We start from the raw sequence: 115,343 nt of genomic DNA on the forward strand, positions 1-115,343 counted from the left end.
GGCGTTGAGCAAGTGGCTGATTTAGAACCAAAGCCTGGATTACCACCAACAAGTGGACATTTGGCTAAGTTGCTAAAGCGGGCAAAACAAGGTGACATTTCAGCAATTGTTGTGGCTTCTTATCAAGATTTACGAGGCGCTAAGTGGTTAGCTGAAAAATCTAATCTACCTATTATTATTTTGCCATTATCGGTTGGGGGAAATGAAGATAGTAATAATTTATTCAGCCTCTACGATAATGTTCTTGAATTATTAATACAAGAGCACAATGCGCAAAAGCTACTAAAGCGTTAATAGGTACTTAAGATGGATTATGAATTACTGACAATATTGTTACCGGCATTTGCAGCAGGTATATTGGTACTTTCAACCCATGTTGTTTTGGGCAGGCAAGTACTAAAACGCGGCATTATTTTTATTGATTTGGCCATCGCACAAATTGCTGCATTAGGTGCAATAGTGGTACGTATGGATCACGATGTCGCCGAACTTGCTTTTGTAAATATTTGGATGCCAGCACTTTTTGCTTTAGCGGGGGCAGGTGTTATTGCTTGGCTTGCAAAGCGTATGGCAGAAGAATTAGAAGCCATGATAGGTTGTTTTTATGTGCTTTCGGCGGTTGCAGCTATGTTGTTATTATCGAATGATCCACATGGTGGCGAGCTACTTAAACAATTAATGTCAGGGCAAATTCTTTGGGTAAATTGGCAGCAATTATTGCTGCCTACAATCGTTTATAGTGCTATTTTGGCCGCTATATTTGCCAAACCTAAAATATTAGACGGAGCTTTATTTTACTTGTTATTTGCCTTAGTGATCACCTTATCAGTGGAGCTGGTTGGTGTTTATTTGGTATTTAGTACTTTAATCTTACCAGCGTTGGCGATTAATAAGTTGCTAGGCAATTACGCACTAATGTGGGCTTATGGTGTTGGTTTGGTTGGGTATTTATTCGGCTTGTTTTTATCAGCAAGTTTCGATTTACCTAGCGGTGCGACTATTGTTGCCACCTTGGCACTAAGTGCTGCAACATTTAGGTTGATAAGCAAAGTGATTGCTAAACGTTAAGTGTAATATAATTATCTAACTTTTAGTTAAAAAGGAGCTTTTATAGCTCCTTTTTTATTGCGCGTAATTTACGTTGTCACTATCGGTCTCGGTAAATCAATTCTTTATCTCTGGGCTTTATAAAAAGTCAATGTGGCATAAATAATGCCGCAGAAAGGTTAATTTTGAACTAAATTTTTAATAGGTAAGTGGAGGGTATTTATCTTTATTTGACGTTCGTCATGGAGAATATCACAAGGAATAAAAATGAAGGACTCAACAGATTATTTTATTGTTATTGATGCTATTAATCAGCTAATTGTCGTTAATTGCGTAAAGGCTGAACAGGTAATCGAGTTGAAAAGTTGCAGAATAAGTCAATTCAAAGATATCGTCTTATTGATTGAAAAGTATCACTGCCGGCTAATTTACTTTATACACCAAGAGGACCGAATTACGTTATTTAATGGAGTAACTCCACTTTCATTAGCCAGCTTTACGACTTATTTAGAGCAGCAAAATAGCAGCTTTTTAATCTCTGAATCGAAACATTACTTAGATTTGTTCAATAGTGTGAAAAACTGCTGGCTAGTGCCTCGTGAGCCTTTTTCTTCAGGAATTTATAAACTAGTACCGATAGTAAAAGAATATCTTCCGCAGGTCATCGGCGCCCACAAAACAATCAGACAGATGTCTCGCCTGACAAGGCGAATTGCAAAAGTGGATAAAACGGTATTAATTCAAGGGCCTTCTGGAAGTGGAAAAGAGCTTATTGCTCAAGCGATACATAGTCTTAGCGCTTTTAATCAAGGTGAATTTGTTGATATAAACTGCAGCACTATCCCAGAGCACTTGATCGAATCCATTTTATTTGGTCATGAAAAAGGCGCTTTTACCGGCGCATCAGAAAACAAGCACGGTTTATTTCATTACGCCGCAAACGGTAGCTTGTTTTTGGATGAAATTGCCGAGCTACCTTTGCACTTGCAAGCGAAAATATTAAGAGTTCTTGAGGTGAAAAGGTTCCGCCGTTTAGGCTCTACTAAAGATATTGTTTTCTCTGGCAGAGTGATTGCCGCCACACACGAAAACCTAATGAAACGTGTGCAAGAGCGAAAGTTTAGAGAAGATCTTTATTATCGCTTAACGGTATTTACCATTGACGTACCTTCGTTAAATCAGCGTGTCACTGATATTCCTCACTTAATTAATGCTTTTCAAAACAATTCTGAAACATTTATTTCTTTTGATGAAAAGGCAATAGATTTATTAAAGCAGCATAACTGGAAAGGTAATGTGCGCGAATTAAAGAATCTGGTTGATAGAGTCAAGGTATTGTGTGATGAAAAAGTGATCAGTGCTGAGGTGTTGGCTGAATTCATTAACATAGACCTAACCAGCAGTGAATTTACTCAGGTAAATAGCATAAACACTTTGGCTGATAGTATTCTAAAAGTCGATGTTAGCAATAAATTTTCAGCCATTGAAAAAGCTTTATTAGCGCGTGCGCTTGAATTATCGGCAGGCAATAAAAGTGCTGCTGCTAGGTTATTAGGTGTTCATCGAAAAGTGATAGAGCGTAAGTGTGCCGCTAACATAGAACATTACCCGCCCAACTGCGCCAATCCGTCCATTTTTAAATAATAACTGGACGTTTTCGGCCAAAAGGAAAGCTTTAGTTAGGCTACAGGCCTTATTTTTATATCTAATTTTACTGGCATAGCAATTGCTATTTTGTTGATGTACTAGCTTCATCATAATGATGTCGCTGGACATTCAATTTAAAAAGGAATTATTAAAATGGCAGATTCAACAACTACAGCAGCAACTACAGTAAACCCACAAGTTACCGATGCAATTACGCAAACTAATGTAAAGGTACTTGCTGAGTCACCCGCTATGGCAATGGGGAGTCTATATCAAACCATAGGCAATTCAGTTGCAATGGCGGCAGCAAACGCTGTCTATGCTCAACAACAAGCTAATGTCACGTATCAGGCCGCCAGTACTATGGGTGTAAAAACGTTAGTTAATCCATAATATTCTGTTTAGCTAGGAGTCTAACATGGCTAGTGCCGAAACACAGTTGACTAGATCTAGTAGCCAAGTCGCCGATGCAGTAACTCAAACCAATGTTGAAGTGGTTGCAAGTACACCCGCTATGGCAATGGGGAGTTTGTATCAAACGATAGGGAATTCAGTCTCAATGGCTGCGGCTAATGCTGTATTTGCACAGCAACAAGCCAATATAACTTATCAAGCGTCAAATACCGTAGGTGTAACAGATCTTATTCAAGGATAAATAGAAGGAGAAAAAAATGTCTGGAGTTCTACAAACAGTGAATTCGCAAGTTACAGATGCTATCACTCAAACCAATGTCAAAGTATTAGCTGAAGCGCCCGCAATGGCGATGGGCAGTTTATATCAGACGATTGGTAACTCGGTGGCTATGGCGGCGGCAAATGCCGTTTATGCACAACAGCAAGCAAATGTTACTTACCAGGCATCGACAACAATGGGAGTTAAACATCTCGTTAGCTAGTGATGCATAGGAGTGATTAGCAGCGCTAGTTTTACACTCCTACTTTTTAGTAAAAAATTATGTGAGATTAATGGGAAATGCTGTGAAAGCTGAAACAAGTGTAAATGGCAAAGTGACTGATGCAATAACGACCACTAATACTCAAGTCGTGGCCAATAGCCCCGCAATGGCAATGGGCTCGTTATATAACACTATGGCAAATAATATTGCCATGGCAAATATAAATGCCGTATATGCCCAACAGCAAGCAAATATTATGCATCAGACGGTAACGACTAAATTAGTTGCCGAACTTCTTGGTAAATAACATGGATGAAATATATGAGTGACAATACAAAAGTCAACCAACAAATAATTGATGCCGTTGCCTCAACAAACTACGGTGTACTTAGTCAAGCGGGTAATGAGTCTATGGGCATAGCCTATGAATCGATGGCTCAAGCACTCACTATGGTTATGCAAAATGCCAGTGCGACGCAATATGGCGCAAAAAACATAAGCACAACCTCTGTGGCCATAACCTGCAAAAAAATATTAGAAATTTCATAAATATGCATAGTTTAAGGGAGCTAAGATGAACGCACCAGAAGAACACAAAGCACCAGCCAGTTTAGGAGCATTCGCCCGATCGACGAAAGAAACTTCTAGTGAAATGTTATTGGAAAAATTGATGCCCAGTGAAGAACAACAGTTTAAGCCGTTGACACATGGGGCGGGTACTGCGGTTCAATCTATTTCACAGTCGGTTGCTATTTCGGTGCAAGATGCTTCCGACTTTATGCGTGATTTAGCCACAATTGAAACGACAGCCATCGGTATCGCCACCAAAAAAATGATAGAAGAAAAAAATCCACTCTATATTCCAATCATTGAAGCCTGTCAAAAAACTATGATGCAAGCTGAGCAGTATTGGGTAAAGGTTGGTGAAGATGGCGCGACTATTCTTTCGGCTTATGGCAATGTCGTTCGGCCGAAAGGTTGATAGGGATAAATAATGAAAAATGAAAGCTTAAAGGCGATAACGGAAGTGCAAAAACCTAAGATGGTGATTAATAGTATACCGCCTTCTGCAGTTCAAGATACTGACATTAAAACTTATCTAGAATCTATTGAACGCTACGAGCAAGAGATATTAGCAACGTCAATGAAATATATTGATGACAGTATTGCCTTACTTGACCAAATATCAAGTCAAGATGGTGTTGCACCTTTGACTCAGCAGGAGGACAGTTCCACGCCTCTTGAGCTTAGTTCTCCAATAACTATGAGGCAATTGTAATGACAACTAAGATGATTAATGAATCATCGATTAAGTTTTTCTATAACGATGATCCAAAAAATTTTTGGGGCTTTAAACGTGAAAATATCAATCATCACGTGAAGCATGAGCATACGGAAAAAGAATTACATTTAATGATGAGTATCCCTTTGACCTTAGAAGAAGTGTTAATTGTTAACCAAACATATGAAATTGACAAAGAAATGCTTAAAGACATATTTCATTGGTTTAGAAATAACGGCTACTTAAGTGAATAATATGTGAATCTATATTCTACCAGTAAGGAGATAACACAATGACAGATTCCAAAGCAGACGATGTTATTGATGAAAATTTATGGATACAAACTGGCGGTAAGCTTTATGTTAAAGCAGAAAAGTCAGACAAGCTAACTTGTGAAGGAGTATGGAATTTTCAGTTTAGTGAAGAAGAAACTGAATTTATTGAAATTGTAGTTAATTATCTTGATAAAGGCGGAATAGCAGCAGCAGCGGGTATTCCAACTTGTTGTTTTGGAAGGCTTAATAAGAATTCTGTTCAGGAGCTCGACCATTATCTAGGTAAAGTTTTACAAAAAATGAACCAATCGAAAGGTTAAAAGTGTAGAGGTATCGAATAAATCTAGCGGTATTGCATCATTCGACACTGACTTTAAAGGAATAAAATGATGTCAAATCTTAATGATAAAAATATCGAACATGTGGTTGTATTAATGCTAGAAAATAGAGGCTTTGACCATTTAATGGGCTCTCTCTATACCGAAGCAGATAAAATAAACTTGATTAGTAAACACAGCGATAACCGACCTTTTATTGGGTTATTAACCTTGTCGGAAGACGATTTTAATGCGCTGGGCAATAAGATACCGAAGAATCCATATAAACGAGTAGAGCCTATTTTTGGCGCTCGTTCGCCTAAAGTTCCTAGTGTTAATCCCGGAGAGCATTTTGTGCATATCATGGGACAAATGTGGGGGATTGTAGATAAACATGCAAACTGGGGTGATAGGCAGCATAGAGAATCTACCATAGCTGAAATTCAGCACAGTACTGGTAATGACTTTGCGCCAATGGATGGTTATATACTTGACTATTATCAAACCTTAAAGTCGATTAATACTGAGGTTGATGAAAGTGCTTTTATCGAAATAATGGAAACCTACATTCCTGAACAATTGCCAGTGTTAAGCGGGTTAGCACAAAATTACGCGGTTTCTGATGAATGGTATTGTTCAGTGCCAAGCCAAACCAATACCAACCGGGCATTTTCAATGGCAGGTACCGCACGAGGTATGGTCAGTAATAATTTTTATGATGCTTTTATTGGTTTTCAATCAAGTATTCAAAATCCTGGCATTGCTGCTATGTCTAATATTGGCGCATTGCAAGGCCACGGAGGATCTCATGCTGATAAGTTACCCAAAGATACGCGCAATATTTTTGGTTTATTATCAGAGCATGGCTCATCATGGCATGTTTATTGGCAAGATCTTTGGCCACCAGAAGATGTTTCCTTAGGCAAGCAATATCAATATGTCCAAACCATGTTCCCCGATTTAGATAGTGAAGCCATGGCGGATAATTTTATAAAATTTGACGCAAGTGACCCGAACAATGAGCTGTTTTTTGATATTCGTACAGGAAATTTACCGGCCGTTAGTTGGATAGAGCCTAAGTGGGGGGGTGGTCCAAGCTGGAAGTCAGGTATTCGCCAAGTAGGCAATGATATGCACCCATCATGTGATACCACTGTCAGTGAAGATTTTGTTTGTGCACTGTACAATGCTTTAAGTGATTCACCTAAGTGGGAAAATACCTTATTCGTTATTACCTTTGATGAAAATGGTGGCACCTACGACCATGTTTATCCGCCGTATGCTTCGCCGAGTTATTTAGATCGTGCCCCTATGCCTAAAGATTATCAGCATATGGACCCAGACACGCGGACTGAATTTGGTTTCAAGTTTGATCAGCTGGGCATACGAGTGCCAACGATATTAATTTCTCCTCTCATTAAAGCAAATACTGTCTTTCGAAGTTCCTCATATACCCCGTATGATCATACCTCGATTATTGCCACTATTTTGGAATGGCAAAACATTGATAGAAAAGACTGGCAACTCGGCAAACGGGTAGAGCAAGCACCAACTTTTGATGAGGTATTGCAGTTGACAAAAGTAAGAAGTAAAACTGTTGCTAGTCAAGCACTAAGTGCCGGAAGTTTAGCGACTGAGGAGCGAGCGAACCAGCAAAATATGACTTACGAACAAGAGTTTTACTTACAATACGTCGATACTAAATGGCCAGAAGTGGATTTACCAGCTAAGTACCTTTCTATTGCAGAGTGGAGTTATACAGGATTAGGTTGGTATCCAACCATAACATCAGATCCTAAAGAAGCTATCAAAATTAAATTTAGCCAAATAGGTCCACATATCATAGATATAGATGAAATTAAGAATCTTTCAGTCATAAGGCTAGAGTCGCAAGAGGCCAATTTAAAAGATAAGAAATATATTACCGCCTCGCACAATTATCATAACTTGTATTATCAAAGTAAAAGTGATGCCAGCAGTGCTGGTCAGCTATGGCAAGTAAGAATTTTCGCTAGTATGGACGCTAATGAAGTTATTAAAAATAATGATGATATTTACTTAGTGAGCAAATTAAAACCTAATTTAATTCAAGAAGTATCTGAACGAGTCTCCCCCGACCCATTACAACGCATGATTGCGTCTAAGAAAGATGATAAGTACTTGACCACTGAAGCGGGTGAGTGGGCTATTTGGAGGATCATTACGCAACTGCCAGAGTAGATTGTGACCCTGTAACAGAATTTGTGTAACTGCCAAGTTTAAATAACATCTTTCAAACGGTCTTCAAATTCGACCCTGTAACAGATTTTGTGTAACTGCCAGTTTTAAATAACATCTTTCAAACGGTCTTCGAATTCAATCATAAATCGATTCAAAGCCGTTTTCCAATTTCTTATCGGCATCGTCCATTTTTTGGATGCTTGCTCAATGGCTAAGTAAATAACTTTTTTAGCTGAGTCATCGTGTGGAAAGAGCTTACGTTTCTTAATCGCCTTAACGAATAACACTGTTGAGTGATTCAATCGCATTGGTGGTGTAAATGGCTTTGCGTATATCATTAGGATAGTTAAATATAGTGCTGATGTTGCGCCATGAACGCGATATACTGGGTATTTACTGTCCCATCGTTGTTCAAACTGGTCGAGCACCATTAAGGCCTCCTCTTCGGTTACTGATTAATATATTCGCTTTAAGTCGCCAGTGACAGCTTTGTATTCTTTCCATGGCACAAGCTTCAATGAATTACGCACCATGTGCACAATACAGAGCTGTATCTGCGTTTCAGGATAAACAGTATTAATTGCATCAGGAAAACCTTTAAGGCCATCGACACAGGCGATTAGATTAGGATACCTTTTAGCCCTCTGTTTTGAAGTTCAGTTAACACGTTGAGCCAGAATTTAGCCCCTACGTTTTCGGATATCCACATGCCGAGTAATTCTTTATGACCTTCAATATTGACGCCTAAGGCGAGATAAACCGCTTTATTAATAACGTGTTTGTCTTGCCTGATTTTAACCACTAAAGTTGAGGAGTTCTATCAAGCACACAATGAACATGTTCAACTATCTAATTACTGGAGAGATTTAGAGATCGCAAAATTGAAATGATCTCTATGAATCACACATCTAATGAATGTGCCCACTACTAACTTTTTGGGCAACTAAATGATTTCCCAAATAGATTTTTTCACGCCAATCTCCATTTCCCTCATCAATCATCAAAAGCAAATTATTATCACTATATATTTCCGTCTGATTTTGACCGTTTTCACTGATATGAACTCTCTGTCCTAATGCGTCATAACCATAGGTTTTCGCATTATTCCCAGTTACAGCTACCATTTTACCTGCATTGTTATATGTGAAACCATTCCAACCATTGGATTTAACATTGCCATCCCCATCATAAGTAAATGTATAAGGGTAGCTTCCACCAATGCTTGTTAGATAATTGTTGTCATTGTAGTTATAAGTAGCAATTGTACCTGAGCGATTTACTCGGCTAATATTACCTGTCTGCCCATATTGATATGATATAAAACCGGCGCTGCCGAAGCTTCGGCTCTCCGCTCTAACAACTTGTCCAATGCCGTCATAATTGATATTTGTTACGCTATCATTCGTAGTTATATTGTCAATTATAGAAGTGATGTTATCTCGCTGATCATAAGTATAATTTTTATCAATTAGTAACTCGCTATTAAGTGTACCGTAAATGTTGCCTATTCTAGTTTTTGATGTATCCAATTCAACAGCGTAGCTAACCCCATTTCCATATTCAAATGACTTTACTATCCCATTTGCATGGTGTTCCACGTTGCTTATAAAGCTACCGACTTTAGTAGACTCACCAAATACATTGGGCTCATAAGTTAACTTTAAACCACTTGGGTATGTCATACTGGTAATATGATCTAAATTGTCGTAATTAAATTTAAATACGTATTTTTTTCCACTTGTAGTAAGAGTCCGCTCAATTAAATTCCGGTTTTTATCGTAGTTATAAATCCAATCACCTATACCATTGCTTGCTGAACGCAACTCTCCCGTATCAAAGTATGTTCTCGTTATATCACCACTATTATCAGCATAATCAGATTTTACTAAGCGATTCAGATCGTCATACGTATATCTTATAATATGACCATTTCCTATTTTACGAGTTAGCATATTACCGTTAGGATCACGAGTATATTTTATATTAAACTCCGGATATGTTTCACTAACAACATAATTGTGAATATCGTATCCATAGGTGATTTCTTGACCTCCTTGGGTAACACTATTTATGCGCCCAATTGCATTACGATTCATTTTAGTAAGCTTTTGTTTTGAGGGGTCCGTTAGTGACAAACTCTGTGAAATACTCGTGACAAATTTATCTGCAGGGTTTCCATATGCTTGATGAGAATACGTAAATTTATAGCCCAACGGATCAACTTGTTCAGTAATTAAATTATTTAAATAACTATATCGGGTTACTCCTGATGGTGAAGCAATAGTTAAAGGCCTTTCTAGTGCATCAAATGTTACTCTAAGTCCTACGTTTTCATTGCTATTAGAATAAAATTGAGATTTATAAGTCTCTAGCCCTTGATGGTTATATGAAGTTTGTTTATATCGAGTTAGATTCTTATCTAGGTCCTCAATTGATACTAATACACTTCGATTGAATGCATCTAAAGTATGCACTTCCTTAAAAGCTCCGCGAGTACGCGTCATAGAATTAACACCATACGTAAATATACTGTCTGTCCCAATAGGGAAGTCTATCTTTTTAATTCTATCAAGTTTGTCATAACTATAATTAAAAATGTTACCAAGCTGATCTACTCGCTTAGTAATATTACCGAATTCATCAACTACATGGCTAACCTTGCCTATAGAATAACTTACATTTTTAGGGATACCCCTGTAGTAATTTTTATAAGTGGTAATTTTTTTCCTTGCATCAGTATATTTACTTAATGTCGCACCGACATATTCATATTTACTAATAACACCATTTTCTTCAAAAGTTAGCACCTGTCCTTTATCATTGTATTCATATTTATTAATATTAACTACAGAATCTACTCCATTTTTATTTTCGATAATTGACTTGTTTGTTTGCAGACCTAATAACCACTTTGTTGTATTGTGGTTATAGCTGAGACTAATTGTTCTCTTATTTTCACCATTAGTTTCAATAATTCTTTGTGGGTAATTATAATAGTCAAACAATTCATTTTTTGTTATGTAATCAACATTACCTTGATTAATTCTGGTTGATGTATTTTGTACATAACGATTGATATTGTCGCTGTTATTATTTTCAATAGTAGTATTGCCTATCTGCCTGCCTTCGTTAAATGTGTCAAAGATAGATCTTAGCAGTAATGAGTTTTGATAAACTTGCACCTTTATCAATGTTCCCTCTCGCCAATTAAATTGGCGATTATAATAATAAACCGTTCGTTCGTTATTAGGCCCATTCACTGTTAATGTTTTAGCACTTGGTTGTGCTGTTTCAGTATCATAATTACCTCTATTTTGAGAATAATTGTATGTCCAATTCATGTTGCTCATATTCGGCCCTGAGAAAGACTTTTGAACTAAAGCCATTTTATCAAAACATTTAGGGACCTTTTTATTAGTAACATTTACTAAGCCATGGGCTGTTTCTTGAAACTTATAGTGAGCAACTAATCCATTGGGATGAGTAATACTACCACTTGATTTGCTTACCCTCCCATCATCTAACGAACATTCTTTTGCCTTAGTATCCGTCGGAGTTCTAGGTGATGTATATGCGACATAACCCATATTCAAGTGCCATTTACTTCCATTTGGTAAATGTACCTCTCTTAGGGTTGGTAGAGTACCAATCTTAATATATGAGTAACTCCATTCTCGATTACCACTTGTTATATTTGTAATAATATTGGGAAACTCAGTATTATTATAAGAAAGTGACACTATACGATTATCACTATTAGTAGATATTTGAGTAAGTTTCCCTTCAGTATCATATTTATAATTAATAGAATTTCCATGAAGGTCCTCAATCTTAGTTATCATCATTCGCGCTTTATTGATATAGAATTTTGTAGGGTCACCAGCTCGACCTGCTATATTAGCTATAAGAGTCTTTTTTCTTGAGTAATTTAATTGAGAAAATGTATATTTTAACCCTTTTGGTGAAGTACTAACAAAACCTTCGCCACCGTCAGTTGCGTTATCCACACAACTAACTAACCAATTATCCTGCGTCGTAAGAGGACTACGTGCTGGACTTTGCATTGGGATTTGTAAAAGCCTGTCAGATTGCCCAGGGATTATCATAGAAGCCCCAGCCCAATAGTCAGCTCCTTTTACGGTATGCATTCCGATTAAAAAACCAGAGCTATCTCTATTCCCCAAAACTTGGCCACCAGAATCTCCAAATTTAGTACAACGTTGAGAATGCCAACGATGACGAGGTGTAACAGCCTCTATTCTTGGAATGTCAAGCTCCCAATCTCCAAATTCTCCAATTTCAGATAAATTTGCTCTAGTTCTCACTTTTAATGCCCTACCTATGGAGAAAGGGAGTCTGTTATTACCTGCGATAGATAAATCAGTATGATGAAAGGTCATCACTCCGCTATAAGGCCTAAAGCTCTCCCCCATAATTTCACTTGTATCTGCTGTTAACCCTTCTTTAATTTTCATTTTATTTGCAATATCTTGCTGCATATTAATTACATCATCTGACGCGGCTAGCCCCCCAGATAATGTAAGCATTAACAAACATAAAAAGCATTTATAATATTTTTTAGTAATCATTTTTTATCTCAATAAGTAGAATTTTAATTCAACTTCCTATTAATATTCATTCACACGATATAAGGCTTATTTGCTTTGTTCTATAAATGAAAATAGACATTGTGATCTGTAGCCAAAGCTAGCTTTAAAAGTTCGACCAAACGACTCAAAATAAAACTAGCACGTTCATTACTAGTCACTTCATGAGTGCTACCTTCATATGATTCGAGTTGATTTAATATCTTTTGTTTAACATGATTTTCAATTATCCAATCATCCTCATCTTCATCAATTATGCTTTTATTCGCATCATTAACAATCTCTAGTATGTCCACCACAGTAGAAAGAAAAAAGTCTTCTTTAGTAAGACACAACACATTAGGGTGATTGAGGTTGGCGTAGCACCAATTGGTAGCTTCACTGTACTCTATTTCATCTTCATTGATTTCAAGGCTAAGAACAAATATAGGATGAACTCTCATTATCCGCCTCCGCCTCCGCCACCGCTGCCACCGTTGCCACCGCTGCCAGTAGAGCCTCCTCCAGTAGCAGAACTAGTGCTGTCTGAATTTTTAAAGTGTGTAAGTTCATTGTTCAGATCTCTAGCTTTTTTCTTTTTTAGCCCACCAGTTTTTGCTGGTTTTCCATTAAGGTCTACAAATTGATTCCTGCTGTGGTCACGAATTCTAAAATAGCCAGTGGTATCATCAACTATAACTTCAACGTTAGTTTTTTTGTTAAAATAAGATGTTTTAACGCCGTTGCTTTCGCCTTTCACTCCCGGTGAAAATTTACTTAAAGTCGCATTTAAACTACCTGAGCGATACTTAGAAGCATATTTAGCAAATCTATACTGACTTGCTAATTGTTTTGTTGTTTTCGCTGTTCCAGTTGTTGCTTTATATCCTTTTGCAGAAACAGCAACAACTTTCATCGCTTGCCCTGTTCCTGGTATTGGACTAAATAACCCAACCGTGCTCATCGCAAAGTCTGCAGCGGCAGCAGGAACTCCAACGCCACTCATAACCGCTGACGTTAATACAGCAGCATCAACAAGCCAAAACCCAACATCTAATGGACTTTTTCCATCAGGATCAACATACCTATAAGGGTTATTATTTCCATAGGCATAACGATTAAAAGTGAATGGCTCACTTGCTGTAAACCCTAATGGATCATTGGCATAAAAACGACCAATGAAAGGGTCATAATACCGAGCTCCGTAATAAGACAGCTTTGTATCTTCATCATATGGTTTAGCATTAAACCATTGATTATTCGATACCGTTTGGCTGTTTGGCTGTTTAATTTTTTCTCCGAACGGTTCATAGTGCTCAGTTGCTTTTAACTCCCCTCTATTATCAGTAATACCAATAACAGAACCAAGATGATCAAAATGATAATAGGTAATATCGCCACTATTTGGTTTTGGTGGGGGCAGTGAAACAGTATGAGAAAAAGAAACTACATTACTATATGCACTACAAAAATTTTCTATACAGTTTTTTAAACGATAATGTATAGGGGATGAGTATGAGAAGTTGTATTTACGGCCGTAGTTATCACAGCTCCAAAGACATTCATCATTACTTTTCAGCTGTTTAACGTTAGTGCCTTTTGAAGAAGATAAAAGGGACTCTCCTCCGCCTCCACCTCCATAGGAATAACCCAATCCAGAATATACTTGCGTCCAAGTTTTCTTATTTACGGAGGACTCTATACGAGTAACTGTTACTGCACCATTAACTCGCCATCTGAGTGTTACTGAGTCGTTAAGGCTTGTACCAGATAACGTTGGTGTTTCCAATAGGTTTACCACACCAAAATTAGCGCTTGATACAGAGTTAGAAAAGGCTAAAGCCATTAATATTAAAAAATAAAATTTATAAAACTTCACCAAAAAAACGTCCTAGTTGTTTTAAAGTCTTGACTATACTCTCTAGAAGTAAAGGTTTCTATCTTAATTACTTAGAATTCACTATTTTTTTACGAATCTTTAACATTGCAGATTGAGATTAGTCCTCGATATTTATTAGGAAAGTAAAAACCAGCAAAGAATTTGCCAACCTATGCTTAAGTGTTTGCTGCTTTACTGATACAAAATCAAATCCAACCTATCCCATTAGCTGTAATAGCAAATGACCGTTTTTTGGCATTAATAGACATGAAACAGTTCGCTGACTGTGACTTAAAATAATTCTCTTGGCAATTAAAAGTCAAACGTAGAAAAACCGTTCTTTATCGAATAAATTTACCTCAGATCGGTTTAAGCGGTAACCATCGCATTTCTTTCGACGTCAGTTATATTAAGGGTGGGCTTGTTCTCTTTTAGACAATAAGCCACCAACCCTGCCAACATATTTAGCATGAAACCGTTCGGACTGCGGTGGCGTGAATGTTCGATTTGAGAAATATTCTTTAATTGGTCATTAATTGTTTCGATTATAAAGCGTCGTGATAACATAGCTCGATCCCATAATGAGAGTGCTTTGGCTTTCATATTTCGCCTTGCTGTTGTGATCAAGTCCACACCTCCATCTTTCAATTCTTTTGACAATTTTTTGCTGATGTAACCCTTATCAGCATAGAGTTTTCCTGATAACTTCTTGGTGATATCAGGTACAGGCTTCGTATCATGCACATTACCTGTTGTTAGTTTTGCATCAACAATTTCACCTCTGAAATTTGTGACTAGATGAAGTTTAAACCCATAAAACCATCCCATCGTTCCTTTACCTCGTTGGGCAATGCCGCCAAATGTTTTGTGTCTAGGAATACGCAAGTTATGGCAAACTTTAATACGGGTAGAATCAATAAATTCAACACCTGTAGCCTCTCCCTTTAGCGTTGAAAAATAACTGGATAAAGGAATGATTGCTTTGGGCATCACCTCTAAAAATCGCGTGTAGCTTAATAAATTAGGGAAGTGGCTCCGATAGAGCTGGCTAATAAATCCAATATAATAATTCTTAAAATCGCGGTGATTAGACATATGAAAAGCAATGATAATGGTCATCACTTCACTCATTGTCATTCTGCTTGAGCGTTTACGCTTTCGACTGCCATCAGTGATAAGTTGCTTTTCTAGTTCGGGAATAAATACTCGACAAAAGTCATCGACATCACAAAAAATTTCAACTAGTTTATTCATGCCTGCTCCTTTTCTTTCATCGGATCGTAGGACAGGCATTTAGTTCAATTTAGTTAATTCTTATCCCGAGTTCAGGTTAAATTACTTATGTGATAATCGAGAAATATCAATTTTTGGTATTTAGTAGCACAGAGGTAGCACAAGAGAGTATGTGTTAGTAGGTTATTACTAGAGAAGTCTTTAAAAATGGTGGCCCCTCCCTGACTTGAACAGGGGACCTGCCGATTATGAGTCGGATGCTCTAACCAACTGAGCTAAGGGGCCATCTTTACTTTTATTGATTATCCGAGGAAGGTTAATCAAAAGCGGCGAGAAGTATAAGCATTTTTTATTTTGTTGTCACCACTAAAAAGCTAAAAAACCTGAGAAATGAGTCTGATAGATTAATAGTTGAACGATTAGTGGAATATCCTAATCGTTCAACTAAAAATACTCACTTATTTAACTCTTCTTCTAGTAAGAAGTGGAATTAAAATCAGCAATAAATAACCAAATGTGCCGCCACCAGATGATGAACTTGTGGCATTTGGTGTTGCCGGTGTAGGGGTAACCACAGCTGGCGCAACAATTGTTAGTGTGATTGTACTGCTTGTTGATAAGCCTTTTGAGTCAGTTGCTGTAAATGAAAGTACAATTGTGTCTGCTGTTGCTGGTGCAACAAAGCTTGCAGATAAAGTGTCTGCATTGTTCAATGTTACAGCCGTCCCCCCAGTTTGTTGCCAAAGGTAGGTTAGCGGATCATTTTCGGTATCTGATGCAGTTGCCGTTACTGTTACTGTTGCCCCAGTATTTTCCTCTCTGTTTTCGGTAAGCGTAACTGTAGGAGCTGTATTACTATCATCATCTGAAATTGTGACAGTATATTGGGTGTTTGTGCCTAAATTACTGTTTGAAATAGGAGTTAGTGCGATTGAGAAAGTTTCATTTGACTCCTCAACGTCGTCATCAATGATGGCAACACTGATGCTTTTTTCATCTGAGTCGCCATCTGCCCAATTAACGACTCCAGAGGCTGACTCTACATCTTCACCTATGGTCGCTGTGCCTGAGCTTAATAAATACGACACTGATACTGCACCAGTAGAGCTACCTTGGCGTGCCAATGTTATATTTAGGTTACCTTGATTCTCCGGCACTGTAGTTTCAGTTGCCGTAAATGCTAATGTTCCGCTGTTAATTCGTCCATCAACATTGATAGTTAAATAGCTATTGCTATCTAGAGTAGCTGAATTACTTGGTTGACTAAGGCGAACAAAGAAATTTTCTTGAAATTCTTCACCTGTTGCGTCAGCTGCAATATCTATCGAAATTGTTTTACTTGTTGTGTCATTTGCTGGCCAAGTTAATGTTCCTGAAACAGGCGTATAATCGCTATTTTCTTTCGCACTACCAGGTAACAATTGGTAATTAATACTGACCTCTTGGTTTGGGTTGCTGGCACTATTGCGCTCTACGTTAATTGTTAGAGTTTCACCTTGGTTGGCATTAATAGCGTTAGCAGCAAAACCTAGTTTGCCTTGGGCAGACTCATGGGTACGATCTTTTAAAATATATAAGCCACTACCAATATCACTAACTAGAATATTTCCCGATGGTAAATAAGGGTATGTGCCCCATGCACCATTAAAGCGTGCTTCATCGGTGGGAGTGTAAGTATCAAAAAAGCCAGCAGCAACTGGGTTTGCTGGGTCGGTAATATCTAATACGGTTAAGCCACGCTCGTAGTTTGACATATAATAGCGATTACCTCGAACAAAGCCATTATGGTCAATCGCGCGTGTTGGCCCGGTCCATTGTCCAACCTGCACAGGGTTATTGAGGTCTGCAATAGAAAATATACGTACTGTTGAATTTAACCCGCCATCTTTTTCGTCAAATTCGTCGTGTAAAAATATGTGCTGCTTATCTTCAGTACCCCAGCCAGAGTGAACATATTGATTACTTTTGGCAACGTCATTGTATTCACCAGTACCAAGTAAGGTGGTATTGGAAGTATCTGTGATATTCCATAGCTTCATTTCTTTTTCGTTAAAATCAATAAATACAGTACAGCTATCACCAGCGGCATTACATTGATTGTCTTTTCGACTATCAGTGATATTAATAGACGCGCCGTCATGGGTATATCCTGAGCCGAAATAATTGTCAGATATCGCGGTTAATGTATCAGGTGTCTCTAATGAATAACTATGGAATGCACCGCTAAACCTGTTACTTCCGATAAGTTGCAAACTTGGTGTTAAACCCGGTAGTGCAGTATTTAAAGTGTGATCAACATTGCTGATATAGACATTATGCGCCTTGGTTACCACTCTGTTTTTTTCAGCTAGACTTATAGAGTTTGGTAGCTGATTGAGGTTTATAATTGTTACATAATCTGTTGAACTGTCGATTGTGGCATATGCATATGCTTGCCAGGCACCTATATTTGCATCGAAATATTGATACACTTTAATATCACGCCAACTAGAGCCTAGTCCTCGAATAGTGCCAACTTCTTCAGGGTTTTCTGGGTCAGTAACATTTACAACTGCAACGCCGTTATATAATCCTATTAAGGCATATTCGTTGCCTGTATTTAGGTCAACATGTCCCCAAATATCGTTTGCAGAACTAGGGCGGCTAGAGAATGCACCTAATGGCATATGAGCAAGTAAATCAATGTTATTACAGGCAAAGCTACCGGCTAAGCCATTTACACAGTCTAGGCCTGATTGCTTTTCACTTAGCATATGGTAACTGGCAAGTTTGCTTTTCAACGCTTTACTTTCTGGGCTGTTTTCAGCAAAAAGTGATTTACCATCCGCCATAATAACAAAACCTTGTTGGCGTAGTGGCTCTGCCATATCATGAGGGATATTTTTCAGCTCAGTAAGGTTGGTATCAGGACTTTGGCTTTGAAAATGATCAAAGCGATTATAACCACCATAAATAGGCACTAATGCGCTTTTTAAATAAAACAACTCTTCACTTGAAGTAATTGTATATTCGCCAGATGAAACCAGTATTTTGTCACCTTTATTAGCTTGTTGAACAGCGTAAGCAATGCTTTTACAAGGTCTCAGTACTTGATCACACTTCCCAGTATCTTTCCCATTTTCGGCAACAAATCGTGCTTTATCATGCTCTGAGTGGGCAAACACTGCTTGGCTATTAAAAATTGCCGCAACCGTGACAAATATCCATGTTATTCGCAACATCAGATAGTCCTTATGTTAATAAAATGTTATATATGTCAACTGTACAACATTTGAATTGCTTTTTAAATCATTGCTTTTTAGTGGTTGTCGTTTTATCTTTTTTCAAATTTGTGTCTTTATATTGATCGACTTTATCTTGTTGTAGGAACTATGTTAAAAAAATTTATTGCTGCCATTTTATTTTTACTTTTGGCTTATTTTTCATACTTATACTTTTTTACTAGTAATGCTGTTCAGCAAGTGCAGGTCAACCTGTTGTGGCATGAACACCCGATAAGTTGCCAGTCAACATTTGACCCAAAAAATAAAGGTGAAGCTTGGTTTGTGGAACAATTTCAGTTTTTTGTTAGTGATATTGGTGTTGCTACTGAAGACGCCGAATGGCAGTCATTAAGCCTAGTAGATAATGCCTATCAAACGCCAGAAACCGTACTTTTAGGTGTAAATTGTGCAGAACAAGATAAACAGAAAAATGCTGGAAATTGGCGCATCACGTTCGATAATCGCTTGGATATTGCAAAAGTGCAGACGATTCGCTTCACCTTAGGCGTTCCTTTTGCAACTAATCATCTTAACCCTGTTAGTCAATTAAGTCCTTTAAATTTACCGTCAATGTTTTGGGTTTGGCAAACGGGCCATAAGTTTATTCGAGCAGAGCTTGCGTCGGTAAATGAGCAATGGTTATTTCATTTAGGCTCTACCGGTTGTAAAGCGGCAAGTGTCATGCGGGCCCCGAAACAAGCCTGCATTTATCCTAATACGTTTGAATTTGAACTACCTGTAGCTAAACATGATGGTAAAGCTTTAGCATTGAATTTAAATTTAGCTAGCCTATTAGACAATGTTGAATTAACTCAAAGCACTAGCTGTCAGTCTGAGCATGAAAATGAAAACTGTCTGCAGTTGTTTGACAACTTAGCTAGATATAAAAATGGTAATAAGGAGGTAAACTCTGCTGTGTTTAGCGCAGTAACGACTAACAAAATTGCTGAAGGAAGTGAAATTGAATAAGTTAATCAATATTGTTGTTTTTGCTGTTTTAAGCTTTATAGTAGTAGCGTGTGATATCGGTCAAAAAGCCGAAAAAAATTACCAATGGTCACTTATTCAGGGCTTTCCAAAGCCGCAAGTTCCAGTTAACAACCCAATGACTGATGCTAAAGTACTGCTCGGTAAGGTACTTTTCTTTGATAAAAATTTATCTGCAAATAAACAGCAGTCTTGTGAAAGTTGTCATTTGCAACAATTTGCATTTGCAGAAAATAAACGAGTTTCAATTGGTTCGACCGGAGAGTTACACCGAAGAAATGCACCGGCTTTAGTCAATATTGCCTACAATAAAACATTAACTTGGGCCCATGATGGCATAACAACATTAGAGCGACAAATTCTGCTGCCTATGTTTGGAGAGGAGCCAATTGAGCTAGGCATTACTGGGCATGAAGAGGAAGTGCTTGCTCGGTTTACAACTGAGCAGTACCAAGCACTTTTTAACAATGCTTTCCCTGAGCAAGAAATTAGTTTTGAATTAATCGTTAAGGCATTAGCCAGTTATGTTCGTAGTTTAACGTCTTTAAATTCTCCTTTTGATCGTTACGCGTATCTAGGGGATGATTCTGCAATTTCTGAATCAGCTATTCGTGGTATGGCGCTATTTTTCTCTGAACGATTAGAGTGCCATCATTGCCACGGTGGATTCAATTTCACTCAGTCAACAGGGCACGAGCAACAGCTTATAGATAGAAGGCCGTTTCATAATACAGGTTTATATAATGTTAAAGTTGATGGAGAAAGAACCGGTTACCCTCAAGACGATATTGGTTTAGCGGAAATTTCTACATTAGCGAAAGACAATGGTCGTTTTCGAGCGCCAACATTGCGTAACATCGTAAAAACAGCACCTTATATGCATGATGGCAGTGTCGCTACTTTGGAAGAAGTTATTGATATTTATGCTGATGGTGGTCGGGTGATTTTGCAAGGTAAGCATCAAGGTGATGGTCGAGCTAATCCGCTAAAAAGTCAGTTTATAAAAGGCTTTGAACTTACGGTTGAAGAGAAGAACGACTTACTAGCGTTCCTTCATACGTTAACGGATGAAGAGTTTTTAACGACAGCTATACATATGCCTAGTCAGTAGCCATTAATTATTGCTACTGAGATTACTAATAAAGTAGTTAACACTTTAGATAAAAAAACCAGCTTAATTAAGCTGGTTTTTATTTATACAACAAACGTATTGTAATAGTGTATTACTTACTCACCATCTAAGAAGCTTTTCAGTTGCTCTGAACGAGAAGGGTGACGTAATTTACGTAAGGCTTTCGCTTCAATTTGGCGAATACGTTCACGTGTTACATCAAACTGTTTCCCGACTTCTTCAAGTGTATGGTCAGTGTTCATATCAATACCAAAGCGCATTCTTAAAACTTTTGCTTCGCGGGCGGTTAGGCCGGCTAATACTTCGTGAGTTGCATCTTTTAAGTTTTCAGAAGTTGCTGAATCAACAGGTAATTCACCACTACCATCTTCGATAAAGTCACCTAAGTGTGAATCTTCATCATCACCGATCGGTGTTTCCATTGAAATTGGCTCTTTAGCAATTTTCAGTACCTTTCGAATTTTATCTTCAGGCATGATCATGCGTTCTGCTAATTCTTCAGGTGTTGGCTCACGACCCATTTCTTGTAGCATTTGACGTGAGATACGATTAAGTTTGTTAATCGTTTCAATCATGTGTACTGGAATACGTATAGTACGGGCTTGGTCGGCAATTGAACGTGTGATTGCTTGGCGAATCCACCATGTAGCATAAGTTGAAAATTTATAACCACGACGGTATTCAAATTTATCAACGGCTTTCATCAAACCAATGTTACCTTCTTGAATCAAATCTAAGAACTGTAAACCACGGTTGGTGTATTTTTTCGCAATTGAGATAACTAGACGTAAGTTAGCTTCAACCATTTCTTTCTTCGCACGGCGAGCTTTCGCTTCACCGATTGACATACGACGGTTGATGTCTTTAATACCATGAACATTTAGGTAAGTTTCTTCTTCCAACATGTTCAATTTATAAATACAACGCTCAACGTCTAGCTCAATATCAGCCATTCTCTTCGAGTGTGGTTCGCCGGCAGCTTTTTGCGCTTCAAACCAATCTTTCGATGTTTCGTTGCCAGGGAATATTTTGATAAAGGTTGCTTTTGGCATGCCTGCGCCAACAACACAATGCTTCATGATTAAACGTTCTTGTACACGTAAACGATCCATCACGCTGCGCATGTTTTTCACTAAACGATCGAATACTTTTGGTACGATACGGAACTCTTTAAACACTTCAGCTAAAGCATCAATAGCGACTTGTGCATCAGCATGGCCGCGACCTTTGGCATCAATAATTTTATTGGCATGTTCGTAAGCTTCACGTAAGGCGTTGAACTTTTCACGAGCTTCTTCAGGACAAGGACCTGTATCTTCCTCCTCCTCGTCATCCTCATCGCTGGCATCATCGTCTTCGTCTTCTAAGTCTTCTTTAGAAAGCTCCGAACCAATATGAGTTGCTGCCGCTGGAATTTCTTCATCTTCAGCATCAGGGTCTAAAAAGCCAACAACGATATCGCTTAAGCGCACTTCTTCCGCTTCAAAATTATCCCATTGTTCTAGCAAATAATTAATTGCTGGCGGGTATTCAGAAACACTACGTTGCACTTCTTTGATGCCTTCTTCAATACGTTTGGCGATAACAATTTCGCCTTTACGTGTCAGAAGTTCTACTGTGCCCATTTCACGCATATACATACGTACTGGGTCAGTCGTACGACCGATTTCACTTTCAACAGTAGCAAGTGCTTGCGCTGCAGCTTCTGCAGCATCTTCATCAGTGTTTCCTTCACTCATCATTAACGTATCGTTATCCGGCGCGTTTTCAAACACCTGAATACCCATGTCGTTAATCATTCGAATGATGTCTTCAACTTGATCGGAATCGATAATATCCTGAGGGAGATGATCGTTAACTTCTGCAAAAGTTAAATAACCTTGCTCTTTACCTTTGGTTATTAACTCTTTAAGTCTAGATTGTGGGGCTTGATCCATTGACGAGTGTCCACCTATTTATGGCTATCAAAAATACAACAGTAAGCCGGAAATTATAGCGAAAACTTTACTAAATTACCAGCGAAAATCTGTGTCTCTGTTTGTTTAAATATAGTACAACTATATTATTTTTATGCGCTTAGTAAACCGTGTAGTTCTTGCTTCTCGGTTATACTTAAGCCGCCGTTACGTTCTTTTTCCAGTAACTGCTCTGTTCTTTGTTCAATGAAAACATTTAAAAAATTTTCAATTAAATCTAGAAACATACTTTCAGCATTTTCTGGTTCAACATGATGTTCTAAACACATCAACTTCGTTAACTGTTTGCCGGCGTCCTGGCCTCTAAAGTGTTCAATCAATTGCGCACTATTTGCTTTTGAATTTTGTTTACACAGCGCTAATAGCTGGTTAAGTAGCGGGATACCCGGCATATCTAATTGTTGTAAAATAGCGGGATCAGGCAATACTTCTACTATATGGGGATGCTCTAGTAATAATGCAATAGCAAGCCTTACTGGTGTAATTTTCGTTTTGTTTTTTTGTGGTTTGCTATTGTTTTGTTGGCTGAAGTTTTGCTGCAGTTTTTTTAACTGCATTTCATTATTGGCACCAAATTGATTGGCTAATTTGGTCACGATAGCGTCTTTTAAATTACTTTCGGGCAATTTAGCCAAATAAGGTTGAAACGCACCAACAGCGGCGCCTTTTCCTTCGGCAGATGACATATCAAGTTGTGCTAATAAGTGATCAAATAAAAATTGTGATAACGGTGTCGCCTGATCTAATATTGCCTCAAAAGCTGCTTGGCCTTGTTCTCTAATAAGTGAGTCTGGATCTTCACCGTCAGGTAAGAAGACAAATTTCAAGCTATAACCGTCTTGAATCATAGGTAGAGCATTATCCATGGCTCGCCATGCGGCATCACGCCCAGCTCTGTCGCCATCATAACAGCAAATTACCTCTTTCACGGTACGAAATAAGGTTTGTAATTGCTCTGGAGTTGTTGCTGTACCAAGCGATGCGACTGCATAATCAACACCATGTTGGGCGAGCGCTACAACGTCCATATAGCCTTCCACAACAACTAATCGAGATAATTGCTTACTGGCTTGTTTAGCTTCATATAAACCATAGAGTTCATGGCCTTTATGATAAATTCGTGTTTCTGGCGAGTTAAGGTATTTTGGTGTGCCATCACCCAATACCCGACCACCAAAGCCGATAACGCGTCCACGTTTATCTCGTATTGGAAATTGAATTCTGCCTCTGAATCTATCGTACGGCCGGTTTTTGTCCCCTTGAATCGCCATACCTAAATCAACAAGTTGTTGATTAGTTTGGTTATTGCGACCAAATACTTTCATCATGCCATCCCATGCATCACTAATATAACCGATGCCAAATCGTTTGACGATTTCACCACTTAAACCTCGGCCTTTTAAGTAGTTAATGGCGACATCTTTATCTGCTGCTGTTTTCAATTGTTGCTGAAAAAAACGACTGATTTGCAGCATTAATTCGTAATCGTCTTGCTTTTGCAGGTATGTTTTTTGATCTTGCTTTTGCTGTGCGGGCGTACGATTGGACTGCTCGCGCGGTACGTCCATATTGTAATGAGAAGCAAGTTCCTCTACGGCATCTGGGAATTCTAATCGGTCAAATTCCATTAAAAATGAAATTGCATTGCCGTGCTCGCCACAACCAAAACAATGATAAAACTGTTTGTCTGGGCTAACACTAAAAGAGGGGGATTTTTCTGTATGAAATGGGCAACAAGCTTGGTAGTTTTTACCTGCTTTTTTTAATGGCACACGTGAGTCAATTAATTCAACAATATCGGCTCGAGCCAATAAGTCATCAATAAATTGTCTGGGGATCATGCCTGCCATAAGTACCTATACGCTGAAGTAAAGTTCTATTTTACACAAATAAGTGAGGTAACATAGTGGATTTCTTACACTAGTTAAAATAAAACCGCGAGGCCTAAGCTGTCGCGGTTTAGTATCTCTATGAGCAAGTTGCTCAATAGTGTATTTGACTAACTGTTTAAGGCTGTTCTAACTTGACCGCTTACTGCGCCCAGGTCTGCTTTGCCTTGCATTAACGGTTTCAATACCGCCATTACTTTACCCATATCAGCCATTGAGCTAGCACTAGTATCAGTAATTGCTTTTGCTATCAGTTGTTCAATTTCATCTGCGGTTAATGCTTGTGGCAGAAAACGTTCCAGTGCAACAACCTCGGCGGCTTCATTTGCTGCCAGTTCGTCGCGCCCACCTTCACTAAACATTTTGATAGATTCTTTACGTTGCTTAACCATTTTGGTTAACACCGCAATGATGTTCTCATCTGTTGCTTCGGTATTGTGGTCAATTTCTGCCTGTTTTACTGCAGATAATGCCATACGAATGACACCAAGACTAACTTTGTCTTTGGCACGCATGGCGATTTTCATTTCATCTTTAAGCTGGCTAAGTAGACTCATGATTATATTTTCTCTTAAGTTAACTCAGTTGACTTATAAAATACTAAGGTGTCTTAGTACATGCGAACGCGGCGAGCGTTCTCACGAGAAACTTTTTTAGCTGCGCGTTTTACTGCGGCTGCTTTTTTACGCTTACGTTCCCAAGTCGGCTTTTCGTAAGATTCGCGACGACGAACTTCAGAAAGGATACCTGCTTTTTCACATGAACGTTTGAAACGACGTAATGCAACGTCAAATGGTTCGTTTTCTCTAACTTTAATTACTGGCATGTACTGTATTACCTTAGTATATATCTATATAAATCGATGAATGACTTCGGCTAATTGCCTTATCTTCATCCGCTCTATTCAAAAATTGGTGACGTATTCTAATGCGAACGATATAACAAAGTAAAGCAGTAATAGCTTTTTCGCTTGATTATCTACTTGCTAGCGTATTAATCGCTGAAATTTGAAGATAATGGCTAACGGATTTGTATGAAGGGCGAATAGTGGCAGAACTATTTTAATATCTTTAGCGCTATAAATTGAAAGTTTGCGAGCTGCTAGGTAGAATCTCGGCAAAATGAAGGCAGTGTGCGTAATATGAAACGAACTGTCCATACTCGACTTTGAAGTAAGGCTTTTAGGTAAAAACTATGCGAATTTTAGGTATTGAAACCTCCTGTGATGAAACCGGTATTGCAATTTACGATGACGGGCAAGGTGATCTACCTGAAGGAATTGTTGCCCATAGGCTGTATAGCCAAATTGCAGTTCACGCTGATTATGGTGGCGTTGTACCTGAGTTGGCGTCACGAGACCATGTTCGTAAAACTATTCCGCTGATAAAAGAAGTCTTAGCTGATGCGAATTTAACCCCCGCAGATTTAGACGGAGTTGCATACACTGCGGGACCGGGATTAGTGGGGGCATTGTTGGTGGGGTGTTCAATTGGTCGCAGTTTAGCCTATGGTTGGGATTTGCCAGCCGTACCTGTGCATCATATGGAAGGGCATTTATTAGCGCCAATGTTGGAAGAGAATGTGCCAGACTTTCCTTTTGTGGCATTACTCGTTTCAGGTGGCCACACCATGCTTGTGCGTGTTGACGGTATTGGAAAGTATGAATTATTAGGCGAGTCGGTTGATGATGCTGCCGGTGAAGCCTTTGATAAAACCGCAAAGTTATTAGGTCTAGATTACCCAGGTGGCCCTGTATTAGCAAAAATGGCCGAAGCAGGCAGAAAAGGTCGCTATAAGTTTCCTCGCCCGATGACAGATAAACCTGGTTTAAATTTTAGTTTTAGCGGTTTGAAAACATTTGCCGCTAATACCATTCGCAAAGAAGAAAGTGTTGAATTAACCCCAGAGCAAAAAGCACAAACGCACGCGGATATTGCTTATGCATTTCAAGATGCAGTAGTAGATACCTTAGCGATTAAATGTAAGAGAGCATTAAAACAGTGCGGGTTAAATCGCTTGGTTATTGCTGGCGGCGTTAGTGCTAACAGTGTACTTAGAGAAAAGCTTGCTGAGATTACTAAAAAGCTTGGCGGTGAAGTATTCTATCCTAGACCAGAATTTTGTACGGACAATGGTGCGATGATTGCCTATGCAGGGTTGCAGCGCTTGAAGTCAGGTGTTGATAGCGACTTAACTTTTAAGGCTACGCCGCGCTGGCCTCTTGATACATTGCCGCCCGTTTAAAAAAAAGTTGTCGGCGAATAAGAATTAACATGGTTATTTTTTACTAAAAGATATTTTATTTTCAGTCCCTTTGATTAAGCGGATTATATTGTCTTTATGGCGAAATATAATTAGGCCGGAAAGCATTAATACCGGATAGACGTATATCGGTTTTAGTAACCAAGTATAAAGTGGCGCCAATGATACAGTTACAATCGCAGCTAAGCTCGAATAACGTGTTGTTTTAGCCACTAACAGCCAAGTTAAAACTAATAATCCGCCTAAATCTAAACCTATTGGCAACAGAACTCCAAACGCTGTTGCAACAGCTTTGCCACCAGAAAACTGAAAAAATATAGGGTACATGTGGCCCAAGCATGCTGCGACGGCAATTACACCTAAATAAAGCGGTTCTAATCCTAAAAAGTAGCCACCCCAAACGGGAAGAGTGCCTTTTAAAATATCAAAAAATAACACTAGGGCGGCAATAAACTTATTACTAATGCGTAGCACATTCGTTGCGCCTGGGTTATGGGAACCAGCAGTGCGAGGGTCAGGTAAGCGAAACAGTTTACAAAGTAAAATGGCACTAGAAATTGAACCTACTAAGTAAGCCACAATCACCATGAGCAATGTAATTAGTAAACTGCTGATAATACGTCCTTTTTATAATCAAGTGAGTCACTTTAACAGGGCATTACTTGAAAATATATCTAGGTTACGACAAAACTGCTTATTAAAATAAATAATACATTTTCAGCATTGTAGCGTGTTGTTTACTAGTTTTTCTAGGTCTACACAGGTAAACTCGCCATTTATTTTGTAAAGCAAGTCATACGTGATATTTACTTGGTTAAATTGCGATAGTTTCTTTAGCAATTTTTTATATTTAAAGGGTTTAGCGTGGATAAAGTTTATATAGAAGGGTTAACCTTTCAAACCACCATTGGATTTTATCAATGGGAAAAAGAAATTAAGCAAACCTTGGTGATTGATCTCGCCATGGGCTGGAATACTGCCAGTGCAGCTGAAAATGATGAGCTTGCTAAAACCCTTGATTATGCCGCTATTTCTGAAGAAATTATTAAGTTTGCCAATAACAACCCGGTTGATTTAATTGAAACGCTAGCCGAACGTATAGCAAAATTTTTAATGTCAAAATATCAGATCCCGTGGTTGCGTTTAAAGCTAATGAAACCAACTGCTGTTCATAACGCGACGACTGTTGGTGTTGAAATTGAGCGCGGTCAAGCAAGTTATGGCAAGACTATCTAATGGCTGAAATTTACATTTCTCTGGGCAGTAATATTGATCGTACTCGCCATGTTGAAAAGGGGCTTGACGCTTTAACAGCGTTATTTGGTTCACTAAGCTTGTCGTCATTATTTGAAAGTGACGCCGTAGGATTTGCTGGTAAACCGTTTTATAACATGGTTATAGGCACCAAGACTCACCTATCATTGTTAGAGGTAACGCAAGCTTTACGAGCGATTGAATTTGACAATGGTCGTAGTGAAAATGCTAAAAAATTTAGTCCGAGAACATTAGACTTGGATTTATTGCTTTATGACAATGTTATAGCAGAGCAACCTGCACAAATTCCACGTGATGAAATTACTAAAAATGCTTTTGTACTTTGGCCATTAGCTGAAATTGCTGGCCAGCTAGTTCACCCTATTATGGGGAAAAGTTATAAAGTGCTTTGGCAAGAATATGATAAAAGCCAACAACAGTTAACCAAAGTACCATTAACCTGGTCAGAAAAAATAGGGATATTAAAGTAGTATGAGTACCATAGATGTTTTTATATTGGCACTAATTCAGGGCTTAACTGAGTTTTTACCGATATCCAGTTCTGCACACTTAATTTTACCGTCAGCGGTTTTTGGTTGGCAAGACCAAGGGCAAGCGCTCGATGTTGCCTTACACGTGGGAACTTTATTGGCGGTTGTGCTTTATTTTCGGAAAGAAGTTGGCAGCATGGCGGTGGCATGGTTCGGTACGGTTGGTATTGGACCAGAAAAAAATACTAATAGTTTCGATGGTAAGCTTGCTTGGTGGATATTATTAGCATCAATTCCTTTAGGTTTAGTGGGTTTACTGGGTAAAGACTTTATTGAAGAAAACCTGCGTTCAGCCGCAGTAATTGCTATTACAACCTTAGTTTTTGGTTTATTACTTGGTTTTGCTGATATTAAAGCAAAAGAAAATGTTAGTGTTGAAAAATTAGGCTTTAAAGGGGCAATGATTATTGGCTTGGCACAAGCATTAGCGCTGATCCCCGGTACATCACGCTCGGGCATTACCATGACCCTAGGCTTAATGTTAGGGTTAAGTAAAGAAAATGCCGCGCGTTTTTCGTTCTTATTATCAATTCCCGCTATTGTTATGACCGGCGGATATTTAACCTATAAACTAATAACGTCAGCTGAGCCTGTTGATTGGAACACCTTAGGTTTAGGCAGTGTTTTAGCGTTTGTTAGTGCTTATGCCTGTATTCATTATTTTTTGATTTTAGTCGGTAAGCTCGGCATGATGCCTTTTGTTATTTACCGTATGATACTTGGCGCTGGTCTGCTTTGGTTTGTTCTTGGATAATTGCTACAATATTGCCAATTTTAAAACGCGCTTTGGCGCGTTTTTGTTATAAATAAAAATTTACTTATTAAGCGTTTTTACGTTTGATATTTTCGTATCTACACAAACAGTATTAAGGGACTATTGGGCTTATGTGAAAGTCTAGGTAAACTTAGTTTTATATTGAAAGTGATAGATATTCACCAAATTAAAAGTGAGAGTGTTGATGGATTTGTCTTTAACTGAAGAACAAATGATGATTCAAGATATGGCGAAAAAGTTTGCAGAAAGTGAACTAGCGCCAGTAGCAGCCCAACTTGATGAAACAATGGATCAAACATTGTTTCTAAATAATTTGGCACAATTGACTGAATTGGGTTTTATGGGCTTAAACATTAAAGCCGAATATGGCGGTGTTGAAGCTGGTAGCGTTGCATTTAGTTTAGCAATTACTGAGCTTGCTCGTGCTTGTGCTTCAACAGCGGTAACAACATCAGTAACCAATATGGTTGCTGAAGTTATTCAAGCGGTAGGTAATGAAGAACAAAAACAAAATTATTTGCCAAAAATATGCAGTGGTGAATATCGTGCTGGTGGTTTTTGTTTAACTGAAGCAACCGCAGGATCAGATCCAGCGGGCATGAAAACACAAGCCGTGAAAGATGGTGATGATTACATCATCAACGGTAGTAAGCTTTATATTACCAGTGGCTCTTTTGCTGATGTTTTTGTTGTGTGGGCAGTAACTGACCCTGACGCGAAAAAGGGTAAAGGCATTTCCTGTTTTATTGTTGAAGCTGGTACGCCCGGTATGACTATCGGAAAAGCAGAAGACAAAATGGGCCAAAAAGCGTCTCCTACCAATGAAGTACATTTTGACAATTGCCGTGTTCCTGCGTCAGCGTTAATGGGCATTGAAAATAAAGGTTTTGGTGTTGCTGTTGGTGAATTAGCGGGTGGCAGAATAGGCATTGGCTCATTGGCTTTAGGTGTTGGGCTAGCAGCACTTGATTATGCCAAAGCTTATATTGTTGAACGCAAACAGTTTGGTCAGTCAATTTCGAATTTCCAAGGTTTGCAGTGGAAATTAGCTGAGCGTTACACTGAAATGGAGGCGGCGCGTTTATTATTAATGCAAGCGGCTTACACTAAAGAGCAAGGTCAACCTTTTGGTCCTGCTGCGTCAATGGCTAAGCTTTTCGCCACCGAAAATGCCAATAAAGCTTGTTATGATGCTTTACAATTGATGGGTGGTGCAGGCTATATTAAAGAATATCCACTAGAGCGTATGGCGCGAGATGTTCGGGTAACTTCAATTTATGAAGGTACTAGTGAAATTCAAAAAGTTATAATTGCTCGCGATTTGCTGCAGAATATGTAACGAGCCAAAAGAGTTAAGTGATAATTTAATAGACGGACAAAAGAGTTAACTTTTGTCCGTTTTTTATAGCTGATGACTAAAGGTATTATTGCACGATGATGGTAGCCATTTTTTGGCTTCTGCTTGATATTTCTTTAACCAGAGTTTAGCTGCGTAGTCTTCACTATGGTTGTCTGCAACTCGCAGTGCTGAGGCATCGGCAATCATAGCTGTTGATAAGTCGATATTTTTTACCAATTGAAAAACACATGGCGAGTATTCTTCTAATTTAGGCCAAACGGCTTTTTTTAACCAACCATTGCTTGGATTCGCACAATCTTTAAGCCTGTATTTGTTTAGACCCCAACTCGCTTTGGTTTCACAATCTGGGTGGTAAGCTGGAAACTTAACGAACTTGCCTTTAATTTTACTGTCTGTCCAATTGGGCGTCCAATTCAGTAATATTATCGGTTGTTGATGCTGAATTGCCAGGGCAAGTTGTTGCCAAACTTGCATATCGTTTTCAAAGCGATGAATGGTAAAATTTAAATTCAATGCCCGAATAATATCGCCATCACCGTAGTCCCAAGGGCCAGCGTAATATACGCCTTTGCCATTTGAATTTTGATTGGCAAATATTTTTGCGCAAGCATTCATCGCTTGCCAGTCAGGCAAGCCTGGGCAAAACTTTTCAACATAATCTGGGTACCACCAATCTTCTTTTCCTATCGCTTGATGCGTACCTGCATCGATAATGTAATTTTGTTGCACCATACGATCAAAGTCATTAGCCATTGATACTTGCCAAACTTCGAGTTGAATATGCACAAGCCCTTGACGAAGTGCTCCCCATTGATCTGTGGAACTGATATTTTTATATTCAATCTGTTCGCCAAGTGATTGCACCATAGTGCCCAACGCTTTTGTAATTACCCGCTGGCTAGCCCAATTATTGAGCGGTAAAATAATTGTTTTTGCTTTATATTGTGGCATCGAAGATGGCCGGTTATTACTAAGAATTGTTGTACTGCACATTAGTAAAATAAGTAGCAATAGGCATCTAAGCATAAAGTTTTGTCGTATTGTTGATGATAAATGTAGTGAATAGCTGCAATATTTTACCTCATGATTTGTTAAATTATTATTTAAAGCTCAGGTTATTTTTTAATGTATTTAAAATCATATTATTAGGCTTCTTATATTAATGAAATAATTGGATGTAAATACTTACTAACTCTTAATTTTAATCATAGTAGTGCTTTTAGCCATTCATACTTTGGTCTTAGTTGAAGCTTTTTCCACTATCTGATTTAACAGTTTTCATATTTCCAATGCCGAGATTTACCTTCAGCTATCCATGCTATGGCTGTGCTTAGTCGAGTCGCTCGAGTTGTTGCTCGCTTCGCTGAAATTAACCATTCAATATAATCTTTTTGTTTTGAATAGCTAAAGTTAGCAAACACCTCTTTTGCTTTAGGGTTTTCTGCCAGTGCCGATGCTAAATCGGCAGGTATTTCTAAGTCGGCTTTATCTTTACGCGTCGCTTGCTGCTTTTTTACGTTACCGGAGTTATTTAACGCGATAGCTTGTTGCAGGTAGTTAATAAGAATGTCATCCGCTGGCATGTCATTAAGTACTGTAAATTTGAGTGCTGCTAATTCATTGTTATCGTTTTTTGAGAAAATATTTGCACTATCGTTTAGTCGTTTCCCTTTAAAAAAAGAGAAATTCACATGCTGTTTAAAGGCAGCGATGGCACATACTAAGCCATTGCTTTCAAAACATGGGTGACGCCATTTAATGGCTTCGGTAATATCAGTGGAACTTTGATGAATAATATTGCGTAAATGTATAATAATTTCTTGAGCAAAAGGTGCTTGGCTGCTGATGTACTGATCAATGGCAACATTTTTCGACATGGTTTTCTCAACAGTTTATTTTTTATTATTGGAACTTAGTTATTGTTAAAGAGTATTGCTGATAAAGCGTAAAACCACAAAATAAATATTTCCCTAGTGAGCTTGTTTAAACTAGGTTATGCCCCCAAATAAAATGTCATATATTAAATTTACTTGGAATTTTATTGATGACAAATTCGCTTGCTATCACCCTTGAAAACTTTCAACAAGTTGTATTAGAAGAATCGAAAGCTAGGTTAGTACTAGTAGATTTTTGGGCTCAACAACTACCTGAGAGTGTTGAACTACGCGATAAGCTAGCTAGTTTATTGGCGAATCACAGTGACACTATTCTTTTTGCAACAGTTGATTGCGAAACACAAGGACAGATAGCGCAGCAGTTTGGTATTCAAGGTTTGCCAACCGCTATTTTAGTGAGGGAAGGGCAACCGCTTGATGGTTTATCAGGCCCACAAACAGATGAAGCTATTGAGCAGTTTTTAGCGAAGTACTTACCTAAAGAGCAAGATTTATTGCTAAATCATGCAACTGCATTACTTGCTGAAAATAAAGCGAATGACGCTTTTAAGTATATTGAGCAAGCCTATCAACTTGACAGTGAACGAGCAGATATTAAGTTAGTCTTGGCCGATGTTTATTTGCAAACGGGTAAGGTATCTGAAGCTGATGCAATATTGCAAACCATTAAAATGGTTGATCAAGATAGCTATTATCAGTCTTTACTGTCTAAGCTTGAATTGGCTAGCCAAGCTGCCGATTCTCCAGAAATTCAAGCTCTTGAGCAACAATTACAAGACACCCCTGAGAGTATAGATGTACGACATCAATTGGCGGCTCAGTATACCCAAGTAAATCGCCAGCAAGATGCGTTAGAAATTCTCTTTTATTTAGTGCAAAAAGATGGCTCAGATACAACCAGTAAAGATTTATTGCTAGATGTTATGAAGTCATTACCTGATGGTGATGCCTTAGCCAATAAATACCGCCGAAAGCTCTATACGTTAATGTATTAAGCTTTAATTGATTGTGCTAGTTTTAGAGCACTGAATTTTTGAAAGTCATAACGCCCAGTCTTAGGGCGTTTTTTGTGCTGAAATTAAGCCGCGTCTTTAAGTAAGTATGAGAATTCTTGTAAAAATTTCTGAATCTTTTTCGCCACTACTAATTGACAATACTGGTTATCAGGGTTGTTAGTTACGTAGTCTTGATGATAACTCTCAGCGCTATAGAAATTATTTACCGCCTTAATAGTTGTAACAATAGGGCTACTAAAATATTGCTCTTTTGTGAGTTGCGCAATTTTTTGCTCAGCCAATAATTGCTGCTGTTCGTTATGCACCAATATGGTTGAACGATATTGGCTGCCAATATCATCACCTTGACGGTTTAAGGTTGTTGGGTCGTGAATGGCAAAAAATACCGTTAGTATTTGCGCAAGTGACAATTGCTCATTGTCAAAGTCCACCTGAACAACTTCAGCATAATTAGTGGTGCCAGAACACACTTGCTGATACGTTGGTTGGGCAATATCACCATCTGCATAGCCACTAATAACAGATTTTACGCCCTTAATACGTGAGAAAATGTTCTCAACACACCAAAAACAGCCTGCACCTAATGTGATGGTTTCAATGCTCATTGGTAATCTTCCTCTTGCGTAAATGTTGAAAGCTTTCGATATTATTGTTCAAAGACTTGTAGACGTCTATAAGTCTTTGAACAATGAATTTATCATTTGGATGTTTAGATGTCTATATGTTTTTTGTGATGATGTAAGTAACGGTGAAGTTTTGCTATGCACTAATAATAAAAAGCCAAAATTAGGCATGAAAATTTAAGCGATGCTTATACTTGCACCGCTTTAGTCGTGATTATAAGTTGTGTTCTAAGTAACTATTATTGCTCGTTATTACTTTGCTAATTAGCAGTATCGCTAGCTAATAAATTATATGCAATGTGTTGATGAAACCTTAAGGTTAGCTCATCTTTATCTGTTGGAATTTCTAATTCCGTGGCGAATAGGCGCATTGCTTGTTCTATTTGGTTTATAAATTTGGCGTAATTTTGCTCCTCACCGTTTGGGTTATTGGCGACGAAAATTAGCTGTACGTTATCAACCAGTTCATCTGCTTTCCATTTGCTAACAATGCCACACGGACTCTGTTTGGGGTTATAACCTAGCATTTGTAATTCGCCAACTTTGGAAACAATTTCATGCAAGCTGTGTCTTACAATTGGTACTAAGCCATTGGCAATTAAGGCACCGTTATTCAAGTTAAATTGCTTGGCGACTAATGAAAAAGTGTCGGTCAAATAAGTATAAAGTGGATTGTATGGGTCTGAAGAATTAGCATCGATATCGACGAGTTGGCAAATACGGTGATTTAAGGTTAGGTTAATCACCGCGTAAGTAATAGCAGACAAGTTCTCAGTTAGTGGCACATCTTGGCTGGCATAGCGCTGCTTAATTGGTCTAAGTTTATGTGCTTGACTGTTTTTACAGCCTTTATTTTTGGCAAAAATATCATAGGTAAGGTGCTGGTGATCACGCATTCTTATCGCTGTTAGCGGAATCTTAAGTTGTTGGGCAAAATTTGCTAGTAAGGATTTTACGCGCTGATGAAAGTTTGCTGAGCCTGTACGAATATCGCTACCTGATGCTAGAAATACTAAGGTAATTTTTTTTGCTCTGATATTGGCATCGAAAAATGAGTTTTGTAGTAAGTGCTTTACAGGATCATAGTAAAAAATAATTTGCTGACTTGTTTGCCATTGGTGCATTTCTTGGCTGTATCTAACACGGACCAGTTTATCATTGGCAACTAATAAACTGTTGCTAATGGCAAAGTCATTACTGAGTGTAAATAATAGATCAGCCAGACTTTGATATATAGTGTAATAATTATTATGTGTTAATTTGCTAGATAGTTGTGAAAGCAGTTGATCTGACAAGGCAAATTCAGCCAAAATATATTGATTGTCGCGAGCATTTCCTGGGATATAAGCCTTTTGGCCGGCGTTACGTTTTCTAATAATTGACATAAAAGTTCCCTGAAGAGATTTAGGTATCACCCTTGATACCGTCTAAGTTTGGCGAAATTATAGGGAATACTTATGACACTTTTATGTCAATTAAGGCACTGGTTGATGACTGTGCAAAATTTAAAACTCGCTTAAGAGCCTAAGTCCAACCATATTAAATAAAGAGTTAATCATGTCGATAGCAAATAATGCCGATTTACTAGCTGCAGTGAATCAAGTTATGCCTTTTGGTAAATATAGTGGTCGAAAGTTACTGCAACTACCTGAGCCGTATTTAGTTTGGTTTCACGGTAAGGGTTTTCCAGAAGGAAAGCTAGGTGAGCAATTAGCATTAATATATGAAGTGAAACTAAATGGTTTGGAAGAGATGTTGCAGCCACTTTTAAAAGACTAAAATGGCTATTATTTAAACTGAATTGTTATTTTATTGAGTCTTTTAAGTATTGCTGGTTATATCAATTTTCGGTAACGAATTGTTTTGTAAAACTAAGTTATAAATAAGACCTTTTAACAGATTTTATCGTCAAAATATTGGCTGGTTTTTATGTTAGATATGACTTGCATAGAAATAAATATTGGCCTTAAATTAATTGTCGGTTGTCGTTAATTTCCGGCCGTAAGATAAAATTTTATTAATAATTATCAAGTGGTTAAGAGGTTTAATTCATGAGAAGACAAAAAAGAGATAAATTAGGAAGAGCGTTTTCAAATGGCTACCAAGCAGGTCTTTTAGGTAGAAATAAGGAAAATTGTCCATATCAAAATAATAATACTAAATCAGAATGGCTCGGCGGCTGGCGCGAAGCAGTTACTGATAAAAATATGGGACTTTTTAAATAGTCTAAGTAATAGCTAATATATTAATTACGATGCAATAACGAAAAGCCCTCATTAATTGAGGGCTTTTCGTTATTGTTAGCTGACAAATTCATTAATTTACTTAAGGTTTGTCTGAGCATGCAGAGCATTTTTCCTGCTTTTTAACTTTTAGCTGTTGCCAGCAATTACTAAAACCATCAAATATACTCAATTGATTTTTTGTAAGGTCAATTCCTGATAAATATTTTATTGCTTGCAAAGCTTGCATGCCACCAACAATTGCTAAGATCGGTCCTAAAATACCTAAAGTTTGGCAGTTGTTCTCAGGTGCTTTTTTACTGGCTGGAAATAAGCATTGGTAACAGGCGCTATCGCTTATATTGGGATCGACAAACATATATTGGCCGTCAAACCCGGTGGCGGCACCAATAATTAATGGCCTTTTATGCTCTAAACATTTTTCATTTATTAAGTAGCGTGTAGCTAGGTTATCTGTACAATCTAGCACTAAATCAACCAGCGGGAAGTAATAGTCTGCAAGTTCTTCGTCGAGCATTTCATCGAGAACTTCAATATTGGTGTCGCTATTTTGCTGATGCAGCACATCTGCGGCAGTGTCGGCTTTACTTTGTGAAACTTGCGCTTCATTAAACATCACTTGTCGAGGCAAGTTACTGATATCAATGTTGTCACCATCAACTAAGTAAAGGGTGCCTATACCAGCGGCGTTCAAATAAAGACTTACAGGGTTGCCAAGACCGCCGATGCCGATGATCATCACTTTGGCATTTTTTAAATTAAGCTGACCTTGTTCGCCAATACTCTTTAGCATGGTTTGACGGCTAAAACGTAGTTGCTCTTGTGGGCTAAGCATAAGTTGTTGGTTCCGATAAATAAAAGCTATGCACCGCATTAGCTTTAAATTGAATATATATGGGGAGATCGACGGCTAGGGCCATACGAGTTGCTGACCATAAGCTAATTTGAACATAAAACTTTTCTTGACAGCATTGCACAATAATAACTGCACTGGTTGCTTTTGCTATTATTTTAATAATGTGTCCAGCGAGCTGATTGACGATAGAACTATGCTCGGGTTTAGTCGTACTAATGCTGATGTCGCGTGCATAAATAATACAGGGTAATAGCTGGCCAATATCTGCGTGTTGTTGATTTGGTGCTAACAATGGCAGATATAAATCATTGGGAGTATCAATAAAAGATAAGCGAGTTAAACCAAAACCAGGTAAATGTTCGACAATTTTTAACGATAAACTGGTTTTAATCGCAACATCATCTAGATTATTTAGCTTATGTATGGCTTGGTGGGTTGGTGCAATATAGTCAATTTTTCCAGACGACATAACCATAAGTTGGTTAGCAATAAATTGTAGCTCACTAATGCTATGGCTGACATATAACATAGGGATGTTCAATTGTTGTTGAATTGTTTTCACTATGTGGAGCATTTGCGCTTTTGTTTTTTTATCTAACGCACTAAAGGGCTCATCTAATAGTAATAGCTTTGGCTCAGCTAATAGAGCACGAGCAAGTGATACTCGCTGCTTTTCACCGCCTGATAAATGCCTAACATTGTGATGCTGAAGTTTGGTAAGTTGAGTTAACTGCAAAACTTGTTCAATAGTTAAAGTTGGCTGATGATTGCGCTTTAAAGCATAGTGTAGATTTTGCAACACGCTTAAATGTGGAAAAAGTCGACTATCTTGAAAAATTAAGCCAATATTTCTATGTTCTGGTTTTATAAAACGCTGCGTGTCGCTATTTTGAAGTTCGTTGGCGTTAAATGTGACTTGCCCTGAGGCGTGCTGTTCAAGCCCAGCGATAATACGTAATAGTGTTGACTTGCCAGAGCCTGAGTCACCAAAAATACCGGTAATGCCATCAAGATTGATGCACTGTTCAATAGCTAAACTAAATTGCTGAAAATCGATATTTATCGAAATCGCCAAGTTTGGGTGGCTAGTTGAGTTTTTTGAGTTTAATTTCTCACTCATTAGTTTACCTGTTCGGAGTTTATTTTTAATGTTTTTTTGGCCGACTTATTGCCAACTTTACCGCCGAGTAAATAGACGAAAGAAAGTAATAACAATGAAGAAATTAACAGTCCCGCCGACAAAATATGGGCGCTAGCATAATCAAACGCTTCGACATGGTCGAATAGTGCGATAGATAATACTCGTGTTTCTCCAGGGATGTTGCCACCTATCATTAGTACCACACCAAATTCGCCCACTGTATGGGCAAAACCAAGGGCGGTCGCGGTAATAAAACTGGCTTTAGTTAATGGAAATACGATAGTGAAAAAGCGATCTAAAGGCCCTGCACCAAGCATTGCCGCGGCTTCTAAATAATGATTGCCAAGTTGTTCAAATGCTTTTTGTAAAGGTTGGACAACAAAAGGCAATGAATAGAGCACTGAGCCAAACACTATGGCACTAAAACTAAAGGCTAATTGGCTACCAGTCGCGCTCTGCCACAATTGCCCAGGTAGTGACTGCGGTGAAAAAGCTAATAACAAATAAAAGCCTAATACTGTCGGTGGCAATACTAAAGGCAGTGCGACAATGGCCTCAAAAAGTACTTTAAAGCGGCTTTTCATATTTGCTAACATCCAGGCAAGTGGAGTACCAATAACTAATAAAATTATTGTTGTTATTGCCGCCATTTTTAAAGTGGTCTTTAGTGCGAGTATATCTGCTGTATGGATTGCTATATCACTTGTCATATTAATTAACTGCCTGATGACTTAGCGCTACAGCCGGTAAATACCCCTGTTTACTCAGTTTCATTTGACTTGATTTGCTCCGTAAAAACGCACTTATTTTTTTCGCATTTTCAACTTGCTTGCTCGATTTTAAAATCACTAACTGTTGTTCAATGGCTTGATAATACTTAGCCGGGATGATGACGCCTTGCAAATTATTTATTTTTAATTGGCTTAAAGCAACTATGCCAGCGGGTACGGCTTGGCTTCTTACCTGCTGAAAGGTTTGATTAATGTTGATGCCTGTGACTAAGTTGTTTTTTTGTGATGACCAAAGAGATAAGTGCTGCAATACTTGCTTGGCGGCTTTACCGTATGGCGCTGTGGTTGGGTTTGCAATGGCTAATTTACCGCTAAACGTTCGCAGCTGTGATAAGTCAGTAAACGGAGTTACTGCCGACCACAAAGCCAATTGTCCATACGCATAGGCTTTGCGGCTATTTGGCGTAATTAGCTTTTCTTGTTCTAGCTTTTCTGGGCGAATGCTGTCGGCGGCGAGAAATATATCAAATGGTGCACCATGTTTAATTTGTTGGTAAAGCGTGCCGGTTGCGGCACTGATAATTTGATAATTAATCTTATTTTTATCTGGAAAGTCGCTTAATAACTGCTTCAGTGTTGGTGCGAAATTGGCAGCCACAGCGATGCGTAACGGCGTGGTTTGCTTTGATACTTCGTTAGTAAACGCTTGGCTAGTTGTAGTAACTAGCCAAGTTTGAATAATGATAAATAAATGCAGTGTATAGCGCTTTTTCAATAATTTTATCATTTTATAAAATGGCGATTTACCAGATTAATTGAAGTTTAAGTGCGGTACAAAGTTACAAGGTCGGTGGCTGGCATCGAGCTGCTCCACAATTAATTTGTCCCATGCGGTTTTACAGGCATTGGTTGAACCGGGTACAGATAAAATCACGGTACGGTTGGCCATTCCACCAAAAGCGCGCGACTGAATTGTAGAGGTGCCTATTTCCTCTAAAGAGATGGTTCTAAACACTTCACCAAAGCCTTCAATGTTTTTATCGAACAAAGGTAATAAGGCTTCTGGTGTATTATCTCTTGCGGTAAAGCCTGTGCCGCCAGTTGTTAAAATGACTTGCACATTTTCATCGGCAATCCATTTCGAGACGATAGCACGTAGTTGATAAACATCATCTTTAGAGATTTCTTTCGCTGCTAGTTTATGTCCAGCGGCTTGCAAGCGTTCAACTAAAGCTTGGCCAGAAGTGTCGTTATGTTCTTCGCGCGTATCTGAGACAGTTAATACGGCAATATTTAATGGTACGAATGCGTCGCCACAATGAATACTAGACATGAGTTTTCCTTTGCAAAGAGAGTAAATGTTGCGCCTGTTGCCATTGCTCAGGCGTATTGGTATTAAATAAGCTATTAGGATTTTTTGCTTGAATAGCTTTATGAGGTATTTGCTTTAACAGGCTGCGCACTGATGGCCCTGTTAAGCCGCGCTTACCTTTTGATTTTTGATTACTCATTATTGCTTTTTCAGCAATAGAAGGTGATGATTTTGTTGGTAACAATTGTTGAAAAAATTGTTCAACAAAGGCGTTAACAGGTAAATATAGCGGCAAATAATTGTCAGCAAAAAAGACAGCACTTTGACTTAACTCGCCAATTTGCTTTAATTCTGCAAGCTCTTCAGCAGTCATTAACGGTAAATCAACTGGTAAAATCAATAATGCTTGTGGTTTAAATTGTTTGATGACAGTTTGAATGCCACCAAGTGGGCCGATATTACTTATCGTGTCGCTAATACCGTGTTCGTCACCACTAACAATGACTTGCGAGCTACCAGCGCTTTTTAACAGAGCTTTACTGAAGCTCAGCATATCTTGTTGATTGCGTTGTAGGTTAGCTTTGTCTTGGCCCATGCGAGAGGATTTTCCACCCGCTAAAACGACACCCAAACAAGGCTGAAAAAGGAGTTTTTGGTTATTCATTAGCCGCCTAGCATTGCCAAGTTTTTCGTTGCGCCTGTTAACTTTTCATGCAAAAAATGTGTTTGCTTTTTGTCAGTCATCATATTGGCAATAGCATGTTTTAAAGGCTCGGTATTATCGTCTTGTAGATAATCTTTTAGTGATAAACCTTGCTCGGTAAATAAACATAAATGCAATTTCCCTAACGAGCTGACACGTAAACGGTTACAACTGCTACAAAAGTCTTTTGAGTACGGCATGATCAAACCAATTTTTCCGGCATAATCTGGATGATAAAATTCTTGTGCTGGCCCTGAGGCTTTGTCGTTAATTACCGGCAACCAGCCGTCGAGGATCAAATTTTGTTTAATGCGTGATCCTTGAACATGCTGAGCGTCAAAAAATGCTTGGTTATCACCGGTTTGCATTAGCTCAATAAAGCGTAACGTGACTGGGGTATCTTTTAGCCATGCTAAATAGCTGGCAATGTCATAGCAATTATATTCTCGCATTAATACCGTATTTACTTTGATACTTGTGCTGCCTTCTGCCAGCGCCATATCTATGCCTTTTAAAATATGCTTAAGTTTATCGTGGCCGGTAATGGCATGAAATTGTCTTGGGTCTAAACTATCTACGCTGATATTTATCGCGTCTATACCTGCATCTAGCCAGCTTGGTAAGTGTTCAGGAAGTTTAAATCCATTGCTGGTTATGGCGACTTTTTTGATACCAGGAGTTTGTTTACATTGCGCAATAATATCGGGTAAATCTTTTCGCAAAGAAGGTTCGCCGCCAGTAATCCGGATTTTTTCTGTGCCTAAATCGGAAAATGCTGAGGCTAAACGTGTGATCTCAGGTAAAGTAAGAAATTTTCTATCGTGATCACATTGATACCCATTGGGCAAGCAATAATTACAACGAAAATTGCATACGTCGGTAATAGATAAGCGCAAGTAATAAAACTTGCGTCCGAAGTTGTCTGTTAACATGTCACCTTTCCAATGTCGGGAGGCAAACAAGTTTCCTTGTTAGCCCTGGCAAACACAATATTATTGGCTTGCGGCTATATCAGCATGCTTGAACAAAATGTCAGGTTTAGCGGAAATAGCTCGGCGAATTTCAATGATTTATTAATTTATATCATATAATCACAAGCATAGTATGATTATGATCAATATAACAGATAAAGCCTGAATTATGTTTACTTTACTTCAAAGTAAATACATTCATTATATGAAATATAAAATCTAAGTAGGAAGAGTTTATTATGGTTGATTGTTGTTCTGCTCCAGGATTAATGCCATTTGCCCAAGCATTAGAAAAAATGCTTTCAGCAATTTCTCCAATTAATGACACTGAGAGTGTTTTATTAAAACAAGCTTTGGGCAGGGTATTAGCAGCGGATATTACCAGCCCAATTAATGTGCCACCACACAATAACTCAGCGATGGATGGTTATGCTTTTGCTTATGAAAGTTTAGCGTCACAAGAATATTTAACTTTAGCTGGACGCTCTATGGCAGGGCAGCCATTTACGGGTACTTGTCAAAAAGGTGAATGTGTCCGAATTATGACAGGAGCTAAGCTACCATCAGGTTGTGATACAGTGGAAATGCAAGAAAACTGTGCGGCTGAAAGTGAAAGTATACGCTTTTTAGAAAAACGTAAACAAGGTGACCACGTTCGCTATGCCGGCGAAGATATAACTAAAGGAGAGATTGTTTTTGCAAAAGGTCGTCGCTTATCTGCGATTGATATTGGCGTATTGGCTTCGTTGGGCATAAATGAATTATCGGTGTTTCGTCAATTAACTGTGGCACTTATTGCTACCGGCGATGAATTGAAAACACTGGGAGAGCCATTAGGAAATGGCGATATTTATGAGAGCAATAGTTATGCGCTAACTGGCATGTTGCAAAACTTGAACGTCAAGGTTATTGATTTTGGGGTGATTCAAGATGACGAAGAAGCTATTAGGCAAGCATTTATTCAAGCCGATGCACAAGCTGATGCTGTCATTTCATCGGGTGGTGTTTCAGTTGGTGATGCCGACTATACGAAAACCGTACTTGAGCAGCTCGGAGAAATTGCTTTTTGGAAAATTGCCATGAAACCCGGTAAACCTTTTGCTTTTGGTACCCTAGCTAACAGCTACTTTTTTGGCTTACCAGGGAATCCAGTTTCTGCCATGGTTACTGCAGACTTGCTAGCTATGCCGGCATTAATGAAAATGCAAAATTGTCATACCAAGCCCTTGCAAAGATTAAAAGCGAAAGCTCTATCTGACTTAAGGAAGTCACCAGGACGTATGGACTTTCAGCGTGGCATCCTATCACAAAATGAGGAGGGTGAATTAACGGTAAGCAGCACAGGTAGTCAAGGCTCAGGCATTTTAACGAGTATTGCCTTTGCTAATTGTTATATTGTTTTGCCGTCTGAGCAAGGACGAGTATCGGCTGGTGAAATGGTAGATGTGCAGTTGTTTGACCGTTTTTTTGCCTAAAATTAATTATTTCTGCGGATGATATAACTCTTGAAAACAGTGTATTTTATCCCTGGTACTATGTGTAATGAACGCCTATGGCAGCCTGTTTGGCAGCTTATAGGCGAACAATATCCAAAAACTTGTCGGCTGATTCATTTGCCTATACCAACATCAGGGGATATGAATGATGTTGTACGCGCTATGGCTGCACAAATAACGTTGCCTGATGCGATACTTGTTGGCTTCTCTCTTGGTGGCTATATTGCCAGCGCAATTGCACTGGCGAATCCTCACTTGCTTAAGCATTTAGTTGTTGTTGCTAATGCACCGGAGAATTTACCTACTTGTGAAATAAAACAACGTAAACGTACGATATCCTGGATTGAAAAACGTGGCTACTCAGGAATTCCAAATAAACGAATTGAAGATTTACTTCATCCGAATATTAAAGAGTTTTCAAGTAATGGCTTTGAAGCCATTCGAGCTGAAATTATTGCAATGGATCTTGAATTAGGTGGAGACGTTTTACTTCATCAGTTGCAAGTGTCTATGACTCGACCTTCGCTATTAAAAGCGTTATCTCAGTTATCTTTAGCGATCACTTTTTTAATTGGTGATGCTGACTCTTTGGTTGATCTTGCTTTGTTAAAAAAACAAGTTGCTGATGCAAAGCATATTAGAATTGAAAGAGTAATAGATACTGGCCATATGTTGCCTTTGGAATCGCCGAATACCTTAGCGTTAATGTTAGTTAAATTGCTGAATTCATAGTTTCTATGTTGGCAAAACTCTATACTCTTGTATGAATTTGCTAGGATTTTTATTGGCCTTTAAGTTCATTAAACATAGTTAACTTACTTACGAAATTATACCACGCATATAGCAATTTAAGCTTTTCTCACTTAAAGCTGTCTTTGCATTTGCTAAAAGGTGTAAAATACGTGCAATTAACTTTTTTAGATCTAGGATCTTCCCCTTGAGTGACAGCAACTTTTCTTCATTACCATTACAAAAAGCAATTTTAGATAACTTAGGTACACTTGGATATCATGATATGACTGAGATCCAAGCGCAAAGTTTACCATCGATATTAAATGGCCGTGATATTATTGCGCAAGGTAAAACTGGCTCCGGGAAAACAGCTGCTTTTGGCTTAGGCTTGCTAAATAAACTACAAGTAAAAAAGTTTAGAATACAAACCTTAGTGCTGTGTCCGACACGTGAATTAGCAGATCAAGTTGCTAAGGAAATTAGAAAGTTGGCGCGTGCAATTCACAACATTAAGGTGCTTACTTTGTGCGGCGGGATGCCGTTTGGTCCGCAAGTGGGATCTCTTGAGCACGGTGCCCATATTGTTGTTGGCACGCCAGGGCGAATTGAAGATCATCTAGGGCGTGGTACTTTGTCATTGGAAAATGTTGATACTTTAGTACTTGATGAAGCTGATCGTATGCTGGAAATGGGCTTTCAATCTGCATTAGATAATATTATTAGCCAAATACCAGAACAAAGACAAACCTTATTGTTTAGTGCGACTTTCCCACAACAAATTCAAAAAATTGCCAATAAGTATTTGCAAGCGCCGGAAGTGGTTAAGGTTGAATCCACCCATCAAAGTAATAGTATTTCTCAGCATTTTTACCATGTAGAAAATGATGAACAACGTTTAACCGCAATTCGATTATTACTGTTGAAGCACAAACCTGAGTCAAGTGTGATTTTTTGCAATACCAAAAAAGAAACACAAAGTGTTGCCAATAAATTAGCTGATGATGGCTTTGGTGTGGTGGCCTTACATGGTGATTTAGAACAACGAGATCGAGACCAAACGTTAGTCCGCTTTGCAAATAAAAGTGCCTCTATTTTAGTTGCAACTGACGTTGCTGCGCGGGGTTTAGATATTGAAGCACTTGATGCAGTATTTAATTACCATATTGCGCATGATAGCGAAGTGCATATTCACCGTGTCGGGCGAACGGGGCGTGCTGGTAGCACAGGTTATGCGTTCTCATTATTTAATGACAAAGAACGCTATAAGGTTGGTTTGCTTGAAGATTACTTAGAGAGAACGATTGAAGGTGAGGAGTTACCTGATAGTAAGGTATTACAAAGCTCAGTTTTTTTACCTAAAATGACCACAATTCAAATTGATGGTGGAAAAAAGCAAAAAGTTCGACCCGGAGATATTGTAGGTGCGCTAACTGGAGAGAATGGCATTGCCTTTGACCAATTAGGTAAAATTCAAATGGGCCCTAACTGGGCATATATTGCGGTTGAAAAAATGGTGGCTCGAAAAGCACTAAATAAGCTTAAGCACGGGAAAATAAAGGGGCGTAATTTTAGAGTGCGAGAATTAGTTTAGTTCTTTAATTAAACAAGTAGATTACAATCAACCAGGTACTCTATTTACCAGCTAGAGTACCTGTGATGTTGATTATCCATAGCATTGCTATCCTTTATAGCTCAAAGTTGACATTAATTTTTTCAACTTTTGCGACATCAATAATATCAACATTACCACTAATACTGCGCTCTAATCGAGCTGCGGTTTTATTGGCACCATATTTTTGCGCAAAATCAATTATATCATCACCATTACACATCACCTTCAAGGCTACTGTTTTATCTTTTAAATTATAAGATTTTGCTGTTTTATGATACTTCATGACACTGTTAGTTAATGTAGATTTACAAACATCAATCAGTGCCGATTCAACATATTTGTCCATAGCATGGCTGCTAAAGCTTAATGTGGCTAATGTTGTAACAATTGCCGCTGTTGTTAGTGATTTAACTTTATTCATAGTGCTCTCCGTAATTAACATTATTGCTTGTCGTTGTTCATAGTAATAGTGACTTAAATTGGCAAAAAAGTTGTAATAGGGAGGTGAGTGAATGTAAAAAATTAATTGATAAAACTAAATTTAATACTAATTTCAATCTTTTGTTTTTATTGGTTTTTTGTTTTTATTCTGTGGCTTTTATTTTGCTTTTATGACATTAATTTTTACATCTAGTGACATTCCGAGATAGTTTTTTTCGTTGCTAGGCAATATATCGCACGATAATTGACATGAAAATTGTGCAGCATCAAGCAAGGTTTTATTCTTTTCTGGTATTTTTATTAAATAAAGGTATGATACTGTGTATATGAACAGTGTTTTTTGATGAGATTTCATAAACGTTTCATCCAGATTATTTTGCCGTATGATTTTTGTGCGGTATGATGATGTTAGAGTATTAATATAGTGAGATAAGGGATAACAATGGCAGTTGAAAGTCGATTTGTCGTCATAAGACAAGGTGTGGAGGTAGAAACATTTATGGATAAGAAAGCCGCAGATGAATACGATAAAATGCTTGATATGGCAGATAACTTATCTGAAATGTTTGAACAAGCTCCAGTTGAACTGTCTGAAGATATTCGCGAAGAACTGAGTGTGTATTTAGCGCAAAATCGTGAAAATGTGCTAATTGCATTACAAGCGAAAAAAGTTAAAGCGCAAACTAATAAAGCGGCGACTAAAGATAAAGATGCAAAAACATCAGAAGCAAGTTCTGATACCACCGCTGAAGTTGAAGCAAAGGTAGAGTCTAAGCCAAAGGCTACAGCTGCAAAAGCGACAGCAAAAAAAGCACCAGCTCAAAGTAAAACTGCGGCATAGTGAGAAGTTCACTTTCTAGGCCTTGATGCAGTTGCTCAATAAAAAGTATCAGTTATATCTTGGTAATATTGTTTGAAATATCAATTAATTCGTAGTGCCAGACGTAAAACGATAGCGCTGCAAGTGAAAAATGCTGAAGTCATTATTCGAGCACCTGAATTTGTAAAAACCTCTTATATTGATGATTTGGTTCGTGGCAAATCCTTATGGATCAGAGAAAAAGTTAGCCAGCAAAGGCAGGATATAAATAACTCATTGCAAGCACACGCTAGTTATTTTGATGGCAGCAAATCAATTAATATTGACGGTTTACCACATAAAGTATTAATTTGTTTTGGTAAACAACAGGTCATTCATAACACTGTAGATAAGCTGATTTATGTGTATATTCCGGAAAAATATCAGCATTACCCCTTAACTTCGGATCTTATTACTGCAAAGGCCAAGTGCCTAATTGAAAAGTGGTTTAACGCTGAAGTCACTGAATATTTACGAAGTAGGCTCGCTACCTTATCGATTAAAACCTCGCTGTATCCTAGCTCAAACAAAGTGCGAAAGTATAAGTCACGCTGGGGAAGTTGTAATAGCCGTGGAGAATTAAGCTTTAATTCTTTGCTAAAAATGCTGCCGCTTTGGGTTGTTGACTATGTTATTGTGCATGAGTTATGTCATCTTAAGTATATGAATCATTCGACAAAATTTTGGCAGTTGGTTGAAAAATATGAACCAAACTTTCGACAGGCTAAAAAATGGCTGAGAGAAAATCAACACGCATTGATTTGGGATTAATCACAAACGCCCAGACAATATAAGCTTTAATGGCTATATAGTGGCCTATATCATCCCTCTAAAACGAGCTTGAAAATTTCTTGGTATGAAATCTGCTTGTTCAATAAACAACGAGCTGTCGATCAATAATTTAAAATAAAGATCGAATATAAAACTCGATTGGAATTTTAAATTGATGTTAATGAGGGGAGTTTTAGAATGAAATTAGGCAAATACAGTTGGAAAGCAATGGCAATATATTTATTATCTGCAATCATGTCTATCGCATTTTTTAATTTTTTAGTTAGCATATAGATGACTTGTGTTTTTATTGGTCTAATGTGCAATAAATAACTATTGACTTCATCCTTGATAAATTTGACGTTTTCACTGTAAATAACCGCAAACATGTCGTAAAAAGTAGCGCAAGCGATAAAAATTAAGATATAAAATGTGACACTCATACTAGCTATTGAGTGAAAAAGTCGAAAAAAACGTCAAATTTTTTGATATTAGTAATTAACAGTAGCGTTAAATTGAGGTAAATTAGGCGTTAATAAAAAAAATAATAAAGGATTAGCATCAAATGAGTACTAATGTTCTTATTTGTGATGACTCTAACTTAGCTAGAAAGCAAGTTTTAAGAAGCCTCCCAGAAAATTTATCAGTTAACGCACAACTTGCTAAAAATGGAGAAGAAGCATTGTCCATTTTACGCAATCAAGATATTGACGTGCTATTTCTTGATTTAACTATGCCTGTCATTGATGGCCTTGGTGTTTTACAAGCCATGCAAGATGAAAACATTGAGCTACCTGTGTTCGTTATTTCGGCTGATATACAACCTGAAATGCAGTCGCGAGTGCTTGATTTAGGCGCGAAAGCATTTTTACGTAAACCAGTTCAGCTTGATACTTTAAATGAAAACTTGCAGTTGCACGGGTTCTTATGAGTGCGTTTGACCTATCAGAAGATCAGCAAGATTGTTTGCAAGAGCTTATTAATGTTGCAATGGGACAAGCGAGTGATCAGCTTGCTCGTTATTTAGATACTTTTGTTTATTTAAAAGTACCCAGTATTGAACAAGTAAAGTCTGAGCATTTATTTGAAACTCTCAATCAAGACTTAAAAGCGACGGCTGTTGTTAGCCAAGGTTTTTTTGGATATGAAGGCATACGTGGTGAAGCATTATTAATGTATCAACCGCAAGATTCTCACCGATTGGCTGATTTACTTGGCTATGAAGCTGATGAATTGAGTTTTGATGAACAAATTATTGATTTAAGTTCTATCCTAACAACGACATTTCTAAATGTTTTTGCTAGCCAAATTGAAAATCAAATGTCTTACAGCGCGCCGCGATTACTGTCTGTAAATCATGGCACAGTGTCTGAGCACTTAAACCAGCAGTCTTTTAACTGGGATCTTGCTTTAAAAGTACGTATTAGTTATCAAGTAACTGACTACTCTTTTAATTGCGATATGGTATTGCTAATTCCTGAAGAAGCCATAAACAATATCAAAGCGGTCATCGACCGAATATTGGAAGATTTCTAGCCATGTTAGATGAACTGTGTATTAACATCTCGAATCGACTAAATACAGGTATTTTAATTCTAGATGTCGATTACAACATTGTAATGTGGAATCGTTTTCTACAAGTGCATGCTAATAAAGATGATGATGATGTTGTCGGAAAAAGTATTTTTACTGTTTTTCCAGAATTACCACGGAAATGGTTTGAACGTAAGGTTGCTAGCGTAGTGCAACTAAAAACTCAGTCATTTTGTGGTTGGGAACAACGACATCATTTATTTGAATTGTCGCATTCTCGTCCTATAACAACTGATAGCCATTATATGGCGCAAAATTGTACTTTTCTGCCAGTAGAAATTGAAGGTGATGTAGAACGTGTTTGTATTTTAATTGAAGACGTTACTGACGTTTGTCATTATCAAACGCAGTTAAACAAAGCTTTAGAAGAGCTTGCGTTGTCTAACCGAATTGATGGCTTAACCCAAACTTTCAATCGTAAGCACTGGGAAGAATGTCTTGCCAAAGAGTTTTCTCGTGCTCGTCGATATCAACACGATCTCGCTTTAGTCATGTTAGACCTTGATCATTTTAAATTGCTTAATGATACTTTTGGCCACCAAGGTGGTGATATGGTTTTAATTGAAACAGCGAAAGCCGTTGATAAGTTATTGCGAATGGGCGATCTTTTTGGCCGATATGGCGGCGAAGAATTTGCGGTTATATTGCCTAATACAGATTTACAAGGTGCAGAAGAGGTTGCAGAGCGTATTCGCCAAGCTATAGCAACAAATGCCATCAATTACCAAGACCGAAGAATTAGTGTTACCGCTAGTATCGGTGTCGCGGTAATTGATGAACAAGATAGCCGATATGAAGATCTTATTAGTAATGCTGACTTGGCGCTTTATGAGGCAAAGGCTTCTGGACGCAATCGAGTTTGTTTGGCCAAAGAAACTGTTGAAATTTGAATAAAATTAAATAATATTCATTACTCCTAACTTTTATACATATATTAGTTTATTTTATTCACAAAAAGATATTGACTCTAATTTCTAGTTCAGGCACTTTATAAGTATGAATATATCACTTCGCCAAATTATTATTACCACCACTATCACCCTCATTGGGGTGGTGGTCATCGGCTGACGTGTAAAATTTACTATTTTCTCAAGCCCGTGACCTAATAAGGTTACGGGCTTTTTTCGTTTTATAAGGAGTAAAAATGCGTGTATTAAAGTTTGGTGGTAGTTCACTAGCATCAGCGCAGCGTTTTATTGACGTCGCCGATATCATCAAAAATAAAAGTCAAACGTCAAAATTAGCTGTTGTTGTTTCGGCACCACAAGGGGTAACTAATCACTTAGTTGCTATGGCGGAAAATATTTCTGATGAAGATAAACTAAAAAGTGATTTACAGCATTTTAAACACGCAATTGAAAATATAATTAACGATTTATCAGCTCGGTTGCCAAAGTTTTGCCATCAGCATAGTGAACAAACGCTAGCGAATTGGGAGCATCAATTAAGTCGTTATTTGCACGGTGCAAATTTATTATCTTTTTGTCCTGAGCATGTTCGTGCTCGTATTATTAGTATTGGTGAGCGCTTAAGCGTTGCTTTATTGCAATCAGTTCTGACTGTTGATGATATTGAAGTCACGGTGCTTGAGCCGGAAAAATTCTTGCACACTAATGATGTTGCCCTTAATGCTGTTGCTGACTTGGTATTGTGCAAAGAAAAATATCAGCAAAGTTATGCAGAGCTTAAAGATATTGCGCTAATGCCTGGCTTTATTGGTGTTGATAGCAAAGGAGACGTGACAACATTGGGGCGAAATGGCTCTGATTATTCTGCTGCTGTGCTGGCTGTTTGTAGTGCCGCAGAATATTGTGAAATATGGACCGATGTTGATGGTGTATATAATGCCGACCCAAGGTTAATTAAAGAGGCAAAATTATTAGATTATCTTTCTTATCAAGAGGCTATGGAGCTTTCTTATTTTGGTGCTAGCGTTTTACATCCAAAAACTATTGGCCCAATTGCACAGCACCATATTCCTTGTTTAATTAAAAATACGGGTAACCCTGACGCGCCAGGTACGTTAATTGCGAATGAAGATGATCAGAAAAAACAAGTGAAAGCGATTTCAAATCTTGATGATTTAACTATGGTTAATGTTTCAGGCCCAGGAATGAAAGGCATGGTAGGTATGGCGAGTCGAGTATTCGCAACCATGAGCCGTGAAAATATTTCTTTAGTATTAATCAGCCAATCGTCGAGCGAATACTGTATTAGTTTTTGTATTTACTCAGTTGACGCCCATCGAGCTCAGCAAAGTTTACAAAGTGAATTTGAGCTTGAATTACTGAATGGTTTGTTAGAGCCACTAAGCTTAACTAATGATTTATCTATTGTTTCATTAGTAGGGGATGGCATGCATCACCAACAAGGTGTTGCCGCTAAGTTCTTTGCCTCACTTGCTCAAGCACGTGTTAATGTGGTGGCTATCGCACAAGACTCATCCGAGCGCAGTATATCAGTGGTTATAGAAAGCCGTAAATGTACTGATGCGATGAAGATCAGCCATCAGAACTTTTTTTCTCATAAGCAAAGCATTGACGTATTTCTGGTGGGTTGTGGTGTTGTGGGCAGTGAGTTATTGGCACAAATAGCAAGACAACAAGCAAAATTGAAAGCTGAGAATATTGCTTTAAAAGTTTATGGACTCGCTAATAGTAAAGGTATGATTTTTAATGCCAACGGCATAGATGCCAGTGATTGGCAACCTAGTTTTGAGCAGCAAGCAGTAGAAGTTACTGTTGATAATATTAAAGACTTTGTTCGTGAAAACCACTTGATCAACCCAGTATTAGTTGACTGTACTTCAAATGAAAAGCTGGCGTTAAATTATGTTGAATATTTAGAAGCCGGTTTTAATGTGGTAACACCAAATAAAAAGGCCAATACTGACTCTTGGCAATATTACCAAGCATTACGCGTAGCTGCGCAAAAAACTAATCGCCGCTTTTTATATGAAACTACCGTTGGCGCTGGCTTACCGGTTATTGATACCTTACAAAATTTACTAAAAGCGGGTGATGAATTACAACGATTTGAAGGAGTTTTATCAGGTTCTTTATCTTATATTTTTGGCAAGTTAGATGAAGGCATGACATTATCGCAAGCGACGGCCTTAGCAAAAGAGCAAGGTTTTACAGAGCCAGATCCGCGTGATGATTTAAGTGGTATGGACGTTGCGCGTAAGCTTTTAATTATGGCTCGAGAAGCGGGTATGGAGTTAGAGTTAAGTGACATTAAGGTCGATTCAGTACTGTCAGATGATTTTGACGCTAGTGGTGATATTGCCGACTTTATGACAAATTTAACACAATTAGACCAAGGTTTTAGTGAACGTATTAGTGCAGCTAACGCCGAAGGAAAAGTATTGCGCTATATCGGCAAGATTATTAATGGTCAATGCCAGGTCACGATAGAAGCTGTCGGGCAAGACCATCCTCTATTTAGTATTAAAGATGGTGAAAATGCCCTAGCGATACATAGCCGATATTACCAACCATTACCTTTTGTGTTGCGTGGTTACGGTGCTGGTGCTGCGGTAACTGCCGCTGGTGTATTTGGCGACTTATTAAGAACTTTAGCATGGGAGCAACAACACTGATGAGTGTTTCGGTATTTGCACCAGCATCAATTGGCAATGTCAATGTTGGCTTTGATGTTTTAGGGCTAGCAGTAAAGCCAGTTGATGGTACATTGTTAGGCGATATTGTGACTGTTACTCATAGTAATGGTGATGATGAATTAGAAGTGGTTGGGAATTTTGCTAAGAAATTACCAGGTGACGTTAAAGACAATATTGTGTGGCAGTGTTTGTTATTATTTAACCAGCAACTGTTAGAACATAAGCAAGATATTGCAAAAGTAAAATTAACGTTAGAAAAACGCATGCCAGTTGGTAGTGGATTAGGTTCAAGTGCCTGCTCTGTCGTCGCTGCCTTAGCTGGGCTCAATGCTTTTTATGAAAAGTACCATGAGTTTAGCTTTGCGGACAAACCCTTGCTAAAAATGATGGGGCAAATGGAAGCACAAATTAGTGGTAGTTTGCATTACGACAACGTCGCGCCGTGCTTTTTGGGGGGCATGCAGTTAATGGTGCAAGATCGAGAAGTTATTGCCCACAAGCTTCCGTCATTTGATGATTGTTATTACGTAATGGCCTATCCTGGTATTGAAGTCTCTACGAAAGCGGCTCGTGATATTTTACCAACTGACTATTCTCGTGCTGATCTTATTAGTTTTGGACAAAACCTAGCAACCTTTGTTGATGCCTGTCATCGCCAAGATAAAAAACAAGCCTATTCAGTTTTAACCGATGTGGTTGCTGAGCCTTATCGACAATCAATTTTACCAGGTTACGTTGATGCGATCGCTTACCTAAAAGAGCAAGGTTGCTTAGCCGCTGGAATTTCTGGCTCAGGGCCAACACTTTTTTGTGTTACTGATGATAAAAGTAAAGCGGAGCAGTTTGCTCAATGGTTAAGCGAAAATTATTTACAAACCTTAGCCAGTGGTGAAAGTGAAGGTTTTGTTCATGTTTGCCAACCAGACAATCAAGGTGCTGTTAGCCTGAACTAACAGCATGGTTATTTCTGACTAAAAATCAGAAAGTAGCATTTTATAGGAATTTAAGTGTGAAATTTTATAATTTAAAAGAAAACGATGAACAAGCCAGTTTTGCTGGCGCCGTAAAGCAGGGTTTAGGCCGTAATCAAGGATTATTTTTCCCAGAAAGTATCCCAAGTTTTGACAATATTGAAGAACTGCTTGCACTGCCACTGGTTGAACGCAGTGTAAAAGTACTTTACCCGTTTGTTAGCGACGATCTTTCAGAGCAACAATTAACAGAAATTGTTACTGACGCTTTTAACTTTCCAGCGCAAATTCAACCGATCAGTGAAGATCGCGCGATACTGGAATTGTTTCATGGGCCAACATTAGCCTTTAAGGATTTTGGTGCTCGCTTTATGGCTAAATGTTTACGAGCCTTTAGCCAAGGTAAAAAAATTACCATTTTAACGGCAACTTCTGGAGATACTGGCGCTGCTGTTGCCCATGCTTTTCATAAAATTGAAAATATTGATGTGGTAATTTTATATCCGAAAGGAAAAATTAGTTTATTACAAGAGAAAATGTTTACTACGCTTGGCGGCAATATTAAAACTGTTGCGGTAGAAGGCACGTTTGATGATTGTCAGGCGCTAGTTAAACAGTCATTTGATGATCAAGAGCTGAAAGAAACTATCGGTTTAAACTCTGCTAACTCCATTAATATTAGCCGATTACTTGCGCAAATTTGCTACTACTTTGAAGCAGTTGCTCAGCTCTATCGTCAAAAAGGTCGTAATGCACTGAACGATATTGTGTTTTCAATACCAAGCGGCAACTTTGGTAACTTAACGGCCGGACTTTTCGCTAAAGCGCTTGGTTTACCTATTAAACGTTTTATTGCCGCGACTAATGCCAATGATACTGTGCCACGTTACCTGCAAACGGGTGAATGGTCACCAAATGACACTGTGGCGACTATTTCAAATGCCATGGATGTTAGTAACCCAAATAATTGGCCGCGGGTTGAGCACATGCTAAAAGCGGGGATTGTAGATAAAGATTGTGTTAGTTCAGTATCTATTGATGAAGAGCAAACACAAATGACGATGATCCATTTAGCGAAATTAGGCTATATAAGTGAGCCACATGCTGCTGTAGCCTACAGAGCATTACAATATAATGCACTTGACTCAGAATTCGGGGTATTTTTAGGGACAGCACATCCTGCTAAATTTAAAGATATTGTTGAAAATACCCTTGGTCAGCCAATAGGTTTGCCAAAAGAGTTGGCTGACTGCGCCAGTGAAACCATTCTTTCAACCACGGCATCAACAGAGTTTTCAGAGTTAAGAGCATATTTGCTGAGTTAGTTACTTAGCTTATGTAAAACCGTATAATTATAAAAAGGCAGTTTTTACTGCCTTTTTATATTCAGGACGAATGGTATGCTACGATCATATGGATGTGAAATAGTGGCAATTTTCAGGACGAATGGTATGCCACGATCATATGGATGTGAAATAGTGGCAATTTTCAGGATGAACGCTATGTCATAGTGTCAGGGCAGTTGCTAGGCATCCTGCTTTCACGGCATTAATACATACTAGTATGTCGATGGCAAAGAATGATGAAGTTCAAATACCTATTGAGCGATGTAAAGAGCTATAAAATGAGAAAATTAAAACCACAATGGCAGGCAATGGTTGCTCAAGAGCAACAACAACCGTATTTCAAAAGTTTGTCGGCCAGTATTGCCGAGCAAAGAGCAGCTGGCGAGGTAATCTTTCCAATTGAAGAGGATGTGCTCAATGCGTTTTCTTGTGTTGATTTAACCGACGTTAAAGTGGTGATTTTGGGGCAAGACCCTTACCATGGAGTTGGCTCTGATGGACAGTCTCAGGCGCATGGTTTAGCTTTTTCTGTTCGCAAAGGCATTAAAGTGCCGCCTTCTTTGGTTAATATTTATAAAGAACTCACTCAAGATATCAGTGGTTTTATTACACCACAGCATGGCTATTTAATGGAATGGGCAGAGCAAGGTGTATTGCTACTTAATACAGTGTTAACTGTTAAACAAGGGCAAGCACATTCTCATGCCAAATTGGGCTGGGAAATCTTTACTGACAAAGTTATTACAGCGCTTAATGAACAAAATCCTGGTTGCGTATTTATACTATGGGGGAGTCATGCCCAGAAAAAAGGCAAAAATATTGATACTAAAAAACACTTAGTGTTAAACGGTCCGCATCCTTCGCCGTTATCTGCTTATCGTGGTTTTTTTGGTTGTAAACATTTTTCCAAAACAAACCAATGGCTTGTAGATAACAAACTTACAGCTATTCGTTGGCAGTTGCGTGATTAAAGTCACATTTTAGGAATGTTATTTCTTATTCTAGATATTTAGAAAAATTATTTTCACTTAATGCCTAAATTAACCTTTCATTAAGGAATATTTTTCATAAAACCTTCTAATGAGGATTAGTATTGCTTATTGCGTGACTTTTGTGGTTTTAAATTGCTATGAATGTGGTAAATGCTAGTATGTTTTTAATTTCGGTTACATACGAGAACATTTGTAATGTCTTTGGAAAATTATTTTTTACCGTTTCGAAAAAACGTTGTTGGACAAAATCTCACGCATAAAATTAATGGCAACACTTTAGATATTATTTACGCCGACTGGACTGCTAGTGGTCGCTTATATCAACCGATTGAGGATTACCTTACTAATGAATTAGGGCCTTATGTTGCTAATACCCATACTGAAACTAATTTAACTGGCAGTGCTATGACCAATGCTTATCATGATGCTCAGCATATTATTAAGCGCCATGTTAATGCTTGTGAAAATGACGTTTTGATCACCGCAGGTGCTGGTATGACAGCAGTTGTGAATAAATTTCAACGTATATTAGGCTTACGTATTCCTGAGCGTATGCAAGAGCAAGTTCAGTTCTCTGAAAACGACCGCCCAGTTGTTTTTATAACCCATATGGAGCATCACTCAAACCAAACATCTTGGTATGAATGCGACGTGACACTTGAAATTGTTGACCCTGATAGTGACGGTTTACCCTCGTTAGCACACCTTGAATTATTACTTGAAAAATACCAAAACCGCAAAGTTAAAATTGGTTCTTTTTCCGCTTGCTCAAATGTTACTGGAATAAAAACACCTTATTATCAACTTGCGGAAATAATGCATAACCAGGGTGGTTTGTGTTTTGTTGACTTTGCCGCGTCTGCCCCTTATGTCGATATCGATATGCATCCAAGCAACCCTAAGCAAACTTTGGATGCGATTTATTTTTCCCCACATAAATTTTTAGGTGGTCCGGGCAGCTCAGGCGTATTAGTTTTTAATAAAGCACTTTATAAAAATAAAGTGCCGGATCACCCTGGTGGCGGCACAGTTACCTGGACTAACCCGTGGGGGGAGCATAGCTTTTTCAATAATATTGAAATGCGTGAAGATGGCGGTACGCCGGGCTTTTTACAATGTATTAAAACGGCATTGGCGATTAAACTAAAAGATGCCATGGGTGTTGAAAATATTCAAAAACGTGAAGCAGAAATAACCCATTATGTTATGGAAAAGCTAGAAAAAAATGAACAGGTAGTGATGCTGGAATCAAATATTCGTGACCGCCTAGCCATCGTTTCATTTTATGTTCGCGGTGCTCATCATAACCTAATAGTGCGTTTACTTAATGATAAATTTGGTGTACAAACCCGAGGTGGTTGTTCATGTGCGGGTACCTATGGCCATATTTTGTTGAATGTTGATCAAGATACGTCGTCAAAAATTACTGAACAGATAGACTCAGGTGACTTTGCTGAGAAGCCCGGTTGGATTCGAGCGTCATTCCACCCAACCACATCTGATAAAGAAGTTGCTTTTGTTGTTGATGCGATTAATCAAGTAACAGAAAACTTAGCAGCTTGGAGCAAAGAGTACCGTTTTAACCCTGCAACGGGGGACTACGAGCATTATGGGCTTGAGGTTGAATTTCCGAGCTTAACGGGTTTTAATCCTTTACCTAGTACTGAAAGTTCGTCAAATATAGAGCAAGTTCAATCACCGTCATTTCTACGCAAAATTTTTGGTTAGATAAACTGCTTTTTTAAATTCTATTGGCTATACACGTGATAGCCAATAGAGTTGGCTAATAATTTTTTAATCAAAAACCACCATCATTTCAGCGGCTTCACAGTGGCAATCATTATGACAAATAGGGCATTCATAACCCGCTAAGCTAAGTTCACGCCAGCGATCAGGGTGCTCTTTTATTAATATACCGCCACATTTAGTAAAGTATTTCACAGCACTATTACCTGGGCTTTGCTTCCAAAGATGACTGACACCAGCGCGTGCCCCTTGCTTGCGGGCGGCTTCAATTGAACGTATTAACAACTCTCCACCAATACCATGACCACGATAGTCCGCATCAACAGTATTGCATTTAAAGTAACAAACCTGCTCAGCTGGCACTGGCCACAATGCTGGCGAACACCACTTATCAATTTGCCATTGTTCAACGGCGTAGGTAATACGAAAACCCACCAAATGTGTTTCGTGATAGACCACGAAACCACTATTAATATTATTTCTAATACCTTTTTCATACCAGCTCTGCATACTTTCTAGATCAAGGTATCCGTCGCCGTGTACTTGTGTCGCAAGTCGAATAACATTTTCAAAATCGCTTGGGGTTAATTGTTGGTAGTTTAGCCTGATGCTCATAAATTTAGATTTTCTATTGATGATTACAGCATTATACGGTTTTTTTTGAGATACTTTAAGCTGAGCTCTTTGCAAATTTAAGCAATCTATTTGACTAAAAACGGAAGTAACCATGTACGATCCTTTGCACGATTTATCTCCTGGTTGTAATGAACAATATCCAGACAGCTATTGGGCTAATGTTTCAGGGCCAGCACCAGAGCATGATGGCGCTATAACTCAGGACTTAGATGTTGATGTTGCAATTATTGGCGCTGGCTATACCGGCTTATCTTGTGCACTGCACTTGGCCCGTGAACACGGCATTAAAGCGCATGTATTAGAAGCGAATAAAACCGCATGGGGTTGTAGTGGTCGCAATGCTGGCTTTATTTTAAAGTCATCTGGGCGTAAGTCATACAGCCAAATGGCAAGTCAATGGGGCGAAGAGGTAATGCGCGGCATTTATCAAGAAATGGCTGCTGGCGTTGAAACGGTGAATAGTCTTATTGGGGAAGGAATTGATTGTGATAGGCAAAGCGCTGGATATATTAAAGTTGCCCATAAAGCCAATAAGTTAAAAGAGTTAATTGCACTGGCTAAATTACAACAAGAAATGTTTGGCTATGATGTTGAAGTACTGTCACAAAGTGAAGTACGTCAGCAATATATGGATGATCGCAATGCATATGGCGCAATACGTTATCAAGATGGTTTTGGTTTAAACCCATTAAAACTTGCTTGGGGTTATCACAAGCTGGCCCAACAAGCGGGCGCTAAAATTCACTGCGCCTCACCTGTTGAGAATTGGCAGCAACAAGGTAATAAACAAATTTTACAAACACCCAATGGTACAGTAACGGCGCAAAAAGTGGTTATTGCTACTAATGGTTATACGCCGAAAGGTTTTCATACATTAACCACAGATAGAACCTTGCCAGTACTGTCACAAATTATTGTCACAGAGCCATTAAGTGCAGAGCAATTAGCTGCCTGTAACTTTTTAACATCTAACGTGGTTATGGATACCAGAGCGTTAAAGTACTATTACCGCAAATTATCTGATAATAGAATACTATTTGGCGGCCGTGGCGCGATCACAGGTAGAAGTGCCGATGACCCTTATTATGCACAGCGTTTGCTTTCAGTGTTGAAAACCAGTTTTCCGGCGTTGAGAAATATTAATTATAGCTATGCGTGGTCGGGCTGGATATGTATGGCGTTAGATGATTTACCTCATATTTACCAGAATGATGAGCAATCGGTATTTTATAGTATGGGGTATTGTGGCAGTGGTGTGTCATTTTCGGTGCAGGCAGGGAAGCGCCTAGCAGAAAAAGTCGCCGAAAAACAAGTGCCAAATTTACCGTTATATAATAAAGCTTTGCCGAAATTTCCTTTTGCGCCATTGCGTCGAGTCGGGCAATGGGGGTATTTTCATTACGGCAAAATTAAAGATCAATGGTTCTAAATTTATTGCAGTTCCGGTAGACCGGCCAAGCGACTAATCAACGCGATTTAGTCGCTCACCTAAACTAAATGCTGAAATATTTTTAGCGACGAGATCTAACAATGCTTGTTGCGCTTGGGTACTTGCCCAAGCAATGTGCGCGGTTATTTTTAACTGAGGCGATTGTGCGGCGATAAGTATATGGTCTTTTGGCGGTGGCTCTTGCTCCAATACATCTAGAATCGCACAAGCCAATTGCTTATTTTTCAGCGCAGTAAGTAAGTCTTGATTGTTAATTAATGCACCACGAGCGGTATTGAGCAAAATCGCATTAGTTTTCATTTGTCTAAATACATCGGCGTTAAACATATTTTCTGTTTCTGGGGTTTGTGGGCAATGTAAACTAACGACATCTGCCTGCTTAATTGCGTCGGTAAACGCCACTCGACCTGAGCGAATCGACGTTGCCGCTGGCCTTTCAGCAATTAATATGTCCATCTCAAACACTTTAGCTATTTCGGCAACTTTTCTGCCCAAAGCACCATAACCAATGATAGCAATAGACTTTCCAGCCAGTTCAACACTGCCATTGCCATGTAGACAAAATGTTTCACTTTGCTGCCATTGTCCTTGCTGGCAATTATTATTGTGATGCTCTATTTGGCTGTAGTGAGCTAATAATTGCGCAAAAACATATTGAGCCACTGAATTTTTTGCATAACCACTGACATTGGTTACCGCGATGTTAAGCTCCTGAGCTGCTTGAATATCAACATTGTTAATACCCGTAGCGGTTATACATATAAGCTTTACATTGGGTAGTTGCTCTAATGTCTCACGATTAAGTAGCACTTTATTCGTCAGAATGATTTCGGCATTTTTACAGCGAGCAACAATTTGCTCTGGTGATGTTGTTGGGTATGAAGTTAAAGCTGCTACGGCTTGTTCTACTGCAGTAAAGGTCACTTGATGGCTAAAAGTTTGAGCGTCTAATAATACAGCTTGCATGGTGCGACTCAGAAAATAAATAAAGTGCAAGCTTAACGTAAACAAGTGAATGGGTCGACGGTCACTATGGCTATTTTAACAGAAATAAAAACGCCTTAATGTTATTCATTAAGGCGTTTAAACTACGGCTAGTTTGTTATTACATGATTGCTTACCACGAGCGTTAGCCCGGACGACCGTCTTCACGTGGTTTGAGTAGCATAGGACCATAAAAAATAACAAATAGCGTAAAGGCTAAAATCCAGAAAAAGCCGCTAATATCGATAAACATCATGGTTTTCTCTGGTAATCCCCAAGGGCCAAAACTGCGTACTAAACTTGCTATTACCATTGCTGCAAAGGCAAGTGACATGAGTTTAGGTGGCTGTAATATTCTTCCGGTGTGACCTAAAGATACTCGAGATATCATTGCCAGAATAACGCCGCCAATGCCGCCGACAGTGACTAAATGCCATACATGATTACTTGGAATCTCAGGTATTAAATAACTCAAGCCAAGTAACGTTAAACCAAAGGCCATCGCTTTAATTGAGAAATGCAATGACCATAATAATGGTACACCTAAGGTGATCCATGGGCGCCATCTTAACCAACGAATGGCTTGAAAAATACCTGCTAAAACCAGTATTACACCAATATAGAAGTTGTTAACGCCAATTGCTGGATGAAGCAGTAATAATATTGTCACTAAGGCAAGCGAGCCATTAGTCAGTTTATCAAGTAATGGTAAAGGCGTTGCTTTAGTTGTTTTAGTGCCATTGGCTGTAAACATTGGTGCAACACGGCCAGCCATCACAGAAATAAGTAAAGTTACTAGCATGACACCTGCGTAGCCAGCAATTTGTGTTGAAACCACTTCAGGATAGTAAATACTGGCGTGCATTTCTGCATTGGCAATAGTAAAAATAGTCAGTAAAGGTACAAAAAATAAATTGCGATACTGTTTAATTGCTATAATTGGTTTACCTAAAATATAAGCAACACAAGGTAGGAAGGCTAAGTCGACAAAAGTGGTTAGGCTTGAGCCAAGCAAGTCTGGAAATAGTAAGCCGATACGTCCAGCAAGCCACAAGAAAAATAAACCCGCTAATACTTTACCACGTACGCCCGGCAAGCCAGTCCAATTTTGCACCGCAGTTAATAAAAATCCCGCAATAATGGCACAGCCAAAGCCAAAAACCATTTCATGAATATGCCACCAGTAGCCACCACCTAATGGCATAAAGCTGACAGTGCCTCGATACATCAATAACCATAAAACTATGGCGATAACACTAAACAGGGCTCCTGCGAGAAAGAATGGGCGAAAACCCAATCTAAACAAAGGGGTAATTTGTTGTTCTTTACTTAAATCGGTAATTTGCATCATCTGCACGACCTTTAATTTTATGTTGAGGCGATCATAAATGAATCATAAATAATTACTTTGCCGTATATCAAATAACAGCTTGTTCACTTGTGAATTTATGTTGTTGGCAATTCTAGTTCAACAATTTGTTCTGCAATTAAGTCTATTTTAGCCGACATCAGTGATTGAGCATCATATAAGCCGCGATTGTAATAGATAGCGCCAAGCTCTTTGCTGAAAAAATCGAGCAAAAAATCTGCATCAAACTGGCCTAGTTCTTGGTCTAATTCGCGCGTGAAGTATTTTTGTAGTTTATCTATTAGTAGTGACTTTTCGGCTTTAGTAAATGATATTGGCGACATGCTTGGAATTTCCTTGCTGACTGATGAATTCTTTTAACGATTTGCATTATACTAGAGATAGATAGCAATATTTAAGTGAATGGATGTGAATAAAGCAAAACTCAAACAGTGGTGGCATACAGAGTGCCAATTCTGCCGGAAATCTCGCATGATAATATTATGGTTAATTATAATGCTGATTGCAGATGGCTTATGGTTTGGTTTAATTATTCAATAAGTTAATTAAAAAATTCGCAGGAGATAATTATGGGATATCGTTGGACTGATTCGCTAGATATAGCGTTAGATTTAATAGAAGCCCACCCGAATGTTGACCCTTTAAAATTGCACTTTCCTGAATTAATGCAATGGGTCTTAGCACTGGAAAATTTTGATGATGACCCTAAACATTGTGGTGAAAGAGTCTTAGAAGCGATTCAACTCGCTTGGATTTCTGAAGCCGATTAAAGACTCAGTATCGAGGTTTAGATTGTAACAGCTAGTAACTAATGCTTAGTGATTGACGTATATCACTTTTCAAACGTATTTATTAGACTATAATGTGAACATCATTATTCTTATGATGAATTTCCACCATTCACTTAAAATATAAAGAACAAGTTCAACTATGACCCTAGATAAAAATAAACGTCCACTATATATCCCTTACGCAGGCCCAAGCCTACTTGAAACACCCTTACTGAATAAAGGCAGTGCATTTAGTGAAGAAGAGCGTTCGCATTTTAATCTAACAGGGTTATTACCACCACGGTTTGAGACTATTGATGAGCAAGTTGAACGTGCTTATATGCAGTATAGTAGTTTTCATACTAACTTAAATAAGCATATCTATTTACGTGCTATTCATGACAATAATGAAACTTTGTTTTTTAAATTGGTACAAGCACATTTAGCGGAAATGATGCCAATTATATACACGCCAACCGTTGGTGATGCTTGTGAACAATTTTCTGATATTTATCGTAGTTCTCGTGGCCTTTTTGTTTCTTATGATCAGCGTCATCAACTAGATGATATTTTACGTAATGCCACTAAAAATAAAGTAAAAGTTATTGTTGTAACTGACGGCGAGCGTATTTTAGGTTTAGGTGACCAAGGCATTGGCGGCATGGGGATCCCCATTGGTAAGTTATCACTTTATACCGCCTGTGGTGGAATAAGCCCCGCATATACGTTGCCGGTAATGCTTGATGTTGGTACCAATAATGAAAAATTATTGAATGACCCTATGTACATGGGCTGGCGCCACCCTCGCATTGCGCAAACAGAATATGACGAATTTCTTGAGATGTTTATTTCTGCGATTAAACGTCGTTGGCCACATGTGTTATTACAATTTGAAGATTTCGCGCAACCCAATGCTACGCCACTTTTAAAGCGCTATCGTGATGAAATTTGCTGTTTCAATGATGATATTCAAGGTACAGCGTCAGTAACGGTAGGTACTTTATTAGCGGCATGTCGCACCAAAGGTGATAAATTATCACAACAAAGAGTAGCCTTTGTTGGTGCCGGCTCTGCTGGATGTGGTATTGCTGAGCAAATAATTTCACAAATGGTGAGTGAAGGCATTTCTGAGCAGCAAGCACGTAGCCAAGTATTTATGGTTGATCGTTTTGGTTTGTTAACAGAAGGCATGAATGGCCTACGTGACTTCCAAGAAAAACTTGTACAAGAGAAAAGTGCAATGAGCACTTGGCAAGTTGACGGTGAATATGCCTCATTACTGGAAGTAATGAATGGTGCTAAACCTACCGTACTTATCGGTGTTTCTGGTGTACCTGGTTTGTTCACTGAAGAAATCGTTAAAGCAATGAAGTCTCATTGTGCTAAACCAATTATTTTTCCATTGAGTAATCCTATTCGCCAAGTCGAAGCGACACCAGAGCAAGTGATTAACTGGACCGAAGGTGAAGTGGTTATTGCAACAGGTAGTCCGTTTGCGCCGGTTGAGTACAAAGGTGAACTATTTCCAATTGCGCAATGTAACAACAGCTATGTTTTCCCTGGCATTGGCTTAGGTGTGGTTTCTGCCAATATTAATCGGATTACTGATGAAATGTTGATGGCAGCAAGTGAAATGCTCGCACAAGCCTCGCCACTGGCAAATACTGGAACGGGAGAGCTATTACCGCCATTAGTTGAAATTGCTGACTTAAGTAAGAAAATTGCCTTTGCTGTCGCAAAAGTTGCCTATGAACAAGAGTTAGCATTACCTATTAGTGATGAGCAACTTTTAGCTAAAATTGAACGTAACTTCTGGACACCAGAATATCGCCAATATCGCCGTATTAGCATTTAGTTATTGCAGTTAATTAAAAACAAAAAGCGCTCATAAAAATGAGCGTTTTTTGTTTTTGGTGGTATATGCCACACCAATAAATTTATTGATTATGTTGTAATGTGAATCACAGGTAGTAGGGCTAAAAATGATAACCCTAGGCATTTGGATTTAATTCGTCTATAATCGCGCCAAAATTTATACCGTATTTTAATTCTAATTTTATTGAGAGGGCTATCATGGCTATCGAACGTACTTTTTCTATCGTAAAACCTGACGCAGTTGCTAAAAACGTAATTGGTCAAATCTACAACCGTTTTGAAACTGCTGGTTTAAAAATTGTTGCGTCTAAAATGGTTCATTTATCTAAAGAAAAAGCTGAAGGTTTTTACGCTGAGCATAGCGAACGTCCTTTCTTTGGCGCTTTAGTTGAGTTCATGACTTCAGGTCCTGTTATGGTTCAAGTATTGGAAGGCGAAAACGCTGTTCTTAAAAACCGTGAAATCATGGGTGCTACTAACCCAGCTGAAGCATTAGCTGGTACTTTACGTGCTGACTACGCTGACTCTATTGACGAAAACGCATGTCACGGCTCTGATGCTTTAGAATCAGCAGCACGTGAAATTGCTTACTTCTTCGCTGACGAAGAAATTTGTCCACGTACTCGTTAATTTTAAGGTCTACATTCTAAGCCACACATTTATTGAGTGGCTAACTGTAGTATAAAATTAATTTGAAGGATTTTACCGTTTATTCGGTAAAATCCTTTTGTCTATTTAACGGCAATGTAAAATTGAGTGTTTTTAAGGTAAAGCATTACCTTGAGAGTATTGAATTTTGTATAAAGTAAATCCGCAAAATTGTTTGTTTTGTATAAAAAGCGTACAATTTGCTCCGTAATTTTTGTTGTTTTGAGAAGCTTTTTATCATGAGTGATGTAACTGAAGTCGTAAGCCCAGTGAAGAAGAAAATTAATTTACTAAACCTTGATCATCAAGGGATGCGCGAATATTTTGCTTCAATCGGCGAGAAACCATTTCGTGCTGATCAAATTATGAAGTGGATGTATCACTTTGGTTATGATGACTTTGAGCTAATGACCAACTTAAACAAAAAGCTACGAGAAAAACTGCAACGTAATGCTGAAATTAAAGCGCCAGAAATTTCGGAAAAACAAGTGTCAACTGACGGTACAATAAAGTATGCCTTACGTTTGGAAGGTGGCCAGGAAGTTGAAACGGTTTGGATCCCCGAAAATGGCCGTGCCACCTTATGTGTTTCATCACAGGTTGGTTGTGCATTGGAATGTACATTTTGTTCGACAGCACAACAAGGTTTTAATCGTAACTTATCTATGGCGGAAATTATTGGCCAAGTATGGCGAGTTGCTAATGACATTGGTGCTACACGTATTGCTGGTACGCGACCAATCACTAACATAGTTATGATGGGCATGGGTGAACCATTGCTGAATATGAAAAACCTAATCCCAGCGCTTGATACTATGCTCAATGACTTAGGTTATGGTTTGTCAAAACGTCGCGTAACCGTTAGTACTTCAGGGGTAGTACCTGCTTTAGATATGCTGAAAGAGAAAATTGATTGTGCTTTAGCCATTTCGGTTCATGCACCGAATAATGCTCTGCGTGATGAGATTGTACCAATCAATAAAAAATATCCATTAGAAGAGTTTCTTGCCGCAGCTGGTCGCTACGTTGAAGGCTCAAAAGCGAATAAACAAGCAACCATTGAATATGTGATGTTAGATCATGTAAATGACAGTACCGAACAAGCTCATGAACTTGCGCATGCTTTAAAAGACTTACCAAGTAAAATTAATCTGATTCCATTTAATCCGTACCCTGGTTCTCCGTATAAGCGTTCCAGTAATTCACGTATCGATCGTTTTGATAAAGTGCTGCAAAGTTATGGTTTAACAGTGATCACTCGTCGTACTCGAGGTGATGATATTGACGCGGCATGTGGACAATTAGCCGGTGATGTTTTAGACCGAACTAAGCGTTCTGGAAAAAAAGAGGTGAAAGCTGAGTCAATTTCAGTAAAAATGGTTTAAATACTCTTTTGCTCATTATTAACTAAGTGACTTCTCTTTTATTATGAATAAATTATCACCCATTTGTACTCTGTTAGTATCAGCTAGTTTACTTGCTGGTTGTGTAACACAAAATTATGGTAATGATAAAAGCACGCCAATCATTGAAAGTGAATCAAATAATAATGAAATAGCCATGACCCGAATATCTTTGGGGTTGGGTTATTTGAAAATGGGTAATACACAACAAGCCAAGTTAAATTTGGAAAAAGCGAAACGTTTTTCGCCGAATTTAGTACAAGTTTATACGGCTTTTGCTCACTACTATGAAACGGTAGATGAACCAAATCTAGCAATAAAAGCCTATGAGAAAGCGTTGAGCTTGAACAGCCAAGATGCAGACACGCTAAATAACTATGGTGTCTTTCTCTGTCGACAACAGCAATATGAGTCAGCTGAGAAAAAAATACTTCAGGCAATCGCTATTCCAAGTTATATCCTTGTTGCGCAAAGTTATGAAAATTTGGCTTTGTGCCAAATAAAAGCAAAGCAATTTGATAAAGCACAAACATATTTAGATAAGGCAATCGCGCATAGCCCGAATCGCGCCAGTGCGCTTTTGCAGATGATACAGCTGCAATATGCCAAAAGTGACTACAAGTTAGCGCAAAGCTACTTGACTCGTTATGAAAAGTCGACTCGACGTTTTAGCGCCAATGCGCTAGCGCTTGCGTTTAAAGTTTATGAAAAACAAGGTAACAGACGAACAGCAAAAAACTATGCCAATATGCTAGTGAAAATGTTCCCAAATTCGTTTGAAGCAAAACAATACATTTTAAATGAACTTTATCAGATTGAGGCAGACAAATTAGCAAGAGAGTATCAATTATCTCTACGAAGCTCGAACGTTGAAAGTAACAAAAAGCGTGTCGTGGTTTTGTCGCCGAAGAAAACAGCTACAAAACATGCTGACTCGTTAAGTCAAAATGGCTTAAAGCCGCTTATGGCTAATTCAGTGATGGCAACCGAAAAGCAAGAAAGTGAATTAGCAAAATCAACACAGCAGAAAAAGCAATTGCCTTTAGCTGGCACGAAACAAAATACCGCGATTGTTAGTATGAAAAATACGCCAAAAGCTGAAGCTAATAAACAGGTAGCTGAAAATGTTAGTGAAAACTTAGCGGAGAATTCTGCTTCGAAAGCTAGCACAGAAAATGAACAAGCAGCAATGCTGTCATTGCCTATTCATATTGTTAAAAAGGGGGATAGCCTATTTTCTATCTCTAAAAAGTACAATATTGTGATGAAAAGCATTGCTCGTTGGAATAAATTACGACGCCCTTACACCCTAAAAATAGGTGATGTGGTATACCTTGCCAATCCAAAGTCAGCAGCGAAAAAGTAAGAGAAAGTCATCGTGAAGCAAGAGAGTAATATCTTGAAAAATGAAAAATCGACATCGACAGAAATTACTGACGATATTGATGTTATTGGTCCCGGTCGTATACTTGCAGAAGCGCGAGAGTGTATGGGGCTTAGCCAACAGCAAGTAGCAGATAAACTTAATTTTCGTAAAACTTTAGTACAAGAAATTGAAGCAGAGCAATTTGATTTAAGCTTACCATCTGCATTTAATCGTGGTTATCTTAAAAACTATGCCAAGCTGGTAAATATATCGCAAGATGATGTACTTAATAGTTATGATCAACTTGGCGTGGCACAAAGGCAATGTGCTGAAATGCAAAGCTTTTCAAAAGGCACAGAAAAGCAGGCAGAGCACAACATGCTGATGTGGATCACTTATTTAATCATAGTATCGCTAATTATCGCGACAATTGTTTGGTGGTATCAGGCACCGTCGGTACAGCCGACGGTAATTACGGTAGATGCAACCGAGCCTGTCGAGTCTGAAATATTGAGTACTAGTGCGCAAAATACAAATGCTATAACCGTGCAACAGGCCAACAATCACGCTGATAACGCAGCATTGAAACCAGCAGATTCGGCGCATGAGGTTGAGCAAGATTCTGAGTTAAATACCACGATAAATAATGATATAACTGCAAGTGATAACATTACCGATACGCCTAGTGAAAGCTCACAAGTTACATTAAGCCAAAGTGCCACACAAAACCTTGCTGCATTAAATAATATTGAGCCAGCTGAGCCGCCGATAACGACTCAACCTGTGGCTAATGTCGTGTTTAGTTTTTCTGGTGATTGCTGGGTAAACATTTACGATGCATCTGGTGAACGCATTGCTTGGGGCGTTAAAAAATCGGGTTATGTTATGCGTATTTCAGGGCAGGCCCCCTTTAAAGTAACGTTAGGTAAGCCTGAGTTAGTTAATATTGAATACAATGATGTTGCCGTTGATATGAGCGACTTTAATGCCGGAAATATAGCAAAATTTTCACTACCGTTAACACCTTAAAGCGTTTTTAATAGCACTTTACCACAGTAAGATTAATAAAATATTATGTTTAAAGAATCTCCTATTATTCGTCGAAAATCCCGTCAAATTATGGTTGGCAATGTACCCGTAGGTGGTGATGCACCTATATCTGTGCAGTCTATGACTAATACGCTAACGACTGATGTTGCGGCAACTGTTGCGCAGATCAAAGCGCTTGAAGGTGTTGGGGCGGATATTGTTCGGGTGAGTGTACCGACAATGGATGCTGCAGAAGCATTTCGTGAAATTAAACGCCAAACCAAAGTGCCGTTAGTCGCCGATATTCATTTTGATTACCGCATTGCCCTTAAAGTTGCAGAATACGGTGTTGACTGTTTACGTATTAACCCGGGTAATATTGGTCGTGAAGACCGTGTTCGTTCAGTCGTTGAATGTGCTCGTGATAAAAATATCCCAATCAGAATTGGTGTCAATGGCGGTTCATTAGAAAAAGATATTCAAGAAAAGTACACGGAGCCGACGCCGGAAGCCCTTTTAGAGTCGGCAATGCGCCACGTTGACATTCTCGACCGTCTGAACTTCCACGAATTTAAAGTGAGTGTAAAGGCCTCTGATGTATTTTTAGCTGTTGGAGCATACCGTTTATTAGCAAAACAAATTGATAATCCGCTGCATTTAGGTATTACTGAAGCAGGTGGTTTACGCTCTGGGTCAGTTAAGTCGTCTGTTGGCTTAGGTTTATTATTGTCAGAAGGTATTGGTGATACGCTGCGTGTTTCACTTGCGGCCGACCCTGTGGAAGAAATTAAAGTTGGTTTTGATATATTAAAATCGTTGAAGCTTCGTAGTCGCGGTATTAACTTTATTGCTTGCCCAAGTTGTTCACGTCAAGAATTTGATGTGATTTCAACTGTGAATGCGCTTGAGCAACGTGTTGAAGACATTATGACTCCGATGGATGTTTCCATAATCGGTTGTATTGTCAATGGCCCAGGTGAAGCCACTGTGTCTGATTTAGGCTTAACCGGTAGCAGTAAAAAGAGTGGCTATTATCTCGACGGCATTCGTCAAAAAGAGCGTTTTGACAATAATAATTTGGTTGATCAGCTAGAAGAGCGTATTCGTGCTAAAGCTAAGTTGTTAGACGCGAGTAACAAAATTGATGTCAAAGAAGTTGATTAAGTCGTCTTAATTTATTTGCGCGTAGTACTGTTATTTACGTTTGCCGGCAAACTGCCTATAATGCGCGCGATGATTTTTTAATTTAGATTAACTGTTCTTTGCGCAGGCAAATAAAACAGTAAACGAATATATACAAGCAGGAAGGAATACGTGAGTAAAGCAATTCAAGCAATTAGAGGCATGAACGATTGTTTACCCTCTGATACGGGTATTTGGCAAATGGTTGAAGCCGTGTTGCGCCGAGTAGCAAGTAATTATGGTTTTGCTGAAATACGTATGCCCATTGTCGAATCTACTGCTTTGTTTAAACGCTCTATTGGTGAAGTTACTGATATTGTCGAAAAAGAAATGTACACCTTTGACGACCGTAATGGTGATAGCTTAACCTTACGCCCCGAAGGCACTGCAAGCTGTGTTCGTGCAGGTAACCAACATGGTTTGTTATACAATCAAGAGCAGCGTTTATGGTATATGGGGCCGATGTTTCGTCATGAACGCCCGCAAAAAGGTCGCTATCGTCAATTTCACCAATTTGGCTTAGAAGCTTTTGGTATAGCGACTCCTGATATAGATGCCGAAGTGATTTTGCTAACTTCTCGATTATGGCGGGAACTTGGCATCAATGAATTTGTCACACTAGAGTTGAACTCGTTAGGTTCAAATGAAGAACGTGCACAATATCGTGATGCATTAGTGGCATTTTTGACTGAGAAAGAAGAATTCTTAGATGAAGATAGCAAGCGTCGAATGTTGACTAATCCATTGCGAGTGTTGGATAGTAAAAACCCTGATGTACAGGCTGCATTAGTTGACGCACCCAAATTAGCCGATTATTTTGGTGAAGAATCGAGTGCGCACTTTGCTTCTGTTTGTAAGCGTTTAGATGCCGCAGGTGTTAAGTATGTAATTAATGACCGCTTGGTACGCGGCTTAGATTACTATAATCGCACTGTATTTGAATGGGTGACAGAGAGTCTAGGTGCACAAGGTACGGTTTGCGCTGGTGGACGTTATGATGGTTTAGTGGAGCAACTAGGTGGTAAGTCTACTCCTGGCTTTGGTTTTGCGCTAGGTATTGAACGTTTAGTGCTAATGTTAACTAGCCTAGAAAAAGCAAACAATGTTAGAGCACAGGTTGACGCTTACGTTATTATGCTTGGCGAAGATGTTGAACTAAAAGCGAATCGCTTAGCGGAGCAATGGCGAGATCAGGTTACTGATATTCGCATTCAATGCCACTGCGGTGGCGGCAATATGAAAAAACAAATGAAGCGCGCGGATAAATCAGGTGCCCAAATAGCATTGATTCTTGGGGAAGATGAAATTGCTAATAACACGGTAACCGTAAAATATTTACGCGGACAACAAGAACAACAAAGTTTGCCACTTGAGCAAGTGCCAAGCTTATTAACAAATTTACTTTAAGGGTTAGTTTTGGATATACATCAAACAGAAGAACAACAAGTAGAAGCCATCAAAAATTTTTGGAAAGATAACGGTAATGCAATCATTGCCGGTTTAGCTATTGGTTTTGCAGGCTTTATTGGTCTTAATTATTATCAAGAGCACAAGCTACAACAAGAATTGAATACCTCTGAAGCGTATCAAGTAATGCTGGAAGCTGCGGAAAAAGACAGTGCGTCATTTGAAGCGGCAGGTAAAGCCTTTATCGCTGAGCATGAAAGTTCTAGTTACACCATGCTAACAGCAATTGCATTAGCGAAAGAGGCAGCTGAGAAACAAGACTGGGCAGCGGCTGAAAATTATTTGTCTACAGCAATTGCTAAGTCGGTTGATGATAGCATCAAGGCTGTAGCTACTTTACGTTTGGCGCGTGTACAGCTTCAGTTAGAAAAATATGAACAGGCTTTGACAACATTATCAGCTAAATTACCAACATCGTTTAATGCCGGTGTAGATGAAATTAAAGGTGATATTTATTTCAAACAAGGCAAAACTGAGTTAGCAAGAAATGCCTACCAAGCAGCAATTGATGGTGCTGATGACGGTAGTAACCCTTCACTACAAATGAAGTTAGATGATTTAGCGCAAGTTATTAATCTTAGCAAATAGAGAGTATAAGCATGTTTAATCGTAAGCGCTTTATCAAACATCTCCTTGCTATTGTAGTGTTATCTGTAGGGATTTCTGCCTGTTCATCAACCGATGATGAAAATGAAGAATTAAAAGTAGCAGAGCTAACGGAAATTACTGAACGATTCCAACCCGTGGTAAAGTGGGATGTTAGTGTTGGTGATGGTGTCGGTGATTACTTTTCACGCATTAAGCCTATTGTTGCGTATAATAAAGTCTTCAGTGCTAGTCGCGAAGGCGATGCGTATGCTTTTGATGAAAACACGGGCGAACGTGTTTGGCATGCTGATTTAAGTGATATTGAAAATCAACGTGGCTTTTTTGATGACAAACAATCTGCATTATTAAGTGGTGGCCCAGTTGCTGGTATCAATAAAGTCTTTTTTGGTAGTGAAAATGGCGAAGTTATTGCACTAGAAGCTGAAACTGGCCAATTATCTTGGCGGGGGAAAGTCAAAGGTGAAGTGATAGCTGCACCAGCACTAGATTCTGGTAAGTTGGTTGTAAATTCCGCTTCTGGGGTGATGAAAGCATTCAACGCCTCAAATGGTCAAGATGAATGGCAAATTGAGCAAGATGTTCCGCCTTTAACTTTGCGTGGTATTAGTGCTCCAGTCATCGCTGCAGGCGGAGTTATAGTTGGTGCGGCTGATGGCTCTTTATCCGTGTATCTACTTGAGCAGGGGCGTCAAGGTTGGACGGTAGATATTGGTGAAGCTACAGGCTCTACAGAATTAGAGCGGGTAATTGATGTCGATTCTACGCCATTAGTTTACGGTGAAAATATTTACACCGTATCTTCTCGCGGCAATTTAAGTGCAATTGAACTTCGTTCAGGACGAGTGTTATGGCAACGTCAGTATTCATCATTTCGTCAAATAGCCATCAGTGGAAATAGTATTTTTGTTACTGATGTGAAAGGCCATGTGTACGCGGTTGATCGTAACGATGGTTTAGAATTGTGGAGCCAACTTGCGTTGACTAATCGTGGCGTTACTGGACCTGCTGTTATTGGTGATTATGTTGTAGTTGGTGATTTTGAAGGCTATTTACATTGGTTAGACCAAGAAACAGGTGAAATTGTTGCTCGTCATAATGTTGATAGTAGCGGCATTTTTGCGACACCAACCGTTGTAAATGGTGTTCTATATAGTCAGTCGCGAGACGGTGACTTAGAAGCGATCACCATTCCAGAATAAAATAGCCTATCGCTTAGTTCATTGTATAACTAAAGGGATAGACTAGAATTATAAACGGCTCCAGTGCAAAGCGCACTGGAGCCGTTGTTTATTAATAAATCCAAGAGAATATATTCTTGGTGAGATGAAATTTGAGGTGAACATGCTTCCTGTAGTAGCACTTGTTGGTCGTCCGAATGTCGGAAAATCAACATTATTTAATCGATTAACCCGCAGTAGAGATGCATTAGTAGCTGATTACCCAGGCTTAACCCGTGATCGCCAATATGGTAAAGCAGAAGTCGAAGAGCATCCGTTTATTGTTATTGATACTGGCGGTATTGAAGGCGATGAGAAAGGTATTGACGCCCTAATGGCTGAGCAGTCATTAATTGCGATTGATGAAGCTGATGCTGTGTTATTTATGGTGGATGCGCGAGCTGGTTTAACCGCAGCAGATCAAGGTATTGCCGCTCATTTACGTAAGCAAGACAAAAAAGTATTTTTAGTTGCTAACAAAGTCGATGGGATTGATGCCGATTCAGCGGCTGCCGATTTCTACTCTCTGGGCTTAGGGGATGCTGTACACCAAATCGCAGCTGCTCATGGCCGCGGCGTTACGCAATTATTAACCTTGGCATTAACACCGCATATTGAGGCACTTGGTCAACCTAAAGCTGCTGAAAATGATGAGTTTGACGGTGACTATGAAAAAGAGCTTGATAATGAAGCGTTAGATGAAGCTAATATTGCACAAGCGCCAGAAGAAACTGACACTATTAAGTTAGCGATTATCGGTAAGCCTAATGTTGGTAAGTCAACTTTAACTAATCGAATTCTTGGTGAAGATAGAGTGGTTGTTTACGATATGCCAGGTACAACACGTGATAGTGTTTATATTCCAATGGAGCATAACGGCCGACCTTATACGTTAATTGATACGGCCGGTATTCGTCGTCGTAAAAATGTTACAGATGTTGTTGAAAAGTTTTCAGTAATTAAAACATTACGGGCAATAGAAGATGCTAACGTTTGTCTATTGGTTATTGACGCACAAGAGGGGATTAGCGATCAAGATTTAAGTTTACTTGGCTTTATTTTAGAAGCTGGTCGTTCGTTAGTGTTGGCGGTAAACAAGTGGGACGGACTAGATGAACATGTTAAAGAACGTATTAAATCAGAGCTTGATCGTCGTTTAGGTTTTATCGATTTTGCTCGTATACATTTTATTTCGGCGCTGCATGGTACAGGTGTTGGTCACTTATATGAATCAGTAGAAGAAGCTTTTATGTCTGCTACTAAGCGAATATCAACGTCTATGGTAACTAAAATCTTAGATATGGCGGTATTTGATCATCAGCCGCCTATGCACCAAGGTCGTCGCATTAAGTTAAAATATGCTCATGCAGGGGGGTATAATCCGCCTATTATCGTTATCCATGGTAATTTGGCGAAAAACTTACCGCTTTCATATAAGCGCTATTTAATGAATTACTACCGTAAGTCATTAAAAATAATGGGCACGCCGATAAGAATTGAGTTTAGAGAAACCTCTAATCCATTTGCGGGTAAGAAAAAACTTACCTATACCGAACAGAAAAAATTAGCGCGAGCAACACAGGGCTATAAAAAAGATTAAAACTAAATTTTTTTAATAGTAAAGGTCGATGCCAGTATCGGCCTTTTTTATGGCCAAAATTTAAGGTAGGTCAAGGTACCATGGTATCGTGATATTAGTGCTTTGAATTATGAAATGTGTTTTTTAATGTATGATAGCTCTCTGTTTATGGAAAAATGGGCGTAGAATATTGATTTAAATTCATGTTTTCGTTAATGTGAAAATGCTATTATAAATATCTACCTAGATAGTTTTCTGTAATTTTTCAAGGATGTTTTGTCAGACAATGCAATTTGATACCGTGAGTCGACTTAATCGAAATTTGGCATTACTAAATCCTGGCGCGGTTGTAACGCTAGATATGGCAACACCCGCGGGTCAGCGCGGCAAGTTTCGCTCTACTTTTATTGGTTATTCACCGAAAAACTATGTTTTAGTACAGTTTCCTGATAGCTCAAAGTTAGGTAATTTTTCGCAATATATTACTCAAGGCTTAGGAGTTACCGTACGTGGTTTAATTGAAGGACATGAAGGTGCCGTTGTGGCGTTTGTGTCGAATGTAAAACAAACCATTCAAATTCCTTCACGTCTGATTGTTTTAGAGTTTCCTCGGGAAGTTAGTTTGCAAAATTTGCGTTCATCAATGCGAATTGAGACATATATTAAAGCCAAGGTGAAAGTTAAAGATGAGTATTGGAGTGCTGTTATTTCTGACATTTCAGTAACTGGATGCCAGCTGTTAGTAAATAATGGTGAGCAATTAACATTAACTGCCGACCAACCTTTAGAAGTGACTATTGAAGATTTTCAAGAATTGAAAAACCTAAAACTTGATGCGGAAATATGTAACAGTAAAATGCAGACTGATGGCATTTCTCTTGGTGTAAAGTTTAGTGAGTCAAGTAAAGTTGAAGTGACAAAACTATTACAGCAAGCGGTTATATCTCCTCATTAGCTATAGTTGCCGTAACTTTAGCGCTGATAATACCGTCGCTAACTTCGATATTTAATAACTCATTAGTTTTTACGCTAGCTATTTGTTTAATTATGCTTCCTTGGTTACTACGAACAACACTATAACCACGAGCAATAGTGGCAAGTGGGCTAACTAAGTTTAGCTGTTCACATACTGACGCAAAGCGCTCGGTTTTGCCTTTGATTAACCTTTGTTGAGCGGCTGTCAGCCGTTGTTCAAGTTGTGCTGAATAAGTATGTTTTTGTGCTATCTGTATTGCTTGCGAAGTTTGCAGTAAGCGTTGCTGTAAATATTGCGGTTGTTGTTTAAAGCGAAGCATTTCTCTATTAATGGTTTGCTGTAAACGCAGCTCTAATTGATCACATTTTTGTTGCTTGCTCTGTAATTGCTGCTCAGGGTTTACTTGTTTTAATCTATGTTGAGTAACCGACAATTGCTGCTTTGCAAGTTTTAACTTTTGTTTAATCGCATGGTTTAAGCGCTGATTTAGTGTTTTAAGCGTATTTGTAATCTCTTCAAAATCTGTTGACACTAATTCTGCAGCCGCCGAAGGGGTTGCTGCTCTAATATCAGCAACATAATCTGATAAAGCCGTATCTATTTCGTGACCAACAGCACTAATGGTTGGAATATGTGATTTAAAAATACTGCGCGCCACAAGCTCTTCATTAAACGCCCATAAATCTTCTAAAGAGCCGCCGCCACGGCCTATTATTAGCACATCAACTTCATTACGCTCATTGGCTAGCTGAATTGCTTGTGAGATATCGAACTTGGCTTGCTCACCTTGTACTATGGCGGGGTAAATAACCACCTGTAATAACGGATTTCTTCGTTTTAATACCGACAGAATATCTTTAACAGCGGCCCCGGTTGGTGAAGTAATAATACCAATACGTTTTATGATGCTAGGTATTTGTTGTTTGTATTGTGGGTCAAATAAACCTTCGCTGTGTAATTTATTTTTTAATTGTTGGTATTGCTGGCGTAATAAGCCTTCACCGGCTGGTTCCATTTGCTCAATTATCAGTTGGAAATCACCTCTTGGCTCGTATAAAGATACTTTTGCCCGCACGAGTACTTGCTGACCATTGGCAGGTTTATGTCTAACTCGGCGATTATTGCCTTTAAACATTGCACAGCGAACTTGTGACTTTTGATCTTTCAAGGATAAATACCAATGTCCAGAGCTAGCAGCAACAAAATTAGATATTTCGCCACATAACCAGACCGTATTTATCTCACTTTCTAGAATAAAACGTACTTTTTTTGTTAGTTCACTTACTTGTAGAATATGCTGTTGAGCCATAAATGTTTTACTTTTTACTTGTTTAGGCGTAATAACGGAGTAATTGCTAAGTATTATATATTTGTTTCGGCAATCTTCGACAGTTTATTTTCACTTTATTACAATTTTAAGTTTACCTTGGCGATGAAAACGGTTAAAATTCTGCCGCAATATTTCCTCCCTAACCACTCATTTTAGAGAGATGTTGCGATGCTAAGAATTGCCCAAGAAGCGTTAACGTTTGACGATGTTTTACTGGTACCTGCTCATTCTAAGGTACTTCCTCATACTGCCGATTTAAAAACAAAATTAACTCGAAAGATTAATTTAAACGTACCTATGATTTCTGCGTCTATGGACACAGTAACAGAAGCACGTTTAGCTATTACCTTAGCACAAGAAGGTGGTGTTGGTTTTATTCACAAAAATATGACAATTGCTGAACAAGCAAAAAATGTTTCTCAAGTTAAAAAATATGAAAGCGGTATTGTTTCCGATCCAGTAACTGTTAACCCTGATGCTAGCATTGAAAATACTATGCGTTTAGCTGACGATGTAGGTTTTTCTGGCTTTCCAGTTGTAGATAAAGGCAATAAGCTTGTTGGTATTATTACTGGTCGTGACTTACGCTTTGAGACGGACTTAACGAAGCCAGTATCGGCATTAATGACCAAAAAAGAAAAGTTAGTGACGGTTAAAGAAGGGGCCTCTCGCGAAGAAATTCTTAGTTTAATGCATGAGCATCGCATTGAAAAAATCTTAATGGTTGACGATGCCTTTACCCTAAAAGGGTTGATCACAGTAAAGGATTATCAAAAGGCAGAAAGTAAGCCTAATGCTTGTAAAGATGAGCTAGGCCGCTTACGGGTTGGTGCTGCTGTTGGTGTTGGTGCAGGAACTGATGAACGTATTGATGCGTTAGTAGCCGCGGGTGTGGATGTGTTACTTATTGACACCTCACATGGTCATTCGCAGGGGGTTATTGACCGTGTTGCGGAAACCCGTGCTAAGTATCCAGAATTACAAATTATTGCCGGTAATGTTGCAACCGGTGCAGGCGCTAAAGCACTAGCTGATGTTGGTGTTGACGCGGTTAAAGTGGGTATTGGTCCAGGCTCTATTTGTACTACGCGAATCGTCACAGGTGTTGGGGTACCGCAACTAACGGCTATCTCAAATGCTGTAGAAGCGCTTAAAGATACTGATATTCCAGTTATTGCTGATGGCGGCATTCGTTTTTCAGGAGATATTGCTAAAGCACTTGTGGCAGGTGCGCATTGTGTCATGGTAGGCAGCATGTTTGCAGGGACCGAAGAGTCACCGGGTGAAGTTGAACTTTATCAAGGCCGATACTACAAGTCATACCGTGGTATGGGCTCGTTAGGTGCTATGAGTCAAAAAGAAGGCTCTAGTGATCGCTATTTCCAAAAATCAGATGGTGAAGCTGACAAGTTGGTACCTGAAGGTATTGAAGGTCGTGTTGCTTATAAAGGGCCAGTAGCAGCAATTATTCATCAGCAAATGGGCGGTTTACGCTCTTCGATGGGGTTAACCGGTTCAGCGACTATTGAAGAAATGCGCACTAAACCAGAGTTTATGAAAATAACTTCTGCGGGGATGGGAGAATCTCATGTACATGACGTTACCATCACTAAAGAAGCGCCTAATTATCGAATGGGCTAATCTGAAATAACTTTAAATTATTCCATTTATTTTTTAAAAAATTAGAAATTTTACAACAGGCTGAGCTATAAATATGGTGGCTCAGCCTGTTCATTATTAAATAGACATATTATTAGGAACAAAACACATGAGTAAAGACATTCATGATCACCGCATACTAATTTTAGATTTTGGTTCACAATATACGCAGCTAATCGCTCGTCGCGTGCGTGAAATAGGCGTTTACTGTGAACTTTGGGCATGGGATGTTACAGAAGAGCAAATTAAAGGCTTTAACCCAACCGGTATTATTTTAGCGGGTGGCCCTGAGTCAGTGACTGAAAACGACTCACCAAGAGCACCTGAGTTTGTATTTAATGCGGGCGTGCCAGTATTAGGTATTTGTTACGGCATGCAAACCATGGCCGAGCAGTTAGGTGGCGCCGTTGAGAGCTCAGAACATAAAGAATTTGGTTACGCTGCAGTTGAAGTTATTGCTAAATCGGCACTATTTAATGCCATTGAAGATAGCGTTGGCGAAAATGGTAATGCTTTACTAGATGTTTGGATGAGTCATGGCGATAAAGTGTCGGCTATTCCTGAAGGCTTTACCGCTGTTGCGCAAACACCTAGCTGCAAATATGCGGCAATGGCAAATGAAGAGAAGAATTTTTACGGCGTACAATTTCACCCTGAAGTGACTCACACTAAGCAAGGTATGCGTATTCTTGAGCACTTTATTGTTGATATTTGCCAATGTGAAAAACTTTGGACATCAGCATCTATTATCGAAGACGCTATTGCGAAAATGAAAGCACAAGTGGGCGACGACGAAGTTGTGCTTGGTCTTTCAGGTGGTGTTGATTCATCAGTTGTGGCAATGCTTTTACATCGTGCTATTGGTGACAAGCTAACCTGTGTATTTGTTGATAACGGCTTACTTCGACTTAATGAAGGTAAGCAAGTAATGGATATGTTTGGTGATCATTTTGGCTTAAATATTATTCATGTAGATGCTGAGAATCGCTTCTTAGATCGCCTTGCTGATGAAAATGATCCAGAGAAAAAACGTAAAATTATTGGCAATGTTTTTGTTGAAATTTTTGATGAAGAAGCCGGTAAATTAACTAATGCTAAATGGTTAGCACAAGGTACGATCTACCCAGATGTAATTGAGTCAGCTGCATCTGCTACGGGTAAAGCTCATGTTATTAAGTCACACCACAATGTTGGTGGCCTACCGGAGGATATGGAGCTTGGTTTAGTTGAACCTTTACGTGAATTATTTAAAGATGAAGTACGTAAAATTGGTTTAGAGCTTGGCTTACCGTACGACATGCTTTATCGCCACCCGTTTCCAGGTCCTGGCTTAGGTGTGCGTATTCTTGGTGAAGTGAAGAAAGAGTATGCTGACTTATTACGCCGTGCAGATCACATTTTTATTGAAGAACTACATAAGCATGATTTATACAATAAAGTTAGCCAAGCATTTACCGTTTTCTTACCTGTACGCTCGGTTGGTGTTATGGGTGATGGACGTAAATATGACTGGGTAGTGAGTTTGCGGGCTGTTGAAACAATTGATTTTATGACGGCGCATTGGGCACATTTACCGTATGATTTCTTAGGGTTAGTGTCTAACCGTATTATCAATGAAATTGATGGTATTTCTCGTGTAGTTTACGATATTTCTGGTAAACCGCCAGCAACGATTGAATGGGAATAATTCTACACAGATAGATTTAGCCTACAGCTCTTATATTATGAGTTATTGCTAAACTAGCTACCAATTAAAAATACATTTTATAGCTGTCTATATTCAAGTTATGGCAATCTATCAATATTTATTAAAAACCTCATTACTGGAAAGTAATGAGGTTTTTTTGTTCAAAGCTTAGAATAATTTCTTTATAACATTTTGTATTTTAAAGGTAAATTGTCAGTTTGTTTTACATTGTACATATGTAGAATTTTTGCGGTAAGTTAACTTTTTGATTTATATTGATATTTTGTTTTGGCTGGATTTTTGCTTTGCATGGCATCGGCACGTGCCAAACTAATAATTTTTAAAGGAATAATAATGAAAAAAATATTTGCTGTCGCTTTAGCATTTGCACTTTCTACAACTGCCAATGCAGGCTTAATTACATCATCCTTTACCGGTGATTTTGATGATAATGACGCACGTTATTATATCTCATTTGATGTAACAGCTGATAACACCAATGTAAATTTAGTTACCTGGAGTTACGCCGGTGGTGTTAATTTAGCGGGAACGGTTATTGCCGATGGTGGCTTTGACACTCAGTTATTCTTATTTGACTCACTAGGTGCCCTAATTACCAGTGATGATGATGGCTCAAGTACTGTTTCAGCAACAAGTGGGAATTCATACGACTCATTAATTTCTCAGGCGTTGAATATTGGCTCATATACTGCGGTTTTAACTCAGTATAATAGCGACTTTGTTTCTGGAGACTTATTTACCGGAAATTGGAGTAATTCTGGGCAGTCTAATTATAATGGCAGAAGCTCTCAATACGCTTTTGATATTTCAGGTAATGATTTAGTTAACGTAACTGGCTTAGGATTAAATGTTACTCCTGATGTTAGTGTTCCTGAGCCAGCGTCAATAGCATTGTTTGGTGCGGTAATATTTGGGTTAGCAGTTCGCCGTAAAACAAAAAAGTAGTAATATTGTGAATACATAGAAGCCTTGCCATTGAGCAAGGCTTCTATTTTCGTCATTGGTAATGCGTTCGAGCCAGGGCTTGTTGCCGAAGTTAGTGTTGTATCTATGCTAATAAAGTAAACTAGGCTCAGATATTGAATATTTGAGTACAGCATGTCGATGTTACAACACTCCTTAAAATCTCATTTTGGTTTTGACACCTTTAGAGCCGGGCAAGAGCAAACTGTTACTCAGTTGCTTAATGGTGATTCTTCCCTTGCAATATTTCCAACCGGAGCCGGTAAGTCTCTTTGCTATCAATTAGCGGCAATTAATTTACCGCATTTAACGCTTGTGGTATCACCATTGTTGGCTTTAATGAAGGATCAGTTAGCGTTTTTGCACGCCAAAGGCATACCAGCTGCTAGTATCGACTCTACCTTATCGTTTGAGCAAAGCCAGCAAATTATTCGAGATGTTCGTTCTGGAAAAATAAAAATATTAATGGTGTCGGTGGAGCGTTTTAAGAATGAACGCTTCCGGCAATTTATAGAGTCGATAGCCATCTCAATGTTGGTCGTAGACGAAGCGCATTGTATTTCTGAATGGGGTCATAATTTCCGGCCTGACTATTTAAAATTGCCTCGATATCGACAAGAGTTAAATATTCCTTTGGTGCTGCTTTTAACGGCAACGGCTACCAAGCAAGTTAAGCAAGATATGGCGAATAAATTTGCCATTGCGCCTAAACATATAGTGCAAACGGGGTTTTATCGCAGTAACTTGGACCTGTCTGTATTACCTGTTACCGATGAACAAAAAAATAGTGTCCTGCTAAATATTATTAAGCAAAATAATGGTAGCGGTATTGTTTACGTTACTTTGCAACAAAGTGCAGAAAAAGTTGCAGAGTTTTTGCAGCTACAAGGGCTACAAGCTCAGGCTTATCATGCGGGTTTTAAAGATGAGGTCAGAAAAAAAATCCAACAAGACTTTATGCAAGGAAATACCCGTATTGTTGTTGCGACTATTGCGTTTGGTATGGGCATAGATAAATCAGATATTCGTTTTGTTATTCATTATGACTTACCCAAATCAATCGAGAACTATAGTCAAGAAATAGGTCGTGCGGGCAGAGATAAGCAACACTCTGCTTGTTTTACGTTAGCAAACCTTGATGGAATTCACACCGTAGAGAACTTTGTTTATGCCGACACGCCAGAGTGCACTAGCATTGATTATGTATTGCAAAATATTCGCAATGAAGTGCAAGATGGCCAATGGGAGCTGCAAGTACTGGCTTTGTCTAACGCCAGTAATATTAAGCAATTACCTTTAAAAACTTTACTGGTTCAACTAGAGTTGATGGGAATTATTACCGCTAAATTTAGTTATTTTGCTGACTTTAAATTTAAATTTTTGACATCCAAAGAGCAAATTATTAATAGCTTTGATGGTGAGCGTGCTGAATTTTTACAACATATATTTCAAAGCGCTAAAATGAAAAAAGTGTGGGGCGAGCCTGACTTTGATGTGATGCACACGCGTTTCCAAGCGCCAAGAAAACGCATTGTTTCGGCATTAGAGTATTTAGCCGAGCAACAGCATATTGTTTTGGAAACGAAAAAGGCCACTGAGGTATTTAGTGTCAATATGCTGATGTTAGACAATGCCAATTTAGTAGAGCAACTATTTCAATATTTTGCGGAAAAAGAGCAAGCTGAAATAGGACGTATAAATAGGCTAGTACAGTTTTTTCAAAGCGAACAATGTTTGACTAGGCAATTGTCATACTATTTTGACGATCAACATGCGCCGCTGCAATGTGGGCATTGCTCTGTATGCCGAGGGCAAGTGGCAATATTACCGTATTCAAATGAGCAACAGGCGGTTAGTGCAGAAACCATTGCACTGGCGATTGGACAAATACAGCAGCACTTTTCGAGCTTAAAAGCTACCGCAACCACATTGCCCAAAGGTTTATCTATCGACACTATTTGTCGGTTTTTATCCGGCATGAGTGTGCCGCTATTTACTCGCACTAAAGTACGTCAATTAAGTTACTTTGCCGTGTGTCAGCACATGCGTTACGCTGATATTAAAGCGCAGGTGGTAAGTATTTTAAGATAAGATCAAAAAAGGCACTTTATCAGTGCCTTTATGTTCAGGATGAACGGTATAGCGCGGGGGCATGGCCGCTCTTAGGCAACCTGCCTTTCGTAATTAGTTAACGTGTCTTAGTGGCTATGCCCACAACCTCCTTCACCATGTACATGACCATGTGCTAATTCTTCATCTGTAGCATCACGTACTTCTAATATTTCAACGTCAAATTTTAAATCAATTCCAGCAAGTGGGTGATTACCATCAACAGTAATTTCATCTTCTTGTACATCAATTACAATAACCGTCTGCTCGCCTTCGTCAGTGGTTGCGCGAAGCTGGCTCCCAACATCTAAATCTTCAATGCCGGCGAACATTTCTTTTGGCACCGTTTGTACAAAGCCGTCTTCGCGTTGTCCATAAGCATTTTCTGCATTGACTTCAACTTCAAATTTATCGCCAGCTTCATGGCCAACCAATGCTTCTTCTAATCCAGGAATAAGGTAGTGTGAGCCCTGAATAACCGCTAGTGGGCTATGATCATATGAACTATCAATAAGTGTGTCTTCGCTGTCTGATACGGCGTAATGTAATACAACAACTTTGTTGTCAGAAATTTTCATAATTGGTCCTAATCGGCGTTTGTGCTAATAGTGTATGGAAGTGGAGTAATTGTTAACTTGGAAACTTGTTCCTTAATGCGAAGTTCAGTCGATGGCTCTACATCGTTGGCTAAAATCGCTTGAATATAGGTTTGTTCATTACTTGCTTGATATGCAGATAATACGTCACCAGCCTTACGCCAGTTGTCGCCTATTTTTTTCTCAATAATGTCACCTGCTGTAACATTACTAGTCTTTCCGATAAGTGAATATAAAGCACGCTTATTTTTGCCTAGATACTGCATTCTGGCGACGGTTTCTTGCCCTAAATAACAACCCTTAGTAAAACTAATACCGTTTATAGCTTGTAGGTTAAGCATTTGCGGAACATATTCAGCAATATTTTGCTCTGAAAGCATAGGGAAGCCTTCAGTGATCTCTAATAATTGCCAAACTTTGTCATGAAATACTGGAAAGTCGAATGTTGCGGAAATGTTCGCTAGGCGTTCGTCGTCAGCAATAATTAAATACCGATTAATTTTACCAGCGATATAAATTAAGGTTGTGCTGTCACTTTCAACAACAGGAGTTAAGGTGTCTGGTACTTGCTCAAACAATTCTGCCATTTTAGCGCTGGCATTATTACCTGCAATTGCTAAGAAGTTAAGGTCTGATGCTTGGCTTATTTCGACCTTTGCAAAAACACCAAATTTTTGTAATTCGCTTAACGACTGTGCAATAGAGCTACTAGGTTGGATCAGTAAATATTCTTTGTTACGTTCAATTAAACGAAAGGCTGAAAATACTTTACCTTTGGCGTTACAATGTGCGCCAGTTAATAACTTTTCTTGAGCTAAATTATTAACGTCACAAGTGACTTGCCCTTGTAGATATTTGGCTTGCTCTTCACCTGATAACGAAATTGCCGATACGCTGTTTAGGCTAATTGCAAAGAGATCAGGTAATTGGTTATAACTTGGTAAGTTATCATTCATGATATTCATCATCCGGCATTGGTGCAGAAAAGGCTACTAAAACAGTAAATGAGGACTATTATTCCAATTACAACCACTTGTCAGTATTTTCTGCTAATTTAAAGTGGTAAATCATAGGTAATTTTATGATCATTGCATGGCTATTTTTAGTATGAATTTGTTAGAATAGTATAAGATTTAATTAATTAGGGTGATGTATGTCATTAACGGATAATAAACCTCGATTGCGCTGGGCTTGTCGACGCGGAATGTTAGAGCTAGATGTGCTATTCATGCCATTTGTTGAAGAAGCATATGATGGGCTTACAATTGAAAATAAAGCAATTTTCGAGCGATTATTAGAGTGTCAAGACCCTGAGTTATTTGCTTGGTTTATGGGACATGAAACTTGTGAAGACGAAGAGCTTAACTCCATGGTGCAATTTATATTACAGCGCATTAAAGTTTAATATTAAGGTATCGCCTTCACCACATAAGGCGATATCAATATTGGTTATTATATTAGGTACTTGCTATCTTTTTTTGCTAGTTACTATAGGCTTTAAGCTATGGTTTACGTTAGTTTTGTTGTTACTAGCTTATATTGTTATTGGTTATCAAGCCCATATTCTTCTCTATTTTCAGCATAGTTCATGCCTTTTAATTGCTAAATACCTACGGCAAAAAAATGATGTCTTTATATTAACTGAAGTTGGTCAGTATCAAGCTGACCAACTTCAGTATCAATTATCAACAGCTTCTCATATTAACTTATGGGGCTATTGGTTTGTTTTTCTAGATAAGAAAGTACCAAGTAGATTTATTTTTAAAGACAGTCTGTCAAAGCAAGATAATGCAAGAGTTGCACGTACTATCATGCGACTACGATTCAATCCAAAGGCAATCAAAAATTAATTGCCAGAAGTTACTATTTATCACTAAGGGGTAAGTATGGTGATTTTTGCTTCATCGAGTGTATGTGGAAAATCTAAAGTGTAGTGCAGGCCACGACTTTCCTTTCTATTAAGCGCTGATTTAATAATAAGTTCGGCAACTTGCACTAAATTACGCAGTTCAAGTAAATTGTTGCTGACTCTGAAATGTCGGTAGTACTCTTCAATTTCACTTTGCAATAACTCCACGCGATGTAGAGCGCGCTCTAAACGTTTTGTTGTACGAACAATGCCAACATAATCCCACATAAACAACCTTAGTTCATGCCAATTATGTTGAATAACAACCTCTTCATCTGAGTCTGTAACCCGGCTTTCATCCCACGCAGGAAGCTTAATAAAAGGTTTATTATGGCTAAGGTTTTTTTCTATATCTAAAGCTGCGGCTCTAGCAAACACTAAGCATTCAAGTAAAGAATTACTGGCCATGCGATTTGCGCCGTGCAACCCTGTATAGGAAACCTCACCTATGGCATATAAATTTTCAGTGTCAGTTTTACCTTGTTTATTTATCATAACGCCACCACAAGTGTAATGAGCGGCAGGCACAACAGGCATAGGTTGCTTGGTAATATCTATACCTAAAGAGCGTGTTTTTTCGTATATGGTTGGGAAATGCTGTTTGATAAAGTCAGCTGATTTATGGCTGATATCTAAATACATACAGTCGGCACCAAGACGTTTCATTTCAAAATCGATGGCGCGAGCAACAATATCACGAGGTGCTAGTTCTGCGCGCTCGTCAAAGCTTGGCATAAAACGACTTCCGTCAGGTCGACGTAAAATAGCACCTTCACCACGCAGTGCTTCTGTTAATAGAAATGTTCCTGCTTCAGGGTGAAATAAACAAGTAGGGTGAAATTGATTAAACTCCATATTGGCAACTCGACAGCCTGCACGCCATGCCATAGCGACACCATCGCCGCTGGCAACATCAGGGTTTGACGTATATTGATATACTTTACTTGCACCGCCAGTGGCTAAAATGGTTTTTCGAGCAAAAATACTTTCTACTTTTTCGCTATTACGATTCCAAACATAAGCGCCAATACATTCTTTTTTATTGTTTTGGCTATTTTCATTACACACTAAATCAATGGCATTGTAGCGCTCAAAAATTCGAATTCGACTGTGATTTTTAACTTGTGAAACTAGGGTTGTTTGAATGGCTTGGCCTGTGGCATCAGCAGCATGAAGGATACGACGATGACTATGCCCGCCTTCTCGCGTTAAATGATAACGAATATCACCATTATCAGCCGGAACATCGCGATCAAAGTCAACACCTTTATCAATAAGCCATTCTAAACAGGCTTTAGCGTTTTCTGCGGTGTATTGCACAGCACCTTCGTTACAAAGCCCTGCACCGGCAATTAATGTATCGTTAACATGAGCAGCAATACTATCATTCTCATCAAATACCGCCGCAACACCACCTTGGGCATAAAATGTTGAGCCGTCGTTAACTTGGCCTTTGCTTAAGATAACCACATCGGCATTTTTAGCTAGGTGAAGTGCTAATGATAGTCCCGCTGCGCCACTGCCGATAATTAAAACGTCGCAATTGTGTTGCTGATTCATATATTCTTGGAATTAAGGTACAATAGTTGATAGCTCAATATTAACTTTTATTGCAGTGACAGAACAGCACAAAACAATTTTTATAAATAAAATTTAATTTTTTTCAATATTTATCGAACTTTTTAGCGCAAGGCTAGTCCTACTTGATGCGTTTGCCATGAGCCAGATGTAGAAAAGTTAAATGGTTAGTAGGAGATATGGCTCAGATGAGCGAACAGAACGTTGACCAAAAGTTGGTTGAGCGGGTACAACGTGGCGATAAAAACGCATTTAACCTGCTGGTAACTAAATACCAACATAAAGTAGCAAATTTGGTTTCGCGCTATGTTAAAAACCATAGCGATGTACCAGACATAGTACAAGAAGCATTTATTAAGGCTTATAGGGCTTTACCGAATTTTCGTGGAGATAGTGCTTTTTATACATGGTTATATCGTATAGCGGTTAATTGTGCGAAGAATCATTTAGTTGCAGGAGGGCGGAAGCCACCGGGTTCCGACATCGAAGTAGAAGATGCGGAAATGTATGATTCGGGTGAAGCACTACGTGAAAATGCTTCACCAGAGAAATTATTACTGACAAATGAAATTAAAAGTGTCGTATTTAAAACTATTGAACAATTGCCGGAAGATTTGCGAACTGCAATCAACCTAAGAGAGTTAGAAGGGTTAAGTTACGAAGAAATTGCAACAGTAATGGATTGTCCTGTTGGGACAGTACGGTCAAGAATATTTAGAGCACGTGATGCTGTAGATAAAAAAATTAGGCCGTTATTGCAACAGTAGTGCAACGCAAGTTATAAACATAGTATTATAAAACAAAATTTTATTTTGTTGCGTAATGAATGAAGTGTTAGTTTTTAAGGTGTCATTATGAGTGAAAATAAGTTTGAGACAGTATCATCAATCGTTGATAATTATCAGCCAAATGATGACGTTATTGAGGATCTACTCAATGATAAGCACTCGTCTGCAACTTGGGATCGTTACCATTTAATGGGCGATGTAATGCGTGGAGAAACTTCTGAAGTTATTGATCTCGATTTATCTTCACAAATCGCTGCTGCAATTGCAGAAGAGCCGACCGTACTAGCACCTCGACCATCGAATGGTTTTACGGAGAAATTTAAAGCTAAAGTTGTGCAACTTGCCAAGCCTTTTGGTCAAATGGCAATCGCGGCATCTGCGGCTGGTTTAATGGTTATGGGGGTTCAGCAAAATACGGCTGATACCGATATTATTTTACCTGAAAGCCAAGTTGTTAAAACAATGCCATTAGGTGGTATTGCTGAGCCGGTCAGTTTAAACTTCCAACAAACTAGCCGTACCAGCGAAAAGCAAGCGTTTGTTGAGCAACAACGTCGCTTTCAGGCATTACTATCTGATCATCAACAGCAAATTAAATTAAGCTCCGTTGATGCAACTAAACAACCTGAACAAGATAAGGCTGAAGAATCGGCTAAATGAAATTAATTCGTAGTCTGCTGTTATTGGTAACCATAAGCACATCAGTAACAGCCAATGAAAATGAACAAGCCGAACCGTGGCTTGAGCGCCTTGCGCAATCGCTTCAAACTCTTAACTTTAGTACCTCATTTGTCGTAGTAAAAAACAATCAAGCTGAGCCTTACCATTGGTTTCATGGTGTTAATGAAGCTGGTGACGAGTTGGAAATCCTCTCATTATTAAATGGTCCCAGACGCGATATTTTACGTAAGAAAAATATTGTCAGTTATATTGAACCTGAATTACCGCCATATTCGGTTATTTCCCAACAAATTGCCGGGCCTATTCCCGCCATTTTGCGAAGTGATGCAACTAAATTATCAAAAACATACGATTTTATATCCGTTGGACGTAGTCGGGTTTTAGGGCGACCAGCACAGTTAATTCGTATCGTTTCTAAAGATGTTCATCGTTATGGACATTGGCTATGGCTAGATCAAAAAACTGGCATGCTACTCAAATTAGCGCTGGCATCTCGAAATGGTCAGCTTTTAGAGCAAATTCAATTTACTCATTTAGACATTACCTCTGATTTAGCGGAAACTTTACAACAGTTACAGCAGTCAACACTACCTAAAGTGATTGAAATTCCAGAAGGTTATCAACAGCAAGAATTACAGTGGCAAGTAAAATGGTTACCTGATGGTTTTATACAACGAAATGCTAATCGCCATCGTATTTCAGCTACAAAAAAGCCAGTGGAATTCATGTTGTTTAATGACGGCATTGTTGATGTGTCTGTGTATGTTAATGCTAGCGAAGATAAGCAACGAGCGACTGATTATGTGATGGACGGGGCGACTGTTGTACTTAACCAAGTCGTCAACGGTTTTGAAGTTAGTGTTGTTGGAAAAATTCCAGCAAAAACAGCGAAAGCTATCGCTGATTCAGTTGTTTTATTGCCTAAAGCCGCGCCATGATAGAGGAAACTGCGACTGTTGTTGCGATAGCAGCAGATAATGTAACCGTGACAAGTGAGCTAAAGTCTGCTTGTAGCGGTTGCCAGCAAGTCGATAACTGTGGTAGTGGTCAAGTGGCTAAAGCCTTTCCACAAAAGCAACTTACGTTAACGGTAAAGTCAAACTTACCGGTAAAACTTGGTGATAAAATTGTTCTTGGACTTAATGAATCTGCGTTACTTTCATCTGCATGGCAAGTCTACCTTTGGCCATTGCTCGGTTTAATTTTCGCTTCATGGATAGGGCAATCGCTGTTAAACCAAGCAATCATAATTCATGAAGTCATTGTTATATTATTAGCATTTATTGGTGGTTTTGTCGGCTTTTTATTGGCAAAAATACAGCAAGACAAACGTGAAAACTGTGCTAATTTGGCTCCAAAAATTTTACGTATTCAACCTCAAAACATCACAATTACAGAAATCACTGACTGAATCGCAACAAAAGATAGCCCCAGCGCGCTAAATTAGCTAAAATCTCGCCATTATTGAATTAACTAAAAGCTTATTTGACTTTCCATTTATGAAACATATTCGAAATTTTTCCATCATTGCCCATATTGATCACGGTAAATCAACGCTTTCAGATCGACTGATACAACATTGTGGTGGCTTACAAGAACGTGAAATGGAAGCCCAAGTACTTGACTCAATGGATATTGAACGTGAGCGCGGAATTACCATTAAAGCGCAAAGTGTGACGTTAGATTATAAAGCTAAAGACGGGGAAGTGTATCAGCTTAACTTCATCGACACGCCTGGACACGTTGATTTCTCGTATGAAGTATCACGTTCGCTCGCCTCATGTGAAGGTGCCTTGTTAGTGGTTGATGCCGGACAAGGTGTTGAAGCACAAACGGTTGCTAACTGTTATACCGCCATTGAAATGGACTTAGAAGTTCGTGCCATTTTAAATAAAATTGATTTACCACAAGCAGATCCTGTTCGCGTAAGCGAAGAAATTGAAGATATTATTGGTATTGATGCCACAGATGCAGTGCAATGTTCTGCGAAAACAGGTATCGGCATCGAAGATGTATTAGAAGATATTGTTGAAAATATTCCAGCACCTGTTGGAGAAAAAGATGCGCCTTTACAAGCTCTAATTATTGATTCTTGGTTTGATAACTACCAAGGAGTTGTTTCACTGGTTCGTATTATGAATGGTGAAGTGAAAAAAGGCGATAAAATGGTGGTGATGTCGACAGGGCAAACCCATATTATCGACAAAGTGGGCATTTTTACTCCGAAACAAACCGATACCGGCGTATTAAAAACTGGTGAAGTTGGTTTTATTATTGCGGGTATAAAAGAAATTCACGGTGCCCCCGTTGGTGATACCATCACAATTTCAAAGAAAGAAGCGGAAAGCGCTTTACCTGGGTTTAAAAAAGTACAGCCACAAGTATACGCAGGTATATTCCCAATTAGCTCTGATGACTATGAAAGCTTTCGTGATGCCTTAAATAAATTAAGCTTAAATGATGCATCTTTGTTCTTTGAGCCAGAAAACTCATCAGCATTAGGCTTTGGCTTTCGCATCGGCTTTTTGGGTATGTTGCATATGGAGATTATTCAAGAACGTCTTGCCCGCGAGTATGATCTTGATCTAATCACCACAGCACCGACAGTAAATTATGAAATTGCTTGCACTAATGGTGAAGTGTTGTCTATTGACAACCCAAGCGACTTGCCAGCAATTAATAACATTGATGAAATTCGCGAACCTATAGTGCAAGCTAATATTCTTGTACCACAAGAACATTTAGGTAATGTGATTACCTTATGTATCGAAAAGCGAGGTGTGCAAAAAGACATTATTTATCATGGTAATCAAGTTGCAGTAACCTATGAGCTACCAATGGCTGAAGTGGTTATGGACTTTTTTGATAAATTAAAATCAACCAGTCGGGGTTATGCGTCACTTGACTACCACTTTGTGCGCTTTCAAGCAGCAGACATGGTACGAGCAGATGTGATGATTAATGGCGATCGCGTTGACGCCTTAGCGATGATCACCCACCGTAGTAACTCTGTAGCCCGTGGTCGTATGTTGGTAGAAAAACTGAAAGAGTTAATTCATCGCCAAATGTTTGATATTGCTATTCAAGCGGCTATTGGTAATAACGTAATTGCTCGCACAACCGTTAAGCAATTACGTAAAAATGTAACGGCAAAATGTTACGGTGGTGATGTTTCACGTAAGAAAAAACTGCTTCAAAAACAAAAAGAGGGTAAAAAACGCATGAAACAAGTAGGTAATGTTGAAGTGCCTCAAGAAGCGTTTTTAGCTGTGCTTAAATTAGATAAATAATTGGCAGTAGAACTAAGGTAATAGTAGGAATAATATGGCAGTTTACTTTTCGATATTTTTAGTCATTGTAACCGTAGTTACTGGTATTGTTTGGTTAGCAGATAAATTTTATTTGGCACCGCAACGTCAGTTAAAGCTAGCGGATGCTCAAGCGCAATGTGAATCGCCAATAAGCGATGAAGTTGCTGCTAAAATGATAGAGCCGTCAGCTCTGGTTGATACGTCGGTACAAATTTTCCCCGTTATTGCCTTTGTTTTAATTTTGCGTTCGTTTATTTATGAGCCCTTTCAAATACCGTCAGGCTCTATGATGCCGACTTTGTTGGATGGTGATTTTATTCTGGTAAACAAATTTAATTACGGTTTGCGTGATCCTGTTGCTCGTAATAAATTTTTTGAGAATGGCTTACCAGAACGTGGTGATGTTGTTGTATTTAAATATCCAATAAACCCACAAATTGATTATATTAAACGCGTTGTTGGGCTACCTGGTGATAGGGTTATTTATCGAGATAAGTCTATTTATATTCAGCCTGCATGTGCTGTATCGCAAGAAAATTGCCCTAAACTTGAAAAAGTTATCACTGAATTTGTCAGTAAAGGTGATTACATTTCAAGTGGCAGAGAGCTTTATCGTTATAGTGCTACTATGGGTGATAAAAAGCATGACTTATTAATTGATAATGGTATTTCTGCCAAAAGGCAAACTGCAGCTTTTTGTGGCAGTGCAGAGCATAACTTATGTCGCCAATCTGGAACTGCTCGCGATGAGTTTGTTGTACCACAAGGACAATATTTTGTTATGGGCGACAACCGAGATAACAGTTTAGATGGTCGTTTTTGGGGCTTTGTACCCGAAGAAAACTTAGTTGGCGAAGCTGTCGCAATATGGATGAGCTTTGATTTTGAACGCACTCCTGATAGCTTTTTACCTAGCTGGATACCAACAGGAATACGCTTCTCTCGTATTGGCGGAATAGAATAGTGGTATTAAATACACCAGCCGCAATTGCACGCCTTTCAAAAAAAATTGGCTATACTTTTAAAGAACCAACGCTGTTAATACAAGCGCTAACTCATCGTAGCGCTAAAGGCGCACATAATGAACGCTTAGAATTTTTAGGTGACTCTATACTAGGTTTTGTTATTGCGGAAACGTTATTTAAAAAGTTTCCAAAACATGCTGAAGGTGACTTAACACGAATGCGCTCAAGCCTAGTGAAAGGAGTAACCTTGGCAGAAGTTGGGCGTGGTTTTGATTTAGGGCAGCACCTTATTTTGGGGCCCGGTGAATTAAAAAGTGGTGGCCATCGCCGAGACTCTATTCTTGAAGATGCTATTGAAGCGATTATTGGTGCGGTTTATTTAGATTCAGACCTACCTACATGTAAAGCGCTTATTTTAAATTGGTTTGAAAAACGTTTAGTTGATATTAAGCCAGGCAATGAACAAAAAGATCCAAAAACACGACTGCAAGAATATTTACAAGGCAGAAAAATTCCTTTGCCTCAGTATGAAGTTATTAATACTACTGGGCAGTCTCACAATCAGCAATTTACAGTGCGATGTACAACCAGCGTATTAGAAAAAGAAGTCATCACTAAAGGCAGCAGTCGTCGTAAGGCTGAGCAATCAGCTGCATTGCAAGTTTTAACATTAATTGAGCAAGCTAAGTAAGCTGCTTGACATCGAAAGTTGATAACAAACACATGACATCAGAACAAAATTATTGTGGCCTTATCGCCATTGTTGGTCGTCCAAATGTAGGTAAATCTACCTTATTGAATAGTTTACTTGGTCAAAAGGTCAGCATTACTTCGCGTAAGCCGCAAACGACTCGTCATCGAATTTTGGGAATTCTAACCGAAGAACATCATCAAGCTATTTTAGTGGATACTCCAGGCTTACACTCAGAAGAAAAACGCGCAATTAACCGTTTAATGAATCGTGCAGCCAGTAGTACGCTAGCAGAAGTTGAAACCATTGTATTTTTAGTTGAAGGCACTCATTGGACTGCAGACGACGAAATGGTTTTGACAAAAATTAAAAATAGTGGCGCGCCATGTGTACTTGCGGTCAATAAAATTGATAATGTTCAAGATAAAGAAAGTTTATTACCACATTTACAAAAGCTAGGTGCTTTACACGATTTTGCTGATATTGTGCCAATTTCTGCCAGTAAAGGTGACAACGTAGATGCTATTAAAGATATCTGCTTAAAGGCATTACCTGAAGGCGATTTTTGGTTTCCTGAAGATTATATTACTGATCGCTCAAGTCGCTTTATGGCATCAGAAATTATTCGTGAAAAGCTTATTCGTTTTACCGGCGATGAGCTACCTTACTCTACAACCGTTGAGATTGAACAGTTTAAAGTCGATGAAAAGGGCATTTTGCATATTAATGCCTTAGTTTTAGTTGAGCGCAATAGCCAAAAGCGTATGGTTATTGGCAACAAAGGTGAAAAACTTAAAGTTATTGGTCAAGAAGCAAGACGCGATATGCAAACGCTATTCGAACGCCAAGTATTTTTAGAAACTTGGGTTAAAGTGAAAACTGGCTGGGCTGATGATGAGCGTGCTTTAAGAAGTTTAGGTTATGGTGATGACTATTCTGGCTAGTGTCATTAAAGTTATTGGGTAAAAAGCCAGTGATAAGTTAGGCGCGAAAATACCATGCAAGAATCGACTCAATTAGCATATGTGTTACATAGCCGTCCTTATCGTGAAAATCAAATACTGATAGATTTGCTTACTGAGAACGATGGCAAAATAGCTGCGATAAGCTATATTGGTCATTCAGGAAAATCATCTCGCAAAGCACTCTTACAGCCTTTCTTACCTATAAATATCAGCTTGAAAGGTCAACATGCCCTAAGAAACCTTGCTAGGGTAGAATCAGCGGGTAAATCAGTATTATTGAAACAAAAGGCACTGTTTAGTGCCTTTTACCTGAATGAGTTACTGGTAAAGTTACTGCCTGAAAATATTCCCTGCGATGAACTTTTCTTGCATTACCAAACCAGCCTAAATACGCTATTAATATCAGATGATATTGAAATAATATTGCGTCGTTTTGAATTAATGTTGTTAGCAGAGCTTGGTGTTTCTTTTGACTTTACGCTTATTTTTGAACACACTGCGCCAGGCTTTTATTATTCACCAGAGGACGGTTTTATACCTGCCTATACAAAACTTAAGCAACCTTGTTATGACCGAACACATTTGCAAGCCATAGCAAATGATGACTTAACGAGTTCGTTAGTCTTAACTACCTTGAAAATGTTAATGCGACAAGTCATTAATCACTTACTTGGTGGAGTACCACTAAATAGTCGAAAGCTTTTTAGTAAAGCTAAAACTTAGTCTCAATTTCGATACAAAATAATAACCTTATGGATAAAGTCAGAGAGTTAATATGAAAGATATTTTATTAGGTGTAAACGTAGATCATATTGCAACATTGCGACAAGCGCGCGGTACCAATTACCCTGATCCTGTATATGCAGCCTCTGTTGCGGAACATGCAGGCGCTGATGGTATTACAGTACACTTACGTGAAGATCGCCGTCACATTCAGGACCGAGATATTCATGTATTAAAACAAACATTGCACACGCGCATGAACTTGGAAATGGCAGTAACCGATGAAATGTTAGATATAGCTTGCGATGTTAAACCTGTTTTTTGCTGCTTAGTGCCGGAAAAGCGCGAAGAATTAACAACCGAAGGCGGGTTAGACGTTGCTGGTCAGCAAGAAAAAATAAATGCCGCCGTTGCGCGATTAACCGCAGCTGGCATTGAAACCAGCTTGTTTATCGATGCGGATAAAAAGCAAATTGACGCGGCTTTGGCAAGTAAGGCAGCGTACATTGAAATTCATACTGGTCATTACGCTGATGCAGAAACACAAGCGGCACAAAATAAAGAGCTTGAACGCCTAATTGATGGCATTCAGTATGCTCATAAAATTGGCTTAAAGGTAAATGCTGGTCATGGCCTTAATTACTTTAATGTTAAGCCCATTGCTGCTATTCCTGAAATTATTGAGCTTAATATTGGTCACGCGATTATTGCTCGCGCAGTAATCGATGGTTTAGACAAAGCGATTCGAGATATGAAACGCTTGATGCTTGAAGCCCGTGGTTTGGCATAATCATACCGGTTATTTTTAGGAGTAAGGTTTGTCTGTTATTGGCATAGGTACTGATATTGTTGATATTCGGCGTATTGCTAATATGGCTGAAAATGCTCAGCTTCGTCTTGCAAAGCGTGTACTAACTGAAAATGAGCTGCAACGATATTTGTCGATTAAGCAGCCCGAACGCTTTCTTGCTAAACGCTGGGCTGGAAAGGAAGCGGCAGCAAAAGCGCTAGGTACAGGTATTGCTGCTGGCGTTTCATTCCAGCATTTTGAAATTATTTCTCAAGCTTCTGGTCAACCAACTCTAGTTATTAGTGATAAAGCATTAACTGTAGCTAAAAATTTAGGGGCCACTTCCTGGCATATTTCACTTTCTGATGAAGTGAAATATGCGACTGCATTTGTTGTATTGTCACTATAGCCTAGCCGCGGACATAGAATAACTTATGTTTTTCAACAAATAGTAAGATTAACTTCCTAGTTATTATTTATGTTCTATACTTAAATGAAGCTTAGTGGAACTACAAATAGTTGTAGCTATTTTAGGAGTTATTATGCAGTCGCAAAAGCAGCCTATTGTTGATAGAAGGCAAGAGCCGCCAGAGCAATCGGTGTGGTGGTCAAAATTATCATTAGCGCAAAAATTTTCAGCGAGTAGTTTAGGAAAATTTGGCTATGAACTGCGTTTTGTTCGCAATGAACAAGGGCAAAGCTTGGCTGTTTTAATGTGTAATACTGGTATTGCTGTTATCACTGAAGATGGAGATATTAATACGTCGCCAAATATTAACATTCGGTAATTGTGACAAAACCCACAATGATTAATCCTTCCTTAATTTTTGAAGTTAACTAGCTATAACTTTTTAATAAACTCAATAGCGTCTTCTAACACTAAATCTATTTGTTCAAAAAATTCAAAAAATTCCGGTTCTAAATCATCTAATGCAATACCACGCTTTAACTCTGTTTCAAGCTCATGGGTGACTTTGCCTAAACTTGGTACACCTGAGTAACAGCAAGCGCCATTAAGTTTGTGAATTAGTATTTTAAGTTGCTCAATGTCCTGCGAAATTAATGCTTCTGAAATGTTGGTTTTGCTTTCAGGTAAACTATTGACTAGCCCAATAAACATATCTTTAGCTAATGATTCTTTTTGCCCTGCGCGTTTTAATGCCAACGGCCAATCGATAATTGTTGGTCGTTTATTTTGAACAACTTCTTGTGTTGGCGCACTGGTTTGTTTTTTGTTATTGGTGAATAAGTTTGCGTCACAGTACTCATAAATAGTGTGATGCAACATAGCGTCATCAATAGGCTTAGTCATAAAGGAATTAAAGCCTTTTTCGATAAGCCGTTCTTTTTCTTCGCCCAAAACGTGCGCTGTTACGGCAATTACTGGGGTTTGTTCATTCAAGGTTTGTTGACGAATGATAGATAGCGCCGAAATACCGTCAAGTACCGGCATTTGTATATCCATAAATATTAGAGCGAACTTTTCGTGTCGGCACAACTCAACAGCTTGGGCGCCATCGGTTGCTGTTGTCACTTCATGAACTTGCTCGAGTAGTAATTCGTTTATTAATTTTAAATTAGCGTCGTTGTCATCAACTGCTAATACTTTAATAGGAACTTTTTGTTCAGGTAAATCAAAGGATTGAGCTAATGCTGGCGTTGAAAGTGGCACTAAAGTTTTGCTTAACCTTTGCAGAGTCACTGGTTTACTAATACAGGTTTTGGCACCACTTGAAATAAGCGCTTCATGCAGGCTAGGAGAGTTGCTGTTGATAGCTAGGTGAACCGACGGAATAACGTCTTGTAATTGAAAAACCAGTGCTTTAAGTTCATTAAGCGCTGCTGGCGTAACATCGTGTCCAATTAAAGCATAATCAAATGTTGAAATTTTATCTTTATTAGCGAGCAGTGTTTCAAATTCACTATGTTGAGTTAAACAGGTAATGTTCATTTGCCAACTAGATAGTATTTCTGTTGTCGCTAACTGGCTTGCAGCATGTGGTTCAAAATATAAGATATTTTTATTTATTAAACTTTCGGGGATTGGTTGTTCGATACTGGGTATCGGGTTTAATTCACATTGAATGGTAAACCAGAACGTAGACCCCTCATTTTCGATACTTTCAAAGCCAATACTACCGCGCATTTCAGACACTAGTCGTTGAGAAATAACTAAACCTAATCCGGTACCACCATAAATGCGAGTGACACTTTTATCTGCTTGACCAAATGCTTCAAAAATGGAATTTTTTTGTTGGCCTGAAATGCCGATGCCGGTATCTTTTACCGTCACTTTCATCTTGTATAAATTTTTAGCGATAACATTGCCATCAATATTGATGTCAACAGAGCCTTTGTCGGTAAATTTTATAGCATTGCTAGCAAGGTTGACCAAAACCTGTTTGATGCGCATGGCATCGCCAATTAATGAGTCTGGCAGTTGCGGGCTGATACGAAGTGAAAGTTCAATATTTTTCATATGGGCACTAGGTGCCAACAATGTTAAGGTTTCCTCAACCGACTCTCGAATTGAAAATGGAATATTTTCGATAACCATTTTACCAGCATCAAGTTTAGAAAAGTCTAAGATGTCATTAATTATAGAAAGCAAATTTCCTGCAGAACGCTCGATAGTTTGCAGGTGATCTCGTTGTGTATCGCTTAATGGCGTTTTTAATACTTGCCGGGTAAAACCTATGACACCATTAAGAGGCGTGCGCAGTTCATGACTCATATTGGCTAAAAATTCTGATTTAACCTTGTTAGCATCTTGAGCTTTACGCTTGGCTATATCCAATTCAACATTTTGAATTTCAAATTGTTCTAAACTTTCCCGTAAATCTAAGGTAGCTTGATCTACACTGCGCTGCATTTCATCTTGGTAGTCGCCTAATGATTGTGCCATGGCATTGACGCCATTTTTCAAAAAGTTTAATTCCCCAATAAGCTGACCGCTGATCCGACTTTCTATTTTTCCTTCTCGAATACGGTCAACAGCTAATACCATAGAGGCTATTGGCCGAGTTACACTATTCAATAACTTGATTGAAAAAACAGCGCTGATGATAATACCAATCAGCAAAATAAAAAATGTCGTAATTAATAAACGCTGTTGCTCATACTTAATTGTACTTTTATCAATTTGAATGGCGATATAGCCAATTACATCACTGGTGTTTTGTAATGTGGAATCTTCGTTGCGGGTGAATTCATCGATAATGGGCGAACGGTAAACAAGAAAATCACCATGATCATCATACTGAGTGCGAGTTGGTAAGCTTTGTCCCGCTTTAATCCGCATAATATGCGTGTCGCCATGATAGACACTAGTGACAAATACTTGGTTGTCTTTTGTAAAAATAGCAATGCTTTTGACAATGTCAGATTGGCTGCGATGGCTAAAGCCGATAAGTGTTCTTAAATTATCTCTATTTTTTGTTAACAGGGGAACAGCCGTACTTATTGCTAGCGGGTCTATAATGCTAGTTGCTCGTTGGTAGATAAATTGGTCGAGCTCGTGATAGCGACTATACGATAAGTAACCTGCAACAATTATACTAATAATGGCAGTCGGCACGATCGTAAGTAAAATCCCCCAATCTTTCAGGCTTATTTTATGCATTTTTTGCCAATTTATAGTGTAAAATAAAAGGGTTAATAATCGTATAATGGCACAGTTCAGGCCAATACCAAATAGAAAATAATATACTTTAACAGCAAATATTTAAAATTTGTTGTTTGTTGATGGTAAAGATAAATCACTATGGCAAACTTTTACAAAGTAAGTTCGAAGAAATCAGCTACACAGCAGCATGCTACAGTAACCGTAAACCGCCTTGACCAGCAAGGTTGCGGCGTTGCTATGTTAGGTAAAAAACCGCTATTTATTGATGGCGTTTTGCCAGGTGAAGTGGCCGAAGTGAAAATTTATCAGCAAAATAGTAAATTTGCCAAGGCAAAGCTGATTAAACTTGTGAAAACGAGTGTTGAGCGTGCAGAAGTTAAGTGTCGGCATTACCATCAATGTGGTGGTTGTAATTTACAACACTTACATTACGAACCACAATTAACTTTCAAGCAAGAGAGAGTATCGCAACTGTTTTCACGACAAGGCATACAACAAGGATTACCTTGGCAAGCGGCAATTACGAGTAACGAATGGCATTACCGTCGAAAAGCTAGAATAGGTGTGCAATATAATAAGCGAGGCGAGCCTATTATTGGTTTTCGCCAACGAGAAAGTAACAATTTAACGGCGATAAAAAATTGTCCGGTTTTAACTGATGAGTTTTCAGATGTTTTCATGCAATTACGTGAGATACTAGCTAAGTTATCAGGTAATAACGCAGTTGGTCATATTGAAGTGATTGCTGCAAATCAGAAAGTAATAGTCGTGCGACAATTAACTAAAATGACGGCCTCTGATAAACAAGAATGGCAAACATTCTCAGAAAACAACCAATGGCAAGTTTATATTGACGATGGTAAACAACAGCTATCTTTATTGAGTGCCGCGCCTTTGTTTTACTCATTGAATAATGATGTAAACATTACTTTTTCTACTGCTGATTTTATTCAGGTTAATCACGATGTTAACCAAAAAATGGTACATCAAGCATTAACTTGGCTTAATTTGCAGTCAGAAGATATTGTTTTGGATTTGTTCTGTGGATTAGGCAATTTTAGTTTACCTATAGCACAGCACGTTAAGTCAGTTGTTGGCGTTGAAGGTGTGCAAACTATGGTTGAACGAGCAAGTGATAATGCTAAAAGCAATGGCTTAAGTAACTGTCAATTTTACCAGGCAGATTTAAATAGTGATTGGCAAAATCAGCCATGGGCTAATAAGTCTTTTAGCAAAGTGTTACTTGACCCTGCAAGGGCTGGCGCTTATCAAGCCCTTGAACAATTGGCAAAGCTAAAAGTAAAAAGTTTATTGTATGTTAGTTGCGATCCTTCATCTCTTGCCCGAGATGCAAAACTGTTAATTTCGCAAGGCTATAAAATTGAAAAAATTGCCATTATAGATATGTTTTCACAAACAAAGCATGTTGAAACTATGGTAATGTTTACGCTATAGACTGCTATTAATCGCTAAATAAAAAATTAATACCGTAGTTGTATTAGAACAAAGGTAGGGAAGTCGATGGTTTCAGTGCGTAAATCGCATCATATGTCAGCTGCAAGCTTTGAGCAGTGGCTTGATACATTAGATATCAATACAGCGAAAAAAAATGCTTTGGAAACACTATGGCAACAGGTGCATAGTTTTTTTGGTGATAACAGTGAATGCCAAACAAAGTCGTTGGAAATGGTAGAGATCCTTTCAGGATTGAATCTTGATATTGACTCTTTATGTGCGGCTTTTATTTGTCCTCTTTATGAATACAATTATTTGACCTTAGACTATATTGAAGAGCACTTTTCTCGACAAGTTTTTTTATTGTGTAAGGGCGTGAGCCAAATGGAGGCAATTAAAGCCTTACAGCATTCTCAGTCAAACCAAGTAAGTGCAAATCAGATTGATAATGTTCGCCGTATGCTGCTGGCAATGGTTGAAGATGTGCGCGCTGTGGTGATCAAACTCGCCGAACGTTTGTGCCATTTACGTTTAGTTAAAAATAGCGATGAAGAAACACGAGTTTTGGCGGCAAAAGAAACCACTAATATTTATGCGCCACTGGCCAATAGACTGGGTATTGGACAGCTTAAGTGGGAACTTGAAGATGTTTCTTTTCGTTACCTTCATCCGAAAGTTTATAAAAATATCGCCAAACAATTAGATGAAAAGCGCTTAGATAGAGAGCGTTATATGCTCGACTTTGTTGATAATATCTCTAAACAACTGAGTAGTGCAGGCATCAAAGGACATGTCTATGGACGTCCAAAGCACATTTATAGCATTTGGAAGAAAATGCAGCAAAAGTCACTCGACTTTGAGCAACTCTTTGATGTACGCGCTGTGCGAATTATTGTTGAAGAATTACAAGGTTGTTACGGCGCCTTAGGTTTGGTTCATACCAGTTGGAAGCATTTACCTAAAGAGTTTGATGATTATGTTGCAACGCCGAAGAGTAATGGTTATCAGTCGATTCATACTGTCGTTGTTGGCCCTGAAGGGAAAGCAATAGAAGTACAAATAAGAACTCAGCAAATGCATGATGACGCCGAGCTAGGTGTTGCAGCTCATTGGCGTTATAAAGAAGGAAGTGCTAGCGGAAAAACCAGTGGTTTTGATGAAAAAATTAGCTGGCTGAGAAAAATTTTGCAGTGGCAAGAAGATGTTTCGGAAAGTGGTGAATTAATTGATGAACTGCGCAGCCAGGTATTTGAAGACAGAATTTATGTGTTTACACCAAGCGGGGATGTTATTGACTTGCCTAGCGGTGCGACACCATTAGACTTTGCTTACTATATTCATTCCAATGTCGGTCACAGTTGTATTGGTGCCAAAGTTTTTGGTCGTATAGTCCCGTTTACTCATAAACTACAAACCGGTGATCAGGTAGAAGTACTGCGCAGTAAAACACCAAATCCGAGTAGAGATTGGCTTAATCCGAGTTTAAATTACATCCATACGCCAAGAGCAAGAGCGAAAGTTCAGCACTTTTTCCGTTTACTCGACCGAGATAAAAATATTCTTGCCGGCAAAGAGTTACTTGAAACTGGTCTTAATAAAGTGCAGCTTTCATTGGCCAAAGTAGATTTAAACGTAGCAACAGAAAAGTTTAACTTAACTACAAACGATGATTTATTAGCTGCAGTTGGCTCTGGCAATGTCAGGCTATTGCAAGTGGTTAATTTTTTGCAGCAACTTGATGTTAAGTCAAAGCCAGAAGCAGAGATTGACCCGCAAAGTTTAGTACGTCAGCCTCAGCAAAATGCTACCTTGGCAGCTGATAGCAATGGTATAACGGTTTCAGGAGTTGGTAATTTACTTACTCATATGGCTAAATGCTGCCAACCTGTACCGGGGGATGAAATATCGGGCTTTATCACTCAAGGCAGGGGCATATCTGTACATCGCTTAGATTGTGAGCAACTTGCCAATGCCCTTAGCCAACAGCCCGAACGCGAAGTTGATGTGCAATGGGGGATTGATAATAAACAAAATTATCAGGTTGATATTAAAATTGTTGGTAGCGATCGCCAAGGATTGCTCCGCGATATCTCTACAATTATTTCCAATGAACGCGTTAGCATTGTCGGTATAGAAAGCAATACAGATCATGCAAAACAAAGTATGAGCATGACGATAAAAGTTGAAATTAGTAACAATGAAGCTTTGGCTCGCCTTATGGCTAAGTTGAATCAGCTTGATGATGTAATTGAAGTGAAAAGATTGTAAGTAAATGACTAGTAAAGATGAATTGATGCTAACAGCTAAGCCTTCAATGGCAAAGCTTCGTTGGATCATGCAGCAATTGCGTGACCCTGTAACGGGTTGTCCATGGGATATAAAGCAAACTTTTGCCTCTATTATTCCTCATACCATTGAGGAAGCCTATGAAGTTGCCGATGCCATTGAACGAGAAGACTTTTCTGAGCTTGAAAAAGAGCTAGGAGACTTGCTGTTTCAAGTGGTTTTTTATAGTCAACTTGGCGTTGAAGAAAAGCGATTTGATTTCGATAGTGTTGTTGCCGGCGTTTGTGAAAAGCTAATTCGTCGGCATCCTCATGTTTTTTCCAACAATGAATTTAGTTCAGAGCTAGAAATTAAAGCGAATTGGGAAAATGAGAAAGCGAAAGAACGTCAGCATAAAAATAACGACCGCCCATTGAGTGTATTAGCCGATATACCGAAAAATCTTCCAGCATTATCACAAGCGGCAAAAATTCAGAAACGGTGCGCCCATGTTGGCTTTGATTGGCATAATATTGATGATGTATTTTCAAAAGTAGAAGAAGAAGTACAAGAAGTTAAAGCTGAGTTACATGTTAATGAACAAGCATTAGGTGAAGAACTAGGTGATTTAATGTTTGCAGTAGTTAATTTATGTCGACATGCTAAACAAGACCCGGAAGTGCTTTTGCGCCAAGCGAATAGTAAGTTTACTAAGCGTTTTCAGGCTGTGGAAGCACAAATTAGTAGCTCGAAAAAAAGTATTGAAGAGCATACTCTAGATGAACTAGAGGCCTATTGGCAACAAGTTAAAAGAAGTGAAAAAACACAATAAATTGATTTGATTTTAGCTTCGCGCCTAGTGCGAGAAATTAACAAAAAGAGGTAGAAATGTCTGTATTACAGAGCTTAGTAGACTGCTCCCTATCATTAGAAAATAAAATCGCAACTTTAACTTTTAATCGTCACGATGTGCGCAACGCATTAACAAGTACCGCAATTGCTGATGATATTGTAAAAACGGTTGATTGGGTTAATTGCACACCTGATATTGCTGTTTTGATTATCACAGGTGCTGGCTCTGCATTTTCTTCAGGTGGCAATATAAAAGATATGGCTGAGCGCTCAGGCGATTTTGCTGGCGATGTACAAGAATTAGAGCGACGCTACCGTGAAGGTATACAGCGTATTCCGCTAGCCTTGCACAAATTAGAAGTACCTGTTATTGCCGCTGTCAATGGCCCTGCAATTGGTGCCGGCTTTGATATTGCCAATATGTGTGATATTCGTATAGCGTCAACTAAAGCGAAATTTGGTGAAACTTTTGTTAATTTAGGGATTATTCCAGGTGATGGTGGTGCGTGGTTTATGCAGCGCTTAATTGGCTATCAAAAAGCAGCTGAGTTAACCTTTACTGGTCGTGTAATTGGTGCACAAGAGGCACAGGAAATTGGTGTTGTGCTGGATGTTGTTGCGCCAGAAGATTTAGCTAGTAGAGTGAATGACCTCGCGAGTGAAATAGCAGCCAAACCTGTGGCATCTTTGCGGTTAACAAAACGTTTGATGAAGTTGGCCCAGAGAACTGAACTCCCCGACTTTTTAGATATTTGCGCGGTATTTCAAGGTATGTGCCATAACAATCCTGAGCACTTGACGGCAGTTAATCAAATGTTGGAAAAGTTAGCGAAATAACTTTAAGCAAAGTTAAATTGTTATTGGTATCAAGCTTGATACCAATAACGGATTGTCTATCAATTACCTGCAAGTAAAAGTTAGCAGTTAATTACCTAAAATATTTTTTAACTCTTGTATAAAGTTATCAATATCTGTTTGGCTAATATCAAGATGAGTTACCAAGCGTACTGGCTTTCCAGCCGTCATTAAAATTCCTTTGGCTTTTAGTTGCTCAGCAATACTATTGACATTGCAATGCTTTGAAAATTTTGCAAACACCATATTAGTTTCAACATGCGCTTCATTTACTTCTACTTGCGCAAGTGTGTTTAATTGCTGGGCAAGGTATTTTGCATTGATATGATCTGCTAGTAGCTTCTTTGGGTTTTGTTCAAGTGCTATTCTGGCTGCAGCTGCGATTACGCCAGCTTGTCTCATACCGACACCAACAACTTTACGCCACCTTTTTGCATCTTTAATTAATGATTCTGACCCTAGTAGTATAGAGCCTATAGGGGCACCTAAGCCCTTAGATAAACATATAGACATTGAGTCTACATATTGACAGATTTTACTTATATCAACATTGAGCGCAACAGCTGCGTTATATACTCTGGCACCATCTAAATGTAATTTTAAATTATGCTTTTGAGTAAATTCTCGGGCTTGTGCCATGTAGGTTATTGGTAGTACTTTGCCATTAATAGTATTTTCGATACTTAGTAAGGTTGTGCGTGCAAAGTGGCTGTCGTCGGGCTTAATTGCACTAGCGAGCTTTTTAAAACATAAACTACCATCTTTTTCATTTTCGATAGGTTGAGGTTGAATTGAACCTAGTATGGCGGCACCACCGCCTTCAAATTTGTAGTTATGCGCTTGTTGTCCACATAAGTATTCGTCGCCACGTTGGCAGTGCGCCATTAAAGCAAGTAAATTTGCTTGGGTACCGAACTACAAAACATAGCATGAGAAAAACCGTGTCGTTTTGCTGCCCAAGTTTCTAAGGCATTCACGGTTGGGTCGTCACCATAAACATCATCACCAACCTCGGCTGTGGCCATGGCGTCACGCATCTTTTGGCATGGACGAGTAACGGTATCAGAGCGAAAATCAATCATGTGCATTTACCTACTAACAAAATATGAATTGAAAGGAAAAAAAAGGCATCAATATTGCGGGCTACTGAATGAACTTGGAGTTACTAGATTGTTATTTGGTAACTCCAGTTCTATAACTAATTGAATTTATTAGAGCCTTAGCTAGCACATTTGAAATTATATTTATAGTTAGTGTTTATAATTCAGTTGGTTACTATTAATTTTAACTAACTTTACTATTCAGGCAGCACTTTTTATACTTTTTACCGCTATTACATGGACAAGGTTCATTTCGACCGATCTTGTTTCTTCTTTTGTTTTTTGCGTTAAAATCTACATGCTTTTGTGGTTTAGGCAAATGCCTCACAATTTCTCCCATCTTTGCAGAGTATTTCCACTCAAAATCTAATGTAACTCCAAATCTAAAAGAGCCGTCATCAGGTTGGAGACATAAGCCATGCCATTTACTAGCTTTAGAGGTATATTTTCTTTTCTCACAATGATCACCCAGTGATTTTAGTGCTAGCTCTTTAGGGTGAGCATTTGAATGAATGGTAAACCCACAATCCGGCTTATCAAAAAACAATGTCAAATCATGTGTTTTACCGTCCTTTCTGGAAAGTAATGTAATTCTATCAATAGCTTTATTGATATCATGGATGGTGTCGCCACTAAGTGAAAGGAGTAAAAATGCGAAGTCTATTATATTGGTGTTTTCTTTCTGTTCGATCTGTTTAATAACGCGATCTATAGGTGTGCCTTCGTACTCGGTTAAAATGCCCTCAGGAGTATCATTGCCGGGAATGCCTCTTCTACGCACCATCATAGCTAAATCTAAGTCAGCACAAATATCATCTCCTAGCTGCATATAAGATAGGTCATCTTCAATCCAGAGGTTCCTTCTGAGGTGGTAAGACAATACGGTTAGCTCAAAAGAGGCATGTACTTGTTTGTTATATGTTGCCCTACGATTTATATAGCTCAGAAAGTGAAGGGGTCTATCGAGCATTTCAGTTAGTGTATCTAAGAAAAACACATCCATTACATATGGTGGTAGAATTTTTTCAGAGACTTGTGTTTTGAGAAACTGGTTTGATTGAGTAAATAACGCAGGATAATGGTCTGATACCAGACAAGTAATATAAACCTCTTTTAATTTTATCCTCCTTTCTACCAGTGTTCCATCTTCATGCTTTAGAGTGTATTTATCTGGCTCCAGCATGAATTCAGCACAGGAGTAACCTTGGTCATAAGCCGCTTGTACAGCCTTTTCAAAATCATTTTCTAGGTTACTTTTATTACCTTGTCTTGCTTGTAAAGTGAGCTTCTTAGACTTTGCTTGCAACACAATAGCTCTGTCTGCGTATATAACTAAAACATCAACCTCTCCGGCAATGTTGCCATCAGAACCATAAATATTGATGTTCTTAAAAACATTCTTCTCACCAAAAACCTGAGTTAGTCGCTCATAAGCAAAGTCTTCAGTGAAGTCTCCTCTATTTTTTAATGCTGTAGACTTATACTCCGAGTCTTCTAAAAACCAAAAAAATGGTGTCTCATAAAATGCCTCAACTAAGGAGTAATATTGAAGTAATAAGAACTCCTCTTCATTTAACTTAATAATCGGATAAGCGTTAGTTATATTGAAACTGTCGATAGAGTTATAGGTCTCATTTGAACCCGATGCCGTAAAGCTATTCAATACATTCTTAACGGTGTTGAGGTCATGTTTGCAGGCGTTAGCTACTTCTTTATAGGTAAAAGTGAAGGCAGGCAAAAAAGTCCATTCTGACGGATCTTTAGTTACCATTTCTTCCATATTACAGTTTAAATGTTGATTTTGAAGTTCCTCTAAGCAATAAATAACGTCATAAGCCTGCTGGAGCGTGTAGCCCTTCTTCTTTTGAAAGAAATCGCTATCCTTCTCATATTTCTTTAAACAAAGATCTCTGTACTGAAAGTGGAATGCTGACTCACCGCCATAAAAAATAGCTTCGCGTAACATTTCTCCACTACTAATCATTTCTCCCATTTTTTCTGGCTGAAATTGACCATTTTCAAACAGGTTTTCATGAGATGGCATCATAGAGACATGATACTCATGCAAAAGTTTTTCTGCCTCGTCCGCGTATTTTTGCAAATCTTGCTGTTCTGGAATTTTGAAGTCTATTCCATGCTTAAATGCTAATCCGATAAGGGCTGATATTTCTGTTCGAACAAGCCGCTCCATAGAAAACTGCTGCAAAACGTCTTCACTCTCAACGCCTTTATCTACATTGTATGAAAAGGTGTTATCTCTAAAACACAGATAAGCAATGGCATGAACAAAGCCAGATGAAGAGCACAAGTCACTCAGTTCAGTAAAAATAGCAGCTTCGTCTCTAATATCCGTAGCACTCATAATATTCCCTTATTTTTCTTAAACATCTCATTGTTATAACTAAATGATAATATATCTTCCGCTTTATAAATGCGATTAGATAGGTTTAATCTCATTGCAGGACTAGTAGGTTTTGGCATTAACTTGCGTTTACCCTTGTACTCTTTTTTTAAGCTGCGTTCATTGGTTGAACAATAATTGTGGTATATCCTTTTAACTTCCATTAGCTTTGCCATCCATTTTGGATTGTATCCCGAATATGCATTCCATCGCTTTGAATTGGTCCCACTTGTAACGGGCCGTTCATAGTAATTAATGTGTCTTCTTAAAATCTGAAACCAATTATCAACACCATTTAGCGATACAGAGTTTAGTAGTGAAGCAATTTTTTCCGGCTCATAACATTTAATGTCTGTTAACGGCAGAAACCCAGCGAACCTAGATAACATATTTGGACTCACAATCCATTCAGATTTACTGCCTTTAAGCGTAACTCGGTTACTTAACTGCTGGCTCCAAAGTAGATTAAGGCGTTCTTCTTTAGACAAACTAGGAAAATCTTGTTGTAACTCTAAGTCTCTCTTTTTTATCAGCTCAGCAGTGGACTTATCTAATAACTGATTATTACCTGAACGCTCCGTAAAGACTTGAAAAGCTCTCATAGTTCCATCAGCAAGCCAGTCCTGAAAAACACCGGAAATCGCAGTTTTGAACCCAGAGTCGTTATCAGCATACAAGTTAATATGCCAAGCTGTGCGAAGCATTTCTTTTACAACAGCAAAATGTGTCAACATACTATACGTTTGATTTACCAAGAGTCCTTGCGTTGGCATTTGCATTGCAACATCTGCATTTGTTTGACGAGCCATTTCCTCTACTTCAGCTTCATTTAAAACATACTGTGCATACCTACGATAATAACTTTCTTTGTCATTATCTTTTTTCTCTTTATATTCTTTTTTAATGTAATCAGAGTCGCTGGTAAAATCGAAATTTAATGTTGAAGCAAACACATACCCTGAATGGTTATCAACTGTAGAGGTTACAACTAGGGGCGTTGGACGAGGTATATCATGGTCTCCCCAATTTGTTGTATGGTGCAATCGATCTGTACTTAGATTTAAAGTTTTAGTCGCTACAGCGTGATCAATAAGTTGTGAATGATAAGCATCGAAAGCCAAAGCTTGTTCATAGAAAAAATCAATTTTTCCATATATTACTTTGGCTGACATATCTAACTTTTCTTCCTCACGATTGATTATCCCTTTGTTCATGAGGTTAAGAAAGAGAGGTAAGTTTCTATCCCTCATATAGTGACGCTGCTGGGGGTCAAGCTTAACTGAAAACCTTGTATTACATGACTCACACTTAATTCTTTGAGATCCCAAGCGCTGTTCTTCAAGTTCTCGAACTGTCGGCTTTCGGCCTTTAGCAACTGACTTGCTCACTTGCTTTTTGATAACTTCTGTTGGCCTAGTTTTTCCTGATAACGTATATAGTTCAGGGTTACTGAAAATACCTTTACCAACATTTGTACATCGTGGCTTTAATACTGCCGTTCCTTTTCTTACTTCGTATGACTCTGGTATATAGTAATGCCGCTGACCATAAGGAGTGCCGCTATCACCAGTATTTTGGCAAGATGGCTCCTCATATCTATTAATTGCAGCCAATCGCTCTAATTCTTTACCAAAGCTTTGATTATTGATAATTGCAGAGCTTTGACCACATAGCTTACAAGTCAACAGGTACTCATTTTTATTCGTGGTCAGCTTATATCCATTTCTAAGTCCCTTTTTAGGCTTTCCATTTTGATATTTTTCTGGGTTTAAGGCTACAACACCAAAGTTTGCACACTCACTGTTCTTACAAAAATTTTGTTGGATAAATACTCCATCCGATTTACTTTTATATGCCCTAGGAATAGTTAATAGCTTGGGGTCTCGGTGAGGTTTTGATTGAGGAGTTCGTTCTAAAGGGACGATTGTTTCATCTATCAACTTGAAAAATAGCTCTGCACATAAACTAGCGTCTATGAGGGCACCGTGAATTGTACGATGGCTTATATCAATACCGTATCTTTTACATGCATTATCTTGGCTAATATTTTTTTCTGAATTGAATTTGAGTTTGGTTAACTCCATCGCACAAGTAATTTCTGAACATATGTCATTAATTGAAGACGGGTAGTTAATTCGATTTAGTTCACTATTTATAAACTGGATATCAAAAGAAGCATTATAAATAACAAGATGAGCACCTTTTATGAAATTTATGAAGTCTTCTGACACCTCTTTAAAGGTCGGTTTTCCAACTAATTCTTCACCAGAGATTTTGTGAACTTTAAAAGCGCCTTTTGTAGATTTTTTGCCTTCAGGATTAATTTGCGTATGAAACACATGTCCTGTTTGTTTGCCATCTCTATATTCTATGCAGGCTAGGTCGATAATCCTATGACCACCTTTATGCGGATTTAATCCTGTTGTCTCTGTGTCTAAGAAGACATATCTCGTCATAATTCCCCCCATTATTGAGGAATTATAGGTAATCTGACTGATTTTTATAATATGCTTATGAAATTTAAGCACTAATTGTAGGGAAATTACTTGTAATTAAGATGATTTGGTAGGTTTAGGTACTATAAGTAGTTGTTTTATATAGAGTGAGATTACAAAAAGGCCACTGTTGAATACAGTGACCTCCAAGTTCATTCAGTAGCCCGTCAATATTGATGCCTTTTTTATGTTTAATTTTAACCGCTATTCAGCTAAATCGGCATTGTGATAAACGTTTTGTACGTCGTCACAGTCTTCCAGCATATTGATGAATTTCTCAAAGTTTGCCAAATCTTCTTCACCAGATACTTGCGTATATGTTTGTGGTACCCAAGTGATTTCTTCCACTTCTAGTACGTACTCAGGCATAGAGTTGGCAAATTCAGTTTTAATTTTGAAAAACTCAGTATGAGGTGCATGAACCGTAATAATCCCATCTTCTAAATCAACATCTGTAACGTCGATATCAGCCATCATTAAAGTTTCTAGTACAGTTTCTTCGTCATCACCCTTAAAAGCGAAAACAGCTTGATGATCAAACATATGTGAAACCGTACCCGATGAGCCAATTTTTGAATGTGTTTTCGTAAAACACTGGCGCACATCTTTAATTGTACGGTTACCGTTATCGGTTAAACAATCAATAATGACCATACAGTTGCCTGGGCCAAAGCCTTCATAGCGTGCTTCTACGTAGTCTTCACCACCTGTACCTTTGGCTTTTTCAATCGCTTTTTCAATTACATGGGTAGGTACTTGATCTTTCTTCGCTTTTTCAATCAAGCGACGTAAAGATAAGTTAGTATCAGGATCTGGGCTACCATTTTTTGCCACCACGTAAATTTCTTTACCATATTTCGAATAAACTTTAGTTTTTTGGCCCGCTGTTTTAGCCATTGATAATTTACGGTTTTGATATGCTCTGCCCATCTGAATACGTCTCGTTGTTCATGATTAAAATTTCGATGGCTTGATTCTAACGGGTCGAGTCTGCTATTTCTAGTATTTGCCATGACTAAGGTTTTAAAAATATAGAAAGCATGTGATTATTTGATCTAAATTATGACTAAATTGACGGTTATGAAAGAACTGAATGTTATTATTGCCGCTGATATTTTTGGCAAAAGCCAAGAATTAGAGGTGTTATGTGAAAAAATAAAAGTACTGGATGGTGACTCAAGCCGCGTAAAGTTTCATGTTGTTGGACCTTATCAACCGCAGCCTGTTAGCTTTGAATCTGAGCAGCAGGCCTATACATACTTTATGGAACATATTGGTATTAAGCACTATAGTAATAAATTGTTGACCTTGTTAAACGATATTCACGGTCCTAAACTATTAATGGGGTTTAGCGTGGGAGGGAGTGCAATTTGGCAAGCAATGCCCAATTTAATTCACCATGATATTTGTCACGTTATTTGTTTTTATAGTAGTCAAATTCGACATACGAGCGAGCAAGTAGTCACGGTGGCTACGGATTTAATTTTTCCAAAATCTGAGCCATCTTTTTCTGTTGATGACTTAATTGCTAAATTGCAAAATAAGGGCAATGTTAGCATTGAAAAATGCTTATATCAGCATGGCTTTTTAAACAAGCTATCTCCAAATTATAATGCGTGCGGTAGCGATGAATACGTGCAACGAATGAAAGATATTATCAAGCTTGCAAAGGACGCGGTATTGTCCTAGTTACCGAGGCGATAATTAAGATAATTCATTGTTTGCTTGTTTTGTTTTTATTAAACTATGGTGCAATTTTTGAGGCATCTACCCTAAGTTTGATAAATATTAATGTTTTCATAGTTTTTTGTCGGTAAGCTGCTTATTAAACAGGTAACTTACTCTAATTTTATGTACAATAAACTCGTTGTTACATTGTGGTTTGTTTTTCGGGTTTTGGCAGTTATAACAATTATTTCTTGCCGACTATTGTATTCTTAGGTCGCTTTTTTCAATATACAGGGAGTTATTGTTGCGTCGTTTTAGGCTTTTCATTTTTTTAGTTATTTCTTGTCTACATAGTGGCAGTGCTCTCGCTGCAGGCTCGGACGATATTGCTATTTTTTATCCGAATGTTGCAGAGCCTTATAAGACGATTTACCAAGAAATTTTGTCAGGTGTTGAAAGTGCAAAATTAAATGATGAGCAAGTTCGTCAACTTGTTGTTTTCACTTTGGAAAAAGATTTTGATAGTGAGCGAATTAAGCAGCAGCTAAAAAACAAGAAGATTAAAAAAGTTATTGTTTTAGGCCGCTCAGGGCTTAAATTAGCTAGGTTACTGTCAGATGAATTTATCGTCATTTCTGGCGCTTTGCCTATAACGCCCAAAACCATTCCTGGTGTTAGCCTTATTGCTGATCCTCACTACTTATTTAAATATTTAGCGCAAGTTGCAACTAAAGTGACGACAATTCATGTCGCTTATAGCGAGCCTAATAGCTGGCTTATTGAATTAGCAGAAATTGC

General features: G+C 38.6%; 107 protein-coding genes, 1 tRNA gene, 2 pseudogenes and 1 riboswitch (2 of these 111 cut by a window edge). Of the genes and pseudogenes, 73 read left to right on the plus strand and 37 right to left on the minus strand.

What is annotated here, in order from left to right:
• The 13 genes from AC27HL_RS07325 to AC27HL_RS07385 form a co-directional block, all read left to right on the plus strand.
• Positions 1–294, plus strand: partial view of a metal ABC transporter solute-binding protein, Zn/Mn family gene (locus AC27HL_RS07325; RefSeq protein WP_487080227.1) — the final stretch only. The gene continues 630 nt to the left of window position 1, outside the view; only the last 294 of its 924 coding nucleotides appear in the window; the start codon falls outside the window, past its left edge; it ends in the stop codon at positions 292–294.
• 12 nt (positions 295–306) lie between these two features.
• On the plus strand, positions 307–1,068 hold the full coding sequence (locus AC27HL_RS07330) for a metal ABC transporter permease (protein WP_487080229.1): 762 nt from the start codon (positions 307–309) through the stop codon (positions 1,066–1,068).
• A 246-nt stretch (positions 1,069–1,314) separates the two neighbouring features.
• Positions 1,315–2,691 carry a sigma 54-interacting transcriptional regulator gene (locus AC27HL_RS07335; RefSeq protein WP_487080231.1) on the plus strand — a complete coding sequence of 459 codons (1,377 nt, stop codon included), beginning with the start codon at positions 1,315–1,317 and terminating at the stop codon, positions 2,689–2,691.
• Positions 2,692–2,847: 156 nt separating this feature from the next.
• A complete protein-coding gene (locus AC27HL_RS07340) occupies positions 2,848–3,087 on the plus strand; it encodes a RebB family R body protein (protein WP_487080233.1) in 240 nt (79 codons plus the stop codon).
• A 25-nt stretch (positions 3,088–3,112) separates the two neighbouring features.
• Positions 3,113–3,349 carry a RebB family R body protein gene (locus AC27HL_RS07345; RefSeq protein ID WP_487080235.1) on the plus strand — a complete coding sequence of 79 codons (237 nt, stop codon included), beginning with the start codon at positions 3,113–3,115 and terminating at the stop codon, positions 3,347–3,349.
• 16 nt (positions 3,350–3,365) lie between these two features.
• Positions 3,366–3,590 carry a RebB family R body protein gene (locus AC27HL_RS07350; protein WP_487080237.1) on the plus strand — a complete coding sequence of 75 codons (225 nt, stop codon included), beginning with the start codon at positions 3,366–3,368 and terminating at the stop codon, positions 3,588–3,590.
• Positions 3,591–3,672: 82 nt separating this feature from the next.
• Positions 3,673–3,897 carry a RebB family R body protein gene (locus AC27HL_RS07355; protein WP_487080239.1) on the plus strand — a complete coding sequence of 75 codons (225 nt, stop codon included), beginning with the start codon at positions 3,673–3,675 and terminating at the stop codon, positions 3,895–3,897.
• A gap of 14 nt (positions 3,898–3,911) precedes the next feature.
• A complete protein-coding gene (locus AC27HL_RS07360) occupies positions 3,912–4,139 on the plus strand; it encodes a RebB family R body protein (protein WP_487080241.1) in 228 nt (75 codons plus the stop codon).
• A 25-nt stretch (positions 4,140–4,164) separates the two neighbouring features.
• Positions 4,165–4,572 (plus strand): hypothetical protein, encoded by a 408-nt coding sequence (locus AC27HL_RS07365; RefSeq protein WP_487080243.1) that lies wholly within the window; start codon positions 4,165–4,167, stop codon positions 4,570–4,572.
• 12 nt (positions 4,573–4,584) lie between these two features.
• Entirely contained in the window at positions 4,585–4,869 is a 285-nt protein-coding gene (locus AC27HL_RS07370) for a hypothetical protein (protein ID WP_487080245.1), read from the plus strand.
• Positions 4,869–5,126, plus strand: a complete 258-nt coding sequence (locus AC27HL_RS07375) for a hypothetical protein (protein WP_487080246.1) — start codon at positions 4,869–4,871, stop codon at positions 5,124–5,126. Before AC27HL_RS07370 ends, AC27HL_RS07375 begins: the two co-directional genes overlap by 1 nt.
• Positions 5,127–5,164: 38 nt before the next feature.
• Positions 5,165–5,467, plus strand: a complete 303-nt coding sequence (locus AC27HL_RS07380; protein ID WP_487080248.1) for a hypothetical protein — start codon at positions 5,165–5,167, stop codon at positions 5,465–5,467.
• Positions 5,468–5,533: 66 nt separating this feature from the next.
• On the plus strand, positions 5,534–7,684 hold the full coding sequence (locus tag AC27HL_RS07385) for an alkaline phosphatase family protein (RefSeq protein ID WP_487080249.1): 2,151 nt from the start codon (positions 5,534–5,536) through the stop codon (positions 7,682–7,684).
• Positions 7,685–7,788: 104 nt separating this feature from the next.
• On the opposite strand, the pseudogene AC27HL_RS07390 reads toward AC27HL_RS07385, so the two are convergent.
• From AC27HL_RS07390 to AC27HL_RS07420, 7 genes and pseudogenes are all read right to left on the minus strand, one after another.
• A pseudogene (locus tag AC27HL_RS07390) lies at positions 7,789–8,489 on the minus strand (IS256 family transposase); the annotation flags it as partial.
• 103 nt (positions 8,490–8,592) lie between these two features.
• A complete protein-coding gene (locus tag AC27HL_RS07395) occupies positions 8,593–12,273 on the minus strand; it encodes an RHS repeat domain-containing protein (RefSeq protein ID WP_487080251.1) in 3,681 nt (1,226 codons plus the stop codon).
• An 80-nt stretch (positions 12,274–12,353) separates the two neighbouring features.
• Positions 12,354–12,734 carry a hypothetical protein gene (locus AC27HL_RS07400; RefSeq protein WP_487080253.1) on the minus strand — a complete coding sequence of 127 codons (381 nt, stop codon included), beginning with the start codon at positions 12,732–12,734 and terminating at the stop codon, positions 12,354–12,356.
• The gene (locus AC27HL_RS07405) at positions 12,734–14,149 is read right to left on the minus strand and encodes an RHS repeat domain-containing protein (RefSeq protein ID WP_487080254.1); all 1,416 of its coding nucleotides are present in this window, start codon (positions 14,147–14,149) and stop codon (positions 12,734–12,736) included. Before AC27HL_RS07405 ends, AC27HL_RS07400 begins: the two co-directional genes overlap by 1 nt.
• Before the next feature lie 369 nt (positions 14,150–14,518).
• Positions 14,519–15,403 (minus strand): IS982 family transposase, encoded by an 885-nt coding sequence (locus AC27HL_RS07410; RefSeq protein ID WP_487080256.1) that lies wholly within the window; start codon positions 15,401–15,403, stop codon positions 14,519–14,521.
• A 187-nt stretch (positions 15,404–15,590) separates the two neighbouring features.
• A tRNA-Ile gene (locus AC27HL_RS07415) sits at positions 15,591–15,667 on the minus strand.
• A gap of 173 nt (positions 15,668–15,840) precedes the next feature.
• Entirely contained in the window at positions 15,841–18,603 is a 2,763-nt protein-coding gene (locus AC27HL_RS07420; RefSeq protein WP_487080258.1) for a choice-of-anchor B family protein, read from the minus strand.
• A 150-nt stretch (positions 18,604–18,753) separates the two neighbouring features.
• Between AC27HL_RS07420 and AC27HL_RS07425 the strand changes: the two genes are divergently transcribed.
• Positions 18,754–19,614 carry an MbnP family copper-binding protein gene (locus tag AC27HL_RS07425; RefSeq protein WP_487080260.1) on the plus strand — a complete coding sequence of 287 codons (861 nt, stop codon included), beginning with the start codon at positions 18,754–18,756 and terminating at the stop codon, positions 19,612–19,614.
• The gene (locus tag AC27HL_RS07430; RefSeq protein ID WP_487080262.1) at positions 19,607–20,743 is read left to right on the plus strand and encodes an MbnH family di-heme enzyme; all 1,137 of its coding nucleotides are present in this window, start codon (positions 19,607–19,609) and stop codon (positions 20,741–20,743) included. Before AC27HL_RS07425 ends, AC27HL_RS07430 begins: the two co-directional genes overlap by 8 nt.
• Positions 20,744–20,859: 116 nt before the next feature.
• Here the strand turns inward: AC27HL_RS07430 and rpoD are convergent, their stop codons facing one another.
• The 4 genes from rpoD to rpsU all read right to left on the minus strand — a co-directional run bounded on the left by rpoD (position 20,860) and on the right by rpsU (position 25,455).
• The gene (rpoD, locus tag AC27HL_RS07435) at positions 20,860–22,701 is read right to left on the minus strand and encodes an RNA polymerase sigma factor RpoD (protein ID WP_487080264.1); all 1,842 of its coding nucleotides are present in this window, start codon (positions 22,699–22,701) and stop codon (positions 20,860–20,862) included.
• A gap of 131 nt (positions 22,702–22,832) precedes the next feature.
• A complete protein-coding gene (gene dnaG, locus AC27HL_RS07440; RefSeq protein ID WP_487080266.1) occupies positions 22,833–24,590 on the minus strand; it encodes a DNA primase in 1,758 nt (585 codons plus the stop codon).
• A 149-nt stretch (positions 24,591–24,739) separates the two neighbouring features.
• Positions 24,740–25,186: a GatB/YqeY domain-containing protein gene (locus tag AC27HL_RS07445; RefSeq protein WP_487080268.1), complete on the minus strand. Its 447-nt coding sequence runs from the start codon at positions 25,184–25,186 to the stop codon at positions 24,740–24,742.
• Positions 25,187–25,239: 53 nt separating this feature from the next.
• Positions 25,240–25,455, minus strand: coding sequence for a 30S ribosomal protein S21 (gene rpsU, locus AC27HL_RS07450; protein ID WP_011045067.1), 216 nt, complete (start codon positions 25,453–25,455; stop codon positions 25,240–25,242).
• Positions 25,456–25,823: 368 nt separating this feature from the next.
• On the opposite strand from rpsU, the gene tsaD reads away from it, so the two are divergent.
• Positions 25,824–26,873, plus strand: a complete 1,050-nt coding sequence (gene tsaD, locus AC27HL_RS07455; RefSeq protein ID WP_487080271.1) for a tRNA (adenosine(37)-N6)-threonylcarbamoyltransferase complex transferase subunit TsaD — start codon at positions 25,824–25,826, stop codon at positions 26,871–26,873.
• A gap of 33 nt (positions 26,874–26,906) precedes the next feature.
• Here tsaD and plsY read toward each other — a convergent pair whose 3' ends face one another.
• Positions 26,907–27,491, minus strand: coding sequence for a glycerol-3-phosphate 1-O-acyltransferase PlsY (gene plsY, locus AC27HL_RS07460; protein ID WP_487080750.1), 585 nt, complete (start codon positions 27,489–27,491; stop codon positions 26,907–26,909).
• 264 nt (positions 27,492–27,755) lie between these two features.
• Between plsY and folB the strand changes: the two genes are divergently transcribed.
• The 4 genes from folB (at position 27,756) to AC27HL_RS07480 (ending at position 30,810) form a co-directional block, all read left to right on the plus strand.
• The gene (folB, locus tag AC27HL_RS07465) at positions 27,756–28,127 is read left to right on the plus strand and encodes a dihydroneopterin aldolase (protein WP_487080273.1); all 372 of its coding nucleotides are present in this window, start codon (positions 27,756–27,758) and stop codon (positions 28,125–28,127) included.
• The gene (gene folK / locus AC27HL_RS07470) at positions 28,127–28,636 is read left to right on the plus strand and encodes a 2-amino-4-hydroxy-6-hydroxymethyldihydropteridine diphosphokinase (RefSeq protein ID WP_487080275.1); all 510 of its coding nucleotides are present in this window, start codon (positions 28,127–28,129) and stop codon (positions 28,634–28,636) included. Before folB ends, folK begins: the two co-directional genes overlap by 1 nt.
• A 1-nt stretch (position 28,637) precedes the next feature.
• Positions 28,638–29,450 carry an undecaprenyl-diphosphate phosphatase gene (locus AC27HL_RS07475; protein WP_487080277.1) on the plus strand — a complete coding sequence of 271 codons (813 nt, stop codon included), beginning with the start codon at positions 28,638–28,640 and terminating at the stop codon, positions 29,448–29,450.
• A gap of 205 nt (positions 29,451–29,655) precedes the next feature.
• The gene (locus AC27HL_RS07480; protein WP_487080279.1) at positions 29,656–30,810 is read left to right on the plus strand and encodes an acyl-CoA dehydrogenase family protein; all 1,155 of its coding nucleotides are present in this window, start codon (positions 29,656–29,658) and stop codon (positions 30,808–30,810) included.
• 63 nt (positions 30,811–30,873) lie between these two features.
• Here AC27HL_RS07480 and AC27HL_RS07485 read toward each other — a convergent pair whose 3' ends face one another.
• Together AC27HL_RS07485 and AC27HL_RS07490 are read right to left on the minus strand one after the other, a co-directional pair.
• Positions 30,874–31,782, minus strand: a complete 909-nt coding sequence (locus AC27HL_RS07485) for an ABC transporter substrate-binding protein (protein WP_487080281.1) — start codon at positions 31,780–31,782, stop codon at positions 30,874–30,876.
• 317 nt (positions 31,783–32,099) lie between these two features.
• Entirely contained in the window at positions 32,100–32,708 is a 609-nt protein-coding gene (locus AC27HL_RS07490) for a YdeI/OmpD-associated family protein (RefSeq protein WP_487080283.1), read from the minus strand.
• Positions 32,709–32,875: 167 nt separating this feature from the next.
• Here AC27HL_RS07490 and AC27HL_RS07495 point away from each other — a divergent pair, with 167 nt between their 5' ends.
• Positions 32,876–33,721 (plus strand): tetratricopeptide repeat protein, encoded by an 846-nt coding sequence (locus AC27HL_RS07495; RefSeq protein ID WP_487080285.1) that lies wholly within the window; start codon positions 32,876–32,878, stop codon positions 33,719–33,721.
• An 83-nt stretch (positions 33,722–33,804) separates the two neighbouring features.
• Here AC27HL_RS07495 and msrA read toward each other — a convergent pair whose 3' ends face one another.
• Both msrA and AC27HL_RS07505 read right to left on the minus strand, forming a co-directional pair.
• Positions 33,805–34,347 carry a peptide-methionine (S)-S-oxide reductase MsrA gene (gene msrA / locus AC27HL_RS07500; protein ID WP_487080287.1) on the minus strand — a complete coding sequence of 181 codons (543 nt, stop codon included), beginning with the start codon at positions 34,345–34,347 and terminating at the stop codon, positions 33,805–33,807.
• Positions 34,348–34,625: 278 nt separating this feature from the next.
• Positions 34,626–35,750, minus strand: coding sequence for a DUF3083 family protein (locus tag AC27HL_RS07505; RefSeq protein WP_487080289.1), 1,125 nt, complete (start codon positions 35,748–35,750; stop codon positions 34,626–34,628).
• Positions 35,751–35,922: 172 nt separating this feature from the next.
• Here AC27HL_RS07505 and AC27HL_RS07510 point away from each other — a divergent pair, with 172 nt between their 5' ends.
• Together AC27HL_RS07510 and rmf are read left to right on the plus strand one after the other, a co-directional pair.
• Positions 35,923–36,144, plus strand: a complete 222-nt coding sequence (locus tag AC27HL_RS07510; protein WP_487080291.1) for a DUF3820 family protein — start codon at positions 35,923–35,925, stop codon at positions 36,142–36,144.
• Positions 36,145–36,416: 272 nt separating this feature from the next.
• On the plus strand, positions 36,417–36,590 hold the full coding sequence (rmf, locus tag AC27HL_RS07515) for a ribosome modulation factor (protein WP_487080293.1): 174 nt from the start codon (positions 36,417–36,419) through the stop codon (positions 36,588–36,590).
• 100 nt (positions 36,591–36,690) lie between these two features.
• On the opposite strand, the gene AC27HL_RS07520 is transcribed toward rmf, so the two are convergent.
• The 7 genes from AC27HL_RS07520 to moaA form a co-directional block, all read right to left on the minus strand.
• Complete coding sequence (locus AC27HL_RS07520; protein ID WP_487080295.1) at positions 36,691–37,443, minus strand: HesA/MoeB/ThiF family protein; 753 nt, start codon at positions 37,441–37,443, stop codon at positions 36,691–36,693.
• Entirely contained in the window at positions 37,436–38,584 is a 1,149-nt protein-coding gene (gene modC / locus AC27HL_RS07525) for a molybdenum ABC transporter ATP-binding protein (RefSeq protein ID WP_487080297.1), read from the minus strand. Before modC ends, AC27HL_RS07520 begins: the two co-directional genes overlap by 8 nt.
• Positions 38,584–39,315 (minus strand): molybdate ABC transporter permease subunit, encoded by a 732-nt coding sequence (modB, locus tag AC27HL_RS07530; protein ID WP_487080299.1) that lies wholly within the window; start codon positions 39,313–39,315, stop codon positions 38,584–38,586. Before modB ends, modC begins: the two co-directional genes overlap by 1 nt.
• 1 nt (position 39,316) lies before the next feature.
• Positions 39,317–40,123 carry a molybdate ABC transporter substrate-binding protein gene (gene modA / locus AC27HL_RS07535; RefSeq protein ID WP_487080301.1) on the minus strand — a complete coding sequence of 269 codons (807 nt, stop codon included), beginning with the start codon at positions 40,121–40,123 and terminating at the stop codon, positions 39,317–39,319.
• A 24-nt stretch (positions 40,124–40,147) separates the two neighbouring features.
• Positions 40,148–40,669: a molybdenum cofactor biosynthesis protein B gene (gene moaB, locus AC27HL_RS07540; protein ID WP_487080303.1), complete on the minus strand. Its 522-nt coding sequence runs from the start codon at positions 40,667–40,669 to the stop codon at positions 40,148–40,150.
• On the minus strand, positions 40,662–41,312 hold the full coding sequence (locus AC27HL_RS07545) for a molybdenum cofactor guanylyltransferase (RefSeq protein ID WP_487080305.1): 651 nt from the start codon (positions 41,310–41,312) through the stop codon (positions 40,662–40,664). Before AC27HL_RS07545 ends, moaB begins: the two co-directional genes overlap by 8 nt.
• Complete coding sequence (gene moaA / locus AC27HL_RS07550) at positions 41,312–42,283, minus strand: GTP 3',8-cyclase MoaA (RefSeq protein ID WP_487080307.1); 972 nt, start codon at positions 42,281–42,283, stop codon at positions 41,312–41,314. The genes AC27HL_RS07545 and moaA overlap by 1 nt, the downstream gene beginning before the upstream one ends.
• Positions 42,270–42,421, minus strand: a riboswitch (molybdenum cofactor riboswitch). Its footprint overlaps the gene before it by 14 nt.
• A gap of 140 nt (positions 42,422–42,561) precedes the next feature.
• Between moaA and moeA the strand changes: the two genes are divergently transcribed.
• The 3 genes from moeA (at position 42,562) to dbpA (ending at position 46,141) form a co-directional block, all read left to right on the plus strand.
• Positions 42,562–43,797, plus strand: coding sequence for a molybdopterin molybdotransferase MoeA (gene moeA, locus AC27HL_RS07555; RefSeq protein WP_487080309.1), 1,236 nt, complete (start codon positions 42,562–42,564; stop codon positions 43,795–43,797).
• Positions 43,798–43,836: 39 nt separating this feature from the next.
• Complete coding sequence (locus AC27HL_RS07560; protein ID WP_487080751.1) at positions 43,837–44,550, plus strand: alpha/beta fold hydrolase; 714 nt, start codon at positions 43,837–43,839, stop codon at positions 44,548–44,550.
• Between the two features lie 205 nt (positions 44,551–44,755).
• A complete protein-coding gene (dbpA, locus tag AC27HL_RS07565) occupies positions 44,756–46,141 on the plus strand; it encodes an ATP-dependent RNA helicase DbpA (RefSeq protein ID WP_487080311.1) in 1,386 nt (461 codons plus the stop codon).
• Between the two features lie 94 nt (positions 46,142–46,235).
• Here dbpA and AC27HL_RS07570 read toward each other — a convergent pair whose 3' ends face one another.
• Positions 46,236–46,583 (minus strand): DUF3718 domain-containing protein, encoded by a 348-nt coding sequence (locus tag AC27HL_RS07570; RefSeq protein WP_487080313.1) that lies wholly within the window; start codon positions 46,581–46,583, stop codon positions 46,236–46,238.
• A gap of 462 nt (positions 46,584–47,045) precedes the next feature.
• Between AC27HL_RS07570 and AC27HL_RS07575 the strand changes: the two genes are divergently transcribed.
• From AC27HL_RS07575 to AC27HL_RS07620, 10 genes are all read left to right on the plus strand, one after another.
• Complete coding sequence (locus tag AC27HL_RS07575; RefSeq protein WP_487080315.1) at positions 47,046–47,444, plus strand: YebG family protein; 399 nt, start codon at positions 47,046–47,048, stop codon at positions 47,442–47,444.
• A gap of 72 nt (positions 47,445–47,516) precedes the next feature.
• Positions 47,517–48,233 carry a M48 family metallopeptidase gene (locus AC27HL_RS07580; protein ID WP_487080317.1) on the plus strand — a complete coding sequence of 239 codons (717 nt, stop codon included), beginning with the start codon at positions 47,517–47,519 and terminating at the stop codon, positions 48,231–48,233.
• Between the two features lie 565 nt (positions 48,234–48,798).
• Complete coding sequence (locus AC27HL_RS07585) at positions 48,799–49,164, plus strand: response regulator (protein WP_487080319.1); 366 nt, start codon at positions 48,799–48,801, stop codon at positions 49,162–49,164.
• Positions 49,161–49,769, plus strand: a complete 609-nt coding sequence (locus AC27HL_RS07590) for a chemotaxis protein (RefSeq protein WP_487080321.1) — start codon at positions 49,161–49,163, stop codon at positions 49,767–49,769. Before AC27HL_RS07585 ends, AC27HL_RS07590 begins: the two co-directional genes overlap by 4 nt.
• 2 nt (positions 49,770–49,771) lie before the next feature.
• Positions 49,772–50,716 carry a GGDEF domain-containing protein gene (locus AC27HL_RS07595; RefSeq protein ID WP_487080323.1) on the plus strand — a complete coding sequence of 315 codons (945 nt, stop codon included), beginning with the start codon at positions 49,772–49,774 and terminating at the stop codon, positions 50,714–50,716.
• 254 nt (positions 50,717–50,970) lie between these two features.
• Entirely contained in the window at positions 50,971–53,427 is a 2,457-nt protein-coding gene (thrA, locus tag AC27HL_RS07600; RefSeq protein WP_487080325.1) for a bifunctional aspartate kinase/homoserine dehydrogenase I, read from the plus strand.
• Entirely contained in the window at positions 53,409–54,401 is a 993-nt protein-coding gene (gene thrB, locus AC27HL_RS07605) for a homoserine kinase (RefSeq protein ID WP_487080327.1), read from the plus strand. The genes thrA and thrB overlap by 19 nt, the downstream gene beginning before the upstream one ends.
• 56 nt (positions 54,402–54,457) lie before the next feature.
• Positions 54,458–55,744, plus strand: coding sequence for a threonine synthase (thrC, locus tag AC27HL_RS07610; protein ID WP_487080329.1), 1,287 nt, complete (start codon positions 54,458–54,460; stop codon positions 55,742–55,744).
• Positions 55,745–56,043: 299 nt separating this feature from the next.
• Positions 56,044–56,736 (plus strand): uracil-DNA glycosylase, encoded by a 693-nt coding sequence (gene ung, locus AC27HL_RS07615; protein WP_487080330.1) that lies wholly within the window; start codon positions 56,044–56,046, stop codon positions 56,734–56,736.
• A gap of 216 nt (positions 56,737–56,952) precedes the next feature.
• Complete coding sequence (locus AC27HL_RS07620; protein ID WP_487080332.1) at positions 56,953–58,485, plus strand: aminotransferase class V-fold PLP-dependent enzyme; 1,533 nt, start codon at positions 56,953–56,955, stop codon at positions 58,483–58,485.
• A gap of 66 nt (positions 58,486–58,551) precedes the next feature.
• Here the strand turns inward: AC27HL_RS07620 and AC27HL_RS07625 are convergent, their stop codons facing one another.
• A complete protein-coding gene (locus AC27HL_RS07625) occupies positions 58,552–59,232 on the minus strand; it encodes a GNAT family N-acetyltransferase (protein ID WP_487080334.1) in 681 nt (226 codons plus the stop codon).
• On the opposite strand from AC27HL_RS07625, the gene AC27HL_RS07630 reads away from it, so the two are divergent.
• Positions 59,231–60,568, plus strand: a complete 1,338-nt coding sequence (locus AC27HL_RS07630; protein WP_487080335.1) for an NAD(P)/FAD-dependent oxidoreductase — start codon at positions 59,231–59,233, stop codon at positions 60,566–60,568. The two genes, AC27HL_RS07625 and AC27HL_RS07630, sit on opposite strands and share 2 nt — an antisense overlap.
• Before the next feature lie 33 nt (positions 60,569–60,601).
• Here the strand turns inward: AC27HL_RS07630 and AC27HL_RS07635 are convergent, their stop codons facing one another.
• From AC27HL_RS07635 to AC27HL_RS07645, 3 genes are all read right to left on the minus strand, one after another.
• On the minus strand, positions 60,602–61,555 hold the full coding sequence (locus AC27HL_RS07635) for a D-2-hydroxyacid dehydrogenase (protein ID WP_487080337.1): 954 nt from the start codon (positions 61,553–61,555) through the stop codon (positions 60,602–60,604).
• Between the two features lie 163 nt (positions 61,556–61,718).
• Positions 61,719–62,924, minus strand: coding sequence for an NnrS family protein (locus AC27HL_RS07640; protein ID WP_487080338.1), 1,206 nt, complete (start codon positions 62,922–62,924; stop codon positions 61,719–61,721).
• A 95-nt stretch (positions 62,925–63,019) separates the two neighbouring features.
• Positions 63,020–63,265, minus strand: a complete 246-nt coding sequence (locus AC27HL_RS07645; protein ID WP_487080339.1) for a DUF2164 domain-containing protein — start codon at positions 63,263–63,265, stop codon at positions 63,020–63,022.
• Between the two features lie 246 nt (positions 63,266–63,511).
• Here AC27HL_RS07645 and iscX point away from each other — a divergent pair, with 246 nt between their 5' ends.
• The 12 genes from iscX to AC27HL_RS07705 all read left to right on the plus strand — a co-directional run bounded on the left by iscX (position 63,512) and on the right by AC27HL_RS07705 (position 77,042).
• The gene (iscX, locus tag AC27HL_RS07650; protein ID WP_487080340.1) at positions 63,512–63,712 is read left to right on the plus strand and encodes a Fe-S cluster assembly protein IscX; all 201 of its coding nucleotides are present in this window, start codon (positions 63,512–63,514) and stop codon (positions 63,710–63,712) included.
• Positions 63,713–63,872: 160 nt separating this feature from the next.
• Positions 63,873–65,567 (plus strand): NAD-dependent malic enzyme, encoded by a 1,695-nt coding sequence (locus AC27HL_RS07655; RefSeq protein ID WP_487080342.1) that lies wholly within the window; start codon positions 63,873–63,875, stop codon positions 65,565–65,567.
• Positions 65,568–65,785: 218 nt separating this feature from the next.
• Complete coding sequence (gene ndk / locus AC27HL_RS07660; RefSeq protein ID WP_118958363.1) at positions 65,786–66,217, plus strand: nucleoside-diphosphate kinase; 432 nt, start codon at positions 65,786–65,788, stop codon at positions 66,215–66,217.
• Positions 66,218–66,474: 257 nt separating this feature from the next.
• Positions 66,475–67,620: a dual-specificity RNA methyltransferase RlmN gene (gene rlmN / locus AC27HL_RS07665; protein WP_487080344.1), complete on the plus strand. Its 1,146-nt coding sequence runs from the start codon at positions 66,475–66,477 to the stop codon at positions 67,618–67,620.
• A gap of 43 nt (positions 67,621–67,663) precedes the next feature.
• Positions 67,664–69,004 (plus strand): type IV pilus biogenesis/stability protein PilW, encoded by a 1,341-nt coding sequence (pilW, locus tag AC27HL_RS07670; protein WP_487080345.1) that lies wholly within the window; start codon positions 67,664–67,666, stop codon positions 69,002–69,004.
• Between the two features lie 12 nt (positions 69,005–69,016).
• Entirely contained in the window at positions 69,017–70,033 is a 1,017-nt protein-coding gene (locus AC27HL_RS07675; RefSeq protein WP_487080347.1) for a RodZ domain-containing protein, read from the plus strand.
• Positions 70,034–70,078: 45 nt separating this feature from the next.
• Positions 70,079–71,197 carry a flavodoxin-dependent (E)-4-hydroxy-3-methylbut-2-enyl-diphosphate synthase gene (gene ispG, locus AC27HL_RS07680; RefSeq protein WP_487080349.1) on the plus strand — a complete coding sequence of 373 codons (1,119 nt, stop codon included), beginning with the start codon at positions 70,079–70,081 and terminating at the stop codon, positions 71,195–71,197.
• A gap of 150 nt (positions 71,198–71,347) precedes the next feature.
• Entirely contained in the window at positions 71,348–72,622 is a 1,275-nt protein-coding gene (hisS, locus tag AC27HL_RS07685) for a histidine--tRNA ligase (protein WP_487080351.1), read from the plus strand.
• A gap of 9 nt (positions 72,623–72,631) precedes the next feature.
• Positions 72,632–73,270, plus strand: a complete 639-nt coding sequence (locus tag AC27HL_RS07690; protein WP_487080353.1) for a YfgM family protein — start codon at positions 72,632–72,634, stop codon at positions 73,268–73,270.
• 11 nt (positions 73,271–73,281) lie between these two features.
• Positions 73,282–74,490 (plus strand): outer membrane protein assembly factor BamB, encoded by a 1,209-nt coding sequence (gene bamB / locus AC27HL_RS07695; protein ID WP_487080354.1) that lies wholly within the window; start codon positions 73,282–73,284, stop codon positions 74,488–74,490.
• Positions 74,491–74,632: 142 nt separating this feature from the next.
• Positions 74,633–76,108 (plus strand): ribosome biogenesis GTPase Der, encoded by a 1,476-nt coding sequence (gene der, locus AC27HL_RS07700; protein ID WP_487080356.1) that lies wholly within the window; start codon positions 74,633–74,635, stop codon positions 76,106–76,108.
• A gap of 265 nt (positions 76,109–76,373) precedes the next feature.
• A complete protein-coding gene (locus AC27HL_RS07705) occupies positions 76,374–77,042 on the plus strand; it encodes a flagellar brake protein (RefSeq protein ID WP_487080358.1) in 669 nt (222 codons plus the stop codon).
• On the opposite strand, the gene xseA is transcribed toward AC27HL_RS07705, so the two are convergent.
• The gene (xseA, locus tag AC27HL_RS07710) at positions 77,026–78,372 is read right to left on the minus strand and encodes an exodeoxyribonuclease VII large subunit (RefSeq protein ID WP_487080360.1); all 1,347 of its coding nucleotides are present in this window, start codon (positions 78,370–78,372) and stop codon (positions 77,026–77,028) included. The genes AC27HL_RS07705 and xseA overlap by 17 nt on opposite strands.
• Before the next feature lie 189 nt (positions 78,373–78,561).
• Here xseA and guaB point away from each other — a divergent pair, with 189 nt between their 5' ends.
• From guaB to AC27HL_RS07730, 4 genes are all read left to right on the plus strand, one after another.
• Complete coding sequence (gene guaB / locus AC27HL_RS07715; protein ID WP_487080362.1) at positions 78,562–80,034, plus strand: IMP dehydrogenase; 1,473 nt, start codon at positions 78,562–78,564, stop codon at positions 80,032–80,034.
• A 127-nt stretch (positions 80,035–80,161) separates the two neighbouring features.
• Entirely contained in the window at positions 80,162–81,739 is a 1,578-nt protein-coding gene (guaA, locus tag AC27HL_RS07720) for a glutamine-hydrolyzing GMP synthase (protein ID WP_487080364.1), read from the plus strand.
• A gap of 354 nt (positions 81,740–82,093) precedes the next feature.
• A complete protein-coding gene (locus AC27HL_RS07725; protein ID WP_487080366.1) occupies positions 82,094–82,705 on the plus strand; it encodes a DVUA0089 family protein in 612 nt (203 codons plus the stop codon).
• 153 nt (positions 82,706–82,858) lie between these two features.
• Positions 82,859–84,814, plus strand: coding sequence for a RecQ family ATP-dependent DNA helicase (locus AC27HL_RS07730; RefSeq protein WP_487080368.1), 1,956 nt, complete (start codon positions 82,859–82,861; stop codon positions 84,812–84,814).
• Positions 84,815–84,921: 107 nt separating this feature from the next.
• Here the strand turns inward: AC27HL_RS07730 and AC27HL_RS07735 are convergent, their stop codons facing one another.
• Positions 84,922–85,410 carry an FKBP-type peptidyl-prolyl cis-trans isomerase gene (locus tag AC27HL_RS07735; protein ID WP_487080369.1) on the minus strand — a complete coding sequence of 163 codons (489 nt, stop codon included), beginning with the start codon at positions 85,408–85,410 and terminating at the stop codon, positions 84,922–84,924.
• 8 nt (positions 85,411–85,418) lie between these two features.
• Entirely contained in the window at positions 85,419–86,384 is a 966-nt protein-coding gene (ygfZ, locus tag AC27HL_RS07740) for a tRNA-modifying protein YgfZ (protein WP_487080371.1), read from the minus strand.
• Between the two features lie 197 nt (positions 86,385–86,581).
• On the opposite strand from ygfZ, the gene AC27HL_RS07745 reads away from it, so the two are divergent.
• The gene (locus AC27HL_RS07745; protein WP_487080373.1) at positions 86,582–86,833 is read left to right on the plus strand and encodes an FAD assembly factor SdhE; all 252 of its coding nucleotides are present in this window, start codon (positions 86,582–86,584) and stop codon (positions 86,831–86,833) included.
• A gap of 40 nt (positions 86,834–86,873) precedes the next feature.
• On the plus strand, positions 86,874–87,278 hold the full coding sequence (locus AC27HL_RS07750) for a hypothetical protein (protein ID WP_487080375.1): 405 nt from the start codon (positions 86,874–86,876) through the stop codon (positions 87,276–87,278).
• 23 nt (positions 87,279–87,301) lie between these two features.
• On the opposite strand, the gene nadB is transcribed toward AC27HL_RS07750, so the two are convergent.
• A complete protein-coding gene (nadB, locus tag AC27HL_RS07755) occupies positions 87,302–88,897 on the minus strand; it encodes an L-aspartate oxidase (protein WP_487080377.1) in 1,596 nt (531 codons plus the stop codon).
• A 206-nt stretch (positions 88,898–89,103) separates the two neighbouring features.
• Between nadB and rpoE the strand changes: the two genes are divergently transcribed.
• The 12 genes from rpoE to AC27HL_RS07815 all read left to right on the plus strand — a co-directional run bounded on the left by rpoE (position 89,104) and on the right by AC27HL_RS07815 (position 98,617).
• Positions 89,104–89,682 carry an RNA polymerase sigma factor RpoE gene (gene rpoE / locus AC27HL_RS07760; RefSeq protein ID WP_487080378.1) on the plus strand — a complete coding sequence of 193 codons (579 nt, stop codon included), beginning with the start codon at positions 89,104–89,106 and terminating at the stop codon, positions 89,680–89,682.
• Between the two features lie 87 nt (positions 89,683–89,769).
• Positions 89,770–90,363 (plus strand): sigma-E factor negative regulatory protein, encoded by a 594-nt coding sequence (locus AC27HL_RS07765; protein WP_487080379.1) that lies wholly within the window; start codon positions 89,770–89,772, stop codon positions 90,361–90,363.
• Complete coding sequence (locus AC27HL_RS07770; RefSeq protein WP_487080380.1) at positions 90,360–91,322, plus strand: MucB/RseB C-terminal domain-containing protein; 963 nt, start codon at positions 90,360–90,362, stop codon at positions 91,320–91,322. The genes AC27HL_RS07765 and AC27HL_RS07770 overlap by 4 nt, the downstream gene beginning before the upstream one ends.
• Positions 91,319–91,795: a SoxR reducing system RseC family protein gene (locus AC27HL_RS07775; protein WP_487080382.1), complete on the plus strand. Its 477-nt coding sequence runs from the start codon at positions 91,319–91,321 to the stop codon at positions 91,793–91,795. Before AC27HL_RS07770 ends, AC27HL_RS07775 begins: the two co-directional genes overlap by 4 nt.
• 88 nt (positions 91,796–91,883) lie before the next feature.
• On the plus strand, positions 91,884–93,674 hold the full coding sequence (gene lepA / locus AC27HL_RS07780) for a translation elongation factor 4 (RefSeq protein WP_487080384.1): 1,791 nt from the start codon (positions 91,884–91,886) through the stop codon (positions 93,672–93,674).
• Between the two features lie 34 nt (positions 93,675–93,708).
• Positions 93,709–94,659, plus strand: coding sequence for a signal peptidase I (gene lepB, locus AC27HL_RS07785; RefSeq protein WP_487080386.1), 951 nt, complete (start codon positions 93,709–93,711; stop codon positions 94,657–94,659).
• The gene (gene rnc, locus AC27HL_RS07790; RefSeq protein ID WP_487080388.1) at positions 94,659–95,351 is read left to right on the plus strand and encodes a ribonuclease III; all 693 of its coding nucleotides are present in this window, start codon (positions 94,659–94,661) and stop codon (positions 95,349–95,351) included. Before lepB ends, rnc begins: the two co-directional genes overlap by 1 nt.
• A 32-nt stretch (positions 95,352–95,383) precedes the next feature.
• Complete coding sequence (gene era / locus AC27HL_RS07795) at positions 95,384–96,295, plus strand: GTPase Era (protein ID WP_487080752.1); 912 nt, start codon at positions 95,384–95,386, stop codon at positions 96,293–96,295.
• 54 nt (positions 96,296–96,349) lie between these two features.
• Complete coding sequence (gene recO, locus AC27HL_RS07800; protein WP_487080390.1) at positions 96,350–97,039, plus strand: DNA repair protein RecO; 690 nt, start codon at positions 96,350–96,352, stop codon at positions 97,037–97,039.
• Between the two features lie 52 nt (positions 97,040–97,091).
• Positions 97,092–97,829, plus strand: a complete 738-nt coding sequence (pdxJ, locus tag AC27HL_RS07805) for a pyridoxine 5'-phosphate synthase (RefSeq protein ID WP_487080391.1) — start codon at positions 97,092–97,094, stop codon at positions 97,827–97,829.
• Between the two features lie 28 nt (positions 97,830–97,857).
• Positions 97,858–98,238: a holo-ACP synthase gene (gene acpS / locus AC27HL_RS07810; protein WP_487080392.1), complete on the plus strand. Its 381-nt coding sequence runs from the start codon at positions 97,858–97,860 to the stop codon at positions 98,236–98,238.
• Positions 98,239–98,371: 133 nt separating this feature from the next.
• Entirely contained in the window at positions 98,372–98,617 is a 246-nt protein-coding gene (locus AC27HL_RS07815) for a hypothetical protein (RefSeq protein WP_487080394.1), read from the plus strand.
• Positions 98,618–98,670: 53 nt separating this feature from the next.
• Here the strand turns inward: AC27HL_RS07815 and barA are convergent, their stop codons facing one another.
• Complete coding sequence (gene barA, locus AC27HL_RS07820; RefSeq protein WP_487080396.1) at positions 98,671–101,451, minus strand: two-component sensor histidine kinase BarA; 2,781 nt, start codon at positions 101,449–101,451, stop codon at positions 98,671–98,673.
• Positions 101,452–101,592: 141 nt separating this feature from the next.
• On the opposite strand from barA, the gene rlmD reads away from it, so the two are divergent.
• The 4 genes from rlmD to AC27HL_RS07840 all read left to right on the plus strand — a co-directional run bounded on the left by rlmD (position 101,593) and on the right by AC27HL_RS07840 (position 106,863).
• A complete protein-coding gene (gene rlmD, locus AC27HL_RS07825; RefSeq protein ID WP_487080398.1) occupies positions 101,593–102,909 on the plus strand; it encodes a 23S rRNA (uracil(1939)-C(5))-methyltransferase RlmD in 1,317 nt (438 codons plus the stop codon).
• A gap of 66 nt (positions 102,910–102,975) precedes the next feature.
• Positions 102,976–105,177: a GTP diphosphokinase gene (gene relA, locus AC27HL_RS07830; RefSeq protein ID WP_487080400.1), complete on the plus strand. Its 2,202-nt coding sequence runs from the start codon at positions 102,976–102,978 to the stop codon at positions 105,175–105,177.
• 4 nt (positions 105,178–105,181) lie between these two features.
• Entirely contained in the window at positions 105,182–106,006 is an 825-nt protein-coding gene (gene mazG / locus AC27HL_RS07835; RefSeq protein WP_487080402.1) for a nucleoside triphosphate pyrophosphohydrolase, read from the plus strand.
• Positions 106,007–106,062: 56 nt separating this feature from the next.
• A complete protein-coding gene (locus AC27HL_RS07840) occupies positions 106,063–106,863 on the plus strand; it encodes an enoyl-CoA hydratase-related protein (protein ID WP_487080404.1) in 801 nt (266 codons plus the stop codon).
• Positions 106,864–106,950: 87 nt separating this feature from the next.
• Here AC27HL_RS07840 and ltaE read toward each other — a convergent pair.
• The 4 genes and pseudogenes from ltaE to AC27HL_RS07860 form a co-directional block, all read right to left on the minus strand.
• Positions 106,951–107,963, minus strand: a pseudogene (gene ltaE / locus AC27HL_RS07845) (low-specificity L-threonine aldolase).
• Positions 107,964–108,165: 202 nt separating this feature from the next.
• Complete coding sequence (locus AC27HL_RS07850) at positions 108,166–110,343, minus strand: YecA family protein (protein WP_487080406.1); 2,178 nt, start codon at positions 110,341–110,343, stop codon at positions 108,166–108,168.
• The gene (locus tag AC27HL_RS07855) at positions 110,340–112,838 is read right to left on the minus strand and encodes an exonuclease domain-containing protein (RefSeq protein ID WP_487080407.1); all 2,499 of its coding nucleotides are present in this window, start codon (positions 112,836–112,838) and stop codon (positions 110,340–110,342) included. Before AC27HL_RS07855 ends, AC27HL_RS07850 begins: the two co-directional genes overlap by 4 nt.
• A 243-nt stretch (positions 112,839–113,081) precedes the next feature.
• On the minus strand, positions 113,082–113,807 hold the full coding sequence (locus tag AC27HL_RS07860; RefSeq protein WP_487080409.1) for a YebC/PmpR family DNA-binding transcriptional regulator: 726 nt from the start codon (positions 113,805–113,807) through the stop codon (positions 113,082–113,084).
• A gap of 132 nt (positions 113,808–113,939) precedes the next feature.
• On the opposite strand from AC27HL_RS07860, the gene AC27HL_RS07865 reads away from it, so the two are divergent.
• Positions 113,940–114,566: a hypothetical protein gene (locus AC27HL_RS07865; protein ID WP_487080411.1), complete on the plus strand. Its 627-nt coding sequence runs from the start codon at positions 113,940–113,942 to the stop codon at positions 114,564–114,566.
• 283 nt (positions 114,567–114,849) lie between these two features.
• Positions 114,850–115,343, plus strand: partial view of a hypothetical protein gene (locus AC27HL_RS07870; protein ID WP_487080413.1) — the 5' portion only. 439 nt of this gene lie beyond the right edge of the window; 494 of the gene's 933 nt are visible here — the first part of the coding sequence; its start codon is at positions 114,850–114,852; its stop codon lies beyond the right edge, outside the window.

It is taken from the genome of Colwellia aquaemaris, assembly GCF_057548755.1.

Excerpts from the sequence above, each read along its gene's own strand:
- rpoD (WP_487080264.1), bottom strand. The coding sequence starts at position 22,701 with ATGGATCAAGCCCCACAATCTAGACTTAAAGAGTTAATAACCAAAGGT.
- AC27HL_RS07865 (WP_487080411.1), top strand. The coding sequence starts at position 113,940 with ATGACTAAATTGACGGTTATGAAAGAACTGAATGTTATTATTGCCGCT.
- AC27HL_RS07815 (WP_487080394.1), top strand. The coding sequence starts at position 98,372 with ATGCAGTCGCAAAAGCAGCCTATTGTTGATAGAAGGCAAGAGCCGCCA.
- AC27HL_RS07330 (WP_487080229.1), top strand. The coding sequence starts at position 307 with ATGGATTATGAATTACTGACAATATTGTTACCGGCATTTGCAGCAGGT.
- mazG (WP_487080402.1), top strand. The coding sequence starts at position 105,182 with ATGACTAGTAAAGATGAATTGATGCTAACAGCTAAGCCTTCAATGGCA.
- AC27HL_RS07335 (WP_487080231.1), top strand. The coding sequence starts at position 1,315 with ATGAAGGACTCAACAGATTATTTTATTGTTATTGATGCTATTAATCAG.
- AC27HL_RS07705 (WP_487080358.1), top strand. The coding sequence starts at position 76,374 with ATGCAATTTGATACCGTGAGTCGACTTAATCGAAATTTGGCATTACTA.
- AC27HL_RS07625 (WP_487080334.1), bottom strand. The coding sequence starts at position 59,232 with ATGGTTACTTCCGTTTTTAGTCAAATAGATTGCTTAAATTTGCAAAGA.
- AC27HL_RS07495 (WP_487080285.1), top strand. The coding sequence starts at position 32,876 with ATGACAAATTCGCTTGCTATCACCCTTGAAAACTTTCAACAAGTTGTA.
- AC27HL_RS07585 (WP_487080319.1), top strand. The coding sequence starts at position 48,799 with ATGAGTACTAATGTTCTTATTTGTGATGACTCTAACTTAGCTAGAAAG.
- nadB (WP_487080377.1), bottom strand. The coding sequence starts at position 88,897 with ATGAATCAGCAACACAATTGCGACGTTTTAATTATCGGCAGTGGCGCA.
- AC27HL_RS07340 (WP_487080233.1), top strand. The coding sequence starts at position 2,848 with ATGGCAGATTCAACAACTACAGCAGCAACTACAGTAAACCCACAAGTT.
- AC27HL_RS07745 (WP_487080373.1), top strand. The coding sequence starts at position 86,582 with ATGTCATTAACGGATAATAAACCTCGATTGCGCTGGGCTTGTCGACGC.
- barA (WP_487080396.1), bottom strand. The coding sequence starts at position 101,451 with ATGCATAAAATAAGCCTGAAAGATTGGGGGATTTTACTTACGATCGTG.
- AC27HL_RS07400 (WP_487080253.1), bottom strand. The coding sequence starts at position 12,734 with ATGAGAGTTCATCCTATATTTGTTCTTAGCCTTGAAATCAATGAAGAT.
- lepA (WP_487080384.1), top strand. The coding sequence starts at position 91,884 with ATGAAACATATTCGAAATTTTTCCATCATTGCCCATATTGATCACGGT.
- AC27HL_RS07485 (WP_487080281.1), bottom strand. The coding sequence starts at position 31,782 with ATGCCACAATATAAAGCAAAAACAATTATTTTACCGCTCAATAATTGG.
- AC27HL_RS07655 (WP_487080342.1), top strand. The coding sequence starts at position 63,873 with ATGACCCTAGATAAAAATAAACGTCCACTATATATCCCTTACGCAGGC.
- guaB (WP_487080362.1), top strand. The coding sequence starts at position 78,562 with ATGCTAAGAATTGCCCAAGAAGCGTTAACGTTTGACGATGTTTTACTG.
- AC27HL_RS07365 (WP_487080243.1), top strand. The coding sequence starts at position 4,165 with ATGAACGCACCAGAAGAACACAAAGCACCAGCCAGTTTAGGAGCATTC.
- AC27HL_RS07575 (WP_487080315.1), top strand. The coding sequence starts at position 47,046 with ATGGCAGTTGAAAGTCGATTTGTCGTCATAAGACAAGGTGTGGAGGTA.
- AC27HL_RS07370 (WP_487080245.1), top strand. The coding sequence starts at position 4,585 with ATGAAAAATGAAAGCTTAAAGGCGATAACGGAAGTGCAAAAACCTAAG.
- era (WP_487080752.1), top strand. The coding sequence starts at position 95,384 with ATGACATCAGAACAAAATTATTGTGGCCTTATCGCCATTGTTGGTCGT.
- AC27HL_RS07630 (WP_487080335.1), top strand. The coding sequence starts at position 59,231 with ATGTACGATCCTTTGCACGATTTATCTCCTGGTTGTAATGAACAATAT.
- AC27HL_RS07380 (WP_487080248.1), top strand. The coding sequence starts at position 5,165 with ATGACAGATTCCAAAGCAGACGATGTTATTGATGAAAATTTATGGATA.
- AC27HL_RS07735 (WP_487080369.1), bottom strand. The coding sequence starts at position 85,410 with ATGAAAATTTCTGACAACAAAGTTGTTGTATTACATTACGCCGTATCA.
- ygfZ (WP_487080371.1), bottom strand. The coding sequence starts at position 86,384 with ATGAATGATAACTTACCAAGTTATAACCAATTACCTGATCTCTTTGCA.
- AC27HL_RS07425 (WP_487080260.1), top strand. The coding sequence starts at position 18,754 with ATGTTAAAAAAATTTATTGCTGCCATTTTATTTTTACTTTTGGCTTAT.
- AC27HL_RS07725 (WP_487080366.1), top strand. The coding sequence starts at position 82,094 with ATGAAAAAAATATTTGCTGTCGCTTTAGCATTTGCACTTTCTACAACT.
- AC27HL_RS07590 (WP_487080321.1), top strand. The coding sequence starts at position 49,161 with ATGAGTGCGTTTGACCTATCAGAAGATCAGCAAGATTGTTTGCAAGAG.
- AC27HL_RS07840 (WP_487080404.1), top strand. The coding sequence starts at position 106,063 with ATGTCTGTATTACAGAGCTTAGTAGACTGCTCCCTATCATTAGAAAAT.
- AC27HL_RS07385 (WP_487080249.1), top strand. The coding sequence starts at position 5,534 with ATGATGTCAAATCTTAATGATAAAAATATCGAACATGTGGTTGTATTA.
- AC27HL_RS07375 (WP_487080246.1), top strand. The coding sequence starts at position 4,869 with ATGACAACTAAGATGATTAATGAATCATCGATTAAGTTTTTCTATAAC.
- modB (WP_487080299.1), bottom strand. The coding sequence starts at position 39,315 with ATGACAAGTGATATAGCAATCCATACAGCAGATATACTCGCACTAAAG.
- AC27HL_RS07770 (WP_487080380.1), top strand. The coding sequence starts at position 90,360 with ATGAAATTAATTCGTAGTCTGCTGTTATTGGTAACCATAAGCACATCA.
- AC27HL_RS07520 (WP_487080295.1), bottom strand. The coding sequence starts at position 37,443 with ATGCTTAGCCCACAAGAGCAACTACGTTTTAGCCGTCAAACCATGCTA.
- AC27HL_RS07490 (WP_487080283.1), bottom strand. The coding sequence starts at position 32,708 with ATGTCGAAAAATGTTGCCATTGATCAGTACATCAGCAGCCAAGCACCT.
- rpoE (WP_487080378.1), top strand. The coding sequence starts at position 89,104 with ATGAGCGAACAGAACGTTGACCAAAAGTTGGTTGAGCGGGTACAACGT.
- rlmD (WP_487080398.1), top strand. The coding sequence starts at position 101,593 with ATGGCAAACTTTTACAAAGTAAGTTCGAAGAAATCAGCTACACAGCAG.
- AC27HL_RS07595 (WP_487080323.1), top strand. The coding sequence starts at position 49,772 with ATGTTAGATGAACTGTGTATTAACATCTCGAATCGACTAAATACAGGT.
- recO (WP_487080390.1), top strand. The coding sequence starts at position 96,350 with ATGCAAGAATCGACTCAATTAGCATATGTGTTACATAGCCGTCCTTAT.
- modC (WP_487080297.1), bottom strand. The coding sequence starts at position 38,584 with ATGAGTGAGAAATTAAACTCAAAAAACTCAACTAGCCACCCAAACTTG.
- moaB (WP_487080303.1), bottom strand. The coding sequence starts at position 40,669 with ATGTCTAGTATTCATTGTGGCGACGCATTCGTACCATTAAATATTGCC.
- thrB (WP_487080327.1), top strand. The coding sequence starts at position 53,409 with ATGGGAGCAACAACACTGATGAGTGTTTCGGTATTTGCACCAGCATCA.
- AC27HL_RS07860 (WP_487080409.1), bottom strand. The coding sequence starts at position 113,807 with ATGGGCAGAGCATATCAAAACCGTAAATTATCAATGGCTAAAACAGCG.
- bamB (WP_487080354.1), top strand. The coding sequence starts at position 73,282 with ATGTTTAATCGTAAGCGCTTTATCAAACATCTCCTTGCTATTGTAGTG.
- moaA (WP_487080307.1), bottom strand. The coding sequence starts at position 42,283 with ATGTTAACAGACAACTTCGGACGCAAGTTTTATTACTTGCGCTTATCT.
- iscX (WP_487080340.1), top strand. The coding sequence starts at position 63,512 with ATGGGATATCGTTGGACTGATTCGCTAGATATAGCGTTAGATTTAATA.
- AC27HL_RS07510 (WP_487080291.1), top strand. The coding sequence starts at position 35,923 with ATGTCGATAGCAAATAATGCCGATTTACTAGCTGCAGTGAATCAAGTT.
- modA (WP_487080301.1), bottom strand. The coding sequence starts at position 40,123 with ATGATAAAATTATTGAAAAAGCGCTATACACTGCATTTATTTATCATT.
- AC27HL_RS07775 (WP_487080382.1), top strand. The coding sequence starts at position 91,319 with ATGATAGAGGAAACTGCGACTGTTGTTGCGATAGCAGCAGATAATGTA.
- AC27HL_RS07480 (WP_487080279.1), top strand. The coding sequence starts at position 29,656 with ATGGATTTGTCTTTAACTGAAGAACAAATGATGATTCAAGATATGGCG.
- lepB (WP_487080386.1), top strand. The coding sequence starts at position 93,709 with ATGGCAGTTTACTTTTCGATATTTTTAGTCATTGTAACCGTAGTTACT.
- AC27HL_RS07640 (WP_487080338.1), bottom strand. The coding sequence starts at position 62,924 with ATGATGCAAATTACCGATTTAAGTAAAGAACAACAAATTACCCCTTTG.
- AC27HL_RS07395 (WP_487080251.1), bottom strand. The coding sequence starts at position 12,273 with ATGATTACTAAAAAATATTATAAATGCTTTTTATGTTTGTTAATGCTT.
- AC27HL_RS07545 (WP_487080305.1), bottom strand. The coding sequence starts at position 41,312 with ATGAATAACCAAAAACTCCTTTTTCAGCCTTGTTTGGGTGTCGTTTTA.
- AC27HL_RS07850 (WP_487080406.1), bottom strand. The coding sequence starts at position 110,343 with ATGAGTGCTACGGATATTAGAGACGAAGCTGCTATTTTTACTGAACTG.
- rpsU (WP_011045067.1), bottom strand. The coding sequence starts at position 25,455 with ATGCCAGTAATTAAAGTTAGAGAAAACGAACCATTTGACGTTGCATTA.
- guaA (WP_487080364.1), top strand. The coding sequence starts at position 80,162 with ATGAGTAAAGACATTCATGATCACCGCATACTAATTTTAGATTTTGGT.
- AC27HL_RS07730 (WP_487080368.1), top strand. The coding sequence starts at position 82,859 with ATGTCGATGTTACAACACTCCTTAAAATCTCATTTTGGTTTTGACACC.
- pdxJ (WP_487080391.1), top strand. The coding sequence starts at position 97,092 with ATGAAAGATATTTTATTAGGTGTAAACGTAGATCATATTGCAACATTG.
- AC27HL_RS07635 (WP_487080337.1), bottom strand. The coding sequence starts at position 61,555 with ATGCAAGCTGTATTATTAGACGCTCAAACTTTTAGCCATCAAGTGACC.
- xseA (WP_487080360.1), bottom strand. The coding sequence starts at position 78,372 with ATGGCTCAACAGCATATTCTACAAGTAAGTGAACTAACAAAAAAAGTA.
- ung (WP_487080330.1), top strand. The coding sequence starts at position 56,044 with ATGAGAAAATTAAAACCACAATGGCAGGCAATGGTTGCTCAAGAGCAA.
- AC27HL_RS07620 (WP_487080332.1), top strand. The coding sequence starts at position 56,953 with ATGTCTTTGGAAAATTATTTTTTACCGTTTCGAAAAAACGTTGTTGGA.
- thrA (WP_487080325.1), top strand. The coding sequence starts at position 50,971 with ATGCGTGTATTAAAGTTTGGTGGTAGTTCACTAGCATCAGCGCAGCGT.
- pilW (WP_487080345.1), top strand. The coding sequence starts at position 67,664 with ATGAATAAATTATCACCCATTTGTACTCTGTTAGTATCAGCTAGTTTA.
- AC27HL_RS07855 (WP_487080407.1), bottom strand. The coding sequence starts at position 112,838 with ATGACGAGATATGTCTTCTTAGACACAGAGACAACAGGATTAAATCCG.
- relA (WP_487080400.1), top strand. The coding sequence starts at position 102,976 with ATGGTTTCAGTGCGTAAATCGCATCATATGTCAGCTGCAAGCTTTGAG.
- ispG (WP_487080349.1), top strand. The coding sequence starts at position 70,079 with ATGTTTAAAGAATCTCCTATTATTCGTCGAAAATCCCGTCAAATTATG.
- AC27HL_RS07505 (WP_487080289.1), bottom strand. The coding sequence starts at position 35,750 with ATGTCAATTATTAGAAAACGTAACGCCGGCCAAAAGGCTTATATCCCA.
- AC27HL_RS07645 (WP_487080339.1), bottom strand. The coding sequence starts at position 63,265 with ATGTCGCCAATATCATTTACTAAAGCCGAAAAGTCACTACTAATAGAT.
- AC27HL_RS07360 (WP_487080241.1), top strand. The coding sequence starts at position 3,912 with ATGAGTGACAATACAAAAGTCAACCAACAAATAATTGATGCCGTTGCC.
- AC27HL_RS07445 (WP_487080268.1), bottom strand. The coding sequence starts at position 25,186 with ATGAGTCTACTTAGCCAGCTTAAAGATGAAATGAAAATCGCCATGCGT.
- moeA (WP_487080309.1), top strand. The coding sequence starts at position 42,562 with ATGGTTGATTGTTGTTCTGCTCCAGGATTAATGCCATTTGCCCAAGCA.
- tsaD (WP_487080271.1), top strand. The coding sequence starts at position 25,824 with ATGCGAATTTTAGGTATTGAAACCTCCTGTGATGAAACCGGTATTGCA.
- msrA (WP_487080287.1), bottom strand. The coding sequence starts at position 34,347 with ATGAGCATTGAAACCATCACATTAGGTGCAGGCTGTTTTTGGTGTGTT.
- AC27HL_RS07410 (WP_487080256.1), bottom strand. The coding sequence starts at position 15,403 with ATGAATAAACTAGTTGAAATTTTTTGTGATGTCGATGACTTTTGTCGA.
- AC27HL_RS07345 (WP_487080235.1), top strand. The coding sequence starts at position 3,113 with ATGGCTAGTGCCGAAACACAGTTGACTAGATCTAGTAGCCAAGTCGCC.
- AC27HL_RS07420 (WP_487080258.1), bottom strand. The coding sequence starts at position 18,603 with ATGTTGCGAATAACATGGATATTTGTCACGGTTGCGGCAATTTTTAAT.
- folK (WP_487080275.1), top strand. The coding sequence starts at position 28,127 with ATGGCTGAAATTTACATTTCTCTGGGCAGTAATATTGATCGTACTCGC.
- rlmN (WP_487080344.1), top strand. The coding sequence starts at position 66,475 with ATGAGTGATGTAACTGAAGTCGTAAGCCCAGTGAAGAAGAAAATTAAT.
- AC27HL_RS07350 (WP_487080237.1), top strand. The coding sequence starts at position 3,366 with ATGTCTGGAGTTCTACAAACAGTGAATTCGCAAGTTACAGATGCTATC.
- AC27HL_RS07765 (WP_487080379.1), top strand. The coding sequence starts at position 89,770 with ATGAGTGAAAATAAGTTTGAGACAGTATCATCAATCGTTGATAATTAT.
- AC27HL_RS07570 (WP_487080313.1), bottom strand. The coding sequence starts at position 46,583 with ATGAATAAAGTTAAATCACTAACAACAGCGGCAATTGTTACAACATTA.
- dnaG (WP_487080266.1), bottom strand. The coding sequence starts at position 24,590 with ATGGCAGGCATGATCCCCAGACAATTTATTGATGACTTATTGGCTCGA.
- AC27HL_RS07475 (WP_487080277.1), top strand. The coding sequence starts at position 28,638 with ATGAGTACCATAGATGTTTTTATATTGGCACTAATTCAGGGCTTAACT.
- ndk (WP_118958363.1), top strand. The coding sequence starts at position 65,786 with ATGGCTATCGAACGTACTTTTTCTATCGTAAAACCTGACGCAGTTGCT.
- rmf (WP_487080293.1), top strand. The coding sequence starts at position 36,417 with ATGAGAAGACAAAAAAGAGATAAATTAGGAAGAGCGTTTTCAAATGGC.
- der (WP_487080356.1), top strand. The coding sequence starts at position 74,633 with ATGCTTCCTGTAGTAGCACTTGTTGGTCGTCCGAATGTCGGAAAATCA.